112 protein-coding genes (1 of these 112 running past the window's edge) are annotated in these 115343 nt (G+C 43.1%); 27 read left to right on the top strand and 85 right to left on the bottom strand.

The window, feature by feature from the left end:
* The 12 genes from BMX79_RS00565 to fakB all read right to left on the bottom strand — a co-directional run.
* Positions 1 to 392 carry the 5' portion of a cation diffusion facilitator family transporter gene (locus BMX79_RS00565; protein WP_170230931.1) on the bottom strand. It extends 733 nt beyond the left edge of the window, so only the first 392 of its 1125 coding nucleotides appear in the window; it begins with the start codon at positions 390 to 392; its stop codon lies off the left edge, out of view.
* A gap of 4 nt (positions 393 to 396) precedes the next feature.
* A complete protein-coding gene (locus tag BMX79_RS00560) occupies positions 397 to 696 on the bottom strand; it encodes an ArsR/SmtB family transcription factor (protein WP_091478239.1) in 300 nt (99 codons plus the stop codon).
* Positions 697 to 955: 259 nt separating this feature from the next.
* Positions 956 to 2158 (bottom strand): PDZ domain-containing protein, encoded by a 1203-nt coding sequence (locus BMX79_RS00555; protein ID WP_091478238.1) that lies wholly within the window; start codon positions 2156 to 2158, stop codon positions 956 to 958.
* Between the two features lie 142 nt (positions 2159 to 2300).
* Positions 2301 to 3482 (bottom strand): C40 family peptidase, encoded by a 1182-nt coding sequence (locus BMX79_RS00550; RefSeq protein WP_091478237.1) that lies wholly within the window; start codon positions 3480 to 3482, stop codon positions 2301 to 2303.
* 70 nt (positions 3483 to 3552) lie between these two features.
* Positions 3553 to 4440, bottom strand: a complete 888-nt coding sequence (gene ftsX / locus BMX79_RS00545) for a permease-like cell division protein FtsX (protein WP_091478235.1) — start codon at positions 4438 to 4440, stop codon at positions 3553 to 3555.
* Positions 4430 to 5116, bottom strand: a complete 687-nt coding sequence (ftsE, locus tag BMX79_RS00540; protein WP_091478234.1) for a cell division ATP-binding protein FtsE — start codon at positions 5114 to 5116, stop codon at positions 4430 to 4432. Before ftsE ends, ftsX begins: the two co-directional genes overlap by 11 nt.
* Before the next feature lie 585 nt (positions 5117 to 5701).
* A protein-coding gene (gene prfB / locus BMX79_RS00535) for a peptide chain release factor 2 (protein WP_177165381.1) occupies positions 5702 to 6809 on the bottom strand; the annotation gives its coding sequence in 2 pieces (ribosomal slippage) (positions 5702 to 6736 and positions 6738 to 6809; 1107 coding nt in all).
* A 71-nt stretch (positions 6810 to 6880) separates the two neighbouring features.
* Entirely contained in the window at positions 6881 to 9346 is a 2466-nt protein-coding gene (gene secA / locus BMX79_RS00530; protein ID WP_091478230.1) for a preprotein translocase subunit SecA, read from the bottom strand.
* 176 nt (positions 9347 to 9522) lie between these two features.
* Positions 9523 to 10089 carry a ribosome hibernation-promoting factor, HPF/YfiA family gene (gene hpf, locus BMX79_RS00520; RefSeq protein WP_091478228.1) on the bottom strand — a complete coding sequence of 189 codons (567 nt, stop codon included), beginning with the start codon at positions 10087 to 10089 and terminating at the stop codon, positions 9523 to 9525.
* Between the two features lie 149 nt (positions 10090 to 10238).
* Positions 10239 to 10931: a ComF family protein gene (locus BMX79_RS00515; RefSeq protein ID WP_143059400.1), complete on the bottom strand. Its 693-nt coding sequence runs from the start codon at positions 10929 to 10931 to the stop codon at positions 10239 to 10241.
* On the bottom strand, positions 10928 to 12274 hold the full coding sequence (locus tag BMX79_RS00510; RefSeq protein ID WP_091478226.1) for an ATP-dependent helicase ComFA: 1347 nt from the start codon (positions 12272 to 12274) through the stop codon (positions 10928 to 10930). Before BMX79_RS00510 ends, BMX79_RS00515 begins: the two co-directional genes overlap by 4 nt.
* A 124-nt stretch (positions 12275 to 12398) precedes the next feature.
* A complete protein-coding gene (fakB, locus tag BMX79_RS00505; protein ID WP_091478225.1) occupies positions 12399 to 13256 on the bottom strand; it encodes a DegV family protein in 858 nt (285 codons plus the stop codon).
* A 136-nt stretch (positions 13257 to 13392) separates the two neighbouring features.
* Here fakB and BMX79_RS00500 point away from each other — a divergent pair, with 136 nt between their 5' ends.
* Together BMX79_RS00500 and BMX79_RS00495 are read left to right on the top strand one after the other, a co-directional pair.
* A complete protein-coding gene (locus BMX79_RS00500; protein ID WP_091478224.1) occupies positions 13393 to 14028 on the top strand; it encodes a YigZ family protein in 636 nt (211 codons plus the stop codon).
* 138 nt (positions 14029 to 14166) lie between these two features.
* A complete protein-coding gene (locus BMX79_RS00495) occupies positions 14167 to 15246 on the top strand; it encodes an LCP family protein (RefSeq protein ID WP_091478223.1) in 1080 nt (359 codons plus the stop codon).
* 157 nt (positions 15247 to 15403) lie between these two features.
* Here BMX79_RS00495 and BMX79_RS00490 read toward each other — a convergent pair whose 3' ends face one another.
* Positions 15404 to 16486, bottom strand: a complete 1083-nt coding sequence (locus tag BMX79_RS00490; RefSeq protein ID WP_256212627.1) for a glycosyltransferase family 4 protein — start codon at positions 16484 to 16486, stop codon at positions 15404 to 15406.
* Between the two features lie 131 nt (positions 16487 to 16617).
* Here BMX79_RS00490 and BMX79_RS00485 point away from each other — a divergent pair, with 131 nt between their 5' ends.
* Positions 16618 to 17694, top strand: a complete 1077-nt coding sequence (locus tag BMX79_RS00485; protein ID WP_091478222.1) for an LCP family protein — start codon at positions 16618 to 16620, stop codon at positions 17692 to 17694.
* Between the two features lie 65 nt (positions 17695 to 17759).
* Here the strand turns inward: BMX79_RS00485 and BMX79_RS00480 are convergent, their stop codons facing one another.
* From BMX79_RS00480 to coaA, 10 genes are all read right to left on the bottom strand, one after another.
* Complete coding sequence (locus tag BMX79_RS00480) at positions 17760 to 18470, bottom strand: GntR family transcriptional regulator (RefSeq protein WP_091478221.1); 711 nt, start codon at positions 18468 to 18470, stop codon at positions 17760 to 17762.
* A gap of 29 nt (positions 18471 to 18499) precedes the next feature.
* On the bottom strand, positions 18500 to 19219 hold the full coding sequence (locus BMX79_RS00475) for a glucosamine-6-phosphate deaminase (RefSeq protein ID WP_281282329.1): 720 nt from the start codon (positions 19217 to 19219) through the stop codon (positions 18500 to 18502).
* Complete coding sequence (nagA, locus tag BMX79_RS00470) at positions 19206 to 20342, bottom strand: N-acetylglucosamine-6-phosphate deacetylase (protein ID WP_091478220.1); 1137 nt, start codon at positions 20340 to 20342, stop codon at positions 19206 to 19208. The genes BMX79_RS00475 and nagA overlap by 14 nt, the downstream gene beginning before the upstream one ends.
* Before the next feature lie 81 nt (positions 20343 to 20423).
* A complete protein-coding gene (gene nadE / locus BMX79_RS00465; protein ID WP_091478568.1) occupies positions 20424 to 21251 on the bottom strand; it encodes an NAD(+) synthase in 828 nt (275 codons plus the stop codon).
* 44 nt (positions 21252 to 21295) lie between these two features.
* Positions 21296 to 22780 (bottom strand): nicotinate phosphoribosyltransferase, encoded by a 1485-nt coding sequence (locus BMX79_RS00460; protein WP_091478219.1) that lies wholly within the window; start codon positions 22778 to 22780, stop codon positions 21296 to 21298.
* A gap of 137 nt (positions 22781 to 22917) precedes the next feature.
* Complete coding sequence (locus tag BMX79_RS00455; protein WP_170230932.1) at positions 22918 to 24009, bottom strand: glycosyltransferase family 4 protein; 1092 nt, start codon at positions 24007 to 24009, stop codon at positions 22918 to 22920.
* A complete protein-coding gene (locus BMX79_RS00450) occupies positions 24006 to 24743 on the bottom strand; it encodes a WecB/TagA/CpsF family glycosyltransferase (protein ID WP_091478217.1) in 738 nt (245 codons plus the stop codon). The genes BMX79_RS00455 and BMX79_RS00450 overlap by 4 nt, the downstream gene beginning before the upstream one ends.
* 80 nt (positions 24744 to 24823) lie before the next feature.
* Positions 24824 to 25810, bottom strand: coding sequence for a GGDEF domain-containing protein (locus BMX79_RS00445; protein ID WP_091478216.1), 987 nt, complete (start codon positions 25808 to 25810; stop codon positions 24824 to 24826).
* Positions 25811 to 25958: 148 nt separating this feature from the next.
* Positions 25959 to 26282: a hypothetical protein gene (locus BMX79_RS00440; RefSeq protein WP_091478215.1), complete on the bottom strand. Its 324-nt coding sequence runs from the start codon at positions 26280 to 26282 to the stop codon at positions 25959 to 25961.
* Positions 26283 to 26304: 22 nt separating this feature from the next.
* On the bottom strand, positions 26305 to 27228 hold the full coding sequence (coaA, locus tag BMX79_RS00435; RefSeq protein WP_091478214.1) for a type I pantothenate kinase: 924 nt from the start codon (positions 27226 to 27228) through the stop codon (positions 26305 to 26307).
* 204 nt (positions 27229 to 27432) lie between these two features.
* On the opposite strand from coaA, the gene mvk reads away from it, so the two are divergent.
* The 5 genes from mvk (at position 27433) to BMX79_RS00410 (ending at position 32111) form a co-directional block, all read left to right on the top strand.
* The gene (gene mvk / locus BMX79_RS00430; RefSeq protein WP_091478213.1) at positions 27433 to 28386 is read left to right on the top strand and encodes a mevalonate kinase; all 954 of its coding nucleotides are present in this window, start codon (positions 27433 to 27435) and stop codon (positions 28384 to 28386) included.
* Entirely contained in the window at positions 28379 to 29347 is a 969-nt protein-coding gene (mvaD, locus tag BMX79_RS00425; RefSeq protein WP_091478212.1) for a diphosphomevalonate decarboxylase, read from the top strand. The genes mvk and mvaD overlap by 8 nt, the downstream gene beginning before the upstream one ends.
* Positions 29348 to 29384: 37 nt before the next feature.
* Complete coding sequence (locus tag BMX79_RS00420) at positions 29385 to 30473, top strand: phosphomevalonate kinase (RefSeq protein WP_091478211.1); 1089 nt, start codon at positions 29385 to 29387, stop codon at positions 30471 to 30473.
* 12 nt (positions 30474 to 30485) lie between these two features.
* On the top strand, positions 30486 to 31538 hold the full coding sequence (fni, locus tag BMX79_RS00415; protein WP_091478210.1) for a type 2 isopentenyl-diphosphate Delta-isomerase: 1053 nt from the start codon (positions 30486 to 30488) through the stop codon (positions 31536 to 31538).
* Between the two features lie 72 nt (positions 31539 to 31610).
* Entirely contained in the window at positions 31611 to 32111 is a 501-nt protein-coding gene (locus BMX79_RS00410; RefSeq protein ID WP_091478209.1) for a hypothetical protein, read from the top strand.
* A 318-nt stretch (positions 32112 to 32429) separates the two neighbouring features.
* On the opposite strand, the gene BMX79_RS00405 is transcribed toward BMX79_RS00410, so the two are convergent.
* The 3 genes from BMX79_RS00405 to BMX79_RS00395 form a co-directional block, all read right to left on the bottom strand.
* Complete coding sequence (locus tag BMX79_RS00405; RefSeq protein ID WP_091478208.1) at positions 32430 to 32753, bottom strand: AzlD domain-containing protein; 324 nt, start codon at positions 32751 to 32753, stop codon at positions 32430 to 32432.
* The gene (locus BMX79_RS00400) at positions 32746 to 33450 is read right to left on the bottom strand and encodes an AzlC family ABC transporter permease (protein WP_091478207.1); all 705 of its coding nucleotides are present in this window, start codon (positions 33448 to 33450) and stop codon (positions 32746 to 32748) included. The genes BMX79_RS00405 and BMX79_RS00400 overlap by 8 nt, the downstream gene beginning before the upstream one ends.
* A gap of 108 nt (positions 33451 to 33558) precedes the next feature.
* Positions 33559 to 34860 carry a pyrimidine-nucleoside phosphorylase gene (locus BMX79_RS00395; RefSeq protein ID WP_091478206.1) on the bottom strand — a complete coding sequence of 434 codons (1302 nt, stop codon included), beginning with the start codon at positions 34858 to 34860 and terminating at the stop codon, positions 33559 to 33561.
* Between the two features lie 187 nt (positions 34861 to 35047).
* On the opposite strand from BMX79_RS00395, the gene BMX79_RS00390 reads away from it, so the two are divergent.
* Together BMX79_RS00390 and BMX79_RS00385 are read left to right on the top strand one after the other, a co-directional pair.
* Positions 35048 to 36241, top strand: coding sequence for a glycine C-acetyltransferase (locus BMX79_RS00390; RefSeq protein ID WP_091478205.1), 1194 nt, complete (start codon positions 35048 to 35050; stop codon positions 36239 to 36241).
* Positions 36242 to 36327: 86 nt separating this feature from the next.
* Complete coding sequence (locus BMX79_RS00385; RefSeq protein WP_091478204.1) at positions 36328 to 37290, top strand: L-threonine 3-dehydrogenase; 963 nt, start codon at positions 36328 to 36330, stop codon at positions 37288 to 37290.
* Positions 37291 to 37357: 67 nt separating this feature from the next.
* On the opposite strand, the gene BMX79_RS00380 is transcribed toward BMX79_RS00385, so the two are convergent.
* Positions 37358 to 38041: an amino acid ABC transporter permease gene (locus tag BMX79_RS00380; protein ID WP_091478203.1), complete on the bottom strand. Its 684-nt coding sequence runs from the start codon at positions 38039 to 38041 to the stop codon at positions 37358 to 37360.
* A 2-nt stretch (positions 38042 to 38043) separates the two neighbouring features.
* On the bottom strand, positions 38044 to 38895 hold the full coding sequence (locus BMX79_RS00375; protein WP_091478202.1) for a transporter substrate-binding domain-containing protein: 852 nt from the start codon (positions 38893 to 38895) through the stop codon (positions 38044 to 38046).
* A gap of 356 nt (positions 38896 to 39251) precedes the next feature.
* Here BMX79_RS00375 and BMX79_RS00370 point away from each other — a divergent pair, with 356 nt between their 5' ends.
* Positions 39252 to 40718 carry an amidase gene (locus tag BMX79_RS00370; protein WP_091478201.1) on the top strand — a complete coding sequence of 489 codons (1467 nt, stop codon included), beginning with the start codon at positions 39252 to 39254 and terminating at the stop codon, positions 40716 to 40718.
* 265 nt (positions 40719 to 40983) lie between these two features.
* Here the strand turns inward: BMX79_RS00370 and rpiA are convergent, their stop codons facing one another.
* The 10 genes from rpiA to BMX79_RS00320 all read right to left on the bottom strand — a co-directional run bounded on the left by rpiA (position 40984) and on the right by BMX79_RS00320 (position 50406).
* Complete coding sequence (gene rpiA / locus BMX79_RS00365) at positions 40984 to 41661, bottom strand: ribose-5-phosphate isomerase RpiA (RefSeq protein WP_091478200.1); 678 nt, start codon at positions 41659 to 41661, stop codon at positions 40984 to 40986.
* A 91-nt stretch (positions 41662 to 41752) separates the two neighbouring features.
* Complete coding sequence (locus BMX79_RS00360) at positions 41753 to 42823, bottom strand: ABC transporter substrate-binding protein (protein ID WP_091478199.1); 1071 nt, start codon at positions 42821 to 42823, stop codon at positions 41753 to 41755.
* The gene (locus BMX79_RS00355; RefSeq protein ID WP_091478198.1) at positions 42823 to 43653 is read right to left on the bottom strand and encodes an ABC transporter permease; all 831 of its coding nucleotides are present in this window, start codon (positions 43651 to 43653) and stop codon (positions 42823 to 42825) included. Before BMX79_RS00355 ends, BMX79_RS00360 begins: the two co-directional genes overlap by 1 nt.
* On the bottom strand, positions 43650 to 44459 hold the full coding sequence (locus tag BMX79_RS00350; protein ID WP_091478197.1) for an ABC transporter permease: 810 nt from the start codon (positions 44457 to 44459) through the stop codon (positions 43650 to 43652). Before BMX79_RS00350 ends, BMX79_RS00355 begins: the two co-directional genes overlap by 4 nt.
* On the bottom strand, positions 44452 to 45582 hold the full coding sequence (locus tag BMX79_RS00345; RefSeq protein ID WP_091478196.1) for an ABC transporter ATP-binding protein: 1131 nt from the start codon (positions 45580 to 45582) through the stop codon (positions 44452 to 44454). Before BMX79_RS00345 ends, BMX79_RS00350 begins: the two co-directional genes overlap by 8 nt.
* A gap of 76 nt (positions 45583 to 45658) precedes the next feature.
* Positions 45659 to 46117 carry an NUDIX hydrolase gene (locus tag BMX79_RS00340; protein WP_091478195.1) on the bottom strand — a complete coding sequence of 153 codons (459 nt, stop codon included), beginning with the start codon at positions 46115 to 46117 and terminating at the stop codon, positions 45659 to 45661.
* Between the two features lie 5 nt (positions 46118 to 46122).
* On the bottom strand, positions 46123 to 47040 hold the full coding sequence (locus BMX79_RS00335; protein WP_091478194.1) for a Gfo/Idh/MocA family protein: 918 nt from the start codon (positions 47038 to 47040) through the stop codon (positions 46123 to 46125).
* Between the two features lie 90 nt (positions 47041 to 47130).
* The gene (gene murB / locus BMX79_RS00330; protein WP_091478193.1) at positions 47131 to 48129 is read right to left on the bottom strand and encodes a UDP-N-acetylmuramate dehydrogenase; all 999 of its coding nucleotides are present in this window, start codon (positions 48127 to 48129) and stop codon (positions 47131 to 47133) included.
* 157 nt (positions 48130 to 48286) lie between these two features.
* Positions 48287 to 48976, bottom strand: coding sequence for a potassium channel family protein (locus BMX79_RS00325; RefSeq protein WP_091478192.1), 690 nt, complete (start codon positions 48974 to 48976; stop codon positions 48287 to 48289).
* 44 nt (positions 48977 to 49020) lie between these two features.
* Positions 49021 to 50406, bottom strand: a complete 1386-nt coding sequence (locus BMX79_RS00320; RefSeq protein WP_091478191.1) for a TrkH family potassium uptake protein — start codon at positions 50404 to 50406, stop codon at positions 49021 to 49023.
* Between the two features lie 347 nt (positions 50407 to 50753).
* Here BMX79_RS00320 and BMX79_RS00315 point away from each other — a divergent pair, with 347 nt between their 5' ends.
* Positions 50754 to 53384 carry a calcium-translocating P-type ATPase, PMCA-type gene (locus BMX79_RS00315; protein WP_091478190.1) on the top strand — a complete coding sequence of 877 codons (2631 nt, stop codon included), beginning with the start codon at positions 50754 to 50756 and terminating at the stop codon, positions 53382 to 53384.
* Positions 53385 to 53443: 59 nt separating this feature from the next.
* Here the strand turns inward: BMX79_RS00315 and BMX79_RS00310 are convergent, their stop codons facing one another.
* Positions 53444 to 54841, bottom strand: coding sequence for a 6-phospho-beta-glucosidase (locus BMX79_RS00310; RefSeq protein WP_091478189.1), 1398 nt, complete (start codon positions 54839 to 54841; stop codon positions 53444 to 53446).
* 280 nt (positions 54842 to 55121) lie between these two features.
* Here BMX79_RS00310 and BMX79_RS00305 point away from each other — a divergent pair, with 280 nt between their 5' ends.
* Positions 55122 to 55646, top strand: coding sequence for a 3'-5' exonuclease (locus BMX79_RS00305; protein WP_091478188.1), 525 nt, complete (start codon positions 55122 to 55124; stop codon positions 55644 to 55646).
* A 62-nt stretch (positions 55647 to 55708) separates the two neighbouring features.
* Here BMX79_RS00305 and BMX79_RS00300 read toward each other — a convergent pair whose 3' ends face one another.
* From BMX79_RS00300 to BMX79_RS00285, 4 genes are all read right to left on the bottom strand, one after another.
* Positions 55709 to 56236 carry a GNAT family N-acetyltransferase gene (locus BMX79_RS00300; RefSeq protein ID WP_091478187.1) on the bottom strand — a complete coding sequence of 176 codons (528 nt, stop codon included), beginning with the start codon at positions 56234 to 56236 and terminating at the stop codon, positions 55709 to 55711.
* Position 56237: 1 nt separating this feature from the next.
* Positions 56238 to 56696, bottom strand: a complete 459-nt coding sequence (gene tsaE / locus BMX79_RS00295; protein ID WP_091478186.1) for a tRNA (adenosine(37)-N6)-threonylcarbamoyltransferase complex ATPase subunit type 1 TsaE — start codon at positions 56694 to 56696, stop codon at positions 56238 to 56240.
* A gap of 105 nt (positions 56697 to 56801) precedes the next feature.
* Entirely contained in the window at positions 56802 to 57266 is a 465-nt protein-coding gene (locus BMX79_RS00290; RefSeq protein WP_091478185.1) for a Dps family protein, read from the bottom strand.
* A gap of 124 nt (positions 57267 to 57390) precedes the next feature.
* Positions 57391 to 59787 (bottom strand): S8 family serine peptidase, encoded by a 2397-nt coding sequence (locus BMX79_RS00285; RefSeq protein ID WP_218025330.1) that lies wholly within the window; start codon positions 59785 to 59787, stop codon positions 57391 to 57393.
* Positions 59788 to 60068: 281 nt separating this feature from the next.
* Between BMX79_RS00285 and BMX79_RS00280 the strand changes: the two genes are divergently transcribed.
* Positions 60069 to 60692 (top strand): MBL fold metallo-hydrolase, encoded by a 624-nt coding sequence (locus BMX79_RS00280; protein WP_091478184.1) that lies wholly within the window; start codon positions 60069 to 60071, stop codon positions 60690 to 60692.
* A gap of 17 nt (positions 60693 to 60709) precedes the next feature.
* Positions 60710 to 61681, top strand: a complete 972-nt coding sequence (locus BMX79_RS00275) for an asparaginase (RefSeq protein WP_091478183.1) — start codon at positions 60710 to 60712, stop codon at positions 61679 to 61681.
* A 104-nt stretch (positions 61682 to 61785) separates the two neighbouring features.
* Here BMX79_RS00275 and BMX79_RS00270 read toward each other — a convergent pair whose 3' ends face one another.
* The 4 genes from BMX79_RS00270 to BMX79_RS00255 form a co-directional block, all read right to left on the bottom strand.
* Positions 61786 to 63231: a glycoside hydrolase family 32 protein gene (locus BMX79_RS00270; protein ID WP_091478182.1), complete on the bottom strand. Its 1446-nt coding sequence runs from the start codon at positions 63229 to 63231 to the stop codon at positions 61786 to 61788.
* Between the two features lie 20 nt (positions 63232 to 63251).
* Positions 63252 to 64634: a PTS transporter subunit EIIC gene (locus BMX79_RS00265; protein WP_091478181.1), complete on the bottom strand. Its 1383-nt coding sequence runs from the start codon at positions 64632 to 64634 to the stop codon at positions 63252 to 63254.
* Positions 64635 to 64749: 115 nt separating this feature from the next.
* Positions 64750 to 65739: a LacI family DNA-binding transcriptional regulator gene (locus tag BMX79_RS00260; RefSeq protein ID WP_091478180.1), complete on the bottom strand. Its 990-nt coding sequence runs from the start codon at positions 65737 to 65739 to the stop codon at positions 64750 to 64752.
* Positions 65723 to 66493: an acyl-[acyl-carrier-protein] thioesterase gene (locus tag BMX79_RS00255; protein ID WP_170230933.1), complete on the bottom strand. Its 771-nt coding sequence runs from the start codon at positions 66491 to 66493 to the stop codon at positions 65723 to 65725. Before BMX79_RS00255 ends, BMX79_RS00260 begins: the two co-directional genes overlap by 17 nt.
* Before the next feature lie 342 nt (positions 66494 to 66835).
* Between BMX79_RS00255 and BMX79_RS00250 the strand changes: the two genes are divergently transcribed.
* Positions 66836 to 68374 (top strand): AbgT family transporter, encoded by a 1539-nt coding sequence (locus BMX79_RS00250; protein WP_091478178.1) that lies wholly within the window; start codon positions 66836 to 66838, stop codon positions 68372 to 68374.
* Between the two features lie 122 nt (positions 68375 to 68496).
* A complete protein-coding gene (locus BMX79_RS00245; RefSeq protein ID WP_091478177.1) occupies positions 68497 to 68772 on the top strand; it encodes a hypothetical protein in 276 nt (91 codons plus the stop codon).
* A gap of 91 nt (positions 68773 to 68863) precedes the next feature.
* Here the strand turns inward: BMX79_RS00245 and BMX79_RS00240 are convergent, their stop codons facing one another.
* Positions 68864 to 70201: a C1 family peptidase gene (locus BMX79_RS00240; RefSeq protein WP_091478176.1), complete on the bottom strand. Its 1338-nt coding sequence runs from the start codon at positions 70199 to 70201 to the stop codon at positions 68864 to 68866.
* A gap of 456 nt (positions 70202 to 70657) precedes the next feature.
* The gene (locus BMX79_RS00235) at positions 70658 to 71290 is read right to left on the bottom strand and encodes a superoxide dismutase family protein (protein ID WP_091478175.1); all 633 of its coding nucleotides are present in this window, start codon (positions 71288 to 71290) and stop codon (positions 70658 to 70660) included.
* Between the two features lie 153 nt (positions 71291 to 71443).
* On the opposite strand from BMX79_RS00235, the gene alr reads away from it, so the two are divergent.
* Positions 71444 to 72613 (top strand): alanine racemase, encoded by a 1170-nt coding sequence (gene alr / locus BMX79_RS00230; protein ID WP_170230935.1) that lies wholly within the window; start codon positions 71444 to 71446, stop codon positions 72611 to 72613.
* Between the two features lie 74 nt (positions 72614 to 72687).
* Here alr and BMX79_RS00225 read toward each other — a convergent pair whose 3' ends face one another.
* From BMX79_RS00225 to BMX79_RS00175, 11 genes are all read right to left on the bottom strand, one after another.
* Complete coding sequence (locus BMX79_RS00225) at positions 72688 to 72999, bottom strand: hypothetical protein (protein WP_091478173.1); 312 nt, start codon at positions 72997 to 72999, stop codon at positions 72688 to 72690.
* Between the two features lie 45 nt (positions 73000 to 73044).
* On the bottom strand, positions 73045 to 73266 hold the full coding sequence (locus tag BMX79_RS00220) for a hypothetical protein (protein WP_091478172.1): 222 nt from the start codon (positions 73264 to 73266) through the stop codon (positions 73045 to 73047).
* A gap of 60 nt (positions 73267 to 73326) precedes the next feature.
* A complete protein-coding gene (locus BMX79_RS00215) occupies positions 73327 to 73542 on the bottom strand; it encodes a hypothetical protein (RefSeq protein WP_091478171.1) in 216 nt (71 codons plus the stop codon).
* Positions 73543 to 73584: 42 nt separating this feature from the next.
* Positions 73585 to 73773 (bottom strand): hypothetical protein, encoded by a 189-nt coding sequence (locus BMX79_RS00210; protein WP_091478170.1) that lies wholly within the window; start codon positions 73771 to 73773, stop codon positions 73585 to 73587.
* Positions 73774 to 74131: 358 nt separating this feature from the next.
* Positions 74132 to 75001 carry a 3D domain-containing protein gene (locus BMX79_RS00205; protein WP_246117610.1) on the bottom strand — a complete coding sequence of 290 codons (870 nt, stop codon included), beginning with the start codon at positions 74999 to 75001 and terminating at the stop codon, positions 74132 to 74134.
* A gap of 258 nt (positions 75002 to 75259) precedes the next feature.
* The gene (locus BMX79_RS00200) at positions 75260 to 76024 is read right to left on the bottom strand and encodes an ABC transporter permease (RefSeq protein WP_091478168.1); all 765 of its coding nucleotides are present in this window, start codon (positions 76022 to 76024) and stop codon (positions 75260 to 75262) included.
* On the bottom strand, positions 76021 to 76674 hold the full coding sequence (locus BMX79_RS00195) for an ABC transporter ATP-binding protein (RefSeq protein ID WP_091478167.1): 654 nt from the start codon (positions 76672 to 76674) through the stop codon (positions 76021 to 76023). The genes BMX79_RS00200 and BMX79_RS00195 overlap by 4 nt, the downstream gene beginning before the upstream one ends.
* Before the next feature lie 48 nt (positions 76675 to 76722).
* Positions 76723 to 77649, bottom strand: coding sequence for a YitT family protein (locus BMX79_RS00190; protein ID WP_091478166.1), 927 nt, complete (start codon positions 77647 to 77649; stop codon positions 76723 to 76725).
* Positions 77646 to 79256 (bottom strand): amidohydrolase, encoded by a 1611-nt coding sequence (locus tag BMX79_RS00185; RefSeq protein WP_170230936.1) that lies wholly within the window; start codon positions 79254 to 79256, stop codon positions 77646 to 77648. The genes BMX79_RS00190 and BMX79_RS00185 overlap by 4 nt, the downstream gene beginning before the upstream one ends.
* A gap of 136 nt (positions 79257 to 79392) precedes the next feature.
* Entirely contained in the window at positions 79393 to 80019 is a 627-nt protein-coding gene (locus tag BMX79_RS00180) for a glycosyltransferase family 32 protein (protein ID WP_091478164.1), read from the bottom strand.
* Positions 80020 to 80376: 357 nt separating this feature from the next.
* Positions 80377 to 81792, bottom strand: a complete 1416-nt coding sequence (locus tag BMX79_RS00175; RefSeq protein WP_091478163.1) for an MATE family efflux transporter — start codon at positions 81790 to 81792, stop codon at positions 80377 to 80379.
* Between the two features lie 181 nt (positions 81793 to 81973).
* Here BMX79_RS00175 and BMX79_RS00170 point away from each other — a divergent pair, with 181 nt between their 5' ends.
* Positions 81974 to 82651, top strand: a complete 678-nt coding sequence (locus BMX79_RS00170) for a CAP domain-containing protein (protein ID WP_091478162.1) — start codon at positions 81974 to 81976, stop codon at positions 82649 to 82651.
* A 747-nt stretch (positions 82652 to 83398) separates the two neighbouring features.
* Here BMX79_RS00170 and BMX79_RS00165 read toward each other — a convergent pair.
* The 4 genes from BMX79_RS00165 to groES all read right to left on the bottom strand — a co-directional run bounded on the left by BMX79_RS00165 (position 83399) and on the right by groES (position 87416).
* The gene (locus BMX79_RS00165; protein WP_246117613.1) at positions 83399 to 84181 is read right to left on the bottom strand and encodes a carbon-nitrogen family hydrolase; all 783 of its coding nucleotides are present in this window, start codon (positions 84179 to 84181) and stop codon (positions 83399 to 83401) included.
* A gap of 12 nt (positions 84182 to 84193) precedes the next feature.
* Entirely contained in the window at positions 84194 to 85111 is a 918-nt protein-coding gene (locus BMX79_RS00160) for a ketopantoate reductase family protein (RefSeq protein ID WP_091478161.1), read from the bottom strand.
* 343 nt (positions 85112 to 85454) lie between these two features.
* On the bottom strand, positions 85455 to 87080 hold the full coding sequence (gene groL, locus BMX79_RS00155) for a chaperonin GroEL (RefSeq protein ID WP_091478160.1): 1626 nt from the start codon (positions 87078 to 87080) through the stop codon (positions 85455 to 85457).
* Positions 87081 to 87131: 51 nt separating this feature from the next.
* Positions 87132 to 87416, bottom strand: coding sequence for a co-chaperone GroES (groES, locus tag BMX79_RS00150; protein ID WP_091266237.1), 285 nt, complete (start codon positions 87414 to 87416; stop codon positions 87132 to 87134).
* A 235-nt stretch (positions 87417 to 87651) separates the two neighbouring features.
* Between groES and BMX79_RS00145 the strand changes: the two genes are divergently transcribed.
* On the top strand, positions 87652 to 88314 hold the full coding sequence (locus tag BMX79_RS00145) for a CPBP family intramembrane glutamic endopeptidase (protein WP_170230937.1): 663 nt from the start codon (positions 87652 to 87654) through the stop codon (positions 88312 to 88314).
* 29 nt (positions 88315 to 88343) lie between these two features.
* Positions 88344 to 88553 carry a DUF4305 domain-containing protein gene (locus tag BMX79_RS00140; RefSeq protein WP_218025335.1) on the top strand — a complete coding sequence of 70 codons (210 nt, stop codon included), beginning with the start codon at positions 88344 to 88346 and terminating at the stop codon, positions 88551 to 88553.
* Between the two features lie 55 nt (positions 88554 to 88608).
* On the opposite strand, the gene BMX79_RS00135 is transcribed toward BMX79_RS00140, so the two are convergent.
* Entirely contained in the window at positions 88609 to 89304 is a 696-nt protein-coding gene (locus BMX79_RS00135) for a redox-sensing transcriptional repressor Rex (protein ID WP_091478158.1), read from the bottom strand.
* A 364-nt stretch (positions 89305 to 89668) separates the two neighbouring features.
* Here BMX79_RS00135 and BMX79_RS00130 point away from each other — a divergent pair, with 364 nt between their 5' ends.
* Positions 89669 to 91630: an ABC-F family ATP-binding cassette domain-containing protein gene (locus BMX79_RS00130; RefSeq protein ID WP_091478157.1), complete on the top strand. Its 1962-nt coding sequence runs from the start codon at positions 89669 to 89671 to the stop codon at positions 91628 to 91630.
* A 54-nt stretch (positions 91631 to 91684) separates the two neighbouring features.
* Positions 91685 to 92131 (top strand): Lrp/AsnC family transcriptional regulator, encoded by a 447-nt coding sequence (locus BMX79_RS00125; protein WP_091478156.1) that lies wholly within the window; start codon positions 91685 to 91687, stop codon positions 92129 to 92131.
* Positions 92132 to 92777: 646 nt separating this feature from the next.
* Here BMX79_RS00125 and tsaD read toward each other — a convergent pair.
* The 4 genes from tsaD to tsaB are packed head-to-tail and all read right to left on the bottom strand — an operon-like array spanning position 92778 to position 95590.
* Positions 92778 to 93788 (bottom strand): tRNA (adenosine(37)-N6)-threonylcarbamoyltransferase complex transferase subunit TsaD, encoded by a 1011-nt coding sequence (tsaD, locus tag BMX79_RS00120; protein ID WP_091478155.1) that lies wholly within the window; start codon positions 93786 to 93788, stop codon positions 92778 to 92780.
* A complete protein-coding gene (gene rimI / locus BMX79_RS00115) occupies positions 93778 to 94263 on the bottom strand; it encodes a ribosomal protein S18-alanine N-acetyltransferase (protein WP_091478154.1) in 486 nt (161 codons plus the stop codon). Before rimI (BMX79_RS00115) ends, tsaD begins: the two co-directional genes overlap by 11 nt.
* 15 nt (positions 94264 to 94278) lie before the next feature.
* Positions 94279 to 94869, bottom strand: a complete 591-nt coding sequence (rimI, locus tag BMX79_RS00110) for a ribosomal protein S18-alanine N-acetyltransferase (RefSeq protein WP_170230938.1) — start codon at positions 94867 to 94869, stop codon at positions 94279 to 94281.
* On the bottom strand, positions 94856 to 95590 hold the full coding sequence (gene tsaB / locus BMX79_RS00105; RefSeq protein WP_091478152.1) for a tRNA (adenosine(37)-N6)-threonylcarbamoyltransferase complex dimerization subunit type 1 TsaB: 735 nt from the start codon (positions 95588 to 95590) through the stop codon (positions 94856 to 94858). Before tsaB ends, rimI (BMX79_RS00110) begins: the two co-directional genes overlap by 14 nt.
* A 168-nt stretch (positions 95591 to 95758) precedes the next feature.
* On the opposite strand from tsaB, the gene BMX79_RS00100 reads away from it, so the two are divergent.
* Positions 95759 to 95950 carry a CsbD family protein gene (locus BMX79_RS00100; protein ID WP_091478151.1) on the top strand — a complete coding sequence of 64 codons (192 nt, stop codon included), beginning with the start codon at positions 95759 to 95761 and terminating at the stop codon, positions 95948 to 95950.
* A gap of 92 nt (positions 95951 to 96042) precedes the next feature.
* Positions 96043 to 96789, top strand: a complete 747-nt coding sequence (locus BMX79_RS00095; RefSeq protein ID WP_091478150.1) for an NAD-dependent epimerase/dehydratase family protein — start codon at positions 96043 to 96045, stop codon at positions 96787 to 96789.
* Between the two features lie 73 nt (positions 96790 to 96862).
* Here BMX79_RS00095 and BMX79_RS00090 read toward each other — a convergent pair whose 3' ends face one another.
* Genes BMX79_RS00090 through BMX79_RS00075 form a run of 4 tightly spaced genes read right to left on the bottom strand, consistent with a single transcriptional unit; the run spans position 96863 to position 101663 of the window.
* Positions 96863 to 97852, bottom strand: coding sequence for a LacI family DNA-binding transcriptional regulator (locus tag BMX79_RS00090; RefSeq protein ID WP_091478149.1), 990 nt, complete (start codon positions 97850 to 97852; stop codon positions 96863 to 96865).
* Positions 97853 to 97891: 39 nt separating this feature from the next.
* A complete protein-coding gene (locus BMX79_RS00085) occupies positions 97892 to 98944 on the bottom strand; it encodes an aldose epimerase family protein (RefSeq protein ID WP_091478148.1) in 1053 nt (350 codons plus the stop codon).
* A gap of 45 nt (positions 98945 to 98989) precedes the next feature.
* Entirely contained in the window at positions 98990 to 100495 is a 1506-nt protein-coding gene (galT, locus tag BMX79_RS00080) for a UDP-glucose--hexose-1-phosphate uridylyltransferase (protein ID WP_091478147.1), read from the bottom strand.
* Positions 100488 to 101663: a galactokinase gene (locus BMX79_RS00075; RefSeq protein WP_091478145.1), complete on the bottom strand. Its 1176-nt coding sequence runs from the start codon at positions 101661 to 101663 to the stop codon at positions 100488 to 100490. The genes galT and BMX79_RS00075 overlap by 8 nt, the downstream gene beginning before the upstream one ends.
* A 305-nt stretch (positions 101664 to 101968) precedes the next feature.
* Here BMX79_RS00075 and BMX79_RS00070 point away from each other — a divergent pair, with 305 nt between their 5' ends.
* Positions 101969 to 102676: a zinc metallopeptidase gene (locus BMX79_RS00070; protein ID WP_091478143.1), complete on the top strand. Its 708-nt coding sequence runs from the start codon at positions 101969 to 101971 to the stop codon at positions 102674 to 102676.
* A 282-nt stretch (positions 102677 to 102958) separates the two neighbouring features.
* On the opposite strand, the gene BMX79_RS00065 is transcribed toward BMX79_RS00070, so the two are convergent.
* The 7 genes from BMX79_RS00065 to BMX79_RS00035 all read right to left on the bottom strand — a co-directional run bounded on the left by BMX79_RS00065 (position 102959) and on the right by BMX79_RS00035 (position 109648).
* Positions 102959 to 103756 carry a sugar phosphate isomerase/epimerase family protein gene (locus BMX79_RS00065; protein WP_091478142.1) on the bottom strand — a complete coding sequence of 266 codons (798 nt, stop codon included), beginning with the start codon at positions 103754 to 103756 and terminating at the stop codon, positions 102959 to 102961.
* A gap of 36 nt (positions 103757 to 103792) precedes the next feature.
* Entirely contained in the window at positions 103793 to 105094 is a 1302-nt protein-coding gene (locus BMX79_RS00060) for a M20 family metallo-hydrolase (RefSeq protein ID WP_091478140.1), read from the bottom strand.
* 719 nt (positions 105095 to 105813) lie between these two features.
* Positions 105814 to 106296 carry an S-ribosylhomocysteine lyase gene (locus BMX79_RS00055; protein ID WP_091478139.1) on the bottom strand — a complete coding sequence of 161 codons (483 nt, stop codon included), beginning with the start codon at positions 106294 to 106296 and terminating at the stop codon, positions 105814 to 105816.
* Complete coding sequence (locus tag BMX79_RS00050; protein ID WP_091478137.1) at positions 106296 to 106982, bottom strand: class I SAM-dependent methyltransferase; 687 nt, start codon at positions 106980 to 106982, stop codon at positions 106296 to 106298. Before BMX79_RS00050 ends, BMX79_RS00055 begins: the two co-directional genes overlap by 1 nt.
* A gap of 13 nt (positions 106983 to 106995) precedes the next feature.
* Positions 106996 to 107547: a serine O-acetyltransferase EpsC gene (gene epsC / locus BMX79_RS00045; RefSeq protein ID WP_091478136.1), complete on the bottom strand. Its 552-nt coding sequence runs from the start codon at positions 107545 to 107547 to the stop codon at positions 106996 to 106998.
* Between the two features lie 22 nt (positions 107548 to 107569).
* Positions 107570 to 108709 (bottom strand): bifunctional cystathionine gamma-lyase/homocysteine desulfhydrase, encoded by a 1140-nt coding sequence (locus BMX79_RS00040; RefSeq protein ID WP_091478134.1) that lies wholly within the window; start codon positions 108707 to 108709, stop codon positions 107570 to 107572.
* Between the two features lie 24 nt (positions 108710 to 108733).
* The gene (locus BMX79_RS00035; RefSeq protein WP_091478133.1) at positions 108734 to 109648 is read right to left on the bottom strand and encodes a PLP-dependent cysteine synthase family protein; all 915 of its coding nucleotides are present in this window, start codon (positions 109646 to 109648) and stop codon (positions 108734 to 108736) included.
* A gap of 389 nt (positions 109649 to 110037) precedes the next feature.
* Here BMX79_RS00035 and BMX79_RS00030 point away from each other — a divergent pair, with 389 nt between their 5' ends.
* Positions 110038 to 110520 carry a DUF456 domain-containing protein gene (locus BMX79_RS00030; RefSeq protein WP_091478131.1) on the top strand — a complete coding sequence of 161 codons (483 nt, stop codon included), beginning with the start codon at positions 110038 to 110040 and terminating at the stop codon, positions 110518 to 110520.
* A gap of 116 nt (positions 110521 to 110636) precedes the next feature.
* Here BMX79_RS00030 and BMX79_RS00025 read toward each other — a convergent pair whose 3' ends face one another.
* The 5 genes from BMX79_RS00025 to BMX79_RS00005 form a co-directional block, all read right to left on the bottom strand.
* Positions 110637 to 111428, bottom strand: a complete 792-nt coding sequence (locus tag BMX79_RS00025; RefSeq protein ID WP_091478129.1) for a DUF975 family protein — start codon at positions 111426 to 111428, stop codon at positions 110637 to 110639.
* Positions 111429 to 111509: 81 nt separating this feature from the next.
* A complete protein-coding gene (glmM, locus tag BMX79_RS00020) occupies positions 111510 to 112868 on the bottom strand; it encodes a phosphoglucosamine mutase (protein ID WP_091478127.1) in 1359 nt (452 codons plus the stop codon).
* 29 nt (positions 112869 to 112897) lie between these two features.
* Positions 112898 to 113926, bottom strand: a complete 1029-nt coding sequence (locus tag BMX79_RS00015) for a CdaR family protein (protein WP_091478126.1) — start codon at positions 113924 to 113926, stop codon at positions 112898 to 112900.
* On the bottom strand, positions 113923 to 114783 hold the full coding sequence (gene cdaA / locus BMX79_RS00010) for a diadenylate cyclase CdaA (RefSeq protein WP_091478124.1): 861 nt from the start codon (positions 114781 to 114783) through the stop codon (positions 113923 to 113925). The genes BMX79_RS00015 and cdaA overlap by 4 nt, the downstream gene beginning before the upstream one ends.
* Before the next feature lie 389 nt (positions 114784 to 115172).
* A partial coding sequence (locus tag BMX79_RS00005; protein ID WP_143059399.1) for a transposase occupies positions 115173 to 115343 on the bottom strand: 171 nt, incomplete at its 5' end.

Below are 115343 nucleotides of genomic sequence, written 5' to 3'. Positions count from 1 at the left end.
TGAACGGCATCACTGACGATGGCCATACTGTTAAAAAGAAAACCAAAAATAAATTCAAGGATGGAAAACATGAGGTTCAAATAGAACACAACCGTGATTTTAGTCGTTGCTGACTGACTTTGCATACCTGTGAGTCCATGATGAGCATGGCCAACATGCCCATGCTGATGACCACTTGAATCAGTCTTCTCATGACTGTCAACTAATGTCAATTTATTAAACTCCAGTATTTTAAAAATTGCAGTAAGGTCCGCTTTACTTTCATCGATAGTCAGCTCTCTGTGGTCATAATCAATCCTGACTGCTGCATCGTGCTGACTCGCGTTGAGCTTTGTCTCCAGTTCGGTACTGCAGTTCCCGCAATGCAGTCCTTTGATTTCATACGTGATCATATGATTACCTCTTTTCATTTGCATGTGATATGACTTGTGTCAGTAAGGTATAAACATGTTCATCAGCTAGCGAATACAGCCTTTTTCTGCCTTCTCTTCTAACACTGACAAGCCGGACATTTTTAAGTATCTTGAGTTGGTGAGAAAGCGATGACTGTTCTATATCAAGGCTTTCAGCCAGCTCAGTCACACTCATTTCAGAATCAGAAAGCGCATAGATTATTTTTAGACGCCCGGGATCACTTAACGCTTTAAACAGATCAGTTACTTCGCTGATCGTCTGATTGGAAAGGGTCATAGTCATTCTCCTTAATCGTTATATGTACTTTACATGAATATATCTTCATATGTTCATTCTAACATATTTAATTATTTAATCAACTCTTCCTGTCAAAAACTGTATCGTATATGTCAGTTTTTTATATCTATGAAGCCATTCTTCACTAAAAAAGAAAAGTAAAACAGCACGGTCCCGACCTCCCGAAAACCAAAGGAAGAACCGGGACCGTGCTGTATCATTTTATATTAAATTGTCAGTCTTTAATTAGACCAGTGAGATCCTTTTATTTAACCACACTAATTTCTTCCAAGAGAATGACGCCTAAGTCATGCGGATCATTTTCATACAGTGCAGTCTCCGTCATGACAAGCTCACCATCAATGCGTTTTATCTTCAGCTTGCAGTATGAGCGGCTCAGGAACAGTGATTCGGTGAAATCTTCGGCACTCTCAAGTTTTTTCTGGTTGGACTCGAGAATCGCATCTCCAATTTCAATGTCCATTTTTTCGGCTGGACTGCCAGGTCTTACGGCTACTACACGCAGACCTTCTTCAGCCGGCCCAAACCGGAAGTTCCATTTTCTTTCCCTCAATCTGTGTCTATACAGCACTATAACTCCTCCGATAACAAGGAGAGCTAATCCAACAGCAGCTAATTCAACCTGCCAGAATGTCAGTCCAAACAAGATAACCCCGATAACCGATAATACAACAAAATCTTTTACCAGCAAATTTTTAGCTTGAGTCGGCATCTGAGCCTGTACTGTGTACCTGAAGCCTACCAGAACAGGTAAAATCAGGAAAGAATAAGGCTGACCGCCTATTGAGAAGACTGGCCACCAGTCAAACAATTGTGTAAAGGTAGTCCCGGGAACGACAACCACCAGTGGAATCAGCCACAATGGTGTCATACGGTATCGGGCAACGAGTTTTCCTCGCTTTGTTTTCAGAAAGCGTGGTGTAAACTGATTGATTTTAGCAATATGAAGAGTAAGAATCGTGCTCAGTAAAATCAGGATAACCAGTGCCAGTATCGGCTGCAGCCCCTGAAAAGATAAACTGTCTCCATGTATGAGGGGGCTGTTAAACTGACCGACAATTACTGTGACACTCATATTTTCTGGAACAAAATATCCCAAAGCAAGAATCAGCAATGCTGAGAGACTGAATGTAAACACCGGATGAAGAAAACGGTAGCCAAAGCCAAGTATGAGCAGCGTAACGATTTGATACGCAATGATCCAGTCAAGACTGACCGGCAGCCCCGCAATGAAAGACACAGCAGATAAGACTGCTCCAGGTATAAGTCCCCATAAGAAGAATCGCTTCAATTCATAGTGATCCTTGTATATGCTGGCTCTCAATTGGTGACGTGAGTACTTGAAACGTCTGCTCTTAGCTATAAAGACGAGTGCTGTTCCGACAAGAAAGGTCGGCTGTAAGATGAATAAAACTAGTGCGAGTAGAATATTTTGCAATACGGTCATGCTGGTCATCCCTTCTTTTCTTTCTCTTCATCATTTTATCATACCCACCTGAAAATAGGGGCTGGTTCTAGCAAAAACTTCTGGATAAATAAAAAACCTCTCACTAATCGATCATCGTCGACGAGTGAGAGGTTCTATTAGTTTATGGACGTCCAAAACCTGCTACATAGTTAGACCAGTAACCTGACGTAAATGAAGCCACCGCTACACCAGTTGATGTCTGTGCACCAATAAAGCGGCCTCCGCCAAGGTAAATACCTACGTGATCGACTGATCCTGACTGATTAAAGAAAATTAGATCACCAGGCTGTGCTTCTGATAAAGAAACACGTCTGCTGGCTCCGAACTGTGCTGCCGCACTTCTTGGAATGCTTCTTCCAGCACGACGGAAAACAAACTGGGTATATCCTGAACAATCGAATCCTGCAGGTGTTGTCCCGCCATATGAATAACGTGATCCTGTCAGACTGTGAGCATTGCTGATCACTCCGCCTGATGCAGCTGGTGCTGCAGGCTCTGGTTTTTCTTCAGCTGGTTTGCTGGAAGAACTCGTACTGACCTGAGCCTCCTCAGATGCTTCTGACACATTGACTGGTGCCGCAGATTCAGCAGCTGTTCTTGAGGTCTGAATTTCTTCCAATCGACGCTGACTTTCGCGCTGCTGTGCTAAGTATGCTTCTCTTTCTTCTCTTACCTGGGAGCGTTCTGCTGCTATGGCAGCCATCATCATTTCCTGTTCGGCAAGACTTTCTTCCAGCTGAACTTTAGAGTTTTCCAAGTTTGCTGCTAAAAGGGTCTGCTCTTCCTGTTTTTTGATTGTCAGACGTTCATTCGCTGCAATCAGCTCTTTATCCTCTATCTGTTTTTCCATAAGGTTCTGGTTCGCAGAAAACAAGGTATTCACTACATCGATACGTCCGAACGCATCGCTAAGTGACTCGGAGTCTAAAATAAATCTGAGAACATTACCGGATTGTCCAGTGACTTGCATCGCACGAATCTGAGACTGAAGCTGTTCTTCTCTCTGTTCGATCTGTTTAGAAACGGTACTTATTTCATCCTGAATTGCCTCAAGTTCGTCGGCTGTTTCTTCAAGCTGCTGAATTAATTCTTCAGCTTCCTGTTCAGTCGCTTCGATTTTCCCGGCAATGTCGTTCAGTTTCTGTTCTGCTTCTTCTTCCTTCGAATCAAGAGCGTCCATTCGTTCAGAATAGTCGCCTTCTGTAAGAGGAGTAGCCCCCGCTTTAAACGGTATCCCACTCAATACAGTCATTCCTATTATCCCTGCTACAATCGCATTCTTCAATTTACTTCTATTATCCACGTCTGTCTGCCTCTTTTCTGCTATTCTGTTTTTATATGTACGAGAGGGAAGCCCCTCTCCTTAAATGACCTTAAACTTTCAGGAACTTTCTGATGGATAGAGATGATCCGACACTACCAATGACGACACCAATCGTCAGAAGAAGTGCAACCAGCTGAACCAGGAACGGATTGGGTGCCAGTAAGGCAAAATAGGTTCCTGACAGATAAGTCATAATGGTATCAAATCCGCTAAGATAAATATAAGAGATGATTGAAACTGGAATCAGTGCTCCGATAAATCCGATAAGCGCTCCTTCAATGAGGAATGGCCAGCGGATGAACCAGTTGGTTGCTCCTACAAGTTTCATGATCTCGATTTCAGTACGTCTTGAGAATATCGTAATTCTGATTGTATTTGCAATCAGGAAAACAGCAGTGAAAATCAGTGCAACAATGATAACTGCTCCGACATTCCTCACTGTAGCCATGACTTCGAATAAGCGATCAGCTGTCGCTCCACCATAGTTTACATCTGCCACATAGTTCATATCTTCGACTTGATCAGCTACGTCTGATGTGACTTCAGGAGCAGCAGTATTGACGATGAATACATCGTAAAGCGGGTTGTCATCACCATCGAACAGCCCGAACTCGTCTCCGTAGCTTCCGATAACCTGACTCAGTTCATCATCTCTGCTTGAGAAAACAACTTGTTCCACTTCATCCAGTTCTTCAAGATTCTGCTGCAGAGCTTCCTGATCTTCTTCTTCGGCAGCCAGATCGATGTAAACTCTGACACTGACATCCTCTTCAACATCCGTCGCAAGTTTGTTGACGTTCATCAGGATTGCAATGAAGCTCCCTACAAGAAGCAGCGTAACTGCAACTGCACTGACCGCAGCGACTGTCATCCATCCATTACGTTTAATACTTTTAAATGATTCCTTTATGTGTCTCCAGAATGTTCTAGTTTTCATATCCGTACACCCCTTCTTCCTGGTCACGGGCAATACGGCCGTTTTCAACTGCCAGTACTCTGTGTCTCACTCGGTTTACAATATCACTATTATGTGTAGCCATAATGATCGTTGTTCCCTGGTTGTTGATTTCTTCAAGCAAATCCATAATCCCCCATGCTGTTTCAGGGTCTAAGTTACCCGTCGGTTCATCTGCAATCAGTACTCGTGGCATGTTAGTGATTGCTCGTGCAATCGCCACACGCTGCTGTTCTCCACCAGACAGTTCATTTGGAAACATACGTACTTTGTGCTTCAGTCCAACAAGATCGAGGACTTCCAGTACACGTTTCTGAATCTGTTTCGGATTTTTTCCCACTACCTGCATCGCATAAGCGACGTTTTCATATACAGTCAGTCTTGGCAGCAGTTTAAAATCCTGATAAACCACACCGACATGTCTTCTTAAGAAAGGAACTTTCTTAGCTTTCAGTTTCACTAAGTCAAATTCTCCTACTTTTACATTTCCTTTAGTTGGAACTTCTTCTCTGTAAATCATTTTAATAAATGTAGATTTACCCGCTCCACTTGGACCTACAACATATACAAATTCACCCTGGTCGATTCTTACATCAAGACCGTTTATAGCAGTAATGCCATTAGGGTATTTTTTGTAGACATTAGTCATTTCTATCATTAAATAATCACCTATCTATTGAGATTTTAACTTCTTACTTCTGGTCTGCTATGTGCTATGGCTTTTTCCAGCCTTCATTAGTATATCATTGGGAAAACAGATGTCTGTTTTAAAACAATTACAAAAATATTTCATTGTAAGGAAACCGTATTATTTGGAAACAGATAACATTGCTTACCTAACCATAACGGGTTTAATTCTCCATTACAAGTGCTAGTAAGCCATTTTTTTGGGAATGCGCAATATAAAAAGACTTTTTAACCTGAACAAAATGGGTAAACGTAGCCAAATCGTTTGTTACATACATAAACGTCGTCTTGACATATAATTATGTCCGATTTTTGACAATTGTCGACATATTAATAAATGTTCACTCCGTCTGCGAAAAGTCTTATATTAATGAATATATATATTGAATTAAGTTTTCTATTCTTTTTTAAAATCTCCTCTGACAACGTTGACGGCTTAGTCATATATTTTTACTTAGTACTAAATTCAAGCTATAAAAAATAAAAGAATGATCCGACTGATACTGGATCATTCTTTTATATGCATATTTATACCTGCTTATATTAAACAGCTCATTTATGACCGATGCATTGATGCACGAAGATAAGACTCGATAAACGGATCCAGATCCCCATCCATAACGGCATCAGTATTACCCGTTTCGTAGTTTGTTCTGTGATCTTTCACCATTGAATATGGGTGGAATACATAAGATCTAATTTGAGATCCCCATCCAATTTCTTTTTGTTCTCCTCTTATTTCATCCATTTCTTTCTGCTTCTCTTCCAGTTCTTTCTGATACAACTTAGCTTTCAGCATGTTCATAGCTGTCTCTCTGTTAGCCAGCTGTGATCGTCCAGCCTGACTGGATGCGACAAGTCCTGTTTCTTTATGAGTGATCCTGACAGCCGACTCTGTTTTATTGATGTGCTGCCCACCTGCTCCGCTCGCTCTGAACGTATCGACCCGTATATCATCCGGGTTGATCTCAATATCAATATCTTCATTGATCTCAGGTGTCACATCGATCGAGACAAATGACGTGTGACGGCGACCACTTGAATCAAATGGAGAGATCCGCACTAGACGGTGAACTCCTTTTTCAGCTTTCAGCATGCCATATGCATTCACCCCTTTAACCAGCAGGGTGGCACTTTTTATTCCTGCTTCGTCACCACTCTGGTATTCAAGCACCTCATAGCTGAAGCCTTTTTTATCGATCCAGCGTGTATACATACGGTAAAGCATTTCTCCCCAGTCCTGAGATTCCGTTCCGCCGGCACCCGGATGGAGCTCGATAATCGCATTGTTCTTGTCATAAGGCTCGCTAAGCAGCATATCCAGCTCAAACTGCTCGACGGCTTTATCAAGCACTGCTAACGTTGAAACTATTTCTTCTCTTATATCCGGATCATCTTCATCCCTGAGCATGTCTATCAGAAGTTCTACTTCTTCAGTTTTTGCTTCAAGTGATGTGAATGACTGGTATACACTTTTTACTTCATTTGCTTCTTTAATGACTTTCTGTGCAGACTCCTGATTGTTCCAGAAATCGGGATCCGCCATCATGTGATCAAACTCTGCTATATCTGTTTCCAGTGCCTCTAAGTCAAAGAGACCCCCTGAAGTCTTCAACCTTCTGTTTGGCTGAAGTTAATTTTTGAGACATTTCACTAATTTCCATAGTCATCCTCCATTTAATCGTAAGGAAAAGGAACAGATAGGGTTATCCGTTCCTTTCTCCCATTATTCTTCTTATCCCATTCTCGTATGTGTTTCCTCATCGTGAGAATAAGTTGGCTTTTCGTTTTTACGTCGGACATTCTGTTTCTTCCCGCCATTAGGAGTAGCCTGTTCTCTTTGCAGGTTCTGTCTGATTTGAGATTTCATCAGCAGACGAGTCACTTCGTACTCGATCTCTCCGATCATTTCCTCAAACAGCGTAAAACCTTCCTGCTGATATTCGGTCAGTGGATTGAACTGTCCATATGAACGCAGTCCGATTCCCTGACGCAGCTGATCCATCTGGTCGATATGATCCGTCCATTTACGGTCGACGACTCTGAGGATAACCACTTTCTCAAATTCAAGGACTTGTTCCTTTCCGTTAAGCTGAGATGTTTTCTCATCGTAATTGGCACGTGCCAAATCGACTAGCAGGTCAGTGATTTGAGAAGCCGACTTCCCTTTAAGGTCATCCTGGGTCAGGTCTTCTGGATGAACAAGTACAGTATGCGCAAATTCTTCAATGTGTGCCAGGTTCCATTTCGATTTGTCTTCCTGCTGAGTATTCAGCTGAACATAACGTTCGATCGTTCTTCTGATCATCGGAATTGTAACATAACCAAGGGATTCCTGTTCCAGAATCACTTCCTGACGCTGGGAATAAATGACTTCACGCTGTTCTCTCATGACATCATCGTATTTCAGGACATTACGACGGGTATCATAGTTGTTCCCTTCCACACGCTTCTGAGCTGATTCCACTTGACGGCTGATCATTCTACTCTGAATCACAGCATCGTCTTCTGCAATTTTAAGCTGCTCAAGAACCATGCGGATACGCTCTGAACCGAATCGTTTCATAAGATCATCTTCAAGAGAGAGATAGAATTGTGATACTCCCGGATCTCCCTGACGTCCGGCACGTCCACGCAGCTGATTATCGATACGTCTGGATTCGTGTCGCTCTGTTCCGATAACGGCCAGTCCCCCGAGTTCTTTGACTCCAGGTCCCAGTTTGATATCAGTACCACGACCAGCCATATTCGTTGCGATCGTTACCGCACCGGGCTGTCCGGCATTCACGACAATTTCAGCTTCTCTGAAGTGATTTTTGGCATTCAGTACTTCATGAGGCACACCGGCTTTTTTAAGCAGCTTGCTTATCAGTTCTGATGTTTCAACTGCAACCGTACCGACAAGTACTGGCTGTCCTTTGGCATGACGTTCTTTGATATCCTGAACCACAGCATTGAATTTACTCTCAAGAGTCGGATATAGAAGATCGTCACGGTCGTCACGGATAAGCGGACGGTTCGTTGGAATGGCTACAACATTCATGTTGTAGATTTCTCTAAATTCTTCTTCCTCTGTCTTAGCAGTACCCGTCATCCCTGACAGCTTCTTGTACATACGGAAGTAGTTCTGGAACGTGATCGTGGCCATAGTTTTGGATTCTTTCTGAATCTCAACGTTTTCTTTTGCTTCAATCGCCTGGTGAAGTCCGTCAGAGTAACGACGCCCTTCCATGATACGACCTGTAAACTGGTCAACGATTTTTACTGCACCTTCGTCAACAACATAATCGAAGTCCTTGTGCATGATAAAGTTTGCCCTCAATGACTGATCCAGGTGGTGCACTAAAGCCTGGTTTTCGATGTCATACAAGTTGGAGACACGGAAAGTCTTCTCAGCCTTTTCAATCCCTTCTTCAGTAAGGGAAATCGACTTGGACTGAAGATCGATTGTGTAGTCTTCCTCTTCTTTCAAGCCTTTGACGAAGAAGTCACAGCGCGTATAGAAAGAAGTCGAGCGGTTAGCCTGACCGGATATGATCAGCGGAGTTCTCGCTTCATCCACGAGGATCGAGTCGACCTCATCCAGGATCGCAAAGTTCAAAGGACGCTGAACCATCTGCTCCTTATAAACAACCATGTTGTCTCTTAAATAGTCGAATCCCAGCTCGTTGTTTGTGGAATAGGTAATATCACATTTATACGCTTCACGTTTTTCTTCAGATGATTTCGAGTTCAGATTCAGTCCGACAGTCAATCCCATCCAGCGGTAAAGCTCTCCCATTTCATCAGCATCACGTGTAGCCAGGTAGTCATTGACTGTAACCACGTGAGCACCTTCACCAGAAATCGCATTAAGGTACACAGGCATAGTCGCCGTTAATGTTTTACCTTCACCAGTTTTCATCTCGGAGATATTACCTTCGTGAAGAGCGATCCCACCCATAAGCTGAACTCTGAACGGATAAAGTCCAAGGACTCTTCTCGCTCCTTCTCTGATAGATGCAAAGGCTTCTACAAGCAGATCGTCCAGGGATTCTCCTGCTGAATATCTCTTTTTAAACTCTTCTGTTTTAGCTTTCAGTTCATCGTCAGACAGTGCTTCCATATCGCCTGACAAAGCTTCGATTTTATCGGCGATTTTCCCATACCGACGTAAAGTCTTTTTGTCGTTCTCAAAAATCTGCTTTAATAAATGAGCCATGAATACAAATCTCCTCTATTCGTTGATTCTTCGTACACTTCCGGATTTTCTCATACTTTATTATCATACCACTATTATCCTGCAAAAAAAAGGCTTCTGAGCGTATATCCACAGCAGTGTTCTGATTTTGTTCATAAAAAAAGACGGGCAGACTGCCCGCCTCTGGAATTGATGAATCAATCTGTTTCAATCAGTCCATATTTTCCGTCTTTACGTTTATAAACAATGCTTGTTCCATTTGTATCTGCATCTTCGAAGATGAAGAAATTATGTCCCAGCATATCCATTTGAAGTACTGCTTCTTCTGCGTCCATCGGTTTCAGGCTCAAACGTTTTGTTCTAACGATTGATGCGCTCAATTCTTCCTCGTCGCCTTCAATATTCAAATCTGCCCACAAGTCCGAATCGACCGGCTGTGGTGCATCTACGCCTTGAGAACGGCGATTTTTTCTGTTGATTTTAGTTTTATATTTTCTCATTTGTCGTTCCAGTTTATCAACGACCAAATCTACGCTTCCATATAAATCTGGGGAAGTTTCCTCCGCACGAAGGACAACATACGGAAGTGGTACAGTGACTTCGACTTTTGCTGTCTTGTCAGAGTATGTTTTCAGATTAACATGTGCATTGGCCTCGGGAACATCATTGAAATACTTTTCAATTTTCCCTACCTTTTTCTCCACATACTCTCTAATTGCCTGAGTCACCTCAATGTTTTCTCCTCTAACATTGTATCTAAGCATAATACTTCACCCTTCCAAATCTAGTATAATATAAGTTGTAATTATACAACCAATATTATCATCAAGCAATTATCTTCCCTTATTGCTTAATTCAATTATACATGAGAACGGTTACTTTCTCAATGAAATTGTATCTGGTCTTCTCTTCATTATCTGAACAGTGAAAAGGACTGGACATTAGAGGGACTCATTGGAAGAATCAGATCTAAGGCATGATAAATTGTTCGTCCTGTAGTATAGATATCATCTACCAGCACAACGGCTTTTCCTCGAATCAGTTCGTCATGACAGGGCTCTACTGCAAAGGGCTGCGGACTTTCCAGACGCTGTCTCCTGTTTTTCCCTGACTGTCTGCCAAGCTGATATCTGTTTTCCAGTACCGGCCTGTAGGTGACGCCTGCGACGGCAAGAAGAAGCTCGGTTTGGTTAAATCCTCTGGAACAATAACTTTCTCTGGATACTGGAATGGGAATGATCACTGCTGTCTGCGACATTTTTTTGAAATATTCTTTTATTTCTTTAGCAAACAGCTCTGCAATGGCACAATCGCCTGTGAACTTGAACTGTTCAATAATCTGACTGGCGAAATCGTTGTACGCATATAGTGCTTCATGAGTATGGAGGCGTCCCTCATATTTCTTCTGCCAGCTTAGACAATCTGTACAGTAATCGGTCTTATTTTGATTACGGCTGCATCCTCTGCACGTCAATTGATTATTCAGACACTCCAGTTTCTCTCTGCATTGGAAACAAAGGGTGTCGGATTGCAGTTCAAATCGGATCAGCGCATGTATCGTCAGGGAATTCGGATGAATTGCCCCGCACCATTTACATCTGCTCATAACAGGAGTCCTTTCTTTGCTGCTCTTTTGTTCATCTGTCTAATCTGCCGTACTGCACCTTTGGAGGATCTAGTCCACTCCTGGAGATAAAAAGTCACTTTACCTTCAGGATAGGCGGCAGAACGACCGGCCCTTCCTGCAATCTGTACGAGTGCCGCTTCCGTATAGACGTCATGATCGGCAGCAAGAACGATAACATCAATATTTTTGAAAGTAACACCTCTTTCGAGGATCGTGGTTGTTATTATGAACTCAAGCTCTCCATTACGCATTGCCTCAACTTTTTCTTTTCTTAATGGATCCTGAGAATGGACACTTTCAAACCTGATGGAACTGAAAAGCCTTCTGAAAGTTGGTAAAATGCTATCCATCAATCTGATAGTCGGAATGAACAGCAGAAAGGTCTGTCCTTGGGAAATAAGCGTCATAATCTGTTTATAGGCTTTGGAGACGGAAAATTCTTTCTTTGAAAATATGTCTTTCTCCCTTATGATCGTTGGAACAGGAAGCGGATAGCCGTGATAGCGTGCAGGCAGGATACTGGCTTTGATTTGATTCTTTGCAATTCTTCTCTGCAGCTTCCTGTCAGGTGTGGCCGTCAGATAAATGGTACTTGACTCTTTTTTGACTGCTTTTTCTGATGCATAATACAACCCTTTATTCTGATAATATGGAAAAGCATCAATTTCATCTATAATCAGTACATCAAAAGCCTCTCTGAACCGAAGCAGCTGATGTGTTGTGGCGATCACCAGTTGAGTGTAGACATAGACAGCCCCCTCTCCTCCGTATAGCAGAGCAATCTGGATGTCAGGAAAAGCAGCTTGAATCCTTGGGGCAAGTTCCAGACAGACATCTATTCTAGGCGAAGCCACACAGACTCTCTTACCCGCTTCCATCGCCTCACTGAGTCCTCTAAACAGCATCTCTGTTTTACCCGCTCCCGTAACGGCCCATACCACACGATCTGTATATTCTCTCACAGAGAGAACAATTTCTTTAGATGCCTTTTCCTGCTGAGCGGACAATATTCCTTCCCACTTTAAATAGGGTGTAGACTGTTCGGGAAACGAATCGACTGTTTTAAAGGATACCAGTTTGTCGCACGCCCTTACCTTTCCAAGCTGGATACAGTTCCGACAATAAAAACAGCTGTTTCCGCAGATACACGGGTAAGTATCTGCGAGCTTGGTAAAAGAGCCACATCGACCACATTTGGCCCTTCTTCTAGCTGATTGAAAAGCCGGCCGGAATGTACAGCCAGCCAGATCAGTTTCATTATATTCAGCGAGCAGTTCACTGAGCAGGATATCTCGGCCGATCAGATTTGTCAGTTCCCCCATTCTCCCCGCACCACCTTCCCTTATGATTAACCTCTACCTAGTATATTGTCAGTTTATTCCAAAACTCACGAAAAAAGGCCACCGCTCTGGGTGACCTTTGAATAGAATATATAAATGCTGTGGTTTACATTCTGGAATAATCTTTTGTCCAGGACATTCCGATAGCCCCTTCGCCAGTATGAACACCGACGACGGGTCCAAGAAAACTGAAGTTGAAGCGGACAGTCGGGTACTTTTCTTCCAGCGATGACATGAATTGTCTGCCTTCTTCTTCACAGTAGGCATGGACTACAGTAGCCTGGATAGGAAAAGGAGAATTCTTAACCGATTCTTCAAACAATTCCTCCATCTTTCTGACTGCTTTTTTCTTAGTTCTAATTTTATCGAATGGAATGATTTCTCCAGCTCTCATAGTCAGAACAGGTTTGATTTTCAATAAAGTTGCAACGCCACCTGCTGTTCGGGATAACCGTCCGCCTTTAATCAGATTTGTCAGATCGTCAACAACAAAATAGATTTCAGTCTCAGATTTCAGTTCTTCCAAACGCTCAATGATGTCGTTCACTGATTTACCCTGTTTAGCCATTCGTGCAGCTTCCTTGACCTGAAATGCCAATCCTGCTCCAGCCAGACCTGAATCAACTGGATGGACAGATATGTTTTCCATAGATCTTGCGACGCTGAACGCATTCTGGAAAGTCCCGGAAATCCTGCTGGAAAGATGAATACTGATGATGGCATCATAGTCATCTTGCAGACTTTCATACAAAGCCGTGAAATCTCCCACAGTTGGCTGGGAACTCGTCGGCAGCTGTTCGGCATGTCTGACTTTCTCAAAGAATTCATCAGTGGTTATATCAACTTCTTCTTTATACACTTCTTTTCCAAAGATACAGGATAAAGGTACAAAATGTATATTGTCCTCTGTATATTCCTTCTCATTTAAGTAAGCCGTACTATCTGTTACAATTGCAATACGCATATTTTATTTTTCACCTCCGTCATAAAAGAGTTGACCTGGTAAACTTAATCCGCCCTATGTGGGCTGACTAGGCCTTATTTAAAAGGCTGACTTTTATTATACACCAACTTAATAACGAATTGAAAGGGACCTGAGTATGAAAAACTATCGAACTTTGAAACAAAATGGTCAGCACGAACTGATCATTAAGAAGTCACGTTTCATTTGTACATTGGCAAGAACAGAGACTGAAGAAGAAGCCCAGCAGTTCATCGATACGTTAAAGAAAGAGCATTGGAAAGCTAATCATAATTGTTCTGCCTATCTCATTGGTGAAGATGGAATGATCCAGCGGGCGTCTGATGATGGTGAACCGAGCGGAACAGCCGGCGTTCCCATGCTTGAAGTTCTGAAAAAAAACAACCTGCAAAACGTGACCGCCGTGGTGACCCGTTATTTCGGAGGCACTAAGCTGGGAGCTGGAGGGCTGATCAGAGCATATAGCGGGGCTGTCAGCGAAACACTTAAAGAACTTGGTATCGTCGAGAAAAGACGCCATCAGTTTATACAGATCACTGTTTCATACCCTGTGAGCGGCAAGCTGCAGAATGCTCTCCATCAGTCTACTTATCGTCTGGAGTCCATTGACTATACTGACCAGGTCACATTTATCTGTCTCATCGAGAGTGAACGTATTCAAACGTTCGAAGAAGAAATTACTGAGTGGACCAGTGCCCAGTTTTCTCAAACTAATGGGGCCGAAGCATGGGTCGAAGTCCCTGTCGATGGCTGAAATAAGAATAATTAGTGAAAAGTGAGCAAATCAGACTGTTATTTTCTTTGAGTCTATTGACACTTATCGTCTTTCAGCCGATAATAATACAGGATTACTCTTTTTAATTATAAGTAAGGCATCGAAGGAGACAGTAAAGTGAGTAAATTAAAACCAAATTCAAGAATGTATTCAAATCACCGTCAAAAAAAGAGAAAGCAGCGAATTATTTTAGGGATTCTTATTCCTTTATTTACTGTCATTTTAATAGGAGCCATGTATGCTGCACGGTTATTTGCCACGATCGAAAATGAAATCGATGCTTCGTTCGTAGAAATCGATCGGCCGGAACCTGTTGAAGAAGTCAACCCGATCGATCAGCCGGTCTCTTTCCTTTTCATGGGCATCGATAACGATGATGTACGCGGACTTCAATCCACCCGAGCAGATTCCATTATTTATGCCACATTAAACCCATTAACACACGAAATGAACATGCTGTCCATTCCTCGAGACACTTATGTCCCGATCATGAGAAACGGTACAGTCGTTCGATGGGACCGAATCAATGCCGCTTATGCAATCGGCGAAGAAAGCGTCATGGTTCAGACGATCGAGGAATGGCTGGATGTTCCTGTCCACTATTATGCTACCTTCAACTTTAATGCCTTTTTAGATATTATTGATGAACTCGGCGGTATCGAAATGGAAGTGCCTGTCACGATTACTGAGATGAACTCTTCCGATCAGTCCGGAGCAATCCGACTCGAAAAAGGGTACCAGACTCTTAATGGAGAAGAAGCCTTGGCATTAGCTCGAACTAGAAAAATTGACGATGATGTTGCACGCGGACATCGTCAGCAGTTGATCATTGAAGCGATCATTCAGAAAGCTCTTGAATTTCAGTCAGTGTCCCGGTATACATCTATTGCTGAGACAGTAGGTAGCAACATGCGCACGAACATGAGAATGAGAGATATGACAGCTATTGCGCAGACTGGATTAAATCAGGCATTTACGGTCGAATCTCATGTATTCGAATGGTCAAGTTTCATTGAAAGAGACATGGATCTGGTCAGGATTCAGCCTCAAAGTTTCACTGCCATTCAGTCCGCCCTTCAGGACTCCTTGACCCGTACAGAAAAAGATGATCAGTCGAGTTTATCAGAAGACAGAACAGAAACTCAGACCAGCAGTTCCAATGAAGAGGCAACTGGATCTGCAGATTCGTCAGACTGATTTTAATTGGCTTCAGTCATTAGAACTTACAAATTATAAAAGCACGTGTCCGGCTCAGTAGCATGTTCTACTGAGCCGGACACGTGCTTTATTTGTATTCGAGGAAAAGCTTACATCAAGCATTGAAAATTAGTCTCTGGACTATTCAGCAATATTTTTACCCGTTCAGTTTTCTCCCGAACTCTTTCAGTTTTTTTAGAAGCGGCCGCCGTTCTTCACCTACCAGCCCTATTATTTCCACAAAGAGCTCTACACCAAGCAATACGAAAACAGTCAGAAGAACGGATCCAATTAATGTAGAAAAATTATAAAGCATGGCGATTACAGAGAAAATAGCCGATACACAATAGATAGCAAGCACCGTCTGTCTGTGAGACAAACCTAGCGACATCAGACGATGGTGAATATGATTTTTATCTGCAGTTGATATCGACTGCTTGTTGAGTTTTCTTCTTATCATGGCAAATAACGTGTCCGTAACGGGGATCCCCAGAATAATGATCGGGAGGATCAGGGAAATTAGTGTCGCATTTTTCAGCCCTTGAAGGGAGAATACCCCTATCATGAATCCGAGGAACAAAGCTCCTGTATCTCCTAGAAAAATACTGGCCGGCTGAAAATTATAAGGCCAGAATCCAGCTATTGCCGCTACCAGGACGAATGTCATGATCGAAACCGACACTTCTTCAACAGTGAGGAAGAAAAAACCGATGATTCCCATAGTGAGCAGGGCAATCATAGAAATCCCACTGGCTAACCCGTCCAGACCATCGATCAGATTGATCGCATTGGTCAGTCCGACAATCCAAAGTATAGTAAATGGCATCTGCCATGATCCAAAGAAAATGGTGCCGAAGTAAGGAATCGTCATTGTTTCCAGAGCTACATTCCCCAGCCCGTATACCAACCCTGCAGCAGTTATTATTCCCATCAGCTTAACCAGAGGCTTCAGTTCATATTTATCATCGATCATTCCGGTAATGACAACCACAGAAGCCCCAATGAATAAAGGAACAATCTGCGAGGATGGGATTGGAAGCAGAACAAATGACGAGAAGAAAAAGGCAATAAAAATAGTAATGCCCCCCATCGTCGGCATGACTTTATCATGTACCCTCCGTTCTTCAGGGACATCCAGAATATTAAATACTCTAGCAACCACCTTAAATACTGGTGTTAAAATCAGTGTGCTGAGCATGGTGAAGATACAAACCATCAGCACAATAAACATATTATACATATCCGTACTCATTTCTTTAAACATTTTATATAATTATAGCATCCTATATGGAAAAATCCCAATTGCAATTAAAAACAACTTGAATTAAACTTATTAATAACACACATTCCCGTTTTAGAAAAGAGGACTCTATGCGATCAGATAGACAGACACAAAATGATAAAAGAAAATTATGGATCAAACGCAGCATTCTGGCAGCCGTGGTGGCTCTTGCTTTCGTTGTCGGTACGCTTTCCGGCTATTATGGTTATCAAATCGTTCAGCTCCTGGCTGATGTATCTGAAGATACTCCTGAAGAACTGAGGGATACTTCAGAAAGTGACGAATCGATTAGATCCATGCACCCGATCTCAATCCTCGTTCTTGGACTAGACGAAGATGATGTATCGAGCCGTTCTGATTCAATGATGGTCATTACGCTCAACCCTGGTCAGGAATCTACAAAAATCGTGTCTATTCCTAGAGATACATTAATTACTTTGCCGAACAGCAACAGACAGGAAAAAATGAACGCTCTTCATGCCATATACGGTATTCCTGGTGTTATCGATTATATTGAAGATTACCTTGCCATTCCCCTGTCTTTCTATGCAACTTTAAATTTTGAAGGTCTGGTCGATTTAGTAGATGCTGTTGGAGGCATCACCGTTGACTCCCCACTGTCTTTCACCGTACAGGACAGTGAAGAAACCTCACATGCCATTGAAATCGAAGAAGGGATTCAGGAACTTGATGGAGAACAGGCCCTGGGTTATGCCAGAATGAGGAAGCAGGATCCGCGGGGGGATTTCGGTAGACAGGAAAGGCAGCGTCAGGTAATCGAAGCTCTGGCAGAAGAGCTGCTTTCTTTCGGATCGATTGCCAACCTGACACCCATACTAAATGCCATTCGCCCCAATCTGCAAACGAATATGACTGGACAGCAGATTATGGCAGTGGCTTCAAACTACAGACCAGCTGCACAGACAGTAGAATCTATAGAAATCGGGGGGACAGAAGATTTTGTCTACTTCCCGGAGTATGGTCATGAGCTGTATGTTTACCGCCCTTATGAACAAAGCCTGCTTGCTGTCCAGGAAGAACTGCAGGCCCATTTGGAACTGGACGATGTCCTTGAGACTGACATAAATGAGGACATACCTCTCGAAACAGACGACAGTTCAGATGACACCACAAATGAATCTGGAAATGATACAGGTACAGACTGATTCAATACTCGTGAAACAGAAAAAAGTGAAGACAGCCCAATTATACCGGGTCTGTCTTCACTTTTTTATTTAGTAGCTTCCAAAAAGAACTCATATCTTGCCCCTACATACTGGGCACGTACATATTCAAACGGTTTATTATCCTGTGTGTAACTGACTTGTCTAAGTCTCAGGATAGGAGATTCTCTTTTGACATGAAGCAGATCTGCTACCTTCTCAGAGGCCCATGTCGCCGATATGGTCTGCTCGGCTCTGGCTACTTCAAATCCCTCGTCTGATAATGTGCGGTATAGATGACGGGTCAGCTGTTCTTTACTGAACTTCTCAACGATTCGCTGAGGAAGGGTGGCCACCTCAAAGCAAATCGGTTCCCCGTCTGCAAAACGAATCCGCTCCATGACCAGGACTGCTTCTCCACGTCCGAGCTGAAGTTTTTCAGCTTCACTTTCACTTGCCCGTTTTGAGTAATAAGACACCAATGTGCTTGATGGCTGTTTTCCGAGCTGTTCTATGGTTTCTGTAAAACTTGGTATGCCGCTCAGTTTTTCCCGGACTTTATCAGAAGCCACAAATGTACCGGCACCCCTTCGTCTTTCAAGCAGCCCTTCTTCCACCAGCGAACTCACTGCTTGTCTTGCTGTCATTCTACTTACACCAAAGGTTTCAGCAAGCGCTCTTTCTGAGGGTATCTTCTGCCCTTTTTTCCATTCATTTGAAACAATCATTTGTCTCATTTTATTGTGCATTTCAATATATACAGGAATTCTGTTAGTCATTTGCATTCCTTTCTAAAAAAGAGACGATATTACAGCTGACTGGCAGCTTCCTCATCTACTATGATAACGACATCAGGATGTGTCTGAAGAATACTCGAAGGAACTTCTTCTGTTACAGGTCCGTGGACGGTTCTCTCTATCGCTTCCGCCTTGTTCTCACCATATGCCATTAATATAATCTTCTTAGCAGACATAATAGATTTAATCCCCATAGAGAAAGCATGTCTTGGTACATCTTCTTCGGAATCGAAATAGCGTTTGTTAGCATCGATTGTTTCCTGTGTCAGAGAAACTTTATGGGTCTTGCTATCGAATGATGTTCCCGGTTCATTGAATCCGATATGCGCATTTGTTCCGATACCAAGTATCTGAACATCGATCGGATGTTCAGCAATTATTTTATCATAATTTTCCGGTTCTGTGTGTTCGTCTCCAAGTCCATCCGGCATAAATGTCTGCTTGAATGGCTTAGAATCAAATAAGTGTTCTTTCATAAAAGTATGGTAACTCTGAGGGTGGTCTTCTGATAAACCAATGTATTCGTCCAGATTGATGGCTGTCTTATCTGAAAAGTCCAGCTCACTTGATCTTAATTCTTTATACAGTGTCTCAGGTGTGCTTCCGGTAGCCAGACCAAACACTTCAGCCCCACTTTGAACAGCTTCTTTGATCAGTTCATATGCCTTTTTCCCTCCTTCGTTTTTATCTTTTACTTTTATAACTTTGATAGTGCTATTAGTTGAATTCATTTATCTTTCCTCCTGAAACGGTAGATAAAATAGTCAGATTTTCATCAATGACCAGCAAATCTGCATCGCAGCTTGGTCTTAGCTGACCTTTCTTTTCGAGTCCGAACTCTTTAGCCTGATTGAACGCACTCATTTTAACAGCTTCTTCTATGGAGCAGCCTGTATAGTCGATCATATTTCTGAATGCCTCAATAAAGGTCAGAACGCTGCCTGCGAGCGATCCATTTTCAAGCCGCGCCTGCTTGTCTTTGACTGTAACAGTCTGTCCCCCCAGCTCACTTTCTCCATCAGGCAAGCCCTTGGCACGCATAGAATCTGTGATGAGCTGAATGCCGTCCGCTCCTTTAGTCTGATAAGCAAGTCTGACCATCGGTTCTGATATATGGTAGCCGTCCACGATCATCTCTACCATCACATCTTTTTCAAGCAGACCATAGCCGCTGACACCAATGTCACGATGATGCAGGCCTTTCTGTCCATTAAAGAGATGTGTGATGTGTGTCGCTTTGGAAGCCTTCAGTTCCTCGTAAGAAGCACCTGAATGCCCAGCTGAAAGAACGATTCCATTTTCAGAACAGTATGCCTCAAATTCCTCAATGTCTCCATTCTCCGGTGCATAAGTGATTAGTTTGATCATCCCACCGCTTTCTTCCTGCCACTTTTTAAGCGTATCAAGTTGAGCTGGTCGAATAAAAGCCTCAGGTTGAGCTCCTTTAAAGTCTTTTGATATGAAGGGGCCCTCAATATGAATACCCTGAATAAGTGAATTGCTTTCAGCAGCTTCCTTTACGGCTTTTACAGCAGCTTCGATCTGCTCATCGGATTGAGTGATCGTTGTTGCAAAGTAAGAAGTGATTCCCTCTTCAAGCATTTTATTGACCATTTCATCTATCTTATCAGCATCTGCATCCATCACATCCACTCCATATCCGCCATGACTATGGACGTCTATAAAGCCTGGAATGATCATTTTCCCATCAAGATCCTGTACTTCATCCGATTCTTCTTCTTCAAAGGCTTCCATTTTACCTACACCAGTGATTTCATCTGTGAAGCGGATATAGCCGTTGTCGATTTTTCCTTCGCCAGTATAAATACAGGCGTTTATCATTACCTTTGCCATGAAAATCCCCCTATATTTTTTGTGTATAAAACCCTTCACCGGTAAGCAAAGGGTTTTATCATAATTAATCTACGGTTAACCTTACTTCCAGAACTCATCAAATATGGTTATAGGCAGATGCCGTTTATGCTGTGTTTTGAGATACCAGTCTTCAATCGTCTCAGCAGCTTCTTTAGACACTTCTTTGCCAGTTAGATAACGGTCGATTTCATCATAAGTAACTCCCAAAGCTTCTTCATCAGCTAGACCAGGCTTGTCGCTTTCGAGGTCTGCTGTTGGTGTCTTCTCTACGAGATGCTTAGGTGCATCGAGTTCTCGTAGAAGCTGTTTCCCCTGCTCCTTGTTCAGTCGGAACAGAGGATTAAGATCTGTCCCACCATCTCCGTATTTGGTGAAAAATCCTGTCACTGCTTCAGCCGGATGATCTGTTCCCAGTACGACGCCATCAGTATCTCCAGCTATGGCGTACTGAGCGACCATTCGAGCGCGAGCTTTGATATTTCCTTTGTTAAAATCACTGACTTCAAAATCATTTGATTCAAGACTTTTTTCCAGTGCATCCACGGATCCCTGGATATTAACTTTGAACACTTTGTCAGGTTGGATCCATTCGATAGCATCCATGGCGTCAGCTTCATCTGCCTGCTCACCATATGGCAGACGTACAGCAATGAAGGCATAATCTTCTCTACCAGTCTCTTTCCTTAACTCCTCCATAGACATCTGAGCAAGTTTCCCTAAAAGAGTGGAATCCTGTCCTCCTGACAAACCCAGGACAAGTGTCTTCAAGAAGCTGTGCTTCTTAAGGTAATCTTTCATAAGATCGATCGATTTTCTAATCTCTTCTTTAGGATTGATTTCGGGCTGTACCTGCATTTCCTCTACAATCTGTTTCTGTAAATCTGACATCATAACAATCGCTCCTTCGGTTTGATTTTTACATATGAATCGATTTAAAACAAGGCATCATTTTCTGAATGTGTAGATTTCGCAATCTCCTTGAACAGCTTGATCGTTTCAACTTTCGCATCATATAGCTCCTGGGACAAGTCGACTGGATACGGTTCTGGATTCAGAAGGCGCTTATTCTCTTCCCATTGTTCCGACAGGCTTTCTTCAGCATATCTTTTGATTTCTTCAAGTTCAGGCATGTCATACACCAGTTCACCGTCTACAATGATATCCTGCAGAAGAGGACGCGCAGTAAAATCTTTTACCGTTTTGTTGATGTATGTGTACTGAGGATGGAACATGTACAATTCATCCTGCTGATCCGGACGTTCCCCATCCAGTGCAATATAATCCCCTTCAGGCTTCACATTGTTCTTTGAACGAATGCGCCAGACCTGCTTTTTGCCTGGAGTAGAAATCTTAGCAGCATTTGCTGTCAGCTTAAGTGTGTGGTGCATCTCTCTATCGTTTCCTTCGACCGACACGATTTTATAGACTGCTCCTAAAGCTGGCTGATCATAGGCTGTTATCATCTTAGTCCCGACTCCCCAGACATCAATTTTTGCTCCCTGCATCTTAAGGTTTAGGATGGTCTCAGCATTCAGATCGTTAGATACAAAAATTTTGGCATCTGGATAGCCAGCTTCGTCCAGCTGCTGTCTAACTCGCTTGGATAAATAGGATAAATCTCCTGAATCCAGTCTTACACCCTGGAAGTTGATCTTGTCGCCCATTTCATTGGCCACTCGAATTGCATTAGGGACACCAGAATCCAGGGTATGATACGTGTCAACAAGGAACACACAATCTTTGTGTGTTTCGGCGTACGCCTTAAATGCCTGGTATTCATCTCTATAAGCCTGCACGAGTGCATGAGCATGGGTTCCCGCAGCCGGAATACCGAATACTTTTGCGGCTCTTGTATTACTTGTCGAATCACAGCCTCCTATATAAGTTGCACGTGCTCCCCATAACGCTGCATCAAATTCCTGAGCTCGTCTAGCTCCAAACTCAAGGACCGGATCATTTCCGGCAGCACTTTTGATCTGCGATGCTTTAGTCGCGATCAGAGTCTGGAAATTGACAATATTCAATAGAGCGGTCTCAATCAGCTGACAGTCAGCCAGCGGCCCTTCCACTTGAATGAGTGGTTCGTTGGCAAAAGCAACCTCGCCTTCCTTAAAAGAGCGGATCGTTCCTTTAAAACGCCACTCTTTAAGATAGTCCAGAAAGTCTTCAGGAAATGTTTTAATTTCTCGCAAGTACGCAATATCTGACTCTGAGAACTTTATGTTAGTAATATAGTCGACGACGCGTTCAAGTCCGGCGAAAATCGTATACCCCATGCCGAATGGGTTGGATCGGTAATAGACTTCAAATACTGCTTTTTTTGTATGGTTGGCTTTCTTCCAATGTGTATATATCATATTGAGTTCATAAAAATCGGTATGCAATGCCATACTGTCATCTGCATAAGTTTGATACATTCTTTTTCCTCCTTAAAACGGGCACTTCTCTGTATGCAAGTATACCATAATTCTGACTGACCTGCGCCTCGTCTGTCTGGAATGACTAGTTTTTTGAAACAAAAAAACCAGCTACCTGTTGATACAGGTCTCTGATTTTAGATTATACTATTATAAAATGCGATCACCTTGTTAGACTGTTCACTTAAGGAGAACTTTAATGCTGCTTTTCTCAATTGTCTGCCTTTCATCTGCAAACTTCCCTGTTGCCATTCTTTTTGAGCGGAGATCAAAGCTGATTTCAACTCTTCTCGGCTTTCGTTCTTAATCAACCAGCCAATATCTGGAGTGTTCAGAAGATTGTTTACATCCCCTACATCAGTAGCAATTACAGCAACCTCTTGTTCAGCTGCTTCAAGCAAAACGAGGGGAAAACTTTCACTCCTAGAGGGATGGACTAGAAGATCACTGTGCCTGATTAAGGTTTTTAGCTCGTCAGAACCTAGCCATCCATTGAAATAAAACTTAGCAAGTCCTTCATGCTTCTCTGCTCGTACCTTTAGCCGCTCATATTCTTCCCCTTCTCCACAAATATGAACCTGGCATTCAAACTCTTTCATATCTGATAAAGCATCAAATAGAAGGTCATGATTTTTAATAGGATGCAATCTTCCAATTGTGATAATTGAGAATACATCTGTACTTCTATCTGATGAATCGATGGGCTTAGGTGCAGCAAAGTCGATACCATTATTAATAACTCTTATCCGATCTGTCTGAACACCTAAATCGATAATAATGTCTTTAATTTCCTTGGAAACTACAATAACTCCATTTGCTCCAGTCAGACAGGTCGTATTTATTTTTTCGAATACTTTCCCTTTTAAATTATTCTTTTCAAAATCGAGTAAAGGATTGCTGTGAATCGTTGTCACCCATTTGGCTTTTATAAAGGGGCTTAGAAGTCGAATAAAGAGATTGGCGCGAGGGCCGTGTGAATGGACAATATCAAACTCCTGACTGTTAATGTACTTTAACAGGCGTATCAGTACACGAAGATCATATCTGCTCTTCTGCTCAAATACTGTGACTTTCAGCCCTCTTTGCCTAGCTTCCTGAGCAACCGGCCCCTCTTCCAAAACGAGCAGTTCAGCTGACTCACCTGTCTCCTCAAGTGCACAGAGTAAAGAAACGATATGGACCAGTCCACCACCAAACTCGTTTCCTGCGTTGATATGGGCTGTTTTCATATCGTTTCTTCCTTCTTGTTCTGTCTGTAAACTTCCCTTATGAAATAAGGCAGGGCAAGCATGCGCTTGTATCTTGACGGCTGCTTGACGAGTCGGTAAAGCCATTCGATATGGAACCGTTGAACTAAGTACGGGGCACGTTTGGTTTTACCCGAGAGGACATCAAAGCTTCCGCCTACTCCGACCGCAATCCCATAATCAGCCGCTGCCAGATAAGACTTAATCCATTTCTCCTGTCTGGGAAAACCGAAAGCTACCAGAACAATATCAGGTCGAGTGGCTTTGACCTTCTCAATCATCTGAGGGTCTTCGTGATTGAAGTAGCCGTGATGGTATCCGGCGATTTCAAGATCTGGCCATTTCTCACTGACATTACTGACAGTCAGATTAATGATGTCTTCTTTGGCGCCGATAAAATACACCCGTTTATTGCTCAGGCTTGCTAGCTCAAGAAGGCCCAGCATCAATTCGAATCCAGGAACTCTCTCCTTGATTGGGGTCTGAAGTTTTCTGGAGGCCTGAACTATCCCGATTCCGTCCGGTGCAATAAAATCAGCCTCCATCAACAGTTTATAATAGTCCGGATTGTCATGAGCATACATGACAATTTCAGGATTAGCAGTCACAAGAAAAGTCTTTTCTTTTTTGTTCATACGTTCATACAGTCTTTCCAGAAATTCTTTTCGTGTCATATTGTCAAAAGGAATACCAAGAATCGTTATCTTATTCTGCATTTAAATGTTCATCCATTCTTGTTAAAAAAAGTAAAGCTGAAGATACATAGTCAGAAGCAGGTAACATTCAGAGCATTTAGTTAGTCTATAGCTACCTGATTTTTACCATTTTGTTTGACTTTATAAAGCAGACGGTCCGCACGGTTAAAGAATTGACTAACTGTTTCCGACGGACGAAATTCAGCAATTCCTGCACTGCTGGTCACTTCAGCCGGTTCAGTAAAGTCATTCCCATGAAAAGAAAGGCGAATCGACTCAGCTAAATCTCTCGCTTCTCTCAAATTTGTACCTGGAAGAACGAGAAGGAATTTGCCACCCTCAAAAGTTCCCGCCAGATGACCTTCCTGAAGTTTTTCCTGTATAATCACTGCAGCTTTCTTAATCAGTTCATCCCCGAAAAGAGGACCATAAAGAGAATTGTGTTTTTGAAGATTATCTATGTCAAAAACTATCATAGATAAGGTTTCCAGCTTATTCTTGCTTGTTTTTGATATGAGACTGCCCAGCTTGACAAGGATATTAGACCGGTTATACAGCCCTGTCATCACGTCCCGTTTAGACTGAAGTTCCCACTCTTTGTTTTTTCTCAACAGCTCTTCTTTTTCCTCTGCATAGTCAGAAACATCAAAAACGATTCCTGAGAGGAAAAGAGGACTCCCGTCTTCTGACCGCTGAGTAACTTTACCCCGGTCATAATACGTTTTATAGCTTCCATCTTTTGTCCTGATCCGATATCTGACTTCCCATACGGGTATTTTACCAGCAAGATGATCTCTCATTTCATCCATAACACGTTCATAGTCATCCGGGTGGAGACGCTCAGTAAAGAACTGAAAATCCACATAGTCGGGAAGTTCTTCCTTCGTATATCCCAGCGCTGTAGCTTTTTTGGGGTTGAAAGTGACTTTATTAGCCGGAAAGTCCCAGAACCAGTGTCCCAAATTGCCTGTCCATGCAAATTCGAGCGAATCCTGCTGTTCCTGCTGATCAAGCAACTCTCGATTTAATCTTCTGACGGTCGCCAGTTCTTCTTTCAATCGTTCGATTTCCTGTTCTTTTTCGTTCATAAAATCGTCTCCTTTAGTATATCCAGTATAATACAGAAAGCTTACTATTTATACATCTGGAAAGATCTAATCAGAGAAATAAGAGAGAGTTCACATAATTGTCGATTTTAAAGGAAAGACAGCTCGATGCTTATCTAATATTTTTTTATTAATCTTCAGATCTCTCGATCGAAATCAGATGAACTTGAAGAGGATGACTCTCCATAACTGGCCCTTCATGAGTAACCATTACCTGATCCCCCAGTTCGAAGTTCTGATTATCTCCTGGATTGATAGAAACTTCAGTACCCGATTGTCGAATTTCTTCTCCTTCATCCGGCTCGATAATCAACGTGCCATCTTCTGCTACTCGAATTACTGTGCCTGAAAATACAGACGGTTCTTCCCTGTCAGCTGGATCACCTGTATCCTGTGCCCTGCATCCTGCTGAAACGATGATGAAAAGAGCCATAAAGGCTGCTATTTTCTTCATTTCATCCCTTCTTTCGCTTGACTTAATGTTTCTTAAGAAGCAGCTGATCTATAAAATGATCAGTGGTTTTGTGAATAATCATGTCGGCTCTAAAACGTGTTGGAAGAATATATTCCTGCAGATTCTTCAAATTAATGGTACGCCAGACATTCTTCGCCATTATAAACGCCTCTTTTCTGTCCCCTACCGCGTATGGATAATAGTAGTTGCTTGGATCCTTAAAGGCAGTCTGTAAAAGAAGACCGAAACGTTCGAGGTACCATTTTTCGATACGATCAGGTTCAGCATCCACATAAAAACTGAAATCAAAGAAATCGCTCACAAATATTTTTTCATTGGCAGGAAGCTGAAGGACGTTAATTCCTTCTACAATAAGGATATCCGGCTGGTCAATAGTTTCAAACTGATCAGGAACGATATTGTATAACTTATGTGAATACAGTGGGACTTTAATATTCCGACGTCCGCTCTTTACATCTCCCATGAATGAAATAAGCCTGTGCATGTCATAACTTTCAGGGAAGCCTTTACGATTAAGCAGGTTTCTTTCCTGAAGGACTTCATTCGGATACAAGAACCCATCAGTCGTAATCAGGTCAACTTTCTTATTCGGATAGGCCCTGGCCATCATGGTCTGAAGAAAACGAGCCAGTGTGCTTTTTCCAACTGCCACACTTCCGGCAATACCAATTACATACGGCTCTTTTGACTCTGGTCGATTCAGGATTTTTTTAATTTCTTTCTGTCTTTTATGATAATGCTTCAGATACTGATGCAAAATTTGAAGAATGGGCAGGTATATTTCTTTCACGTCTTTGACAGACACCTGGTCATTCAATGATCTCAGTGATTCCACTTCCTGATCTGATAGAGAAATCTCCGTATGGTTGTTCAGTTTTTTCCATTCTTCTCTGTTAATGATATAAAACGAATCGGATTCTCTCATCCGGTTCCCTCCGCTCTATGCTAATAATCTCTCCTAGTTTACCAAATGTTCAGGCCTCTTCACAATATCACTGTTTTTATTTTAAAGCCTAAATTAAAACTTTAATTAATTTTAAAGATCACTTGTTATGATAAATTAGTGTTTTTGTATAATATAAGTTAAGATAAATAAGATCAATCCTACTAGAACAACCGAGGTGAATTCATGAAGACCCTATCAGATCAGGCAGTCGGTACTGCACATGGAAAAATCATTCTTATTGGCGAGCATGCTGTCGTCTACAATGAACCGGCTATTGCCATGCCCTTTCTGGCCACTCCAGTTGAGGTCATTATAGAAAAAATCAACGGAGAGAGTGTCATATCTTCCAGTTATTACCAGGGTCTTTTACAAACAGTCCCTGATTCACTTAAGAACTTAAAAAGTCTGATCCAGTCGATCTGCAGTGATCTGAATCAGCCTGTTGATGGTCTGAGCATATCCATATCCAGCCTGATCCCGCCTGAAAGAGGGATGGGATCCAGTGCAGCGGTGGCAACGGCACTTGTTCGTGCTTTATTTGCCTATTTCGAAAGAGATATTGCTCATAATACTTTACTGAATTATGTTGAAATTTCTGAAAAGATCGCTCATGGAAACCCGAGTGGCCTGGATGCACGTGTTACCAGCAGTGCATCTCCTATTTACTATAAAAAAGACAGTCACTTTGCCTCGATCCCTCTGCATGTCTCAGGCTACCTCATCGCTGCAGACACCGGCATGAAAGGTCAGACCAAGAAAGCAGTCAGAGATGTTGCGAGACAGATGGAACGGGCATCGCATCAAACACTGACGATCATAAAGAAAATCGGTCATCTGACGGAAGAAGCAAGGCTGGCCATTCAAGATGATCATGTTGAGCGCCTTGGTGAACTGCTGACGCTTTCCCATGACTGCCTCAAGCAGATCAATGTGAGCAATGACCGACTCGATCATCTGGTAGACACCGCTATAAAGAATCATGCCCTGGGAGCAAAACTGACGGGTGGCGGTCGTGGTGGATGTATGATCGCACTGGCTCGTACAGCTAAGCAGGCTAAACTGATCGCACATAAACTGATGGAGAACGGAGCAGTCGAAACCTGGATCCATGCATTAGGAGAGAATAGCAATGAATAAATGGGTACGTGCACACACAAACATCGCCCTGATTAAATACTGGGGAAAAGAGAATGAAGACCTGATCATTCCTAAAAATAACTCTCTGTCACTCACATTAGATGCGTTTTATACAGATACTTCTGTAACATTTGATGATGCACTGACTGAAGATGAACTCATCCTTGATGGAGATAAGCAGGATGCCCGAACATTAAGCAAGGTTCAGAGAGTTCTGGATGAAGTAAGGACACTCGCAGGGCTCGAATCTAAAGCACGTATTGAAAGCATCAATCATGTACCAACTGCAGCTGGACTGGCTTCCTCAGCATCTGGTCTCGCGGCTCTTGCCGGTGCAGCAAGTCAGGCAGCCGGACTAGATTTATCTGATCAAGAATTATCCAAGCTTGCACGCATAGGATCCGGTTCAGCCTCTAGAAGTATATTCGGTGGATTTGCTGAATGGATCAAAGGGCATGATCACGATTCTTCTTACGCTGTTCCAGTTGATGACGCCCAATGGGATATCGGTATGCTGTTCATTATTGTCAACGATGCTAAAAAAGATGTCTCAAGCCGGGACGGAATGAAACGGACAGTCGAGACATCTCCCTTCTACGACGGGTGGCTGAATTCACTGGACGCTGATTTGTCTGCCATGAAGCAGGCTGTTTCCGACCGTGATATTGAGCAGGTCGGTCAGATTGCCGAACGGAATGCGCTTAAGATGCATGCAACAACATTGGGCGCTTCTCCTCCCTTTACTTACTGGACAGCTGAAAGCATGAAAGCAATGGATGCTGTCCGTGCATTAAGAAAGTTGGGCTATACAGCCTACTTCACAATGGATGCAGGCCCGAATGTAAAAATCATCTGCAGACAGTCAGACTTGTCTGCTTTAAAACAGGAACTGTCTAAAACATTTGGCGATGAACAGCTGATTGCTGCCAAACCAGGTCCAGGCCTGCATCTTCTCAACTGATTCCTGTTATCATCTATATTACTGGAGGAAAAGATTCATGCTGCAAAAAGCAGAAGCTAAAGCTCCTGGAAAACTCTTTATAGCCGGTGAATATGCAGTCGTCGAACCTGGGTATCCCGCAGTCGTCGCTGCTGTTGACCGGTTCATTACTGTTTCAGTTTCACCTGCAAGAAAAGAGACAGGGACGATCCACTCCTCTGTTCTTTCAAATGAACCGTTAGGCTGGATTATCCGTGATCATGAGGTCATCCTGGAGGAACCGGATCAGAGAGCGTCTATCATAACAGCAACTCTGACAGCACTATCACGATATCTTCATGACTGCGGCATCAAGCTTGCTCCTCTCGATATCTATGTAACAAGTGAAATGGTCAGCAGCGATGGCCTGAAATATGGGCTAGGGTCCAGCGGTGCAGTAACAGTCGCTCTCATCCAGGCCGTTACTCGAGCATACGCATTGGAGTTGGACCCTTTACAGATTTATAAGCTCGCCTGTCTCTCCCATCTATCTTTGGGAAGCAGAGGATCCTTCGGAGATCTCGCTGCAGCCAGCTTTACAGGGTGGATAGCCTATACCCGTTTCAGCAGTCAGCCTGTTTACGATATGCTTGATTCTCTCAGTACGAGAGAATCAGTCGAGCGACACTGGCCTGATCTGATGATCGAGTCCCTGCCACCCATCAATAACTTACACTTCCTTGTAGGCTGGACAGGAGCACCCGCGTCCACTGAAAACCTGGTCAAAACGGTTTCCCGTTCAGATGATGCACTGACTTACACTCGATTCCTCGAAGAAAGCAGGCACTGTGTAACCGATCTGATCGATGCCATCAAAAAACAGAATCAGGAAGGGTTTCTTGCAGCCCTCTCCCGGAACCAGGACATTCTATATGCAATGACGGCTTTCCAGAAACGTGTATATGTCACACCTCTTCTAGAAAAACTGCTTCAGACAGCCGATGCACATCAGGCTACTGGCAAAATTTCCGGAGCTGGCGGTGGTGACTGCGGTATCGCCTTTTTACCTGATGAAATGGATCCTCAACCTCTTTTGTCCGAATGGAAAAAAGAGGGGATCACCCCACTTTCACTGGCTGTTTATCATGAGCCAACTATACTGACTTAATGGAGTGACCTTATGCCTAAATCAAATAACAGAAAAAACGAACATGTTTCGTTGTCAGAAAAATTCTATGACGGACAAGTCTCGTCTTTTAAAGATATTTCTTTTGTCCATCATTCTTTTCCAGAAATGGATGTCTCCGATGTCGATCTGTCCGTTTCTCTAGAAGGACTCAACTTTTCTGTCCCCTTCTTCATCAACGCTATGACTGGAGGAAGCGAATGGACCGGAAAAGTAAATGAGAAACTGGCCATCATTGCACGTGAAACAGGTCTGGCTATGGCTACCGGCTCAGTGAGTGCCGCTTTAAAGGATCCTGAACAGGAAGAGTCATTTAAGATCGTTCGTAAAGTTAATCCTGATGGCCTGGTATTTGCTAATCTAGGAGCTGGACATGGACTGGAAAATGCAAAAAAAGTCGTGGATATGCTGGACGCTGATGCATTTCAGATTCATATCAATGCGCCTCAGGAAATTGTCATGCCGGAAGGTGACCGCGAATTTAAAGGATGGCTGGACAATGTTGAATCCATAGTAAATGGACTTGATGTGCCCGTCATAGCTAAAGAAGTCGGCTTCGGCATGAGTCGAGAAACCATCCGTTCACTGGAATCTATTGGTGTAAAGCTGATCGATATCAGTGGTCAGGGTGGAACCAATTTTGCACAGATCGAAAATTTCCGTCGCAAAGATTTTAAACTGGATGATCTGGAAGAATGGGGTCAGACAACCGCGGTGTCATTATTAGAAGCGGGAGATAGCATAGTGAATGCCCACGTCATTGCCTCCGGCGGTATTCGTCGTCCGATGGAAATGGTCAAAGCCCTGTCACTCGGTGCATCACTCAACGGACTGTCAAGCCAATTCATGCATATGGCACTCAAAGACGTGGACCAGGCCATTGAAACGATCAGTCAGTGGAAGACTGAACTGGCGCATATCATGACGCTCTTGGGGGCCAAAACAGTAACTGACTTAAGGAAAACTGATGTCATCATCTCTGGCAAGACTGCGCAATGGTGTCATGCAAGAAACATCTCAATCCAGAAATATGCTTCCCGTACCTAAACGGGAAGTTTTTTCATATCATCTGAGATGTGCTATGAAATTTAGTAACCTAAGTTAAGGAAAGGTGATCTAATGGCAGACAGGAAAAACAACTTCTTTCACTTTGGATTATGGCAGCTGATCTATATTGTTTTACAGTGCACATGGGGGCTTCTTCAGAGCACTCTTGGTTTCATTCTATTTCTAATTCATTTCCGATGCCCTCATGACCGTTTTCATGGCAGCATCCGTACAAAATGGTCAACATTGAACGGCATATCGCTGGGCCTGTTCATTTTCACGCCCAACGACAAACATAGTCGACTTCTCCGAAGATATAATGGGAACCAGCTTCGTCTGACTGACCAATGCGAACGCATGTCAGTTCATGAATATGGCCACACCTATCAGTCGCTCATTCTTGGTCCGCTCTACCTCTTCACAGTGGGCATCACTTCATTGGGCTGGTCCCGACTGAATCGCTACAAGCAATTACGAAAAGAATACGGGATTCCGTATTCTTCATTATGGACAGAGCGGTGGGCTAACAATCTGGGGGAAAAAGTACTTGGACGGCCATCGATCAGACATTAATTTAAAGCATACTTAAAGCACAGCTTGGGTGATTGACTTCTCTCCCCTAAACTGTGCTTTTTATGTACCAAGAACTCCTACTCTCTTTTCTGGATTTAGACTTGTTCGAGGTCGGCTGGGGTCTTTTGAGCAGGCTGAGATTTATTAGGTTGATTCTGACAGACGTCAGAATCTTCTTAATGCTTAAGTTCAGTTGCCTAAGCGTTGATATTGTCTGGAGTCTGCCTCAGATCCCACTCGAGCTCTTTTTTCTCCCCAGTTTGTCACAAGACACGACTTAGAACACATTCAGTCCCTTGTCCCTCCCCGGTTGGGCCGCTAAACGATAAGCCACATCAAGGTGATCGCACTGACTCCTAGAATCATAGACCAGAGCAGACTTCTAGTTTTTATAGCCAGTAAAATGACAAGAACAGAAGGCAGCAGTTTTATATTCATGACAGGATTCAGATTAAAAGACTCCTCCCAGAAAAACACATCGGAGGCTACAAGAGCCGCAAAAATAGACACCGGGATGAAGGACATCCAGCGGCTTAAAGAAGGTGAAATCTCTTTTTTACTCAACAGAAGCAGCGGAAAGAAGCGTGGAATGAATGTCACGACAGCCATTCCCGCTATTAGTACGACTTGATGTTCAAGCATGGCTGTTTCCTCCTTTAATGCGATCGGTTCTATTTTCAACTATATAGCCTATGCATGAAGCTAAAACTGTCGCGATGACCAGTGCGATGTTGTGCTGAAGAATCACTGTCAGAATGACTGTAAAGCCGACTGAAGCAATTGCCGCCACAATATGTGCTTTAGACACGAACTGCATCACCATCATACACAGAAACATAGCAATGAGTGCATAGTTCATGATGAGCGTATTGATGGGAAACTGACTTCCAATCACTCCACCTATAATAGTACTGACGATCCATGTGCTGTAGTTGGACAGACTGGTCACCAATGCCTCATTTGGGTGCCACTGATTATTCTGAAACCTGGAGTAGTTGATGCCAAAGGACTCATCAGACAAGGTATGACCGAAGAGTCCTAGATAAAGTAAGGACTTATCTTTGACAAAGCTCGATATACTGGCAGACATCAGAACATGTCTCAGATTCAGGAAAAAAACCATAAGGATAACCGACGGAACAGACGCACCCATGACCACCAGGCTTGCCGCAAGGAACTGGGCTGCTCCCGCGTAAACCAGCAGACTCATCATCATGATCTGTCCGACCGTAAAGCCGGCATCATATAGGACGATTCCACAGGCTATTCCCAAGGCAATATAGCTCGCCATAATGGGTGTACTGGCTTTTACACCACTCATAATCGTATCTCTACTCATTTTCAGCACCTCTACTTCTATGTAAATATTATAATAGTATAGCATAGTTTTTCGGCTATTAAAAAAGCAGCCTTCAAGATACAGAAGACTGCTTCACTCACCCATTATTTACTGAACGATGTCATACACCAATGTCGGTTCAGTTGCGCTGTCTGACAGTTTGACATTAGTCAGAACTCTCTCGCCAACCTCATCGCTGATTGCTTTGTTGGAATACAAGGTAGCGATAGACTCTCCCGCACTGACTTTATCTCCAACTTTTTTATGAAGGTAAAGTCCTGCAGATAAGTCGATCTGACTTTCTTTCGTTTCACGTCCGGCACCCAGCATCATCGCTGCAATTCCGATCTGATCAGCAATGATTTCAGAAACAACTCCATCCTGATCAGCTAAAACTTCCTTAGTGTATGCAGCAACTGGAAGAACCGAGTCAGGATCATCTGCTACTGAAGCATCCCCACCTTGAGCTTCAACGAACGTCTTGAAGACCTCAAGCGCTTTGCCGTTTTTAAGGTTTGCTTCCAGTAGGGTCCGTGCTTCCTCAAGAGAGTCTGCCGCTCCTCCTAAATAAGCCATCTGACTTCCAAGAACGAGACACAGTTCAGTCAGGTCTTCCGGTCCCTGTCCTTTAAGCGTATCGATTGCTTCTTTTACTTCCAGACCATTTCCGATTGCATTTCCAAGTGGCTGACTCATATCAGAAATGACGGCCATCGTCTGTCTTCCAACTGATTTTCCGATATTGACCATAGTTTCAGCCAGTTCTTTTGCCTGCTCAACATTTTTCATGAATGCGCCTGCTCCAGTTTTGACATCCAGAACGATCGCATCCGCACCTGAGGCAATTTTTTTACTCATTATTGAGCTTGCAATCAGAGGAATCGATTCTACAGTCCCTGTCACATCACGAAGGGCATATAGCTTCTTGTCAGCCGGTGTCAGATTTCCTGACTGCCCGACTACAGCCACTTTGTTTTTATTGACCAGTTCAGAGAAGTCCTGCTGAGACAGTTCAACATGAAAACCTGGGATGGCTTCAAGCTTATCGATTGTTCCGCCGGTATGTCCCAGTCCGCGTCCGCTCATTTTAGCTACCGGAACCCCTACGCTGGCCACAAGAGGGGCAAGGACCAGTGTAGTTGTGTCCCCTACTCCACCAGTTGAATGCTTGTCGACTTTTACGCCTTCGATGTCGGACAAGTCGATCTGGTCCCCAGATTCAACCATAGCCATTGTCAGGGCACTGCGTTCATCTTCATTCATCCCATTAAAATAAATCGCCATAGCCATCGCGCTCATCTGGTAATCAGGAACAACATCGGCCGTGTACTGGTCGATCATCCATTTTATTTCATCTTGTGTCAGCGCTTGTCTGTGCTGTTTCTTCTCGATTAAGTCGATCATTCTCATTCTCGTAACACTCCATTCATCATTATCATGTAAGCCTTATTTTATCACACCTGATTGTTCTATTAAGTAGAATTTCCTTAGAGTCGATAAGAATCTTCCAATAAAGCCTTTCAATACTACACGTCCTTCTAAAAGAGTGGTAGAATTATAAGGAAGTGCACAACCAAATACTCAAGGGAGCGATTTTATGACTAGTCAAAAGTTGAATACCTTTCTCGAAAATAATCTTCAGGAATTAAAGGATAATGGCCTTTATAATGAAATCGATACGATCCAGGGACCAAACGGATCTGAAATTACGATCAATGGAAAAAAACTGATCAATATGTCTTCTAACAACTATCTAGGATTTGCAAATGATGACCGTCTCAAAGTAAAAGCAAATGAAGCAACTGACACATATGGCGTAGGTGCCGGTGCCGTTAGAACGATTAACGGAACTCAGTCTATCCATGACGAGCTGGAAGCAAAAATAGCTGAGTTCAAGCACACTGAAGCAGCTGTCGCTTTCCAGTCCGGATTCAACTGCAACATGGGAGCAATTTCTGCGGTCATGAACAAAAACGATGCCATCCTGTCTGACGAACTGAACCATGCGTCGATCATTGACGGATGCCGTTTATCCGGAGCAAAAGTTATTCGTGTCAAACACCAGGATATGGATGATCTGAGAGCAAAAGCTAAAGAAGCTGTTGAAAGCGGACAGTATGAAAAAATTATGTATATCACTGACGGTGTCTTTTCAATGGATGGGGATGTTGCGAAATTGCCTGAAATCGTTGAAATCGCTGAAGAGTTCGATCTGATCACGTATGTTGATGATGCACATGGATCAGGTGTCATGGGTAAAGGTGCCGGCACAGTTAAACATTTTGGTCTCCAGGATAAAATTGATTTCCAGATGGGAACCCTGTCTAAAGCAGTCGGTGTGGTCGGTGGATATGTTGCCGGAACTCAGAATCTGATCGACTGGCTTAAAGTACGTGCCCGTCCGTTCCTGTTTTCTACCTCACTGACTCCAGGAGCTGCTGCAGCCTGTATCGAAGCCATCGATATCATGTCCAGCTCAACTGAAGAACACGAGCGTCTTTGGGAAAATGGCCGTTACTTGAAAGCTGGACTTAAAGATCTTGGCTTCAACATCGGTGACTCAGAAACACCTATTACCCCGTGTATTATCGGTGAAGAAAAACTGACTCAGCGTTTCTCCAAACGTCTGACAGAAGAAGGCGTCTACGCAAAATCGATCGTCTTCCCTACAGTCCCTCGTGGAACAGGTCGAGTAAGAAATATGCCAAGTGCCGCTCACACCAAGGACCAGCTCGATATTGTGCTTGAAACTTACAAAAAAATCGGCAAGGAACTCGATGTTATCAGTTAACTTATAGACTTTTAGAGAAAAGGTGATTTTCATCTTTTCTCTTTCTGCTGGTAATAAATAATAGACAAAAAGTCGGAGGTTTACGAGTGAAAAAAATTATCATTACTGGAGCTCTAGGTCAGATCGGATCAGAGCTTACAATCAGATTACGCGAAGTCTATGGAAAAGAAAACGTCATCGCTACTGATATCAGACAGCCCGAAGATTCTAAAGTGGTCACTGATGGTATTTTCGAAATCCTGGATGTGACCGATGCCGATCACATGAAGGATCTGGTGGAGCAGTATGAAGTCGATACATTTATCCACCTCGCTGCTTTACTGTCAGCTGTTGCCGAAGCAAAACCTCAGCTAGCCTGGGATTTGAACATGGGCGGACTGATCAACGCACTGGAGCTGTCACGCGAGTATGACTTGAAGTTCTTTACACCCAGTTCAATCGGAGCTTTCGGACCACAGACCCCTAAAGATCAGACCCCACAGGTCACGATCCAGCGTCCGACTACCATGTACGGTGTCACTAAAGTCAGCGGAGAGCTGCTCGGGGATTACTATTTCCAGAAATTTGGCGTGGATACACGAAGCGTCCGTTTCCCTGGTCTGATTTCCTACGACACACTTCCTGGTGGTGGAACGACAGACTACGCTGTCGATATTTATTATGAAGCATTGAAAAACAATGCATATACATCCTTTATCGACAAAGGCACATATATGGATATGATGTACATGCCTGACGCTGTCGACTTGATCATTCAGCTGATGGAAGCACCTAGCGACCAGCTGGTCAACCGTAACGCCTACAATGTCAGTGCTATGAGCATTGCACCTGAAGATGTCGAGAAAGCTATCCAGAAACATCTGCCTGACTTCAAGCTGAGTTATGATGTTGATCCTGTCAGACAAGGGATCGCAGAGTCGTGGCCAAATGCCATCGACACAACAGCAGCTCAAGAAGAATGGGGATTCTCACCTAAGTACGATCTTGAAAAAATGACTGAAGATATGCTGAAGCAATTGAAAAACAAGGGCATTCTTTCATACGCATGATATATAAAGACAGACCCTGTACTTATAAAATAGTGCGGGGTCTTCTTTTGCCTTAAAAGAGAATACCTCAGTTGACGATGTACCTGGACGAGACTGTTTCAAGATAATCCTGAAAGAGTCCGAATAGACTGCAGATTACCCAGTAAATTGCTGCAACTAGAATGTACATCGTCATATAATCATGCTCTCTTCCTCCAACCACTCTGGCATTTTGAAAAATTTCATTGACTGTAATCATGGCTGCCAGAGATGTTCCCTTAATAACATCCAGGAGAACGCTGCTCAAAGGTGGGATCGCTATTCTGAAAGCCTGCGGAAGAATAATATCTTTCAGCGTGACATAAGGAGTCATTCCGAGAACGGTTGCCGCTTCCCATTGTCCCCGATTCACGGATGAAATGGACGAGCGGAAAATTTCCGAAATATAGGCTGCCCCGTTCAAACTGAAACAGATAATAGCCGATGTCAGTGCATTGAACTGAATGTTTACAAAAGGCAGACCAAAATAAATCAGGAAAAGAAAGACGAGTACCGGTGTCCCCCTCATAAAGGAAACATACAAGCGGGCGACCGATCTTAATGTTCTGGATGGAGACAACCTCATCAGAGCGATGGCCATTCCTATTACTGCACCAATAGCCGTACTGACCAAGGCAATGCCTAATGTATATGGCACGCCTCTTAATAAAAACGGTAATGATTCCCAGGCCAGTTCCGGATCAAATATATACTGCCACTCAATAGACTGCATGGCTACCCCTCTAGTTCGATGGTCATGATGTCAAAGTCCTCTTCAACTGTCACATCTTCCCCATAATAAAATGTCTCTGAGATCTCACTGAGTGTGCCGTCTTCATGCATGGCTTCCAGTACCTGATCAATCTGCTCAGTCAGTGTATCATTGCCTAGTTTAAGAGAGAAGTTAGTGTAGCTCGGATTGAAGAACAGCTCTTCATGAATGTGAACTGGAATATCCGGGAAGGCCGTCAGCGCCATTGTCTGACCGTAAAAATCATTAATGATCAAGTCAGTTCGACCATTTGCTACGTCCCATAAATACTGATCGTTTGTGGCATTGTCATAAATCGCCAGCTCTGCTCCGTACTGCTCTGCAATCTGCATATACGTAGTCGTAGCCGCTCCGGCTGCTCGTTTTCCGTCAAGGTCTTCCATTTCTTCAATCCCTGAGTTATCTTCTTCCCGAACAATCATGGACATATAGGAATATTTATAGGGAATTGTGTAGTTGTATCGGTCCGCATTTTCTCCGGCGTGACTGATACTCAAGGCGGCAACATCAATCTGTTCACTGTTCAGAGACGTCAGCATGCCGTCTACATTCATTTCAGTAAAATCAATGTCCAGTTCCAGACGATCAGCAACTTCTCTCAATATTTCAACTTCAAAGCCAGTCAGTTCATTTGTTTCAGCATCGTGATATGAATTTGGAAAATATGTACCAGATGTCGCTGCCCGGATCACACCCGCTTCTTGTATCTCATCCCAGTTATCTGAACTATTCTCACTAGCACCACTTTCCCCACAGGCTGTCAGCGTTATGACGCTTCCAAGCAGCACCGTCTTCATCAATAATGATTTGTTCATTTTTATTATCCCCTTTCGTTTTTCCTTCAAAATCATAGCAACCTGAAATTTTTAAGTCAAAATTATAGTCGATTTTGTCTGATGAAGAGAAGACACATAGAAATAAATCACTTGCTTATCTTTGTTTTACCAGCTTTCTGATCTTTATTTATATATACAATTTTGTCTTTTTTTAGTCAATAAACTCCTCATTATTTATAATGAAGATTCCATAAACACTTGATTTAACCCTCTGTTCACTTTTCTGCTTCAATAATCAGTCTGATTCTACAAGTATATTCCCAGCTGCACTATTGATTCCTTACCTCTGACTGATATACTGAAAAAAATTTGACTGAATAAGGAAGGGGAAACCTATGAGCTTTCATATTGACCGGACTAAAGACGGATTGTATTATTCGGAGCAAATCAGAAACGGGCACGTTTCATCTGAAGAACTCCTTAAGGCCAGCTTCAAGTCCATTAATGAACAAAATTCGCTGTTAAATGCAGTCGTCCATACGAGAGAAGCTAAAGCACTTAGTAAAGCGCGTGATGAATCGAAGTTAAATGGTCCTTTTAGTGGTGTGCCGATCCTTTTAAAGGAACTGGGTCAGAACATGATCGGAGAACCTGCTCGCGCAGGTTCCAAACTGTTGAGAGAGAACAGATCATCATACACCAGCCACTTTGTTGCCCAGCTTCAGAAATCTGGATTTATCCCAATTGGATCGACTAATGTACCAGAGTTCGGTTTTACCAATATCACGCACTCCGATCTTTTTGGGCCGGCACGTAATCCTTTTAACTCTGAGTTCAGCGCAGGAGGATCAAGCGGCGGTGCTGCCGCAGCAGTCGCATCAGGAATGGTGCCTATAGCTGGAGCAAGTGATGGCGGTGGATCGATTCGCATACCGGCTTCATTTACCGGTTTAGTCGGACTGAAACCGACTCGCGGCAGAACACCTATTGGCCCTGGAGCCGGGCGGGCATGGCAAGGTGCTGCCATCAGCTTCGCTCTGACAAAATCAGTCAGAGATACTGCTGCTTTGCTCGACCACATGCAAGTCGTACAGCCTGCAGCTGCTTTTCAGACACCCTTGTACAGGGAAGGCTATCTTAACAGTCTGACTGCCCCACTTAATAAAAAGATGAGAATCGCCTTTTCCCTGAAATCTCCGATCGGCAGTCAGGTAAGCAGCGAAGCTGAAGACGCTGTTCTGAACGCTGTCAACTGGCTCGAACAAAAAGGGTTTGCGGTAGACCAGAGTGAACCTGATATCGATGGTATAGATCTGATGAAATCCTACTATGTTATGAATTCCGGAGAAACCGCAGCTATGCTGGGGAATATGGAGAAAGTGCTCGGGAGGTCGATCACGATGGATGAAGTGGAACTGCTGACTTGGGTCCTGTATCAGGCTGGAAAAAAAGTCAGTGCAGCTGAGTATTCAAATACACTGAGCACTTGGGATAAGGCTGCGGAAAAAGCTGCTTTATTTAATGAACGATACGACCTGCTGCTTCAGCCGACAACAGCTGAGCCCGCTCCCAGAGTTGACAAGGTCTACTGGTCTGAATCTTTTAAAGAGAAAATGAGACATATTGACAGCTTCTCACCAGACGACCAGCAGCAGCTGATATGGGATATGTGGGAAGAAAGTCTATCGATGACTCCTTTTACTCAACAAGCCAATCTGACTGGCCAGCCTGCGATCAGTCTGCCCACACATCTGACAAAAGAAGGCATGCCTTTGGGAATCCAGTTCACCGCTCCGAAAGGCAAGGAGCACTGGTTACTGCATATAGGCTGTATGATGGAAGAAGATGGGTTATTTATCTGAATAAATGATACGGGGATGAACGCTTCGGTAGTTTTGTCATGAGTTTTGCTGTATTGAGGCATCAATTACTCTATTTTTACACTTGGTTAAGAGCTCAGACCGATTTTGCATCCGAGTGCCGGGGCTATGGCAATTGCGCCTTAATTCAAATCGATTTCTAGGCCGAGTGCCGGAGCTACTACATTCAAACCCTATAAAAACAAAAAAAAGACCTGCAGAACGACAGACTATCCGTCCAGCCGCTCTGCAGGTCTATTAGTCTCTTTTATCTTTCTACATCGATCACTTCAGGTCCGTCTTCTCTTCCGACGATCACCTTAGTGACGCTATCTAGAAACAGCCCGTGCTCCACTACACCTGTGACAGAGTCCAGGAAGGATGCGAGTTTATGAGGATCTTCGATCGTTCCCAAATGCAGATCAATGATATAGTTGCCTGAATCAGTCTCCAGTTTGCTCCCGTCGTCATTCAGACGAAATTCGGGATTCAGATTCTCTTTTTTTAACAGATTCAGTACTTGTCCGCATCCGAATTTCACCACTTCTACTGGGAGAGGGAATGCGCCTAATTTAGATACCATTTTGCTGTCGTCCACGATCCAGATGATTTCTTCAGACTGGTTTGCGACCATTTTTTCAAAGAGGTGCGCAGCTCCTCCTCCTTTTATGCCCTGGTAGTCATCTGAGATTTCATCCGCCCCATCGATGGTCACGTCAATATGATCGACTTCATCAATATCTTTTAACGGAATTCCAAGTTCCCTTGCCTGATCAGTTGTTCTGTGAGAGGTTGTGACGCCAACAATAGACAAGCCTTCTTCTTTCACACGTTTTCCAATCGCCTCAACCATGTAGTAGGCCGTAGATCCTGTTCCTAGCCCAACAATCATTCCGTCCTTTACAAATTCTGCCGCTTTGTAGCCGACCATCTTCTTTAAGTTCATCCGTCTCTCTCCTTCGTATATATGTAATTAAATTATAGCATAGAAAAAAGAAGTAAGACTTGATGATTAAGTCTCACTTCTTAAACTAACTTTATTTGATCATTTTAAACTCCAGAAACAGGTCATTGTAAATCCCGGTGTATTCCAGTCCGAGGTCTTCGTAGACTTCCAGATTGTCCATCATATCCTGGCTCGGATAGAACTGCTCGTCTTCCACTGTTTCTTCAGGCAGGTAGTCCATTGCCGTCTGGTTGGGTGTGCTGTATCCGATATAGTCTGCGTTCTGGGCAGCTATTTCAGGATCCAGCATGAAGTTGATGAAAGCATACGCCGCTTCTTCATTCTGTACAGTGTGCGGGATCACCATGTTGTCGAACCAGAGATTCGATCCTTCTTCGGGTAGAATATAGACAATGGATTCGTTCTCCCACATCATATCTGCAGCTTCTCCAGAATAAGTGACCGCAATCGCAGCCTCTTCCTGAATCATATACATCTTGATTTCGTCAGCCACCAGTGCCTTGATGTTTGGTGACAGTTCAGTCAGCTGGTCTGCTGCTTGCTGAAGTTCGGATGAGTCTCTTGAATTGAGTGAATAGCCTAAAGTCTGAAGGCCGATCCCTATAACTTCTCGGGCCCCGTCGATCATCAGGATACTGTCCGCCAGTTCAGGTCGGTACAAGTCTTCCCAGCTTTCCGGTTCAAAACCTTCCAACAGGTCTTCGTTGTATGCAATTCCGAGTGTTCCCCAGAAATAAGGAATCGAGTAACGGTTCCCTGGATCAAAGTTCAGATCGAGAAAATCAGGATCGATGTGTTCCAGGCCCTCGATTCTAGAATGTTCCAGCTCCACGACTAAGTCTTCTTCAATCATCCGCTCGATCATGTATTCACTTGGAATCGCCAGGTCATACCCCGTCCCGCCCTGCTGTACCTTAGTGTACATGGCTTCATTAGAGTCAAACGTTTCGTAGACAACGCGGTAACCCGTTTCTTCTTCAAACTGCTCAATCAGATCGGAATCGATATAGTCCCCCCAGTTGTACAAGTGAAAAACATCTGCTCCACTTGTGCCCTGAGCCTGCTCGATGTAACGTCCTCCCAGGAAAGCAGTCGTTGTCAGCCCAATAATAACCAGTGACAAATTAATCAGTTTTTTCATTATGGTGTCACCGCCTTTTCATGATTTGTCGGATCCATGTGTGCCAGTTTCTGTCGTGTACGCTGCTGCTGGATGAAATAGTATCCGGCAACAAGGCTGAATGCAACAAGAAAGAGGATCGTACTCAACGCGTTAATTTCCAGACTGACGCCTTGGCGTGCTCTGGAATAAATTTCTACAGACAATGTCGCAAAGCCGTTCCCCGTTACAAAGAAGGTTACTGCAAAATCATCGATCGAGTAGGTAAACGCCATAAAGTAACCGGCCAATATCCCAGGCGTAATGCTTGGAAGAATAATCTCCTTGAGCACCTGTAAATGGTTTGCTCCTAGGTCTCTTGCAGCCGTAATCATATTTCCGTTCATTTCTTCCAACCTAGGAAGGACCATCAGAACGACGATAGGAATACTGAAAGCAATATGTGAGAGCAGAACAGAGTAAAAGCCCAGCTGGAATCCTACTAAAGTAAAGAGCAGAAGGAAACTTGCTCCTATAATCACATCAGGTGAAACCAGAAGAATGTTATTCAGACTCAGAAGCATGTTTTGAGTCTGACGTCTCCTTGAAAAGTAAATCCCAATAGCGCCAAATGTTCCGATCACTGTTGCAATAAGTGCTGATAAAAGAGCGACCCGGATCGTGTCCAGTGCAATGATCAGGAGTCTGGAGTCTTCTGCCAATGCTGCATAATGCTCCAGTGTAAATCCGCTGAACTGGTTCATCGTACCCGCTTCATTGAAGGAATAGTATATTAGATAGGCAATTGGTGTATACAGCAGAATGAATACGACGAATAAATAGAGCTTTGCCCAGTTTTTATTCTTGGTCATCTTCCCGGCACTCCCTTTCTTCGTTTACGTGTCACGTACATAACCGCAAACATGATCAGAATCAGGATGATACCCATCGTTGATCCCATTCCCCAGTTCTGTGTAACCAGAAAGTTCTGTTCGATTGCTGTACCCAGAGTAATGACACGGTTCCCTGCAATCAGTCTAGTCAGCATGAAAAGAGACAAGGAAGGAATGAATACGGCCTGGATCCCACTTCTCACACCAGACAGAGACATTGGAAAGATCACAGATCTAAAAGTCTGCCACTCATTGGCCCCCAGATCCCGGCTTGCAAGAACCATCGATCCGTCGATTTCGTCAATGGCATTGAAGACTGGAAGAAGCATGAACGGAATTTCGATGTAAGTAGCCACAATCAGAAAGCTGAGCCTTGTGAAGAGAAGCGGCTGTGCTCCAATGCCTATATTATCCAGGAGCTGATTGACAAAGCCGGTCTGACTTAAGATGCCTATAAAAGCGTATGCTTTCAGCAGGATATTCATCCATGTCGGCAAAATCAGGATCAGCAGCCATAACTGTTTGTGCTTAGTCTGCGTCAGGAAGTAGGCAGCCGGATAACTGATGGCTAGTGTCAGCACAGTAATCAGGAAAGCATATAAAAACGACTGCATCGTCATCGTCAGATAGACTTGAGACGTAAAATAAGTCTGTATGTTCGTCAGTGTAAATGATCCGTCAAGGCCCCGAAATGACTGTACAAGCAGTAACAAAACGGGAAAAACGACGAATAAAACGATCCACAGGTAATAAGGGATCGAAAGAAGTTTGCGCTGTCTAGTCATTCGCCCCTTCTCCTCTCACCTCTGATGTCGAGGATAATCCGGAAAACTGCTCGATCCGCTCATCGAAGGCTTCTTCCGTTTCATTTATACGCATGATGTGGATATCTTGTGGATCAAATTGAAGACCGACACGTTTGCCGATTTCTGTCTTCTTCGTCGAGTGAACCATCCAGCTGTTTCCTTCATCATCAAGTCCAATGATTTCATAATGGACTCCTCTGAACAACTGACTTTGAACACTGATCTGCAGAGCTCCCTGATCAGCCTGACTAACTACCAGATCTTCCGGACGAATCACAACATCAACTTTCTCATTAGATGTCATGCCTCCGTCAACACACGCGAAACGTTTGCCGGCAAATGACACAACATAATCCTCAACCATACGGCCTTCTACGATATTGCTTTCCCCGATGAAGTCAGCCACATATCGGTTGATCGGCTCATCGTAGATGTCATTCGGCGTACCAGTCTGAATGATTTGACCTTCTTTCATAACCATGATTTCATCACTCATCGCCAGAGCTTCTTCCTGATCATGAGTAACAAAAAGAAAAGTAATTCCAAGACGCCGCTGAAGTTCACGCAGTTCATACTGCATATCTGTACGCAGTTTCAAATCCAATGCGGATAACGGTTCATCCAGCAGAAGCATGTCCGGTTCGTTTACAAGAGCCCGGGCGATTGCTACTCGCTGTTTCTGCCCCCCGGACATTTCAGCTATCCCCCGCTCTTCAAATCCATCCAGTCTGACGAGTTTGAGCACGTCACTGACTTTCTCACTGATGTCCTGTTTGTTCGTTTTTTTCATTTTCAACCCAAAAGCCACATTATCGAAAACATTCATGTGGGGGAACAAGGCATAGTCCTGAAAAACTGTATTGACTTTTCTTTTATTTGGAGGTGTGTTTTTTGTTTCTTCTCCATTAATTCGAATGGACCCTTCAGTAGGTGACGTAAATCCGGCGATCAGATTCAATATCGTCGACTTTCCACATCCTGAAGGACCGAGCAAGGTATAAAATTTTCCTTTCTCCAATTCAAACGAAATGGTCTTTAAGACACTCTCTTTATCATATTTTTTTTCTACCTGATCGAAGGAAACAATTATCTCTTCAGTCAACAAAAAACACCCCTTTATAACCGATTTAATTAACCTTTATAATTATAGCGATTAAGGGGTGAAAAGCAATATTTATTCAGTTGTTTTTCTTATAATAGTCACTAAATATGTTTAAAAAGTGACGCCATCGGTCATTCTTTTTATCTGGCAGAGAATCAAGTGGAAAATATGCCAGCTGCAGTGATTCTTTTTGGTCGTTATATAAGTTTCCCGTATATGCTGTTACATGATATAAGGCACTCACAGAATAGTACTGATCCCCGTTTTTCAAGGTGACGAAATAGTCTCTTCCCGAACAGACTGTTAGAAAAGACATTCTTTGAATAATAAGTCCCGTTTCCTCTTTGGCTTCGCGTACGGCTGTTTCTTCAAAGCTCTCACCAAGCTCCATCAGGCCACCGGGCAGCCCCCATGATCCGTCGAGACGCTGTTGAAGCAGAACCTCATCTTGTTCGTTAAGAAAAAAGAGCACGGACCCATTTAGAATCAGTGGATCGGTCCCGACCCTCCCCCTTAGATCAGTGACATAATCCATCCCTGTCACTCCTTTTCATACTTCGAGCAGATCGACTCGCATATAAAATGGCTGATCAGTGCGGAGTCAAGAGACACGGGGACAGCTGCATCCTTCTTTAGAGCTTCCAGAAATGACTGAATCATCGGTTCAAAGCCTCTCTTTACCAGAGTTTCAGTCCAGTCGCCGGCAGTTTGAGTGAGCCTTCCTTCTTTAGTGTAAATCGATAAATCTGTGAGGTCTTCAACTGTGTATGTTCCGGAAGCACTTTGAAGTTCAAGTGTCTCTCTTTTAGCTCCTGATTCATTATTTATAGAAACCAGCGCAGTCATCTGTTTCGTTTTAAGCATGACCCACGCGCGCTTGAACTGGCCTCCTTCTTCGACAACTTCAGAATCTACTACGTCGATATGCTGGTCATTTAACAAAAAGACCGCTGTATCAATTGGATGAATCATCATATCGAAGATACGGTATCTGACCGGAAAGTCTGTGGCATCAGACTGATTCTTCTGAACGATCAGCATATTGGCATCTTTGACATCAGCCAGTTCCTTTACTTTGGGTGCAAAACGTCGATTAAACCCGATCATCAGCGGCACCTGTTTCTCTGCAGCCAGTGTCATCAGCTCTTTAGTCTTATCCAGTTCTTCTGTAAGTGGCTTGTCGATCAGCACTGGAATCGAATGATTCAGAAAATATGAAACCATCTCATAATGCGTATGAGTCGGGGTATGTATGCACACGGCATCTACTATCTCCGTCAAGTCTTTCCAGGATGTATGCAGTTGATCAGGTGATAAGCCGTATTGTCTCCCCAGCTCTTCCAACTTCTCCTGACTGCGTGTTGAAAAGTGCCACTCATGCTCGGCAAAATGAGTCGTATAGAGTGGGAGATATGCTTTCTGTGCAATAGTTCCTAGTCCAATAACACCAATTTTCATCTGATTTCCTCCATCTGTCCAATGTAAAAGAGCAGCCTGCAACCTGTTAACGACGTTTCACCGCTTTGTGGTCACCAGCTGCTCCTGCATTTAATTTTCTTCTGTCAAAGGCATGATCGTTTCAAGTTTCGCCTTGAAACTGCTAGTCGCTTTTTTTATCAATGTGTCATTGGCCCCGATAAAAGCAGGATGGTCTTCTCCAATGATTTTGACTTCTGTTTCCAGCTGGACGCCATCTTTATCCAGAATGACTTCCTTAATGTGTTCGATCAGCTCGATATAATCCGTTGCTGTCGCATTGTCAATATTGACAATAAATCCGGCATGTTTAGTGGATACTTGTGCGCCTCCCCATTTCAGTCCCTGAAGGCCGGCATCCTGAATCAGTTTACCTGTGAAATAGCCTGTAGGACGCTTAAAGACAGACCCGCAGGATGGATATTCGAGCGGCTGCTTGGATGTTCTGAGATAAGTCAGCTCATCCATTTTCTCTTTGATCGTTTCCGGATCGCCTTCTGTCAGTTCAAATACGACTTCCAGTGCGATCTCATCCGTCTCCTGAAGTTTGCTGTGACGATAAGAAAATTCCATTTCTTCATTCGTCCGTTCAAACATTTCACCGTCACGGGTAAGAACCGTTACTTTACGAATCACTTCTCTCACTTCACCGCCGTAAGCTCCCGCATTCATGTATACTGCCCCACCTATGCTTCCAGGGATTCCACAGGCGAATTCAAGGCCGGTCAGACTGGACTGATAGGCCCGTTTACTGACTTCGATAAGTGGTGCGCCTGTCAGTACTCTGATGCTGTTGTCTTTAACTACGATCTGATTCATATCCGTCAAGATAATCACAGCTCCACGGATACCTCCGTCTTTCACAATAAGGTTGCTGGCATTTCCAAGAATAGTGACTGGCCAGTTCTGCTCATATAGCCACTTGACCAATCCCTGAACTTCTTCTTTCGTTTTGGGAAAGATCAGCACATCTGCTGGTCCACCAGTCTTAGTATAAGTATATTTAGATAACGGTTCATTTTCTTTTATTGATGCATTTGGAAAGTGTTTTCTTAGTTTTTTTGCATTCATTATAATCGATTGTCCTCTCGTTAACGCCTGGATCCTCTAATGATCTGCCACGGATCCAATTTCATGACTTGATGGTATTCATATCTTGTTAGCATGCAAATCACACTAATTCTAACACTAATACGACTGAATGTGTACAATTACCGGGAATTGTCATCTAATCGTCAAGTCTTAAATCATAGCCTAAAGAGGTTTTTTCTGCAAATCTATCAAAATGATCCTTTCGGGCGATACCTAAGTAGTGCGTGTCCTCCTCAAGAGCGACAGTCGGATCAATCTTCAGGTTCAGCTTTCCTTTCCCTTTCTGACTTCCAATAATGGACACACTGTACTTTTCAAACAAATTCAATTCTTGTAGTGTCATTCCGATCCACTCTTCAGGCACTTTAAACTCTGCAACAAAAACATCCTGCCGTATTTCGACCATTTCATTAACAAATGACCGCATCAGTTTTCTTGCTGTATTTTTTCCCATCTGCACATCTGGTATGATGACATGATCGGCTCCCATTTTATAAAAAATATTTTTTTCGATAGTCGTATTGGCTATAGCGTATACTTGATCAATTGCCAGATCTTCACAATGTTCCAAAGCAAGAACTGTTTCTTCCAAGGTCATTCCTGATCCGACGACCGCTATATCTACACTTTGAAAATCGATTTCCTTCAGAAACCCACTGTCTATGCGTGATGCTCTAACAGCCTCCTGGAGAAAGGTCTTACATTCGTCCAGATTGTCCTGATTTTTATCTACCCCTAGAACTTCCGTATTGTAATGCATCAGCTCTTCTGCCAATGCTCTTCCAAAAATGCCGAGGCCGATAATTCCGACTATTTTGTAATCCATTCTTATCACCCTTTACTATATATCTGTCATCGTTTGCTCCATGCTTAACCAAGCATAATATCGATCGTCGGATAGATTTTTTCCCGTTTCTGTTTCTGTCGTCCAATGAGTCCCATGAATACGGACAGCGGGCCGACTCGTCCAGCTATGAACAGTCCTGCAATCACCAGCTGACCGGTTATCGAAAAATCAGCTAGTTCGGTGCTGGTGATTCCTACTGTCGAAACAGCCGAAGTTGCTTGAATGGCGATAGTCGTAAAATCAGCTGATTCAGTCCATAAGAGCACTTGAATACCTGAAAAGAGCAGAACGAACAGACCAATAAAAATTATCATAGCCTGCTTGACGGTCTTTATGTGAATATCCCTTTTTGAAAAAGCGACACTTTCCTGACCTTTTACTTCACTGATAAACGACAGGATGATCACTGCAAAGGTTGTCACTTTTACTCCCCCGCCTGTGCTGCCCGGAGCCGTTCCAATCATGGCCAAAGTCAATAGGATCAGTTTTGTTCCCTTAGAAAAGGCATTGAATTCAATCACAGAGAATCCAGCGGTCCGCATCGTCACAGACTGAAATAGGGAAAGATAGATCCTGTACGGTCCACTATATTGCCCCAAAGTATCCGGATTGGTCCATTCGGTCACTAAAACAAATAAAAGTCCGACAATCAAAAGAATGAGTGTCGTGTTCAATATCATTTTAGTTGTTACTTCCAACCGGTTATACAGGCGCCTAAATCCCATTTTCCTGTAATTTCTGACAAAAAATCGGCCTTTTGCCCTGATATCGAACCAGACGATATGTCCCAGTCCGCCCATTATTATCAGTGCCATCATTATAGTCAAACTGTACGGATCGGAAGAAATAGACATGACACTCTGTGTACTGAAACTTACAAATCCTGCATTGGTGAAGGAGGAGACAGAAAGAAACAAAGAGTGAAACAAGCCTTCAATCCAGCCGTATTCCGGAATAAAACGAAAAGACAGCAAAACGAGTCCGACCAGCTGAATAATGAAAGTGTACTTGAATACTTGCTTAAGGTAATCTTTCATATTCGTGATTCGATACCGGTTAAGCACATCACTCAGAAGGTCTTTCTGAGTATGACTCATCCGCTGATTCATAAGTAGCGTAACCATAGCTAAAAATGTCATCAGCCCCAACCCTCCAACCTGCATCAAGAGGATTGCAACAGTTTTGCCGAAGTAAGAGTATGTATCAGAGAAAGCGAGAGTCGTCATGCTGTTGATCGACACAAGTGAAGCCGACGTGAAAAAATGATCGAAAACTGACCCTTCTTGTCCAGATTGATGACTTACTGGCAAGGAAAGAAGAACGCCTCCAATCAGGATGGACAAAAGTGCTGCGAGAATGATTTTTAAACTGTTCGGCCAGTTTCTTATTTTTAAAAGCAGCTGAGTCATGTGTTCACCTCATTTTTATTCGTTTAATCCAGTGTACCAAAATCACCTTTAAAAGTGGACTGAAAACATCGGCTTAAAGTGCTCGAATGACTCATAGTCAGACGAATAACCTCTGAAAAGCGAGCAGAAAATTAAATTGTTGCTATTTTATTGAAGAGGGATTATAATTATCACGACAAATGAATACTGTACGGGAGTAACAGGCAGAATACATTCTGTTGCAGTGCCACCAATCGTAGATGACTCATCTGCTGGTGCTGCATTAAATTGTGAGACGTATACGGAATAGGCCTTCCGTATGCGTCTTTTTTTATCTAATACTCCCGATGAGTAGAAAGGATAATTGCATGGACTATTATAAACGTAAGAGTGAAGAAGTTCTCACAGAACTCAATGCTTCCCGTGAAGGGCTGACTACAGAGGAGGTAACCAGTCGCCGGGAGCAATATGGCTTAAACGAAATCGCTCAAAAAGATCGACGCTCGATTCTTTCTCTATTTATCGAATCGTTTAAGGATCCTATGGTCATCGTTCTGCTGATTGTGGCTATCATTCAAATTCTGATCGGCGAGCAGCTCGAATCACTCATCATCTTTACCGTTCTGATACTGAACTCTATTCTCAGTGTCGTTCAGACTAAAAAAGCGGAAGATTCATTGGAATCATTACGAAAAATGGCCTCACCGAATGCTAAGGTACTAAGAAATGGGTCAACACAATCGATCGAGGCTAAAAACATTACTGTGGGTGACATTGTTATACTGGAAGCGGGAGATAATATTCCAGCAGACGGTCGCCTGATTGAAGCTGAATCACTTCAAGTTCAGGAAGGATCATTGACTGGTGAATCAGTTTCATCTGAAAAAAGAACAAATGAGCTGACTGAAGATACGCCCCTTGCCGACCGCATCAACATGGTCTACAGTGGAACGCTGGTCACTTACGGACGAGGAAACTTTGTCGTGACTTCAATCGGAGAATCCACTGAAATGGGGAAAGTGGCTCAGCTGATTCAAGGTGCCTCACATAAGCAGACGCCACTGCAGCGTAAACTGGAGCACTTCAGCAAGAAACTGGGCTGGGCTATCCTGCTTCTATCTATTCTTATATTCGCTATTCAAGCTGGCCGTATCTTCCTAGGTAATGCTGAAGATATTACAGTCCCATTGTTGGATGCATTCATGTTTGCCGTTGCTGTCGCTGTTGCTGCGATTCCTGAAGCACTGCAGTCAATTGTGACGATTGTCCTGTCGGTAGGTACGAATAAAATGGCAAAACAGCATGCTATTATCAGACAGTTACCTGCTGTAGAAACGCTTGGATCCACCAGTGTGATCTGTACAGACAAAACAGGTACCTTGACTCAAAATAAAATGACTGTGGTCGATGCCTACATTCCAAATGGTGAATCCAATCTGTTCTCCGGTGATCCTGATAAATGGACTGAGTCCGAACAGATCCTGATGCAGGTGGCTACCCTGACGAATGACTCCACATTAAGTGAAAACGGAGAATCAAGTGGCGATCCCACTGAAGTTGCACTGATTGCATACAGCAATAAACAGAATCTTCCTTACGACACTGTACGTAAAACCTATCAGCGTCTTGCGGAACTGCCTTTTGATTCCAGCCGTAAACGTATGTCCACGGTTCATGACATCGACGGAGAGAAAAGACTTCTAGTAAAAGGTGGTCCTGATGTCATCTTCTCCCTATGTTCAAAAATTAAAATGAACGGTGAAGTCGTCTACTTAACTGAAGAACTTCAGAAAGAACTGGTTGAGCAGAACGAGTACTTTTCTGATCAGGCTATGCGTGTACTGGCTTTTGCCTATAAGCCAATCGATAAAGAAGACATTGATGTGGAGGACGAAAATGATCTGATTTTTGTTGGACTGCTGGCTATGATCGATCCTCCTCGTCAGGAAGTCTACCACGCAGTAGAAGATGCTACTGCTGCAGGAATCAAGACAATTATGATTACAGGAGACCATAAAACGACTGCGCGGGCAATCGCCAGAGATCTGAATATTTCCAGTGAAGGCGACCTGGCACTTACCGGGCAGGAATTGGATGCCTTGTCTGATAATGAACTAATGGAAAACCTGGAAAAAATCACTGTCTATGCTCGAGTCACACCTGAAAACAAAATACGTATTGTAAAGGCTTGGCAGGATAAAAACCAGATAACTGCGATGACAGGAGACGGTGTCAATGATGCGCCAGCTCTTAAACAGGCCGATATTGGGATAGCCATGGGAAGTGGTACAGATGTGGCTAAAGATGCATCAGCCATGATTCTTACCGATGACAACTTCGTTTCGATCGTCAAGGCAGTATCTGTTGGTCGAACGATTTACAGCAACATTAAGAAAGCTATCGCTTACCTATTCTCCGGTAACCTCGGAGCTGTTATTGCTATCCTGTTTGCTCTGATCATGAACTGGATCAGTCCATTTACGGCTCTTCAGCTCTTGTTCATCAACTTGGTCAACGATTCATTACCTGCGATTGCTTTGGGTCTCGAACCAAAAGAGCCAAATGTCATGAATGAAAAGCCGCGGGATACTGATGAGACTATTTTCTCAGGTCAGACCCTTCAAACAGTAATTTTCAGAGGAAGCCTGATCGGACTGGCTGTTATTATTTCTCAGTTCATTGGATTGCTGAACTACACACCTGAGATTAGTGTAGCCATGGCCTTTACCACACTGATTTTAGCTCGTACCCTGCAGGTTTTTCCTGCCCGGTCCATCACTCAGACTAGTGTAGAAGCTGGCTTTTTCAAAAACAAGTTTGTCCTCCTCGCCTTTGTGGTCTGTTCCGGTTTATATGGACTGACATTACTTCCTGGTGTCAGAGGAGTCTTCTCGATTCCTGACACATTTGGATTTATGCAATGGGCTATCGCTGCCGGACTTGCCCTCAGCACGACGTTCATCATGGAGCTGAGAAAGAAAGTTCTGCCGTTTAAATAAATTCATGTCATCAAAAAACAGTGCGTTTCCCTTATTTTTGGGAGTCGCACTGTTTTAATTTAATTACTTTTCATCAGCTCATCGACATAGTTGATTGTATCAGGCTGGTTCTCTTCAATTTCTCTGATCTTATCTGCAAACTGAGGCAGATGATCTTTATGAGCATACAACATCTGATCCAGGATATCTTTAGCAACAACTCCACCTGGCACAAGCGGGTTGACGATAAATGCACTTAATGCACGATTATAGTCCCCATCGATTGCAGCACGGATGACAGTTTCTTCCATCCCTTTCATACCCTGGATGACACCTCTCGCCTCAGGAGTGAAGCTTCCCCAGTTATATGGTTCAAATCCGTGAGATGTGACCACACCAGATACTTCTACAGCACAGTCATATGGCAGGTCTGTAACTGTTCCATTGTTCTCGGTCGAAACGACCATTTCTGTGCGTAGATCATTTTGAATCGCAGCGATGATTTCACACGCTGCATCACTATAGTGTGTGCCTCCACGCTGGGACAGCTCTTCAGGCTTATAATCCAATTCAGGATCCTTGTAAAGCTCGAACAATCTCGCTTCAGTTTTCTTAACGACTTGAGCTCGCGTTTCCCCTTTTTCAAATTCCTCGATCGAGTGCTTTAGCATCTCATCTTCTGCATAATAATATCTATGGTAACCACATGGAAGCATCTCAAGTGCTCTGATCTGTTCGTAATGGAAACTGGCATTGTGTATATTTTTCAAATGACTTTCCTGATCCTCATCCGTTGGTTTGTAAATCGCATCGATGACTTCGTGTGTCCGCTCCTGTCCCTGCTTGTCCCAGACACGGTGCCAGTGGAAATGGTTGATTCCGGCGAACTTGAAGAACAAGTCTTCTTCCGGAATATCCAGTTTTTCGGCAGCCATTTTCCGGTGGCCGATCGGCACATTACACAGACCAACTGTTTTCTTCCATCCGCCGTGCTTGATTGCCGCTTCTGTTACCATTCCAGCTGGATTTGTGAAGTTAACCAGCCAGGCATCCGGACACTGTGTTTTCATGTCTTCAATGATATCGAGAATAACGGGAATCGTACGGAAGGCTTTAAACATTCCCCCGGCTCCGTTTGTCTCCTGCCCCAGTACTCCATGTGACAACGGGATACGCTCATCTTTCACTCGTGCATCCAGAAGTCCAACTCTAAATTGTGTAGTGACAAAGTCAGCATCTTTTAAAGCTGATTTTCTATCTAATGTCAGCGTGACTGTCCAGTCGAGTCCTGCCGCTTTGACCATTCGTTTGGCCATTTCGCCGACAATATCCAGTTTGTGTCTGCCGGCTTCGATATCTACAAGCACGATCTCACTGATAGGAAGCAAGTCTTTGCGTTTAATATATCCTTCGATTAGCTCAGGTGTGTAACTCGATCCTCCACCGATTGTTACAATCTTCAATCCATCTTTTGACATGTCTGTCTCCTCCTAGTTTTAGGCTGCAAAAATTCTTTACAAGCCAAGCTTAATGTATGTAATTGATTACAGACAAGCGCTTTCTTTATTTGTTTTGTAATCAGTCAGATTTATCACCTATAACGACCTTCTAACTAAGCTTGAGTAAGATCAGAAAGACCATTTTGTAAAGGAATCTACACAATTAATGCGGTTTGTTCGCTTGAAAGATCGGACAGTCATGCTATACTTTGACATACTGAACAATGATAATTATAACCAAAGATAAAGAGGGGCATTTATGAATTTTACTGCAATAGATTTTGAAACAGCCAACCGCCAGACACACAGTGCCTGTTCCGTGGCATTGACGATTGTAAGAGACAGTGAAATTGTCGACGAGTATTATTCCCTGATCCAGCCTGAGACATGGTTCGACCGCTTCAATACTCAAATTCACGGCATTAGTGAAACGGATGTCCTTGATTCACCTAAGTTTCCTGAAGTATGGGACGAAATGAATCAGTACTTCACTAGAGACCAGTTGGTGATCGCTCACAATATGCCATTTGACAAACGTATCCTGACTGGCACGTTGTCTTATTACGGCTTACAGATTCCTCAGTTTAAAACCTTATGTACCGTCCGATCTTCCCGGGCTCTGCTTAAGATGCTGCCGAATCATAAGCTGAATACAGTAGCGGCACATTATGGCATTCCCTTTAATCACCACCATGCTTTGGAAGATGCACGTGCCTGCGCGACAATTCTGCTGAATCAGGAAAAAGAGTTCGGACAGTCAACGCTGGCCCGTTTTATTAAGTAAAATGGATAATAAGTAGAAAAAGCTGGACACTCCCCAATCATTCAGGGAATGTCCAGCTTTTTCTATAGTACCAGCCTGCTCATCTGACAGACATCGAGGTATTCACCAGCATCCTTGACGCCGTATTTCATAATCGCTTCAAGCTCGAAGCCTAAAGACTCATAAAGAGCTCGGGCGCGTGTGTTCCTATGCTGAACCTGCAACTGAAGACGCTTGATCACTTCGGACTCCTGTGCCCACTCAATCAGGTCCTCCATCATCAGTCGACCCAGTCCCATGCCCCAGTACTCCTTGTCGATCACAATGCCGATGTCTCCAATGTGTCTGATCTTCGGTTTTGAAGATGCATGGATCGAAGCAATGCCGATGACTTGTCCATCAACCACTGCGAGGAGGATCGTATTGTTATCCGAATGATAAATTTTGTCCAGCTCTTCAGCTTCTTCTTCAACAGTGATTCCCAGCCCCTCTTCACCTTGGGTCATAAACCCTGTCTGAGTCGCTGTCCGATTCAGCAGATCGATTACTTCTTTGGCGTCGTCCGGAATTGCTTCTCTAATAATACAGTCCAGTGTCTCCTCTTTTGCCATGTCAAATCCACTCCAATCGTTCTAATACTTCGCTGTACTGGTCTCCTTGGGCCGATAATATAATCTCCCGATCATTCAGATCTTCTGACGTACGGATCGTCACTGCTATAAATTCTTCAGGAAGATCTTCTTTCATAAATGATCCCCATTCGACGACTGTTATTCCTTCACCAAAGAAATAATCATCCAGTCCCAGATCTTCATCTTCTGAATCTTCCAGCCGGTAAAGGTCCATATGGTATAATGGGAATTTTCCATCTGTGTATTCCTTAATCAATGTGTAGGTTGGACTTTTTACTGCCCTGCTGATGCCGAGAGCTTCGGCGATCCCTTTTGTAAAGGTTGTTTTCCCCGCTCCGAGCTGTCCTTCAAGAAGGAGTGTCATCCCGGGCTTCAGCTGATCAGTAAGCCGCTTAGCCAGGGCTTTGGTTTCTTCCTCACTGTGTGTGATCACTTTCATCATAATCCCTCATCATAAAAAATATACTTTATAGTACCATACCTGCACGTACTTGTGCACATTAAAAAAAGGAGTCAGCAGGTGCTGACTCCTTTTGCTATCCAGTTATTCACCTAATACATTTTTACCTAAAAATGCCCATAGCATCCAGATAGTCTGGTCGACATAAGTTTTCTGTTCTGTCAGTATATCTACGGTTACATCATCATTAGCTTCATCGAACATATCGATTCCCTTAGATAAATCATCTCTCAATGTTTCAAAATCATGAACGACTGATTCGATCATGTCTTCTTCACCTAAATGCTTCTCGCCCGGTGCTTCTTTGATTGTTGAGTGATCGATAAATTCTTTCAAAGTAGAGTATGGTTCTCCGCCCAACTGTAGCAGTCTTTCTGCGGTTGCGTCAAAGTGTTCTGTCAATTCGTCATAGTACTCTTCCAGCTTCTCATGCAATTCGAAAAATGCCGGTCCCTTTATATACCAGTGTGCCTGATGCAGTTTAATATAGAAAAGGCCCTGAGTTGCTACCAGATTGTTCAGATAACTTGTGACTGATTCTGTTGCCATTGATCAAACGCCTCCTAAAATATTGTTCTTATTATAGTTTATGATACATCCCTCACAATCTCAATTAAAACGCTCAAAAAGACCAGAAGAATTTTTCCCTTCTTCTGGTCTTATAGCTTGTTATTTACGGTCCGACTGTAAGGACAGCACCGTCAAGTTCAGTTACTCTTTCACCTAATACTGCCGTAGGATTCAGTGCATAATTTCCTGGTCCAAGCGGCTGACCGTCGATCAGCATATCCCAGACGAAGAAATGCTCGCCTCTCGGTACATTCTGACTCACGGATGTCTCAGTCAATAATTCACCTGTATCGGCATTTCGGACACGCAGTGAGAACTGATCGACATCAGTCGTCAGATTGGCTAGACCAACCAGCAGACCATCCATCAGACCGAACTGCACGTCGTTCAGCAATGGGAAGTCTGGCTCATGGATAAACAGAATCGTCGGCACTTCATATGTTTTTATTCCATCACTAATTAAAAACGTGCCCTCTACATACCCAGGTGTCAAGTTCGACGCATCCACCTGCACATTGAAGTTAAATGTATTTGACTTACCAGCTGGAATGTTGAGGTTATTGCTGTTACTTACTTTTATTCCACTATTCCCAGTAAAACTAACCGTATGACGTTTTCTGCTGCTGGACAGATTATGAATTTCAAAACTCTGTCTGCGCACTTCTTTCCCATTCTGCTTATTGAAAATTCCGAAAGAGTGACTGCCTGGTATGATCAGCGTTTCAGCTTCGATAGCTTGAAGCACTCGAACACTCCCCGCCCCTTGGGTGTTGTGCGGATATACTTGGCCATTTCTGTCTGTGAGCTGTTCAGCTGTGTTCATCAATGCAGCTTTGACATAATCAACGCTCCAATCAGGATGAGCTTCCAGTATAAGCGCAGCTGCTCCCGCAACATGTGGCGCTGCCATACTTGTCCCTTGAAGAGAAGCATAGGCTGGACCAGGTACAGTACTGACAATACTGACCCCTGGTGCAACGATGTCCGGTTTAATCATCCAGTTGTTCATGACAGGTCCTCTTGATGAAAAATCAGCTACCGTTTCTCCTACGACGTGACTGAATGATGCCGAAAGTGTCACAGTATTAAATCCATTTTCCAGATCCTGCAGCAGCTTTTGTCCATCTTCAAGAGAAGCCATCAACGTTGGAACTGCCATTCCAGGTATTTCAGGCTGAGTACCTGCTACATTATTGAAAAGAATCGCACCAACGGCTCCAGCCTCAGCCGCATTCTGAGCTTTTTCGACAAATGGATATTCTCCTCTTTGAATCAAGGCAATCTTACCTTCGACATCGATAGAAGAAAAGTCCTCACGACTACCCAGTCCGGCATAAACATATTCTAACGTCTGACCGTTGAGCGCAAGCAGTGCATCTTCACTAGGGTACCCCATGACTTCAATTGAAGGGAAGACTTGAGCTGATTCTGTGTGGACAGATGCATCGAATACATTGTAAGGCAATTGTGTAGCCCCAACAGATATGGCATCTCTCGATGTTCCTGGGGAACCTACTGTCCAGTTCTGCGGTCCAGCATTTCCGTTAGCAGTGACAGCCACTACGCCTTCACCCATAGCGGTGTCCAGAGCTATAGAAGTAGGGAAGTCAGGATTATTGACTGTAGCCCCTAATGAAAGGTTCATGATATCGGCCCCATCTTCCACTGCCCGTTCAATTGCAGCGACGACATCACTTGTTGTTCCACTTCCTCCTGGCCCAAGCACACGGTAGGCAAGTAAACTGGCATCAGGTGCTACTCCTTTGATCTGTCCGTTTGCAGCAATTGTTCCTGCTACATGCGTCCCATGATTAGTAGCCAGAGCTGGATTCAGAACATCTTCAATTAAGGTCTCCTGAGGGTCATCGTCATTATCAACAAAATCCCATCCTTTGTAATCTCCAAAAGCATGGACCAGATCCGGGTGAGTATAGTCCACCCCAGTGTCAATAACTGCTACAGTTACTCCCTCACCAGTATAGCCAGCATCCCAGGCTTCAAAAGCCTCTATGTACGGTGCACTGTCCAGCATTTCCGGAGTAACTTCATTGACATCGAACTGCTGCGTATCAGTCACCTCATACTCCTGATCAGGATAGACTGATTTGACGCCTTCGATCATGAGAAGTTTTCCGATATCACTTTCAGAGAGTTCGACGGAAAAGCCGGAGAAAAGCTGATCATATTCCTGATTGACTTCGGCCTGTCCACCGGCTGCTGCTAATTCATTTAAAATGCGTTCCCGTTCTACAGATAATCTAAACTCTGACTGAGAACGTCCCTGCTGTTTTGCCTGAAGGACCGCTTCTTCTTCAAGTTCAACAATTACAGTTAAAATCTCATCAGACAGCAGATCTGAATCCAGATGAAGTTTTGGAACAGATCCTTCTGAATTACCACCATTTCCTTCTGCACTGACTTGACTGATAGACGAGACGGAAGAAATCCCTAACAGAAGAGACATCGATCCTGCGAAAATTGAAGTGAACTTATTTTTCATTTGACTACTCCTTTTCTCTATAATCCAATCATTAACATTTTGTAATAAATATCCATTATTTCTAATAAGATATTAATAAAAAGATTAGCATACCTTAATATGAACTGCAACACTTTTTATAACATAAACGAAATATTACTATTTATATTCAAGTTGTTCTAGTAATGACTTTTTTTGCATGACTTATCTTGTCTGTTCTTCTTAAAGGAGAAGTTGTATCTTTTTCGACAGGTTTACCTTAATCAGTTATACTTATACATGAATGACAAGGAGGAATATCTATGACTCAAGTAAGAAAAATAATTACTGGAGTGATCCAGGAAAACTGTTACATCCTCTATTCAGGAACAGATGCTCTTATCGTCGATCCCGGGGATGAAACGAGTAAAATCAAGGATGAGCTGGAAGAACTGGGTGTTCGTCCAATAGCTATCCTATTGACACACACGCATTATGATCACATTGGCGCGCTGGAAGATCTCAGAGTCGACTATGATCTGCCTGTTTATGTCAGTCCGGAAGAGAATGACTGGCTTGGGGATCCTGCTAAAAATCTCTCTGTTTACGGCACGCATAAAATAACAGCAAGAGAAGCAGAATTTACTTTCACCCCATCTGAAACACTATCAGTCGGGCCGTTTACATTTGAAGTCGTTTCAACTCCAGGACATTCTCCTGGCGGCGTCAGTTTAATATTTGAAAAAGATGGATTCGTTCTTTCAGGAGATGCCTTATTCAAAGGCAGTATTGGCAGAACCGATTTGCCTGGAAGCGAACCGGAAAAACTGATTCCCTCTATAAAAAAAGAATTGTTCAAACTTTCTGATGACACCATTGTCTATGCAGGACATGGCATGCAGACGACGATCGGTAACGAAAAACTGACAAATCCATATTTTAATTAGAAAAGAGGCTTATGCGATTGAAACGAATTTTATTACTCCACACTGGAGGAACCATCTCAATGAGTACAGACCAGCGGACAGGTGCGGTAAAACCAAGCCAAGAGCATCCGCTACATCAGTACAGCCATCTGTTCGAAGAAAACCTTGAAATCATTGAAGAGGATATCTTTCAGCTTCCTTCTCCTCATGTGACCCCGCATGATATGCTCATCCTTCAGAAAAGACTGATTCAAGCTGCTGAAGAAGACATTTATGATGGAGCAGTCATCACGCATGGCACTGATACACTTGAAGAAACAGCTTATTTTCTGGACCTTACACTAGATACTCCATTTCCTGTTGTTCTCACAGGAGCCATGCGTCCCGTTGATGAACTTGGTTCAGACGGTGTACGTAACTTGCAGAATGCTATCTGGACGTCTCTATCTCTAGAGGCCAGAGACAAAGGAGTATTGGTCGTACTTAACGAAGAAATCCACACCGCCCGGTATGTCACAAAAACGCATACGACAAATGTTGCTACCTTTAGAACACCTACTTTCGGACCAATCGGCATTGTTTCAAAGCATGAGGTCCGGTTCTTTCAGAAACTGATTTTCAACGAAACCTATCAAATTGATAGAGCTGATAAAAATGTCTGCATGCTAAAAGCTTATGCAGGGATGGACAGTACCCTGTTTGATGCTCTGCTCAGCACTGACCTGGATGGCCTGGTCATAGAGGCACTGGGAGCTGGCAATTTGCCCCCTGCTGCTTTACCGGGTCTTAAAAAAATTCTTGAAAAAAATATTCCTGTCGTCATTACTTCCAGAGCATTTAATGGAATAGCTCAGGATATCTATGCTTATACAGGTGGTGGAAAACACTTAAAAGAGCTTGGAGTGATATTTGCTCCAGGACTTTCCGGTCCCAAAGCTCGTATCAAACTTGTGATTCTTTTAGAACAATCATTTGATAATGAGCAGATCGACTTAATTTTTCAGAAATAAAGCGTACACCTTATTTCAAACTACAAATAAGCCTGAGGTAAGCGATACATGTCGCTCATCTCAGGCTTATTTGCTTTATATACAAAAACTAAATGTGTTAATGATCAGTTTTCAAGATCCCATTTCTCAATGGACAATTCAGCATCCCCTTCGAAACGGATCGTATCTTTTTCATGTTTCGGATAGACACGTGTTGAAAGGACATAGTCTCCGTCATTTAGAAAAATCTCAATCGATGAAGTATCAGCAATGACGTGAATGCGACTCAGATCCTCGACTTCTACTGTTCTTTCAGAACGTCCAAAGCCGGACGGTCCGTGGGCTAAGCTGAAGATATGACCGTCATATGAGAGAACCGTGTCCTCTTTCATATGAACAGACAGTGATTCACCAAGCTGCTCTAAAGTAACAATCAGTTCGAATGTCCGAGGGTTCTGATTATCCAGTTCATATGATCCAGACACTTTTACGGCTGTCTTCTCTTCATTTTTTCTAAGTGATTCATATTCTTTGAGTGGCCGCTGTTTCAGCTGCCCATTCTCTACAGTGAGTTCCCTGGGTAGAGTCATGGCGTGCTGCCAGCCGCGAGCTACTGTAGGATTGGAGTACTCGGGACTTATATCTCCAAGCCCCATCCATCCCCAGAGAATGCGTCGTCCGGATTCGTCCTCGAATGTCTGAGGGGCGTAAAAATCAAAGCCACGGTCAAGTTCTTTAAATGTACTTTCAGGCATGAACTTCTCTGAACCCCAGTCGACTGAACCCAAATAGTAACCCGAATTATGCGTGCTTTCGAACTCATGAGCCGTCGCTTTCAGTCCCTGAGGCGAGAAAATCAGAACGTCTTTATCATCAGTTTCGAAGAAGTCCGGACATTCCCACATGTAGCCCATTTCTTTTTCACCTTCGAGAAAGACACCTGCGTAGTTCCACGAATAAAGGTCCGTCGAACGATAAAGCAGAATTTTTCCTCGATGATTCAAGGCCCGAGAACCAAGTACCATATAATACTTTCCGTCCTTTTCAAACACTTTCGGGTCACGGATATGATCCGTAAATCCTTCAGGGTAGTCCTCGTGAGGAATCACGACTTCTTCATAGTCGACAGTGAAGCCATCTTTACTGACAATATGAACGGTATTCTGTTCACGTCCGCTGAAAGTATAATCGTGCTCACCCGGATGTTTTACATTACCGGTATAAAAGAAATGGATCTCATCGTCCTTTACAAAGGCACTTCCTGAGTACACCCCGTCTTTATTGTAAGACTGATCTGGTGAAAGGAAGAGCTCTTCTTCCTGGAACTGCACCATATCCTTAGACGTCTTATGTCCCCAGTGTACCAGTCCTCCTTCAGGATTATCCGGTACATACTGGTGATACAAGTGGTAGACCCCTTTAAACTGGACAGCCCCATTTGGATCATTAAGCCATCCCGTTTCTGGCATCTGATGAAAAGACAGACGCCACGGGTCACGTTCGATTTTTTCTTTCAACTCAGCCTGTTTCTGTTCTAAGTTCTGCCAGTACTGGTCAGTCAATTCACTCATTATACCCTTCCTTTACTATACTATGCTTCGATGTTCAGTTCTGCTTTGATCTGTTTGCTCTGAACACGGACCATGATGAATGAAACAGCAAATGCGACTGCAATGACGACAATATACTGAATCATAGCTGAGAAACTGTACGTGTAAAGAAGAATTCCTGGAATAAATGTAATTCCTACACCAGAAGCCGCCAGTCCAAAGATAGATACCATCAGTCCACCAGCTGCTCCGCCGATCATTCCGGAGAAGAAGATACGCATCGCTCTAAGGTTCACACCGAACAACAGTGGTTCTGTGATACCGAACAGGGTTGATACTGAAGAAGACAGCGCATTGGCACGTTTGATCTGACTCTTCATAAGAAGCGCAGCTGATACGGCAGCACCAAACTGTCCTGCCATTGAAGCAGTACCCAGAGCGTTCAATACGTTTCCGCCAGTATCACTCAAGAGTCCAAGTTCAACGATACTCAATGAGTGGTGCAGTCCTGTAATAACTATAACTTGCTGTAATGCAGAATAAATAATATACCCGATACCTAATGGTGCTTCTACAAGCCAGACAATTCCATCAAGCACGCCTGTCTCTACAGTCTGTAAAATCGGACCTAAGACTAGAAGCATGGTGAAGATAGTAACTGATAATGTAACAAATGGTGTAACAATCAGGTCAAGCATTTCCGGAACGAATTTTCTCAACCCTTTTTCAAGTCTGGAAATCAGATAACCGGCAACGATCGCTGGGATAATAGATCCTTGATACCCAACAACTTCCAGGCCAAGCAGACGCATCGGTTCAGCATCTCCACCTGCAACCGCCCATGCATTAGGCAGCTGAGGTGCAACCATCATAAGACCAACAACGATACCGATACTTGGATTTCCGCCGAATTTTCGTGTCGCACTGAATGTAATTAAAACAGGTAAGAATGCAAAAGCCGTATCTGTCAGCATTTCAAAAATTGCCAGCCAGTTTTCGTCCATTTCAAGTCCAAGTTCAAGAAGAAGTCCTCTGACCCCCATCAATAAACCGGTTGTTACAAGTACTGGAATTAGTGGAACGAGAATATCTGCTAAAATACGCACAACTTTCTGAGCGGGATTTAAGTTCTGGTAGACATCATCTTTAAAGTCTCCTGAACTGCTTTCTCCAGAATCACCCATTTCAGCCTGGAATCCACTGTAAACTGCATTGACTTTACCTGTTCCCATAATGAACTGGTGCTGTCCTGTATTGAAGAAATAACCTTTGGATTCAGCAACATTTTCTGCTTTCTCTTTATCTACTTTGCTGTCATCCTTAAGTATGATACGCATTCGGGTGGCACAATGTTCGTAGTTCTTGATATTGTCTTTGCCGCCGACTGCTTCAATGATCTGATCAACCGTTTGCTGATACTTCATTTTTTTCATCCTTTCTTTTAACCGTTTTCATATTTGTCCTGTTCCTGTATTAGAACCGGTTCCTATACAGGATAACAGGAACCGGTTCTATTTGCAAGAGAAAAGAAAGCACTTTCTATACTTTCTTCAAAAAAGCTGTCGACTGATTGATAACCAGCTCATTTTTCATCTCACTGACTTGAGCGATGTCCTGCTTGTTTATCAGCTTGACCAGCTTATCCACTGATTCCAGCCCCATTTCTCTGTAAGGGTAGCTTACTGTAGTAATCGTCGGCGATACATAAGCCGTTGCTTCATACCCACCAAACCCTGATAAAGAAAAGTCTTCTGGAACACTATACCCTAGTTCTTTTGAAGCTTTAAGCACCGCTACGGCTATGTTATCAGTCGCACATACAATATAAGTAGCCATTGTTTCAGGGAGAAACTTAAGCGCCTTCTGATAAGCAGATGAACGGGAGAAATCTGTTTCTATTGTGTCAACGGTTACCCCATTGCCAGCTCTAACCGTGTCCAGGAATCCCTGTTTGCGTTCTACCCCTACGGCCCGGTCTTTTTCCGGCACACCGACAAAAAGAAAATGTCGATGCCCCAGCTCCAGCGCATACTTCCCAACCTTCTCCCCCGCTTCGTAATCCTGATGAATGATGCTGTGTATGTCTTCAGCTTTCTGACCAATAAATAGAAAGGGGGTTTCCGTCTGTTTAACAGCTTCGATATGTTCAGGCGTCAGTTCGCGGGCAAACATGATGATGCCCTCTACTTTCTGTTTCGCCAGCGTCTGAATATTCTCAAATTCTCGAGCGCTGTCCTGATCGGAATTGGTTATGATCAGCTGATAGCCCAGCTGTCTGGAGCGCTCATCTATTCCAGACAACACTTCATTAGTAGACGCGGAACTAAGTCTGGGAATAATCACACCAATCATATTCGTTTTCTGCGCTTTAAGACTACGCGCAAAATTATTAGGTGTATAGCCTGTTTCTCTGATTATCTCTTCGATTTTATTTCGTGTTTCCGGACTGACTGATCCGTTATTTAGGTACCGTGAGACAGTGCTCTTTGCTACACCCGCCTTTCTGGCGATATCATTGATCGTAACCATTCATGTTCCTCCTTTTGACTTTGTCCCATGTAAATGTAGCAGAACAATGGACAGTGTCTTCTGTCTTTATAATATGGTCAGAATTAAGCCCCTCTTCTTCCCGTATACTGGACTGACTGAAAACGAGCTGGTTCTCACTGACTTCCTTATTAAAGGTAATGACCCCTCTAGTGATATCATGGTCCAGCAGGAATGTGCTGTCGAGACTATCTAGAATCCAGTTAATATAGTGGGAATTATTAACATGGTTATTCCCATCTATATCGAAATAGCGTACAGCGTACTGCTTCTCATTATACTCTTCTGAGTTGACCTCATCCGGCTTCTTATTTCGTCTGATTCTTTTTGAATATTCAGCTTTGTATGGAGCAACAATATCTTCAGGTATGCGTGCCATTTTTCTCTTTTTGCTGTCAAGTAATGCAAAGGTCGTTTCTACTTTAATCAATTCAGTTCTGTTCGAATCTCTTACAATAAACGTTCTATAGGTAAACAGCTTATTATATTCTGTCGCAAAAGTTTCAATGTAGACTCTCTCATTCAGCCTTGGCATACGGCCGATATCAAAGGCATAGTGCAGAATGATCCAGTTCAACCCTCTGTCTCTGATGTATGCTTCTCCACGTTCCAGAGAGTCTGACTGCTTTTCAGAAACATCCAGCAGAAGATTCACAAGCATAGGTAAAGTGAGCCGCTGAGTCCGGTCGCACATATAGTAGGCAATATCTTTCGTTTCTTCATATGATAGGTACACTAGTCTTCTCCTCATTCTTCATTCTATTTAAATTATAAAAGCAAAGATAGCGAATTACAATTCTTATTCCTATCCTCCCCTTCTAATCATCCCCTCATTCCTTTCTCTTGTATAAAACCGTATCCAACCATTGATAACTGGTCATTCTTAAAAATAACTAAAAAAAACCGATATAATTGATTATATTATATTGAAATTAAAATGGTATTTGTATTAAAATAGGATTCATAGTACAATATCAAATGGAGCCAAATTTTAATCTTACTAATGATTATCTCCTAAATGATGGTCATTAGTAAGATTAGCTTACGCTTCAAAATTACTTAAGGAGGAAACAAACTTATGAGTGATTCTGAACAGAACACTAATAAAGGATTTCTGGGCATGATCGAGCGTGTCGGAAATAAACTTCCACACCCAGTTATTATTTTCATTGCTTTAGCTCTTTTCATCGTCCTGATTTCTGAACTCGTCTTTAGACTTGGCGTAACTGTCGACTATTTCGATGCAAGCGCTGGTGAAGAAGTAACGATCGAAGCCATTTCATTAATGAATGGAGATGGTATTGCACATATTTTCAACAGTGCAGTAAGTAACTTTACAGGATTCGCGCCTTTAGGTACAGTTCTTGTTGCTATGCTGGGGGTAGGAGTTGCCGAGTGGACAGGCCTGATTTCTGTCTCGCTGAAAAAACTTCTAAGTAATGTCCCTGCCAACTTACTGACAGCAACGGTTGTATTTGCGGGTATTATATCCAATATCGCTTCCGATGCAGGTTATGTAGTGGTTATCCCACTTGGAGCAATTGTCTTTGCTGGAGCAGGCAGACACCCGATTGCCGGTCTTGCTGCAGCTTTCGCAGGGGTCTCTGCCGGATTCTCTGCCAACCTGATCTTCGGACCGACCGATGCATTGCTTGTTGGTATTACTAATGAAGCACTTACTTCTGCTGGTATCGAGTATGAAGTTGCTGTTACAGCAAACTGGTACTTCCTTATCGTCTCTACTTTTGTACTGACAATTGTCGGGGCCTTTGTCACCAGACGATTTGTCGAGCCACGGCTTGGTGAATACGATGGCGACTACAAGCCAAATGACGAACCAATTACTGACAAAGAAAACAAAGGAATGCGCAATGCTCTGATTGCTTTGCTTGTCTTCCTGGGAATTATGGCTTTGCTGATGATTCCAGAAAATGCGCCACTTAGAATGCTAGATGAAGCAACTGGCGAAATGACACTGAATAACTTCCTTTCTCAAGGACTTCTGTTCATGATCTTCCTGCTGTTTGCCATTCCTGGTTATGTGTATGGTAAAACAACAGGTAAAATCGACACTTCTCATGACTTCGTCAAAGGGATGTCAGAATCAATGAGCTCAATGGGTGGCTACCTTGTACTGGCCTTCTTCGCAGCTCAGTTCATCAACTATTTCTCATATACTAACCTGGGATTCATCCTGGCTGTAAGCGGTGCTGACTTCCTAGAAGCTATCGGATTTGTTGGACTGCCACTTATTCTTGCATTCATCCTAGTAACAGCGTTCATCAACCTGTTCATGGGATCTGCTTCAGCTAAATGGGCAATTATGGGCCCTGTATTTGCTCCTATGCTGTACAGTGTCAATATAGCTCCTGAAATGACCTTGATGGCTTACCGTATCGCGGACTCTTCATCAAACGTTATTTCTCCATTAATGAGTTACTTTGCAATGATTCTTGTCTTCGCTCAGCGTTACGACAAGAAGAGTGGATTGGGTACCATCATTTCAACGATGCTATCTTACACTGTGGCTTTCTTAATCTCTTGGTCACTTCTACTGGTTATCTGGTATGTTCTTGGACTGCCACTTGGACCTGGTGCACCTGTTACATTACAATAATCAGAATAAAGACATGCCTTCCAGAAAATGGAAGCATGTCTTTTTCATTACTCTTCAGCTCTGACATGGTATAGTTAGGATAACCAATGATTGACTGAAGTACATATAAAGGAGGGATCATCATGTCTAAGAAAACTAAACGACGGTGGCTCCAGCTTTTCGGCTTTATTATTGGTCTCCTGTTTGGCCTGCTTCGTCCAGATCAGATACAGCAGCTGTTTCCCATTCTTGGGATAGGCGTAGGGATTGGATACTTCATATCCTCCAGAGTGGCATCGGATGATGACAAGCATCTAGATGATCTCCCCTGGTTCATTCCTCTACAGATGATTATGTACTTTATTATAGGCGGAGCTATCAGCTCTTCCATAGTTCTAGCCATCGAGCTCTTTTCATAAGAGTGGAATGATTGGACGAATACCGTATGTTAAACATGAAAAAATACGTATACCCGCAGATTAATGAGAGCGTATACGTATTTTATTTCAATTATTTAACTAATGCCAGTGACCCCATCGGATCCCATGGCTCAAGCTCAACGACTGGCTGGTCCAGAGCTTTCAGCCACTCTTCATCAATGTACTGGCGTTTGACGGCCACTTGATAATTGTACTCATCGAACCACTTGTCGCTCATAGAGTATATTCCTTTGTCACCGTTCTTATCTCCCCAGCTGTTTTCGACTTTCCATTTTATCGGATTACCTTGATCGTCCAGGTCTACCCCCACAAAAACCATCGCATGCGTCAGCAGGCTCTCACCATAATCAAGGCGCTGAGCTTTCGTCAGCTCGACCGTTTCACCTAATGTTGCTTCGTAATCATAAGCTTTATCATCCATGATTCCAGCTTCCCGTTCAAGCATTTTCCCGACATCACAGCCAAACCAGACCGGCTCACCATCTTTAATAGAAGCAATAGCTGCCTCTTTCAGCACTTCAATTGGTGCATTGACATAAGTAATTGCTTTTCCTTCTTTGACCGTTCCTAAATACTTGACGGTATACGCTTTTCCATAAGGCTTATCTTCCGTTGGTGCATTGATTAGAGAAATGCGTTCATCCAGATCCCAGGATACATAATGCTTGAAGAATTCTTGAGGCGTGATGTCAGTCAGCCTATGGAACTGATTATCTTCATCTCTATACTCGTATGAAAAAACCTGAGGAACTTCTCCCAGTGTTTTTGTCAGCAGGCCGTAAACAAATGATAGAAAGGTCTCTTTCTGCTCAGACAACTCTTTTGATGATTTTCCAGCTTTATGACTATCTCTCAGTTTAGCAGCGAATTCTCTGAGTTTGGCAGTCAGGAGCTGATTCAGTTCTCTTGTATTAGATGAATGGTAAGTTTCCGGCATAACTGATTTTGGAACAGCACCATATTTCTCAAGCAGACCTGAAAACATATCCCACTGTCCCCCATCTTGAATTGGATCAAGCAGCAAGTGCTGAACGAGACGAGAGTTCAAAGGTTCATCGGCTGTTTCAATGATACTTTCCAGAAAGTAATTTGATTTTTCCAGTTTATCCCAGAATAATGTGTAATTCTGAGAAAATTCGAAGGTCTTGACATTCAGCTTTTTCATTGTGTCTACCCTTGCAGTGTTTAATGCAGCAAACATCCAGCATCGCCCAGAGGACTGCTGATTAGTGATGTCTCCTTTTTTCGTTTCGTGGGAGAATACAAAAGAGTGACGTCGGGTCAAGTTGTTATCTATAGATGACTTGTTCAGTCCTACCTTTGACATGGCATTCTTTACGGCATGATTGACCGGATTCCCGTCAAAATCATGTTTAAACTGTCTCAGTAAATCTGTAGTTATTTTCATCTGGCTCTCATCCTTTTCTTATGATTGAATTAATCATACCTAAAATTCATGTGCATGACAAGGTGTCATTTTCATCTGGTACTCTCAAATCTTTAGATTGTCTCTTTACTTAAAAGGAGTTTTAAGTTAGTTTTCTGGCTATCGGGATTGCACCGTTATTCAGGTAGATTTGGGTCTCGAGTTCGGTAGCTATCGGAATAGATTTTTTACTCACACAATTTTTCTTGCCGACTTCCAGTGTAATTAAATATGCACCTTACCCCAATCACTTTCCCTACTAAGTCCTTAACTAGTATAATCATGAACTCAGCTACATACTCTTAATAATTTTTATTATATTGCACTAGTTGTATCTCAATTTATTCTGCCGTTGAACAGGATTAAAAGTAAACAAGACCTATATAATAAAAAAACCGAACCAGCGCTGGCTGATTCGGTAAAGTTAACTCTAGTCAGTTATTCCTGAGGTGCAAAAATCACGCCACCAACCATACGATCCCCGGCATCCCCAGTAGGTTGTGTTTCATAATCGTCCGCTTCAGTATGAATGATCAGGGAGGTTCCTTCTTCTGTAGCCAAAGTATATTCTGCATCAGGCAACAGAGAAACATCTGGTATCTCAATCGTCTCGCTGACAATGCCGTTTTCAGGTACAACAAGGTTTGGTAAGTCGCCTAGATGATGACCATCTTCAGATTCAAATCCATGATCTGCGTCAGTAGGATTAAAGTGACCGCCTGCATCTTCAAAGGTAGGTGGGGTCGCCTGTCCGACTTCATGAATATGCATACCGTATTCTCCGGCCGGTAATCCTTCGAGATTTAAATTGAGTGTAACACCATCATCGCCCTCATCAAACACCGCAGACCCTACATAAGTTCCATCACTGTTGACCATATCGACATCTAATGTAGTAAATTCTTCATCCGTACCTGCATCTTCCAGAAGAGAGTCTTCATCAACTTCCCCTTCATCCTCTGCGACATCTTCAGTGCCGCTGTCTTCCAGTTGAGTGACCTCATCCTCTCCACAGGCTACCAGAAATAAGGCTGTTCCGCTTAGTAGAGCTAGTTTAGTTTTATTTAACATGCATAGTTCTCCTTCCATCTCTTTCATTTCTATAAACTTTCTATTGTATCCATATCATACCAATATAAAATGAAAATCACTAAGATTTAGCATTTTTCAGTTCTCATCAAGGTTGTTCATGTTAGAATAATAGGTACAAAGGAGATGAAACAGATGAGCTATGGGAGTTACAGATACACTAAAGCAGAAATCGATTTAGACAAGGTATCTTACAACTATCATCAAATGAGAAATCATATATCTGAAAAAACTAAATTCATGGGCGTCATTAAAGCTGATGCATACGGACACGGTGCAGTTGAAATTGGGCGCCACCTTGAAAAGGAAGACATAGATTACCTGGCTGTTGCTGTATTGGATGAAGCAATGGAACTGAGAGACGCCGGAATTACAAAACCGATTCTTCTGCTGAGTCCGATTGAGCCAGATACGATTCCGGCAGCTATCGAACATGATATTTCGATTACTGTCTTTTCACAGGAGATTGCTGAAGCCGTCAACTATTATGCCAACCAGACAGAGCAAGCAGTACGCATCCACATAAAAGTCGATTCCGGGATGGGCAGAATAGGTGTGCGGTCGGAAAAAGAAGCTCTGGATTTGTGTCAGACACTTACAGCCGACACTATTAAGTTTGAAGGCATCTTCACTCACTTTGCAGAAGCAGAAAACACTAAAGATCCATCTTACACGAAAAAGCAGTTTGCATTCTTTCAATCTATTGCAGATTATCTGGAGACAGAAGGCTTCATTTTTGAGATGCGTCACTGCAGCAATACAGCTGCTGCACTTTTATATCCTGAGTTTGACTTGGATATGATCCGTACTGGTATCTCCTTGTTTGGCTATCACCCGGATAAGGCATTGGAGGATAAGCTGGACTTGAAGCCGGTCATGACCTTGTCAACTCATGCTGCTTTCTTAAAGCAGATGACCGAAGGGGAAAGCATCGGCTATGGCAGAACCTATAAGACTTCAAAAGAGGAAACGATCGCAACGATCCTTCTTGGCTACGCGGATGGGATACCAAGAGAGCTTTCTAATAGATGGCATCTGACGTGTGGAGAGGATAAAGCCCCTATCGTCGGACGCATATGTATGGATCAGCTCATGGTCGACGTCAGTCAAATCAAAAACTTTTCAAAAGAAGATGAGCTTGTCTTTATAGGAGACCCTGGTAAAGGTCAGCCTTCTATTTATACAATGGCTGATTTAACCGACAGCTTTCACTATGAAATACTCTGCGGCATTGGAAAAAGAATTCCCCGCATATATGTAGAAGATGATAGTGTTACTGCTAAGCAGAATGTGCTACTGGATTGATACTCAAAGCTTACTTTCTCTCAAAAAAGACGACCCTTTAAACAGGTCGTCTTTTTATCTTATTCGATTAGAAATTATTCGTCTTCGTCGTCCAGGTCTTCATCCAGATCGTCGGTTTCGCTTTCTAGTCCGTCGTCACCCATTTCATCGTCTGGATCGTCTTCGTCGAAGTCAAGACCTTCCTCGTCCAGACCGGAGTCAATATCATCATCCTGGTCCCCGTCGAGGTCATTGTCCATGCCATCATCATCCAAGTCACCGTTCGTATCATCGGCTGGCTCTTCAGTTGCCGGCAATTCGCTATCAGTATCATCTGCATCTCCGCAGGCTGCTAATAACATTCCGGCTGTCATGGTCAGTGCTGTCAGTCTTGCTAATTTCTTCATCTAATCGCTCCCTATTGAGTTGAATTACTGATTTAATGTCTTGTGTTACTCATCGTCGTCCATGTCGTCTTCTAGACCGTCATCTTCCATGCCATCATCTTCTAGACCGTCGTCCATGCCGTCATCTTCAAGGCCACCATCCAGATCATCATCAGCAGGCTCTTCAGTTCCTGGCAGATCGTCGTCTACATCATTAGCATCTCCGCAAGCGGCTAATAGCATTCCGGCTGTCATCGTCAGGGCAGTTAATTTCGCTAATTTTTTCATTAATAATCTCTCCTTAGTATTCTTATCGTTCATTTAAGCTAATAGTATCAAAGACAAAAATTACTCGTCAGTGTCATCATCCAGGTCGTCGCCTAGACCATCATCATCCATGCCGTCATCTTCTAGACCATCATCCATGCCGTCGTCTTCAAGTCCACCATTCATATCGTCTTCCATACCTGGCAGGTCATCGTCGACATCATTGGCATCTCCACAAGCGGCTAAAAGCATCCCGGCTGTCATCGTCAAGGCAGTTAATTTCGCTAATTTCTTCATATCTATCTCTCCTCTGTAATTTTTTATCTATTTTAATGCTTTTTATTCGTCTGTATCTTCATCTAAATCGCCGTCCATACCGTCATCTGTCCCGTTATCTTCCACTTCATCTTCAGTGGCTGGATCTTCAACGCCTGGAAAGTCTTCTTCCATATCCTCTCCATCAGCACAAGCACCAAGCAGCATGCCTGCGGTTAGAGACAATGCGGTGAACTTAGCAAGTTTTTTCATATATCTCTCTCCTTTTATACAGTTATTCATCTATCTACCGAAACATTACCAAAATTTCTAATTGATTTAAAGCAATAAGCCTTGCATGACACCGTTCTCTCATAATCAGGCGAATCTGCTCATAATAGTAATATCAAAACATTCCTGCTTTGGTTTGATAGAATAAACAACCGAAATCTGTTATAGAAATACTCTATCATGAATGAAGATTATTTCAAAAGAAAAGGCTTTTACAATTTAATCACATTCTGTTACATTGACCAGCCAGTTGTTAAACAATGGTAAAATACTCATTTTTTATGCAAAAAAAGCTATAAGCGAAATCAATGATCGCTTATAGCTTATTAGAAGTTAAAAATTATTCGAATACTTGTACATCAATGTTCTGTCTGCCGAACTGAATTGCAGAATCTAGACTTTCGAAGTGAATATCGATTCGATTACCAATGATTGCTCCACCAGTATCTCCTGCAATGTATTCTCCGTATCCAGGTACATAAATTGTTGATCCTAAAGGAATAACATCAGGGTCTACAGCTATGACACGTGAATTTTCTCTTAGATCAATTCCAGTAAATGTGTGATTACTCAATACTGGCTGATTACGAGAGTATGCTGTCGCTTCAACAGACATCCAACGGCCGTTTTCTGATGAAGACGTCTGTGCTGCTTCTTCTTCAGCCGGCTCTTCTGCTGGTTGCTCAGGTTGTGTTTCGACTACAGTTTCTTCAGCTGGTTGAGTTTGCTCAACTACTTCTTCAACTGCTTCTTCTACTACCGCTTCTTCAGCTGCTTCTTCTACTTCTTCAGGTGTCTCAGTTTCAACTGCATCACCATTTGACACGTCATAACTGACAACTTCTTCATCACCATTTTGTACGGAAATGACTGACAGGTCTCTGCTTAGATAAATAGTAGATCCCACATGAATTAGACTACGGTTATCAATATCATTGATGTTTACCAATTTATCTACTGAAATATCTGTAGCTTGAGATATGCCCCACAATGTGTCTCCCCACTGGAAGGTATATTTAAGGACATCGTCGCTTCCCTGGCTCTCTTTCTGTGCTGCTATTTCCTGTTCGATTTGAGATACAGTTGTCGGCTGCCAGTTGGAACTGGTGAATTCATTTGCACTGGCTTCCGTTTCGTTAGCCAGGAATAATAGTCCCGCTGCTGAAAATGTAATACCGGCTTTGATTAATTGATTTTTTTGTATAAACAAGTTTATACCCCTTTTCATATTTTACTACGTGTGTCTTTTGTAGTGTCATTATGCTATTTATCCTAGGTCTTGCCCGGATAACTGTATGTATCTTACCATGCACTTTTTAAAATAAAAGGGGTTTGGGCTATCTGTTACTTCCTTTTAGTCAGTCTGTATTGTTACCATTACATCCTTACGAGACTATTTCAAAAAACGCCTTAGTGTCAATTATGTGACAAATAAGACGTTTTTTGATATATAATAGCTTATGTTATTTTATAATGTCAGTTGCTTCTGCTCATTATAGAACTGTCTATATGCCAGGTAACTGGCACTGAAACTTGCGATACTCGTCACTGCGATAATCATGAACATAACAACGATCTGATACCTGATGGCTTCTGTAGGTTCTACGCCAGCAAAAATCAGACCGGACATCATCCCCGGCAGACTGACAAGTCCAACAGTTTTTGTACTGTCGATTGAAGGGCTCATCCCCGTTTTTACGCTGGCCCTAATGATGCTCATAGATGCCTGCTTTTCATTCGCTCCAAGTGACAGCTTTTCCAGTACCTGCTGACGCTGATCAGCGAATTTAGAGTTCAGAGACTGAAAGGTCAAGCCGATTGCGACCATTGCATTACTTGCTATCATTCCTGTAATGGGAACAATCTGGGACGGCAGCCATTCAATGGCCCCGGATAGCACAAGAATGACCAGAGTTATTCCAGTCCCTATGGATATGGAAAAGAGTGAAATAATTAAGGAATGCGGAATCCCGTCACTTCTCTGGTGTGCATTGAATCCTGCATTGAACACGATGAAGAGTACCATTGCGAGTGTGACCAGTACATTATCAAGCTGGATCACATAGCTCAGGACATAGCCGATAATAAACAGCTGAATGACAGCTCGTATGCCTGCAACAAAAATATCATTCCCAAGTCCAAGTTTTTCTTTGTATGCAATAAGTATGGCAATAATCAGCAGACCTGTAGAAAGAAACAGCGAAAAATTATTGATTTCAAGATTGGCGTTCATTTAGAGTCCTCCAGTCTGCCGTCGATAATCGTGATCACTCTGTCTGCCTGACTGATCTCATTTTCATCATGGGTTACAGATAATGTAGTGAGGCCGCTCTCTTTATTCAAAGTGTTAAGTATCTTGTGAATAATTTCCTTATTCTCAGCATCAAGCGAACTGGTCACCTCATCAAGTAAAAGAACTTCCGGGAGGTACATCATATTTCTGATCAGAGCTACACGCTGCTTTTCCCCACCAGAGAGTCCATTGACTGGTTTATCGAGATACGATCGACTCAGGCTGACTCGTTCAAGCATATCTCTCGCTTTTTCTTCATTAAACTCTTCGTCTCTAATATCATATGGAAAAGACAGGTTGTCCCTGACGGTCTGATCGAAGAGCGAGGCATTCTGGAAAAAGTAGGACACCTTCTGGCGATACTTTAGAGGATCGGTTTCCTGTATATTCTCTCCATGGAACAAAACCTTTCCGTCAGTCGGATTAATAATGTTTCCAATGATCTTTAATAAGGTACTTTTTCCTCCGCCAGACGGTCCTGTTATCGTTACCCTTTCCCCCTTCTCGACAGAAAAAGAAATCGACTCCAGGATAGACTGACTGTCTGTCTTAAATGAAATGTTACTGATTTCGAGCTGGTGGTCAGACATCATGACACTCCTTTATAATTTTTATCATGTAATAATCATTATAAACTATTAACTTTCATTCGCAACTCTTTGTTCTTCAATCCATTCTTCTTCCGCTTCCGTAATACGTTCTGCCTGTACTTCCTGTGACAGATAGGAAAAACCTTCCCCCGTAACCTCCTGAACATGAGAGACGGTCATAAAGGCATTCGGATCGATAGCCTCTACGATACGTTTGATCGGAAGAACTTCCCGTCGACTGATGATGATATAGAGAATATCTTTTCTTTCCTTAGTGTAGTAACCACGTCCATCCAATATGGTAATGCCTCGCCCGAGCTGGTTTTCGATGGCTTCGGCAATTTCCACATGCTTCTTCGATATAATAAAGAAGGATTTTCTCGGATTCAACCCTTCTAGAATAAAGTCGATGACTTTACTTTGAATGTAGAGATTGATTAATGTGAGAAATGCATTCTCTGCACCAATTATAAATGCACTGGGCAGGACGATAAACACATCGATCATCAGAAGACCAGTTGGTATATTTATCCCCAGATATTTCTCCATCAGCTTGGCAATGATGTCACTGCCTGCTGTTGTCCCGTGCCCCAGCATAATCAGTCCAATACCTGCACCCATGAAAATACCTGATCCGATTGGAGCCAGCAGAGTCGTTTCAGGGATAAACTGATAGCGTGTGACCACTAGAAGCATGACCGAAATGATTGCATTGGCTACAAGAGTATAATGAAGCGTTTTTTTGTCAAGAAACTTGTATCCAATAGCCAATATGAATATATTGACAATAAAAATAGTATAGGATGGTGGGATATCGGCCAGATAAAAGAGGATCAGAGAGAACCCAGTCAGGCCACCTTCAGCCAGATCATTTGGTACAGTAAAGACATTGACGCTGATCGCGTATAAAACTGATCCTATAATAATAAGCATGAAATTCTTCAGACGTGCTTTAGTAATTAGCTCATTGATCATCCCTTGCCCTCCTCGTAAACTTTTCTTCCATCTACATAAGTGGAGTGAACCGTTATATTTTTGATCTCAGATTGCGATACTGAAAAAATGTCCCGATTCAGTACAGCAAAATCCGCCAGATAGCCCTCTTTTATCCGTCCTTTGATTGCTTCATCAAAACTCGCATAGGCACTTTCATAAGTGTAGGCATCGACTGCTTCATAGACAGACATCGCTTCGTTCGGAAGATAAGCTTTTTCAAGTGGCTCATTGAGTCTGTTTCGTGTGACCGCACACTGAATATTTTCAAATGGATCGAACGACACGATTGGTGCGTCACTGCTGAATGACTGATGAATGCCTTTATCCTTCATCGTTTTAAATAGGTAAGATGTCTCTGCCCGCTCCTCTCCTACTCGGTCAAACAGGATGGGAATATCATCTTCCAGAAATATTGGCTGAACATAGGTCAAGTATCCTTTGTCAGCTACCCGGTCAATCAGATCCAGTCCGGTGATCTGCATATGATTTATCCCTAAACGCAAGTCATTGTCTTTATCACCCAGGGCCGAATCGTATGCATTGAGGATCGTCTCAATACCCTGATCCCCTATCCCATGAATAATCACTTGATAACCGTGGTCGACAGCTGTCTTCACTTCGTCTGACAAGGCTTCTTGTGATTTCGTCAATATTCCTTTAGTTGACTGATCATCAGAATACGCTTCTCTTAATGCAGCTGTTCTCGACCCTAAGGTGCCGTCTATAAAAAATTTGATCGGTCCGATACGGTTCCAGTCGCTCCCTTTATGGAAAGGATAATCCATTTTTAGAAAACCGGGCAGATACTTGCCGTTATTGAACCAGATCTGCTGGTAAAAGCGTGCCGTCAGCGCCTTTTCCTCCTCCAGTTCTTCATATAATGATAATGTTTCTTCTACAGTATCGTCTTTGGCATCGTTAGTGTGCATCGACGTAATGCCGTACTGATTAGCCAGTTTCATCGTCTCTTTGATTGCTTCTTTTTTCTCTTCTCTGGTTCTCGCAGGCAGCTGAGCTTTGACTAGATCCAGAGCCCCTTCAGTCAGAACACCAGTAGGCAATCCGTCGGAATCTTTGAGAATCTCACCACCAGTTTCTACCTGACTGTGCTCTGTAATATTAAAGGTCTTAAGTGCTGCAGTGTTCAGACTCATGACATGACGGTCTACTCTGACCAGAACGATCGGCACACTTGAAGAGGCCTGATCCAAATCATGTCTGTCAGGAATCCGCTTGTCATCAGTAAACAAAGTATGATTCCATCCCTCTGAATATAAGACATCTTCTTTAGTCATCTGCTGGTCCTCTATGTAAACTCTGCAGCGATCGATCAGTTCTTTCATTGAAGTCACACCGGTTATAGGAAGAAGGGACAAAAATTCGGCAGTCATGAGAAAGTGCAGATGCGAATCATTTAGACCCGGGATTACCGTTTTCCCTTCCAGATCAATGATTTCATTTCCTTTAAAGAAGGCCTCACACGACTCGCTACTCCCAACCTTTTTGATCCTATTGCCTTCTATGACCATGCTCTCTGCAAATTCTGATTCATTCAGATAAATTTTTCCATTTTTAAACCATGTCATTTTCACAACTCCTGACCTCATACTGATCTTCTCTTCATCAGTATTCATTATACTCTTTAAGGAAGATAGTGTGTACCCGTTTGAACAGATTGCAGAAAAAAGAACCGGGACTCCAAGGTCCCGGCTCGCTTTCTTTTTATAACCAGCTTCCTGTAAACTGATGGATGCCGTGTGTATTTTTGGTAGAATCGATTTCTCTGGTCCAGTAATCTTTAGGAGAGAAGTATTCTCTCGGAAAGATGGTGCACCCTTCCACTTCCTGGTAAGTATTGTTAGGTTTCAGTCCTCGCTCAGTCATGATTTCTGTAATACGGATCACGTTAGTTTTATCGTCTCGCGATCCATCAGGGAGAATGAACTCTCTCCCGTCGTAATCATTATACAGTTCTTCTATAAATGGATGATGCGGTTCTGCTCCAATGATTCCGGTAGAGATTTCAGTTTCTATTTCAAAACTGAAGAAAGCAGGAAATTTTCTGAATTTATCGATCGGCTTGATCAGTTCCATATCCGTGTCACAGTATACGCCTCCGTATTCTTTCAGAGCGTGCAGACGGGCCACATCGGATACAAATGCCCATTCTTCTCTTTCATAAGCCTGTTGTGTGTATATCCCGTGATCTTCGGGGTTAAAATTGGATTCATCCCACCTCTTGATTTCCCAGTCAGGACAATAACGTTTCCAGCTTGCCAGACATTTCTCCTCAAGGGGACCTAATTCATTTCCCCCGAACCATGCGTAATGTATAATCTTTGGAATCATTTCATCTTCTCCTTCTATGGTCACTATTTTATGAAATTTTCATGAGAACTCTTTACCATTTTAACAAAAAGTAGAGTGAAAAATCGATTAATAGCTATCGGGGAGTGAAAGATGATGGTATAAAGCGTTTATACTGACCTGTTCTTTGGATGGCGCGAACGTTAGATCTAACTTCTGAGAAGTATTACTTGGAGTTTGACTGAATCTAAGGCAACTGATTTTTGGAAGCTAGTCCCTTTCTATCACTTTATTTTTTGAACAACAGAAAAACCCGTTTATAATGAACCGAAGAACCGTTCAGAAAGGAAACCTTCCAGCGGCAGCTCCATTTCACCAGAAACGGGTTAACTAATTTGATTATCGATTATCTGTTGCGACCTGTTTTTTCAGAGGCCGTCTTTCAGTTTCAAGATCCAGTTCGTCCAATGGGTCGATTTTCTTATTGTAGATATAGCGCATAGTAATTAATGCCAAAATAATCGTTACGGTTTCTGAGATAAGTTTTGACCACCATACGGCATTAACGTCTCCTGTTAAGGACAGAGCATAGGCGACCGGAACAAGCACAATGAACTGACGGATGACCTGTATCCATAGACTATACATCGGATTGCCCAATGCCTGAAAGACTGAGGCAAGCATGATGCTGACACCGGCAAACACAAAACTTAAGCTGATGATGCGCAGTGCTGCTCGTCCGATCTCAAGCATTTCTCCAGAGGCATTAAATAATGCAAGCAGCTGGTCAGGAAAGACTTGAATAATTAGAGTACCCAACAACATGATTCCTATTCCATACATTATGGAAACCCTGATAGCCTGAGTCAGACGTTCTTTATTCTTAGCTCCAAAGTTGTATGAAACGATAGGGATCATCCCGTTATTCAAACCAAAAACCGGCATGAAGGCAAAGCCTTGTACTCGTATATAGACCCCGTAAACTGCAGCTGCTGTCGATGTGAACTGCAGCAGAATATTATTGAAAATCAGGGTAACAACCGATGTGATTGAGGTCATCACCATTGAAGGGACACCAATTGAATAGATTCGCTTGATCACACTGAAATCAGGACGAAAGCCTCTATACTCCATATCAACGTCTGAGTTTACTTTAGCATTTATAATAAATGCCATCAGTGCAGAGATCATCTGCGATATTACGGTGGCAATGGCTGCGCCTCTTACACCCATAGCAGGCATACCCAGCAGTCCAAAAATTAGGATAGGGTCCAGAATAATGTTCAAGATAGCCCCCGACCCTTGGGTAATCATAGTATAAAATGTCCGTCCAGTTGACTGAAGGATCCGTTCATACATAATCTGCATCGTCTTCCCGATCGACAGAGTAGTAATAATAAATGTGTACTCAATTCCATACTCAATAATTTGCGCGTTATCCGTCTGCATTTCAAAAAATGGACGGACTAGAAACAGACCAAAAATGAGGAAAATAAAGTAATGGAAGAAAGACAGAAATACTCCATTGTTGGCCGCTGCACTGGCTAATCCTCTTTTCCCTTCTCCCAGACGTCTGGACAGTTCAGCATTCATCCCTACGGCTGAGCCGATCTGTATTGCAATCATCAGCATCTGCACAGGAAAAGCAAGTGACAGAGCGGCAAGTGCTTCTTCACTGATCTGTGCAACAAACATGCTGTCTATAGCACTATAAAGTGACTGCACAAACATCGACAGCATCATCGGTAGAGACAAGGTCAGGACTAATTTATTGATGGGCATGGTACCCATTTGTTCAGAACTCATATTTTTCATGATCGCTACGCTCCTATTTTCATATAACTAACCTTCTGTAAGTAACTTCTCTATTATACAAAACACCCTGAGTAAAATGAAGCAAATAACATCAGTTTTTTCATAAATAAATCAAACACTTTTTCTTTTTAGTTAATTGGCTTTCTGATACAATACTTTTAGACTAGAAAGGTTGAAAACTATGAAATTTATCAGAAAACTGCTTGTACTGACCATAACCTTGATCTTAGGCTTCTGGCTGGGCACCTCCGGCATTCTGAATGGAACGACCGTTGGAAACTTGATGAACACCATCGTCAGCTATCTTCCGTCATCGGAAGACTTTGACCGCCTTGATCTGTCATTTGACCAGACTCCTTTCGTTAACAATTCATTCACTCTACCCTCTTCCAATTCTAATGACGAAGAACTTAAAGCCCCTTCCGTTTCCAGTGAACAGACTGATGATATCGATGTGGAACTAATCGAACAGACTATCATCCGTTTAGTCAACGATCTTCGAGAAGAGCAGGGAGTCGGAACGCTGACCAGTAATGATATGCTTCGGTCAGCCGCTACGATTCGAGCAATCGAAACAGAGGAATTGTTTTCTCACACACGTCCGGATGGCTCTGATGCCTTTGCCGTGTTCGATGAGGAAGGCAATCACTACCCTTACCGAGTTGCCGGTGAAAACTTAGGGATGGCTACCTATTATCTGAGTGATGAAGAAATGGCCGAACTGATATTTAATGGATGGGTCGAGAGTGAAGGGCATTATGAGAATATGATCCGGCCTGATTTTGAAGAAATCGGAGTCGGCGTACACTACGATGGAGAATTTCTATACGCAACACAGTTGTTTGGAACTCAGCGTTGAGTTCCCTATAAGGAATTATGATTGACGAGAATTTTTATATGAAAAGACCGTTGAGTCACGGATGATCTGTCCTGGGCTCAACGGTCTTTTTAGTTTTGGGTACTTTTTTTTGCTTTAGTGGGATGGAGCGGGTGACTCGGGTGGCTTTTCCTTGTAGTTCGTCTTAAGACCTCCTTAGAGCAGACTCGGAAGGCTTTTGTTAAGTGAATTGGTTCTAAGATCCATCTTACAACACACTCGACTGGCTTTTGTTAAGTGAGTTGGTTCCAAGATCCATCTTACAACACACTCAATGGGCTTTCGATCAGTGAGTTGGTTCCAAGATCCATCTTACAACACGCTCGGATGGCTTTCGCTCAGTGAGTTGGTTCCAAGATCCATCTTACAACACACTCGACTGGCTTTTGTTAAGTGAGTTGGTTCCAAGATCCATCTTACAACACACTCAATGGGCTTTCGATCAGTGAGTTGGTTCCAAGATCCATCTTACAACACGCTCGGATGGCTTTCGCTCAGTGAGTTGGTTCCAAGATCCATCTTACAGCAGTCTCAATTGATACTCTTACAGCGAGTTGGTTCCATTTCAACAGAAGAGCAATCTATACATGAGAAAACCTAATAAGGAAAGCGTCAACTGACGCTTGCTTTAATTAAAAGCAAGACAAAGTGAAAGCAATGAGAATCCACCTTAACGATGACCGCTCATTGCTTTCAATGCTTTCAGCTGACTGATAGTCAGCTTCCGCTTCAATTATATAATTCTGGTCGTCTATCCCTGAAGACACCAATATCATCCCGCACTGTCCGCAGTTGCGACAGATCAAGTTCTGCCGTAAGTACCACTTCATCTTCTCCTGATTCAGCCAGTACTTGACCTAATGGATCATAAATCGTTGAAAGTCCGCAGAAAGACAATCGTTCTGTTTTCCCGACACTATTTACTCCGACAACGAAAAACTGGTTTTCGATTGCCCGAGCCTTCAGCAGAGTCCGCCATACTTCCGATCTCGGATGCGGCCAGGCAGCCGGAACGAACAGTACCTCTATCCCTTTCAGAGCCATCATTCTTATCCACTCTACAAACCTTAAATCATAGCAGGTCGCAACGCCCACTGTCACACCATCCAGCTCAAAAACCCCTAGCTCATTTCCTGATTTAAATATAGTATGCTCATCTGCAGGTGAGAAGAGATGGACTTTGTCGTACGCATGCACCAAATCCCCTTTCCTGTCAAAACTGTAACTTGTGTTGTAGTAGCCGCTATCTTTCTTGACGGCCACCGACCCACCGACGATGTTGATTTGGTGCTTGCTCGCCAGCTCACTCAGAAGATTTTGGGTCTCATACCCTTCCTCGTCTGCAGTAGCACTCATATTGTCAGGAAAAAATGATACATTCCACATTTCTGGAAGAACGATGGTGTCCGGTTTACTAGACTTAACAGATTTCTCAATTAACTTACGGATTCTGTCCCTGTTTTTACCAGGCTCATTAAATGCCACATCCATTTGAATAGCACTGACCTTCACACTGATTCCTCCTTATGAGTACTCCGCTTCAATTTTCTGAACTTCTTCATATAAATAACGGTTGACTGGACAATCCAGCCCATACTTCTCGGCCTTTTTCAAAATCGTTCCTGAAAACAGCTCCACTTCTGATAGACGCTTGGCCAGGCCATCCTGTCTCATTGATGGCATGCCATCCGAATCCACGGTGTCTATTATGTCGAAAGCCTTTTGTATATGTTCGTTCTCCAGCTTGATCCTCTCTGCTTGAGCAATCATTACTACTTCCTCCATGGCGGATTTTGCCTGATCATGATATTCTCCGCCCGTTTGAACGCCACCAAAATTTGACTGGTTGACCATAACCACTTGGTTTACACCAACGTTCATCATGAACTTCTCCCAAATTTTCAAAGTAATATCTTCCTCGACTGCATATGGAAACTGTGCTTCGTCAAATATTGACTTAACAGCCTCCAGTCTTTTCTGTTTATCTGATCTATCCACTCCAATCTGGAGCCAGCCTTTTACTTTGGACCGAACATTCTGACCATCTCGTGTTGCATCCATTCCTATCGCTACTGTAGGAATGACTTTTTCATAGCCAAACTCTCGCCCAAGAATACCTTCGCTGGAAATCCCATTGATTAACGATAGGATTGTAGACTCGTCTCCCACCTGATTTTTCATAGAATTCAACGCGCTATCAAGTGCCAGCGATTTGGTACAGACTATGATCAGATCCGCTGGGGTACTCTTTTCGGATTCCAGAACATAATTGAAATCGCATGGAATACCGTTTAATGTCACTCCTTCTCTTTCATATCTTCTCTTTCTTTCTTGATTTACTACCACTCTTACCCGATTTTTGCCTAAAGCTTCTGACAAGTGCTGTCCATACAACACACCCAAAGCCCCTAATCCGATTATTGCAACTGTCTTCTCATTCATAAAAAATCTCCCCGTATACTCATGTAAATTATTTTACTATCTTATCATACAATCAGAATATTTCAGACATTATTTAAGTGGCTCGCAGAAACAGACATGTCCGGTCAGAACGACACGATCTCTGCATTAGGTCTAAGCTTCATGAGATAATCCACTATCTAATGAATCAACTCAAGGGCAGTCATTTAAATTTCAAATGATAATGGTTACTTTATTGAATGCCGTTTATAAAGATACTGCGTATAAAAAAAGCAGGAAAAGCAGAGAGATTCTCTCCAGCTTTTCCTGCTTTCAATGCTTTCATTATGTGTCTGATGACACGACAGCAGTTTGGTGACTTTTCTTACATCATGCCGCCCATTCCGCTTGGGTCCATTCCGCCAGCAGGTCCATCGTTTTCAGATGGAATTTCTGCTACCGCAGCTTCAGTTGTCAGCAGAAGCGCTGAAACAGATGCAGCATTTTGAAGAGCTGAACGGGTTACTTTTGTTGGGTCAATGATACCCGCTTGTACCATATTGACCATTTCGCCTGTAGCTGCATTGAATCCAATGCCAGGTTCAACGTGTTTCAGACGTTCAACAATGACACTTCCGTCCAGACCAGCATTTGAAGCGATCTGACGCACAGGTTCTTCCAATGCACGAAGGACAATTTTCACACCAGTTGCTTCGTCACCTTCAACATCGATTGTTTCCAGTTTATCAAGAATGTTGATGTAGGCAGTTCCACCACCAGCGATGACACCTTCTTCAACTGCAGCACGCGCAGCGTTCAATGCGTCTTCGATACGCAGTTTACGTTCTTTGATTTCAGTTTCAGTTGCTGCTCCAACTTTGATGACTGCAACGCCGCCTGCCATTTTAGCAATACGTTCCTGCAGTTTTTCACGGTCGAATTCAGAGTTTGTTTCTTCAGCTTGAGCACGAAGCATCGCCACACGCTGTTCGATATTCTCTTTTTCACCAGCACCTTCAACAACAGTTGTGTCGTCTTTAGTTACAACAACTTTTCCTGCAGTTCCCAGCTGATCGATCGTCACATCTTTAAGGTCCAGCCCAAGATCACTTGTGATGACTGTTCCGTTTGTAAGGATAGCGATGTCTTCCAGCATCCCTTTACGACGGTCACCGAATCCTGGTGCTTTAACAGCAACAACGTTAAGCGTTCCGCGGATCTTGTTCAATACAAGCGTAGGCAGTGCTTCTCCTTCGATGTCGTCTGCAATGATCAGAAGCGGACGATTCTGCTGCATGATGTTTTCAAGAACAGGAAGGATTTCCTGTACAGAAGAAATTTTCTTGTCTGTAATCAGGATGTAAGGATTATCCAAGTTTGCTTCCATTTTCTCGTTATCCGTTACCATGTACTGAGACAGGTAGCCGCGATCGAACTGCATTCCTTCAACAACATCCAGTTCAGTTTCGATTCCTTGAGATTCCTCGATTGTGATAACGCCGTCGCTTCCTACACGTTCCATCGCATCTGCAAGCAGCTTACCGATTTCTTCGTCGCCAGATGAGATGGCAGCAATTTGCGCGATAGACTCTTTGTCTTCTACTTTAGTAGAGATGTCACGTAGAGATTCGACTGCTTTTTTAGTTGCCAGTTCGATTCCGCGACGGATGCCTACAGGGTTAGCACCTGCAGTGACGTTTTTCATTCCTTCATTGACGATTGCCTGGGTTAGAACAGTCGCAGTGGTTGTTCCGTCACCTGCGATATCGTTTGTTTTGCTTGCTACTTCAGCTACAAGCTGAGCACCCATATTTTCGAATTTGTCATCCAGTTCGATTTCTTTCGCGATGGTCACCCCATCATTAGTGATTTGTGGTGCACCGAAAGATTTGTCCAAGATAACATTTCTACCTTTTGGTCCTAATGTCACTTTAACTGTATCAGCAAGTTTATCTACGCCACGCAGCATTGCTGCACGTGCATTTTCAGAAAATTTGATTTCTTTAGCCATGGTAATAACCGCTCCTTCAATATTAGTTTTTTAATGAATCAGTGGTTCAAATTAGTCAACGATTGCAATGATGTCTGTATCTTTAACTACTAGATAATCGGTTCCTTCATACTTGATTTCAGAACCGGCATACTTTTCAAAGATAACCTGATCGCCGACAGAAACTGATACGTCAGCTCGGCTTCCGTTATCAAGAAGTTTTCCGTCTCCAACAGCTACAACAACTGCTGATTGCGGCTTCTCTTTTGCTGAATCAGGTAAAACTAATCCGCTTGCAGTTTTCTCTTCCTCTTTCTTCACTTCAAGAAGTACACGATTTCCTAAAGGTTTTAACATGATGTAATCCCTCCAAAATAAGTAGTTTTTATTTTTTCACTAAACATGTAGTGAGATGTGAGCGTTAGCACTCTCGACCTTCGAGTGCTAACTCCATTACCTAGTATATTCAAAACTGTGATTTCTTGCAAGCCCTAACCTTAATTTTTTCTGATAAATTTCCCAGGTGGAAACCGGCTGGTATTTGTGTTAAATTACTATATATTGTGGGAATATCATTTAAAGGATGAACAACATGTCAGTTAATGAAATAAATAAAAAAGCGGCTATTAACATGATCAGCTTGTTTCTTGCCGTGCAGCTTGTCTCTGCTGTAATCCCTCTCTTCTTACCTGAAAACATAGGGATCGTTGGGTTTCTTCTCCCTTCCATGGTGCTGTTTGCAATAGGCGCTATAGGCATGATCGTGATTGAGAGAAGAAAGCAGATGAGATTTGAATTCGAAGAGCGTTTCAGTCATAATCCTGTCAGAATTCTCTTATGGGGGCTGATCGGAATGTTTATCGCTATAGTCGTGCAGTCCTTCTCAAGTATTATTGAAGTAAACTTTCTGGGCTCTTCTATGGAGTCTGAAAACACTCAGTTTCTGATGGAAGTGGTTAGAAATTATCCGTTCTTTCTTCTCCTAGTTGGAGTAGCAGGGCCAGTAATGGAAGAATTTGTTTTCAGAAAAGCAATTTTTGGTCTTCTGATTGATCGGATTGGCGGCATTGGAGCTGCAGTCATCAGTTCACTGCTCTTTGCATTCATTCACTTTGACGGTCTGCTCCTAGTGTACTCTTCAATGGGACTGGTCTTCGCCTGGTTGTACTTTAAAACTAAAAACATATGGACACCAATTCTGGCACATTGTCTGATGAATGTGGCAGCTGTCCTGATCAACTTGTACTTTTCTTAAAAAGACGAGTAGTGTAGAAAGGATTTATAATGACAGAAAAACAAATCATGTTTCAAATTGCATTTAAGTATATTTTCTTCCTGTTGTTCATGTTCTTTACGATCGATTCAGTCGGCAGCAGTGGATGGGGGTTTTTCTCTTTCTTATTTGCTCTCTTCGCTACAAAAGACTTTGTACAGGGTACAAGAATGGCTGCAGCGTATCTTCGTATCAAAAAAAGTAAAAATAACAGCAAATAAAAAAAATCTTCAAAGCTTACAGACCCAATCAAGGTCAGCTTTGAAGATTTTCTTTTTATTCATTATAAAATAAGTCGTTTAAGGGATTGTCATCTTCTTCAGGTTCAGTCTTCTGATCAAAGTCCTGGTAATAATTGATGAAGTAAATCAGTGTCTGCAATTCGTTTGTCAGGTCAACGTTGTGTACTCTGACTTCTTTTGGCACAGTCACACGGATTGGGGTGAAGTTCATAATACCTCTAACTCCGCCTTTGACCAGTTTATCCGCCATCTCCTGAGCTATTTCAGAAGGTACCGTGAGAATAGCTACATCGATCTGCTGCATTTCAAGCTGATCGACCATTTCATTGATATCGTAAATAGGTACGCCCTGGTGGATCGTTCCAATCAGATCATCTTTCACATCAAATCCGGCACTGATACGGATATTGTTGTTTCTGCGAAAATTATAGTTTAGCAAGGCTTGTCCAAGGTTACCGACACCAATCAATGCAACATTGGTCAAACGGTCCTGATTCAGTGTTTTACTGAAAAAATTCATTAAAGCTTCTACATCGTACCCGTAGCCTCTTTTACCTAAAGCTCCGAAATACGAGAAATCACGTCTGATTGTTGCACTATCCACTTTAACTGCTTCACTTAATTTAGCTGATGACACACGTTCTTTACCTGCCTCGTATAGGAAACGCAAGTAGCGGTAATATAATGGCAGTCTGCGTGCAGTAGCTTTCGGGATTTTCTTATCAGCCATTGTCATTCTCCTCGTCTCAATTCATTTAATAAACAGCTTCTCTGGATCTTATCAAACTTTTCCAAAGGTGTATCTTTTCTTACCTTGTGTATTCACAAACTTACATAAGATACCATTTTATATTATACCACTAATCCCAGTAAAATAAAGTAAATCGGGTCTGAATTTGTTAAATATTTCAATAATATTCAATAATTAATCGTTTATTATTGAACAAGTTTCGGAGAATGTAAAAAAGGGAACAAGCCTAAATCGTCCTCTGTCTGAGCCTTGCAGGTTTTTCATTTAGACTAGTTTATTCTTGCTCCTGTATGCTAAACTGTTAGATATTGACAGATGACTAGGTTAGAAAATGAGGAATAGTATGATACTTTTACACACGCAAAAAATAGCAAGACATTTCGGTGCTGAAACACTTTTCGATAATGTCAGCATGGAAATAAAGGAAAATGCCAGAATCGGTCTGGTGGGTAGAAATGGTGCCGGTAAAACGACCCTTCTTAACATCCTTTCTGGAAGAGAAGAACCGGATGAAGGCACCGTTCATAAGAAAAAAGACTGTACTATCGGCTATCTTGATCAGCATACCGGTCTGGAATCTGATCTGACTATCTGGGAAGAGATGGATAAACTAACCGAACCTATTAAACAGATAGAAAGAGAAATGCATGCTATCGAGCATAAATTAAGTGATGATTCTATCGATAAGCAGTCTGATAGCTATACGGATCTTTTGTCCAGGTATGATTTTCTGCAGCAGTCGTTCAGGCAGCATAACGGCTATGGCATCGAAAGCGAGATCCGTTCAGTACTTCATGGCTTCCGATATTACCCGGAAGATTATGATACACCTATAGCAAATTTGTCGGGGGGGCAGAAAACCCGACTTGCGCTGGCCAAACTTCTTCTTGAGAAAAAGGACCTTCTTATTTTAGATGAACCGACCAACCACTTGGATATCGATACATTATCCTGGCTGGAAAGTTACCTCCAGAATTATTCCAAGTCCCTTCTCATCGTTTCCCATGACCGATACTTTCTGGATAAGGTTGTCAAAAATATATACGAAGTCAGTAGAGGCTCTGTAGAAAATTACCCGGGAAACTATTCGAATTATCTGAAACAGAAGGCTGAAAAGATCAAGCGTGAATGGAAAGTATATGAAAAGCAGCAGAAGAAAATGGCTAAACTGGAAGACTTTGTGAACCGTAATCTGGTGCGAGCTTCTACAACGAAAAGAGCCCAGGCTAGAAGGAAACAGCTTGAGAAGATGGATCCATTGGACAAGCCTCAAGGTGATGAAAAAAGTGCGCATTTCCAGTTCATTCCTGAACGAACTTCAGGGCAAGTCGTGCTTCAGACAGCTGATCTGACAATCGGATACGATTCTATTCCATTATCCGAACATGTGGATCTCAATATTCGCAAGGAAGATTCCATTGCAGTCGTAGGTCCTAATGGGGTTGGTAAAACCACTCTCCTCAAGACGCTATATAAATTGATTCCTTCAATCAGCGGTGAAATAAAGTATGGGACGAAAGTCGATATGGGGTATTACGATCAGGAACAGACAACTTTAAATGACAAGAAGACTGTACTGAATGAGGTCTGGGATGACCACCCTCTGCTCCCAGAGCAATCTGTGCGGACCCTGCTAGGATCCTTTCTATTCAGCGGGGAAGATGTCGATAAGTCTATTTCTTCTTTAAGCGGTGGTGAGAAAGCTAGAGTTGCACTAGCAAAACTGGCTCTCGAAAAAAACAATATGCTTTTGCTGGATGAACCGACTAACCACCTGGACATCGACTCAAAAGAAGTACTTGAGAATGCTCTGATCGATTTTGAAGGTACATTGCTGTTCGTTTCTCATGACCGCTACTTCATCAACAGGCTGGCTACAAAAGTCATTGAACTATCGGAAAAAGGAGCTACACTTTATTTAGGTGATTATGACTATTACCTTCAGAAAAAGGCTGAACTTGAGGCAATTGAGTCGATCGATTCTACAAGTGACTTTCCTGAAACGACTGATGCTCAATCTTCAGACAGTATGTCCGATCAGACTGCCAAGCTAACATTTGAAGCACAGAAAGAGCGTCAGAAACAGGAGCGTAAACTTACCAGAGAAATTGAGCGAATCGAAACTGAACTTGAAGATCTGGAAACTGCACTGCTGAAGATTCAGCACGAACTCAGCCAGCCGGAAACTTTCTCTGACAGTGTCAAAACAGAACGGTTATCTAATGAAAATGAGGCCCTTACCAGCAAGCAGGAAAATCTGCTGATTGAATGGGAATCACTGCATGATACGTTGGACAACTTGTAAAACGGATAAAAAGATACCTTAACTAGTCTCAACTGCGGAAAAGAGGATATGACTATGGATCAAATGGATTTGAAAATACTGCAGATTCTGCAGGAAAACGCCCGCGCATCTTTAAAAGAAATAGCCAGTGAGACCTATCTTTCCTCCCCTGCTATTTCTAATCGGATAGCTAAGCTTGAAAAAGAAGGATTTATCGATAAATACATGGCTCGAGTCAATTTAAAAAAACTCGGCTATCACATACAGGCATTCATTCAGCTTGACTTAAGCCCGAACCAGAAGAAGGATTTCTACCCTTACATCGAACATGTGCCTAATGTACTGGAGTGCAACTGTGTAACTGGCGAATTCTCGATGCTTATCAAAGTATCCTATCCCACAACTACAGAACTGGATGATTTCATCAACGACTTGCAGCAGTTCGGTAAGACCTATACACAGATTGTATTTTCTACTCCAGTTCCAACAAGAGGCCTGACCCTGCACGATTTTGACGAATAAGCTCTAAGAAAAAAGAGTGAAGCTGGAGTTGTTTTACGCCACATATCACACAAGCAATGAGGATTATCTGTTTAAGATGGGGACTCATTGCTTTTTTCTGTCCCTACGAGTAGTAGCTGTGCTGGAGTCCGAAATTTACTAAGCAAACTAGAGTAGTCTTGTGGTATTTTTAATTTATGACAACGGATTGCTAATCTATTGGTCAATTAGTGACCACTCAAGTGCTGCTGACTCAACGAGTAGGCGATTATCGGTCATTTAATGCCCACTCAAATCTTAATGCTTGACCAGCGGGCAATTGTTTACCATTTAGTGCCCACTCAAACTCTACTCCTCGATGAGTGGGCACTTGTTTACTATTTAATGCCCATTCAAACTCTACATCTCAGCCAGTGGACAATAGTTGGTTATGCATCTACTAAAGTAGACCATATCCATTCAGATATCCCTCTCAAAGTAGCGAAATTTATTTGATCAGTGGAAAACTCCTTTGCAGATCCCAAAAAAGTAGAGACTGAGTAGACTGTCGCTTCCCCTAGATGATCCAAACAGAATAACAAGTAAAAACACCGTCGAATCAGAATAGCTGACTCAACGGTGTATAATATATTTGAATAATTTGCTTCTCGGTCCCAATCAGATATCATTACACTGACAAGCCCGGCTGTCCATTTAACGTAAAATCCGAGTATTCCTCTTTTTCCAGCTGAACGAATGCTGCGGCACCAATCATCGCTGCATTGTCACCACATAAACTCAACGGTGGGATAAGCAGCTCGACACCTGGCAGTTCCATACGTACAGCCTCTTCCAGTGATGTACGAAGACCTTTATTAGCCGCTACACCTCCGGCCAGAATAAGCTGTTTTACTTTTTGATCCTTCGCTGCCCGTATCGTTTTATCAACTAGAACATCCACTACTGCAGCCTGAAAGCTTGCAGCCAGATCGTTCGAGTCCATCTCTTCTCCCTTTTGTCGGGCATTATGGACTGTATTGATAAAGGAACTTTTCAACCCACTGAAACTGAAGTCGTAATTGTCTTCCTGAATCATCGCTCGCGGGAAGTTGTAAGTGTCTTTTCCCCGATGGGCCATTTCATCTATATGCTTGCCTCCAGGGTATGGCACACCAATCACCCGTCCGATTTTATCGTAGGCTTCTCCTGCCGCATCGTCACGTGTTTCTCCAACAATTTCAAAGGAATCTGGCCCTGACATATAAATCAGCTCAGTATGTCCACCGCTCACAACCAGTGACAAAAGCGGGAAAGTCAGTCTGGATACTAACTGGTTCGCAAATATATGGCCTTTAATGTGGTTGACTGCGATCAGCGGAAGGTCGTGAGCAAAGGCGATCGCTTTTGCTGCATTGACACCGATCAGCAACGCACCGACCAGGCCAGGTCCTTCTGTTACGGCCACTGCATCAAGTTCTGCGTAAGACACTTCGGCCTCTTTCATTGCTTCTTCTATAATCAACGTAATCTGCTCCACGTGATGGCGACTGGCAATTTCCGGGACAACCCCTCCAAAACGCTGATGGCTCTTAATTTGTGAGGCCACGATGTTCGACAGAATCGTGTCTCCATTCTGAATCACTGCTGCACTCGTTTCATCACAGCTTGTTTCAATAGCTAATATCAGCTTATTTGTCATCTTTTTCCTTCTTTCTAATTTCACATAACATAATTATTGCATCTTCTTCAGGCTCATTATAGTACCCTTTTCTCATGGAAATTTCCTTGAATTGATGGGCGGCATAAAAAGTCCGGGCTGTTAAGTTAGATTCTCTGACTTCGAGAAAAAGAATCTTAACCCCATTTGCCCGGCAGTGTGTTTTATAGGCTTCAATCAGTTGAGAGGCAACTTTCTGATTCTGAGAGGCTGGTTCTACTGCAATAGAATAAACTTCAGCTTCATCAAGAATAATCTTCCCACCGACATAGCCGACTGGCCTATCCTCAATTTCCGCTATGAAAAATGTCAGGTCAGATCGGGCTACAGTTTGTTCATATTGTTCTTCTGTCCAAGGTGATCCATAGGCAAATGCCTCTTCTGCTAGTCTATAGAAGTCATGCCCCAATTCTTCATCTGTCTGATACAGACGGACTCTGACCTTTCTGTTTTCCATAAGCGGTGCCTCTTTCTATTTCTGTTCATCAGTTAACTGCTTGATTCTAAAACTCATTTCCAGAGCATCTTCATGATCGTTAGCATAGTAATTTCTCTTTATTCGACCTTTTTCAAATCCAAGCGTGGTATAAAGACTCTGTGCTGTTTCATTAGAAACTCTTACTTCCAGAGTTACCTCTGAAATCTCTTCTTTTTCCGCGATCTTGATTATCTCTCTCAGTAAATATGTCGCGATTCCCTTGTTCTGATATTCAGGGACAGTCGCTATATTTGTAATATGTGCTTCCTGTCCGACGACCCAGGCCCCAACAAACGAGACGGCCTCTTCTCCTTCATAAACTACAATGTAAAAAGCATTCTTATTATAGCGTATTTCATGAAGTATGGCGGACCTGTTCCAAGGTGTCTGTCCATTATAACATCGTTTTTCGATTGTGAGAATGCTGTTGACATCCTCTTCTTTTGCAATACGGCTGCTTAAAAAACGCTCATCAGAAAGTGGATAGAAAGGCTGATCCAGTTTGATCCGTGCTGCTATAGGGACGAATGTCCGCGTCGTCGTCTTGGTGACTCTGTCAGAAAACCAGTCTTTAAAGTTTTTCAATCCACCCGCCTCCTTGGGCATGTTCAGGATGGGCATCCATCCAGTTCTGTTCAGCTTCAGCACGTTTCAGGTATTCAGGTTCAAATAAATGGGCCGGTTCTGGTTCAAGATTTTGGCCGAGTTCGATTGCTATACTTGCTCTAGGATAGTGACGACTGGATGGGAGTGCAATTAGATGGTCACCCAGCTTTGACTTGAATGTCTCAAAATGACGGGCAGCATCCTGTCCGACCAGCTGGACCGTTCCTTCCAGTGTACTCAGGTAATCCGCCCACTTCTCTGCAGAGATATGAGTGTCGTTTTCTACAGCGACTACACCGAACCCGGCATCTTCATATCTATAAAGTCCTGTGTAGATGTTACCCCTTCTGGCATCGAAAACAGGCACGACAAAGCTGCCAGGAATTCTCTCTCCATTACCTGCAAGTACGTGCAGACTTGACAGACCAACCAGCTCTGCATTCAGACTGTAGGCCAGTGTCTTGGCAACCGTAACTCCGATCCTTACTCCTGTATATGACCCGGGTCCTTTAGCAACGACCACTCGTTCAATGTCTCGTGGCTTCCAACCGGCTTCGCTGACCAGCTCTTCTACAGCCGGCATCAGTTGAATGCTATGGTTTCTTTTTATATTTACTGTCTTTTCCATAACCAGTTCAGTTCCATCTGTTAATGCAACAGACATCACCTGGTTGGACGTGTCGATCCCGAGAGTTTTCATTCTACAGCTCCTCAATCTCTATCTATTTAAATTTAGTTTAGCACATTTTGTGTGTCTTGAGAAACGAATCAGTGTGTGACAAATCGTTTCTTTTGAATTATTCCCGCATACTACTTACAATGAAATTAAAATTAAAACTATATTATCAATTGAAAGGTGGAGAAGCAAATGGATGAAAATAAAGACAGTTTGAAGCATAAAGCTAAAGGTGCCAAAGATAAAGCAGTTGGTGGAATAAAAGATTCTTTCGGTGATGCGACCGACGACAAAGGAAAACAAGCTGAAGGGAAAGCTCAGAAAGCTAAAGGGCACGGTCATGATGCAGTTGGAGACGCTAAAGAAGACGACAACAGAGACTGAGGATTACCGGTTACACATCTTGTCCAGCTTCGGTTTTCAGTGACTGAGGCTGGATTTATTTATACCCTGCATAAGTTGAAAGGAGATTATAAATGAGCAAAATACTGATTACAGGTGCCACAGGGCTGATTGGAGCGAACCTGACAAAACACTTAAAAGGAAAACATGATCTAGTACTGGCTGATATCGATTTTTCTGATTTCCCTGAAGAACTGAAGGACGGGGCTAAACTCGTAGAAGCCGATTTGTCTAAGCTCGACAAGTGGAAGGATGCTCTGGACGGTGTCGAGTATGTCATTCAACTGGCAGGAAATCCTGATCCGGACGCAGATTTTTATGATGAACTAGTGGATCTGAACTATGTGCTGCCTCAGAATCTATATAAACAGGCCGAGAAGTCCCCCTCATTAAAACGGATCATTTTTGCAAGTTCGATTCATGCAAGCGATGCCTATCCGCACAACGTTCAGGTAAAAACAACGGACCAGGTCAGGCCCGATGACTTGTATGGCGTATCCAAAGCCTATCTCGAAGCACTGGCCAGTTATTATGCCTATAAAAAAGGGATCGAGTCGGTTGGGATTCGAATTGGGGATTACAAAGATGATGAAAGTGAGCTGGATCCTGAAGCAGACTTTCATTCAATGGGCATGTACTTTTCAGCTCGTGACATGAATCATCTGATCGACTGCTGTCTGAAAGCTGAACTGGAGGAACCCTATCTGCTGGTCAACGGGGTATCCAACAATGCCTTCCCGAGACTGGATATCGATTCTGCACGAGTAAAATTGGGCTATACTCCACAAGATGATGCTTTTGCTATTTTGAATAAAGGATAAATCTTCGAAATCTATTAGAAAAGACCTGCTTAAAGAGTAGCAGGTCTTTTCTAATTCACTTTTTCAATGCTCGTTACGTACTCTCCCGGACAATCAGTTTCGTTGACGTGATGACAGTCTTCGTAACATCGCGTCCGTCCTGTATCCGTTCATGCAGTAGCTGGATCCCGCTGCTGCCCATTTCTTCAGTATACACTTTGACAGTTGTCAGTGAGGGCGTAATGTATTTCGCTGTAGAGATATCGTTAAAGCCGATAAGACTCATGTCTTCAGGGACTTTAATGTTTTTTTCATATAGAGCCTTCAGGCAGCCAATTGCTATTGCATCATTTGCTGCCACAAACGCAGTAGGCCGCTCGTTTTTATCTAGCTGATCCAGTATCTTCAGCATATTCTTCCTACCATCTTCCACTCGGAATTCACCAACCTGGAAATAATCAGATGAATAAAGCCGCTTGCGCTTCAGATATTCCTTCATCGTCTTTTCACGAGGGTCGATCCAATTCCCTGTACCGTCACTGAAGGATTCTTCCCCTCCGATGAAGCCGATACGCTTATGCCCCTGCTTGATCAGGTATTCGATGTTTCCCTTGATGGCATCTTTGAAATTGACCAATACACAGTCAACATCTGCTTGAGGCTTGAAATCAACAAAACACAAAGGAAGCTCTTTATCCCGAAACTGCTTCACCTGATGCTGACTGTATTTCCCAATAGCCAGTATACCAGCCAGATTGTCATGATCGATCAGTTCATCCTGATCATATAGTCGTATGAAATCGTAACCGAGCTCCTGGGCTTTTTTTTCAGCACTTATTCGGATCGACATGTAATAGAGGTCGTTCAGTTCCTCAGACTCACTGACCCAGTTGACAATGGCAATCGTCCCTTTTTTTCTAGTCATCACTTTCTTGTGACTTCGGTATTCCAAAGCTTCTGCAGCTTCGAATATTCGTTTCTTTGTTTCTTCGCCGACAGACAAGGTCGGATCATAGTTGAGTACTCGGGACACAGTAGAAGTTGATACCCCAGCCTTTTTTGCAATGTCTTTAAGAGTGGCCATCCCTTCCCTCCTTAAGTAAAAAATTTATGATCAAATGGTTCAGTCTGCTCTTACACCGAACTGGTAAGTCGTCTGCGACGTAAATGTTTCACCAGGTCTTAGAATGATGTTTCCGAATCCAGGTTGATTGACCGCATCCGGAAGGGTTTGAGTCTCCAGAGTGATTCCAGCATATTGACCAGCCGGTTCACCTTGAATCTCAAAGTCGTCCACTTCCGCATTATGTGTAAAGATAACGACACTGTTGCAGTCTGTAAAGAATTTCACTTCTCTACCTGATTCAGGATCGAACAGAATCCCTTCCGGTCCGTCATTTTTTAGGCTTAAGACAAATGGATGATCTAACCCGGATAAAGGTGAGATTTGCGGATGATCAGCCAGTACGGCCTCTTTAACCGCTTTGAAGGATGTAAAGTCAAAAGGTGTCCCTTCTACCTTATCCAGCTCTCCTTTTGGCAGGTTTTCTCCTCCCAGTGGTGCATAGAAGTCACTGTTCAGCATCAGCTGATGATCCAGAATCGTTTTTTTGATGTCACCAGTCAGGTTAAAGTAGACGTGATTTGTCGGATTGAACAATGTTGGAGCATCTGTTTCTGCCTGATAATCAATTATCCATTCATCTTCTTCTGTCAATGTATACGTGACAGTTACTGATAGATTTCCAGGGAATCTGTTTTCCCCTGCAGGGCTGTTAAAAGTAAAAATCAGACTTGCACGCGAGTCACTTTCTTCAGTTCTGACTTCCCATAACTTCGTATCGAAGCCTTCTGGTCCACCGTGAAGCAGATTTTCTCCCTCGTTGACATCCAGCTGATAATCGATCCCGCTTAGTGTAAACTGACCTCTAGTGATCCGACCGGCAACTCTTCCAATTGTTGCACCGTAAAATGGACGGTGGGCAATAAAATCTTCGAGATTTTCTACATTTAACGTAATATTCTCTCTTTTACCATTTTTGTCTGGCGTGACTATTTTAGTCAGAGTGGCTCCGAACGGCATGGCACTGATCGCTACCCCATTACTGTTAGTCAGTGTATACTCAGGTACGTCAACTCCATCAACTTTTCCAAAACTTTTACTAGTAATCTCCATATTCTTTCCTCCCGTTTGTTTACCGATTAAATTAATACGTTTCCATTATACCTTTTTTAAGTGAGTGATAAACCGTTTAAAGGCTTCTTTTCCATTATAATCCGTCTTGAATACTCCTGCATCTTTAAGTACCTGCAGAAACACTTCTCCAACAGCTTTATCAACAATCGATCCAACAGTTTCTTCGGTTATTTCATGCTCACTTTTCAGCTCGTCAGCCCATGACTGATGGATAGGATCGACTGCTTCGATTCGTCCAAGAAGGTAGTCACGGACCTGATTCAGCTCGTCTTTTAATCTAGGGGGCAGGATTGCCAGACCCATTACCTCAATTAAGCCGATATTTTCCTTTTTGATGTGCTGAACAGGTGGATGAGGATGAAAGATTCCATCAGGATAGGCTTCAGATGTCCGATTATTCCGTAAAACTAGATCCAGTTCGAATGCCTTCCCTTTTCTACGGGCAATCGGTGTCACAGCATTATGTGGTACACCACCTGTTTCGGATAATATTTCTACGGATTTATCCGAGTAGCCTTCCCAGACCATCATTACTTTTTCTGCGGCGTCTATCAGACTATCCTTCGAATTACTTGTTAAACGGATCACTGACATTGGCCACTTGATGACAGCCGCCTTGACATCCGTCATTCCTTCGAGTTCAAAAGCAAACACTTCTTCAGCTCGCTCAAGCGGGAACGTATGGCGCCCACCCTGATAGTGGTCATGAGATAAAATTGAGCCGCCTACGATTGGCAGACCAGCATTGGATCCAACAAAATAATGCGGCAGGACGGTCAAAATATCCGTCAGGTTTCTGATTGCTTGAATCCCGACATTCATTTCTCGATGAACATGGGATAAAAAGATGCAGTGCTCATTGTAATACGCGTAAGGAGAGTACTGGAATCCCCAGTCTTCCTCGCCGACGGTCATGCGAATGATTCGGTGGTTAGCCCGACCTGGGTGAGACAAATGCCCTTCATATCCTTCGTTTTCCATACAAAGCATGCACTTTGGATAATTCGGCTTGTTCTTTCCGGCTCGAGCAATTTCTTTTGGATCTTTTTCGGGTTTGGACAGATTGATTGTAATCTCCAGCTCACCATATTCTGTTTCATGTTTATACTCTATATTTTTAGCTATTTCTCTTGTCTTGATGTAATTGGTCTGGCGGCTCAGCCCAAAAAATTGATCAGTAGCTTTTTGGGGACTCTGATTGTAATCTTTCCAGAACTGATGATTGACGTGGGACGGGGCAGGAGTAAACAGATCCATCAATTTTGCACTAAATACATCTTTAGAGGATGGCAAGTCTTCGATCTGATCGGTTGAAACAGCGTAATTTATCAGTTCGTCCAATAGCTCCAACGCGGTATTTTTCCTATCTGAAGGAGAAAGATTTTCCAATGCATCCACTTTCAGCAACGCAGCCAGTCTGTTGGCTAGATAAATTCTGTCTGTCTGATGAACGAGGCCCGACTTTACCTGGGACTCTATAAAGTCAGCAATAGTCTGATTAATCCCATGTGTAGTGTATATCTTAGTCATTATTCACCCATTCCTTTGTGCCATCTTCCGTTTCTGCAATATAAAACTCTGCTTCATATCCAATTTCTTCCTTGAATCCCTGACCCACCTGAGCGATAAACTCATCGACGTGATTATCCTCGACGATGGCAATACAGCAGCCTCCAAAGCCTCCGCCTGTCATACGAGCACCAACTGTGCCTTTCTGCTGCCAGGCCAGCCTCACCAGAAGATCCGTTTCTCTGACAGTCACCTCATAATCTTGATGAAGGGACTCGTGAGATTCATTCATATACTGACCGAACGCCTTCAGGTCATTATTCTTCAGAGCTTCTGCAGCCCGTTCAGTCCTTGCACTTTCATAGACAGCATGTCTTGCCCGTCTGATCAGAATCTCATCTGATATGACACGTTTATGCGCCTCAAAGGCCTCTTCTGTCAGTTCACCTAAACTCCTGACATTCACTGCTGTCTGAAGCTGCTCTAACGCCGTCTCACACTGCTCACGACGGGTATTGTATTCAGAATCGACCAGCTCTCTTCTGGTCATTGAATTCATGATGACTATTTTATGATCGGGCAGATCGACTGGAATCTCTTCGAATTCCAGTGTGTTTGTATCAAGAAGCAGTGCACTGCCTGCTTTGGACATGCCGATAGCAAACTGATCCAGAATACCTGAGTTAAGGCCTAAAAATTCATTTTCAGTCCTCATCCCCAGTTTGACTAGATCCAGCTGATCGATGTCCAGCGAGAACAGGTCTCTGACGATTACTCCTGTCAGCAGTTCAAGAGAAGCTGAGGATGATAGAGACGCCCCGTTAGGGATTGTCCCATAAATATAAAGATCGAATCCATGGGATAGTCTTCCAGTTTTTTCCTGAATATAAGTCACCATCCCCTTGACATAATTCAGCCAGTTGTCTTCTTTTTTATAGGATAAATCCTCAAGACCAGCTGTCAGAATGCCCACTTCCGGAAAGTTTCCGGAATACGCCTGAATCATCTGATCTTCCCTCTTCTTAACAACTCCATATGTTCCCATAGTAATTGCGCATGGAAACACTTTTCCGCCATTATAGTCAGTGTGCTCGCCTATCAGATTGATTCGCCCAGGAGAAAAGAAAACACGCTTCCCTTCATATCCAAAAGCTTCTTTAAATCCCTCCATCAGTTCATTCTTCTTCATAGTATATACGCTCCTCTACTTGTAGTCATTAACATTGTAACCCTTTTAGTAAAACTATACAAGTAAATTTACTAAACTTGTTTGTGCATAATAAATCAGTCTCTGGATGGATAGTAAAACCTTAGTCAGTAATGTAAAATATTAGTAATAAGATGAAAGCTAGCATCAAAATGTGACAGACCATTCATTATTCACTAAGAACTCACATAACATTAGTCCGGTTTTCTAAAATGTTGCAGTTCGATATGGTATAATATGAACAGGTCCAATATTAATACAATTTATAATGCATAGGAGGGACTTACATGCCATTCTTTCCATTTTATTGGGATCCCACAATGATCCTGATTATCATAGGTATGATTATTTCCGGATTTGCAAGTATGTACGTGCAGTCCACTTACAGTAAATACAGCAACGTGAAGAGTAAACGAGGGTATACCGCATCCGATGTCTGCCGTGAGATTTTGAACGCTGCTCAGCTGAAAAATGTCCGACTTGAAGGGATCAGGGGTAACCTGACAGACCACTATAATGCACAGGACAATGTCCTCAGATTATCCGATACCACTAGGAATTCAACATCAGTAGCCGCTATCGGTGTAGCAGCCCACGAGGCTGGACACGCCATGCAGGATCGCGACAACTACGGTCCGCTTCGTCTACGTGCAGCACTTGTACCCGTGACGAACTTCGGACAGACAGCTGCTTTCCCTATCCTGTTTCTTGGATTTTTCATGGGGTATCAGCAGACACTGATCAATATTGGAATTCTCCTTTTCTCACTGACCCTGCTGTTTCAGCTGGTCACTTTACCGGTAGAATTCGATGCGTCTAAACGTGCCATTCGCATCCTTGAAGAGCAAGGCCTTCTTACAACTGAAGAACTGCCTCAAGCCAAGAAAGTCCTGAACGCCGCAGCATTGACTTATATTGCCGCAGCAATTGCTTCATTCCTTAGCGTCTTGAGACTCTTCCTGATTTTTGGTGGAGGCGGCAGACGTCGCAGATAACTCGAACTGAAACAGACAGCCTCATCGTCACCTTGTTAAAGGTTAACGATGAGGCTGTTTTATTATTATTTAATTGATGCATACTGTATCAACAACGGAAAGAATTCTACAGCTGATTTCCTTGTGAATCGAGATGCGTTCTAAAGAAATTTCGTATTACTTTTAATTTCAGTCTTTGCGGGGAAATCTGATAAGAGGACATCTTAATTCAAGTTCAGTTCTTCTTATAGCAAGTGTATAACTTTTCTATTCGATCCATATCCAACCTCTTTTGACGATTATTTATTTAAGCAGCTGATGAATGGTCTCTTTACTTCTGGACAATTCTTCAACAGGGGTCCTCATATTGTATTCCAAAACAAGGTCAGGCTCAGCATCCAGTTCTTTTAGTGTCTGGAAGACACTCTCCCAGTCAATCGCTCCTTGCCCTATAGGCAGGTGATTGTCCACATTTCCCCTCGTATCATTAATATGAAGGGCCAGAAGCTTGCTGTTCAGTTCTTTCATGACAGTTGCAATGGGCCACCTGGTAATCTGAGCATGGCCGACGTCGAGGACTGCACCCACCACATCTTCTTTGAACGAGTGAATAAAAGAAATAAAAGCGTCGTGATCAAACAATTCTCTCTGCCGATCGCCACCATTTTCTATAGCCAGTCTGACCTTGCACTGTTTAGCAGTAGGAATCAGAGTCCTTATTCCTTTAAGAGCATAGTGTCGGCTTTTTTCCTTGTCAAATGTCGTCGGATGAATGACACCTGGACTGATGACCACATGAGATGCCTGGATCCGTCCGGCAAAACGGATGGTTTTTTTGTACTGTTCCAATGCTGCAATCCTGACTGGTCCCCACTCACTAGCCATATTCAAATCATAGTGAGGGGCATGGACACTATATTGAGCGCCTGCTCTTCTCAATTGTTGAATAAGTCCCTCTTTGTGATTGTCTGTAATGTGAGACCAGTGAGTACCATCCATGAACAGCTCTACTTTATCTGCACCTAGTTCAATACATGAGTTTACGGCCTCCATAGGCTGAGATTCCAGAAGGGGCAGTGTCGAATAAGAAATTATCGGCATAAGGTCGTCCTCCTTTTTCCATTTCTTGTGAATCTTCTATAGGGACTGGCAGCTTTCGATATAGTCTTTAAGTATATGCACTGCCTGAACGCAATCGTTCAAATCAGACCATTCTGCAGGATTGTGACTTATCCCATTTTTACTACGAACGAAAATCATAGCGGATGGAACATGCTGACCGACGATCATGGCATCGTGACCTGCTCCACTAGGAAGATAAAAGGGTCTGATTCCTTTCTCCTGCATCGCTGTTTTCAGTTTGTCCTGAAGGTCCTTTTTTATAGGGACTGGCGGCACATTATGTACCGTTTCGCAAGTCAAAGTGATTGCCCAGGATTCACTGATATCCTCTGCCGTTTGTATAATAGCGTCAATCAGCTGCTGACGTGTATTCTCAAAAATATCCCTGATATCCACGTAAACTATGACTTCCCCAGGAATCACATTCGTTCCATTCGGCTTGACCTCAATATTCCCAACTGTCGCTACTGCAGAGTCGTTTATTTTTTGAGGAAGATGACTGATATAGTGGATAAAATGTCCAGCCGCAACCAACGCGTCCTGTCGATCAGTCATAGGCGTGTTTCCGGCATGACCAGCCTGTCCTTTAAATGTCAGTCTCAACCAGTAGGGGCCGGCAATTCCAGTTACAATTCCACACGGCAGCTGCTCTTTTTCAAGCCGCTTGCCCTGTTCGATATGCACTTCGACATAGGACTCGATATCACTGTGCGGACGTTCGGCCGATTTGAATCCTTCAACACTTAATCCCACATCCTTAATGACCTCTTCAAAGGAGCGGCCGTCAAAATCTTCCTTAGCCTGCATAGCCTTAATATCCGTATCCCCCATCATGGCTTCGCTGCCTGTCAGCCCTCCGTTGAAGCGCGACCCTTCTTCATCAGTAAAAGCCACTATTTCCAAAGGTTTTTCAGGTGCATACCCTGTTTCTTTCCATGACTGAGCAACTTCTAGAGCTGAGAGCACACCTATTGTCCCGTCAAAATGTCCTCCGTTAGGGACAGTATCGACATGGGATCCGCTCATAATAACTGGTTTGTCAGGATGTTTCCCGTCCAATCTGCCTATAATATTGCCTGCTCCATCTTCTCTCACCTGCATTCCGGCTTCTTCCATCCATTTAATTATCCAGTTTTTAGCATCCCGCTCTTCCTTTGAGAATCCCGGACGACGTGAGCCATTATCCTCAGTAAGCCCTATCTTAGAAAGTACGCCCAGACGGTACGCGAGTCTCTCCCCAGATACTCCTTCAACAGTCAGCTTACTGTCATAGTCTGAAAGTAATTGCCGTTCCAAATCAAATGTGTTTTTAGTCATATGTTCCTCTCCCCCGGAATTATTGAGTTTATTATAGCATGACTTAACTCAATTACACACGACTCACGGTCAGAAACCTGATTCCATGGCCTCTATGCCTAACGGACTTGCACCACAAGGGAATGGATCTTATAAAGGACTCACTATAGTATATGACATGCAAAACCCTTAAGCTGGGAGGACCTAATAGTTTATCTAGATCCCCTCAGTTTACGGAACTATACTTATAGGGCGAATAGCGACACCTTAGAGACAGCAATTTTTCGGAACTGTAGCTAGAGGTCGTTTAGCAACACTTTGTACACATTGATTTTTCAGAACTATAACTAGAGGCTGATTAGTGACACTTTGGAAACTATAATTTCCTGGAACTGTAATTAGAACCTTGCTAGTTATACCTTAGACTCTGCTGAAGTTCCGGAACTGCAACTGGCCGGCACGCTAGCGATACCTTTTCCTTTATCAAACAGTCGGAATTACATCTATAACCCACTTGTGCTCAAATAACTCTGAAAATCAGAAGAAGTTTCTCTATGTATTTATTAAATTCGTTATTACACATATATAGTACTGCCCACAACACCGCTCTTTTACAAAAAAAAAAACGATTCGTCGGACGAATCGAACAGCATTGCCATTAAAAGAAGAAAAAACCGGTCAGACGATAATAGTGTCGTCTGACCGGTTAGCCTGTGTGAGCTAATTTGTATTTTCAGCAATTACTTTACTGCATCTTCTGCAAAGACAACTGACCATTCATCACGTTTTGAAAGGAAGCGTTCAGCAACTTCTTTTGCTCCTTCAAGAGTATGATGCGCTGCCCAGCCACACTGTACCTCATTGCTTGCCGGTACTTCGTCAGCTTCCAGTACGTCTTCCATCGTCTTTTCAAGTACTTCGAGGATTTCATCGATATTATCGTGGTTCAGAACAGTCAGATAAAACCCTGTCTGGCAGCCCATAGGACCGAAATCGACGATATAATCCGCATGGTTACGGATATGCTCGGCAGTCAGATGTTCAAGGGAATGCACGGCCATCATGTCCATGTGTTCTTTGTTAGGCTGTGAAAACCGGACATCATACTTAACAATCAGATCGCCGTTCGTTCCTGTTTTTCTATCCGCCACTCGGACATAAGGAGCCTGTACTTTTGTATGGTCAAGGTTAAAACTTTCGACGTTCATTTTTTTATCAGCCATTATTGATTATCTCCTTTTAAAATATCCATATTTTTTACATCTTTTACTTTCGTGCCTTCAAATACCCAGACGAAATCATTCATTTGAGTAAAGGATATCTGGGAAAATCCAGCTTTGTTCAGAGCAGTATAAACGGTGTCCAGTAGAGGATAGTACTCTCTTCTCAAGTCTTCAGCAAGATCACTGTAGCCCCTGCTTTCGGCTTCTTCAATGACACTGTCATAGACATCCTGAGATACGAAAATCGTATCAGCAAAAACGAGCTTCCCACCTTCGGCCAGCTGCTGGGCATAGAATCTTACTGCTTCGCTTTTTTCTTCATCATCCAGATGATGAAAAACGTATGAGCTGACGATCGTATCCAGTGGTTTGTCGGGTAACGGATACTCCTGCATGTCCCCATCGTGAATCGTAAAATCGTCCGGCAGCTTTTCTTTAGCCAGTTCACGCATTTCTGGTGAGGGCTCGACAGCAAAAACTTCCTTACCGGCGTTCAACAGTTTTTCAGTCAGGTTCCCAGTTCCAATACCAAACTCAAGTACATGATTGCCGCTTCTATTCACTATTTCTGTCAGTATTTCCTCATATCCTGCGAACACTTCTTTATATTCTTCATCATTACCTTTGACGGAAGCATCATAATTCTTGGCCCATCCAGTAAATACTTCTATAAATTCTCGACCCATACCGCTCACTCCTTTACATCATGTGATTATCTGCAATTTCCCTGATGTTCTCTTCTTTGGTCTTCACTACTTTGGCGGGAATACCGACAGCCGTTACCCCTTCCGGAATGTCTTTTAAAACGACTGCACTGGCTCCTATTTTAGCCTGTTTGCCTATTGTGATATTACCGATTACCTGAACGTGTGCGGATAGAAGGACTCCGTCACCAATAGTCGGATGGCGTTTGCCTGCCTGATCGCCCCGTCCACCTAGAGTGACGGCGTGAAACATCTTGACGTCATCTCCGATCTCTGCGGTTTCACCAATCACGATACCCATGCCATGGTCTATAAACAGACGACGACCGATCACAGCTCCGGGATGAATTTCGATTCCGGTGATCCATCTAGCAAACATGGACAGCATACGAGCCGGTACCCTTACTCCTTTATTATATAAAAAATGGGAGATTCGATGAAAGAATATTGCCCAGACTCCTGGATAAGTCAGGACGATTTCAGCTGAGCTGCCAGCAGCCGGGTCATTCTTCTTATAAGTCTGCATCAGTTCTTTGAATGCGCTCATGTCTGCTCCTCTATCTGTTGGATTATAGTTTACTGAATCCTGATTCCAGGTCTTCGATCAGATCTTCGACATCTTCTATTCCGACTGATAGACGAATCAGTTCATCTTTCACACCAGCTTTCAGACGGTCTGCCGAAGGAATTGCTCCGTGTGTCATGAGTGCTGGAATTTCAATCAGACTCTCTACTGCACCTAAACTCTCTGCCAATGTGATGAGAGATAAGCTTTCAACGAATGTCTCTGCAGACAAGCCTTCTTTCAATTCAAAAGAAACCATGCCTCCGAAACCAGTTGTCTGCTTTTTAGCCGTTTCATGGCCTGGATGAGAAGCAAGACCAGGATAGTAAATTTTCTCTACTTTGTCATGACTACTCAAATAGTCGACGATTTTTTTAGCATTTGCTTCATGTGCTTCCATGCGGATACCAAGCGTTTTTATGCCTCGCTGAATGATCCAGCTGTCCTGAGGCCCAAGAATTCCACCAATAGCATTCTGAAGGAACCCTAGTTCTTCTGCCAGTTTTTCGCTGTTGGTCGTCACAAGACCTGCCACCACGTCACTATGTCCACCAAGATACTTTGATGCACTGTGGAGAACTATGTCAGCCCCAAGTTCAAGTGGACGCTGATTGTAAGGTGTAGCAAAAGTATTATCCACGATAGTAATCAAATCGTGTGCTTTAGCAATCTCAGCAACAGCCTTGATATCTGTTATCTTGAGCAGAGGGTTAGTCGGTGTTTCAAGGAAGATTGCTTTCGTTTCGTCCTTGATGGCTCCTTCGATTGTAGAACTGTCGCTCGTGTCGACGACAGTAAAGGTCAGTCCCAGACGCTTTAAAATTTTGTTGATCAGACGGTAAGTTCCGCCGTAAACGTCATCCCCGACGATGATATGGTCTCCTTGAGAAAACAGGGAAAAAATATTATGCGTTCCAGCAGAACCTGACGCAAAGGCCAGTCCTCTGACTCCGCCTTCCATATCGGCAATCAGCTTTTCCAGCGCCAGACGAGTCGGATTTCCTGTTCTAGAGTATTCAAATCCTTTGTGGACCCCTACTTTTTCCTGTTTGTATGTGGTTGTCTGGTGAATCGGGACATTAACTGATCCCGTCGCTTCATCATGACTGATTCCACCGTGTATAAAAGTTGTTTTCATTCGCATAACTGATCGTCTCCTCATTTGCTTTTATTTGTATATGTTTTTTGATAAATACCGTTCGCTTCCATCCGGAAAGACAGTCACAATCATACTGCCTGCTGGTAACGTCTGAGCTTCTTTGAGTGCTGCGGCAAACGCAGCTCCACTCGAGCTCCCTACAAAAAGTCCATTTTTCCTAGCCAGTTCCTTTGTGTAATAGAATGCTTCTTCGTCTGAAATGGTATAGACCTGGTCGATCCATTCCTTTTTCATGAAAGGCGGGAACGACTCGACACCAATGCCTTCCGTCTCATGCGGTCCAGGCTCGCCTCCACCTAAAATGGATCCTTCCGGTTCGACGACAACTGTTCGGATGCTCTCTGACTGTTCCTTGAAGTACTGAGCAACCCCGCTGAACGTGCCTCCGCTTCCTGCCCCTGCGACAAAAGAATCCGGGTACTCGCCATCTAAGTCATTGATAATCTCAGGTCCCAAAGTTTCATAATAAGTCAACGGATTGACAGGGTTTTCGAACTGAAGCGGGAGATAACTGTTTTCGATCTTCTCGCCTAACGCCTTAGCTTTAGCCACCGCACCTTTGATCCCTTCTTTCGTAGGTGTGTGGACGATTTCAGCTCCCAGGACCCGCATCAGCTCCTGCTTTTCAATGCTGAACTTTTCAGGTACGACGAAAATCAGTTTCAGACCATACGCCATGGCAGCCAGTCCCAGTCCGATTCCCGTATTCCCAGCAGTCGGCTCTATAATCGTTGACTCTTTGTTAATTCTTCCCTCTTTAAATGCTGTATCAATGAGCTTGACACCCAGGCGATCCTTGATGCTTCCTCCAGGATTGAACTGCTCAAGCTTGGCAAGTATACGTGTGTTCTTCGGAAGGTCATAGCCATTGATTTGCATCATAGGTGTCCGGCCGATCAGCTCATTTACTGTCTGTATAATCAAATTTATCCTCCTTTCGTCAAAAAAGCGCACAAGGGGGGGCCCTCATGCGCTCACTCTAATTATTCTAACGGTTAGTGATTTCTTCCTGATCTGATAGTGATAGAAAATATCAGGAGGTTATCGATTTAATCGCCTAGAACATTTTTGAGAGCATGAGAAATAGACTGTACGCTTGTACAGCAACACTCGCTTTGCTTCTCTAAAAATGTGATTGGCACGATCAAACACTCCCTAATCTACTTACTAATAGTTTGTTCACTTCTGATATTAGCATTATCTAAATCTATTGTCAATGAATCCCAGTCTAAAACTAAAAGTCTATCTTTTTCGTATATGCTCTGACTCTAGTATACTTGAGTTATATATCATTTAAGAAAGGAATAGATAAAATGGATACTATTTTGTGGATCGTAATCATCGGTCTGTTCATATTGAGTTTTGTGGGTCTTATCTCTCCCGTCGTCCCTTCAGTACTAGCTGTCTGGGGTGGCTTTCTCATTTATCATTTTTTCATCAACTCAGCAGTCCTGACTTGGGTCTTCTGGGTATCAATGGGCGTACTTACTGTCTTCCTCCTGCTGGCCGACCTGCTTGCGGGATCAATCGCTGTTAATAAATTCGGCGGTAGTAAAATCGGAGAGACAACTGCGACGATTGCCATCATCGCCGGAACATTTATCTTTCCACCATTCGGGATCCTGATTTTCCCTTTTATTGCCGTTCTGATCGTAGAATTCTGGATACAGGATACCTTCGCTCACGCTTTAAGAGCGGCTGTCGGAACGCTCATCGGATTCCTTAGTGGACGAATTGCAGAAGGGATCATTCAATTGATTATGATTACCTGGTTCTTAATCGCCATCTGGCTTTGACTCGCCTGACCTCGACTTTATCATTACCATTACTTGAGTATCTTTCTTAAGAGACAGATAGTCCCCCTCCTGCTAACACCAATCGATGGCAGAAAGGGGACTATTCTGATTTCTAATTAGTACTCCGCAAAATCGTCATATTCTTCATCTTCCTCGTCCTCTTTTTCTTCTTCATGCACTTTACTTTCAAAACCGGCTTCATGATAATACCCGTCAACTTGGGCATCGTCTGTCTCTTTATGATCGTACCTCAGTCTGGAATAAAAGACAGCTTCCGCCATGTTAAGATACGGTCTGACATATAAAGAAGCAATACCCAAGGTGAACACTTCCAGGAGGTACCAGCCGATAAAGGACAAGTGAAGAAAAAAGAGTTCCAGCTTGTGCCCGTCCATCAAATACCTACTTTCTGTTATACAATCGAACGCTGCAGGGTATTCTTCAGTTCCGAGATCCTTTTTGTCCTTAAAAATAAAAAATGCCTGCGAATACGAATAGGTTTTGATGATTCCAGGAATAATAAAGACCAGCGTCCATAACACAATGAACAAGGTCTGAAGAAGCTGGATAAGAAAGACAGGAATAAAGAATCGTCTTGAAAACACTTGAAAAGCATCAGGCAGAGGCTTTATTTTGTAACTGCTTGAGCGGATCATATCGAGTAAGGTAAATGATATCCCTATCGTCAAATATGTTACGAGAAAATTGATCAGTATATTGCCCTCTTCCTCGCCAACAATAATTCTAGGAATGGATGTCAGATCGAATCCATATATGCCGCCAGTCAGCAGAAGACTGATCACAAACGGTACGAGGTAGAGAAGAATGACATCTCTCCATTTTCCACTTAATTCCTCTCTGGCCTGTCTTTTGATAGAGGCCGGGGATAGATAGGTTTCTGCATTCATAGCACCTGCTCCTTTGCTTCAATATGTAAAAACCGCAGACCGCTTTTCGTCAAGCAATCTGCGGTAATCTAATATACTTTGTTACGCTTCTTCGGTACCTAATTCTTTTCTGACGACGTCCGCAATACGGTCGACATATTCATTCACTGCTTCTTCCGTTTCAGCTTCCGCCATGACACGTAGAAGAGACTCCGTTCCACTTGGACGCACCAGAACGCGACCATTTCCTGCCATTTCCTGTTCGACCTGCTCAATGACTTCACTAATTGCCGGATTGGACATGACATTATGCTTGTCCGTCACGCGAATATTGACAAGTTTCTGAGGATACGTGGTCACTTCTTCAGCGAGTTCTGACAATTTCTTGCCTGTCTGTTTCATTACGTTAAGCAACTGAATTCCTGAAAGCAGGCCGTCTCCAGTTGTATGGTAATCAAGGAAAATCAGGTGACCTGACTGCTCTCCACCTAAATTATAGCCATTCTTGACCATTTCTTCCATAACATACCGGTCACCGACTTTAGTTTTTACAGATTCCAGATCGTGGACTTCCAGTGCTTTGTAGAAACCGATATTACTCATGACTGTTGAAACGATCGTATTCTTCTTCAGGCGGCCTTCTTCATGCATGAACTTCCCGCAGATGTACATGATCTTGTCTCCATCGACGATATTACCTAGTTCATCTACAGCAATAAGACGGTCTCCGTCTCCATCAAAAGCCAATCCTACATCTGCGCCTTTTTCCAGTACAAAGTCAGCTAGATAATCAGGATGCGTGCTCCCCACTCCATCATTGATGTTCAGACCATTTGGTGAGGCACCAGTGACATCGAAATCAGTATCAAGATCGGCAAACAGGCGGTTGAGGAGCGGACTTGCTGCTCCATTCGCTCCATCAAGAGCTACATGGATGCCTGACAAATCTCCATTGATCGTCTGAGTCAGGAACTGAATGTACTTCAGAATTCCTTCTTTATATTCTTCAGATGTTCCAAGGCCATCAGAACTTGGGCGAGGAAGGTCATCTCCCTCACGATCCAACAGCTCTTCAATTTCAGCTTCCTGTTCGTCAGAGAGTTTAAACCCATCTGATCCGAAGAATTTGATGCCGTTGTCTTCTACAGGATTATGCGAGGCAGATATCATAATTCCTGCCGTTGCGTTCTGCTGACGTGTCAGGTAAGACACGCCGGGAGTAGTAATGACACCAAGTCTCAACACTTCCACCCCGACAGACAATAGTCCAGCTACAAGGGAGTATTCCAGCATTCTACCGGATATACGTGTATCTTTTCCCACAAGTACTCTAGGGGTTTCCTCTTCAGCGTGCTGAGACAGCACATATCCTCCAAAACGCCCCAGTTTAAAAGCCAGTTCAGGGGTCAGTTCCTTATTCGCAACCCCTCTAACACCATCTGTTCCAAAATATTTTCCCATTGTTCAAACTCCTCATCCTAATAGTCTAGTTATACAGTATCGTCTTCATCTTCTTCAGTTTCATCATCGTCTTCTGCTTCCTGTTCAACAGGCGTCACTCTGATCAGTACATCCACATCTCTCGGGTTACTGTCTGATATCCCATCGGGTAGAGGAATCGGTATGGTTCTGATAGTCGATTCAGTAATCCCCGATACATCTACCTCTACAGAAAAATCATTCATCTCTTCAAGAATACCCGATTCACCAATCACAGTAATCTGTTCAGGTTCTCCTTGAGCAAATTCCAGAGCATACTCATAATCCTCATGAGGCGTGCCGATCTCTTCCAGATTCATTGGAACGGTCCGTTCAGTTCCCTGAACTGGAATCGTCACCTCAATCTGTTGAGGAGAGATATTCACATTAAGTGGATCGCCTGTTTCATCAAGAACCAGGACGTTAAGAAGCATGTCTATATCGTCTGTTACGTCACTTTCTTCCGGCATGACAACTACCATCACATCACTGATCTGTTCCATTGTCGAAGCAGCACCGGATATGGTCACTGTTTCATCAGACAGAACAGGGTCATCAGCAGTATAGCCATCAGCCAGATGTGCATTTTCATTGAATTCGACTCTGACATCGTGTTCTTCTATAACTTTTTCTTCGATCTCCAACGTCAGTTCTGCCGGCATGATGCTGTAATTCAGCTGACCACTCAATCCTTCTGCCTCAAGCTGAACAGTATGACGGCCGGGGCCCATCTGGTTCAAGTCAGGCGTTTCTATATTGAAACTCTGAGTAGCCAACGTCTGTGTCAGCACTGCCTGAGGGCCTTCAAGACGAATCGTTGCTGTTTCCGGAATGCCCGATACGAAATACAAGTCCCGGTCAATATTTATGTCGATCGGCAAATTAGTAATGACTTCCGAGCTGGTGATACTTGCTCCGTCGGTCGGGCTTGTTGACCGAATACGTGACTGATTCTCCAGTGCAACAAATGAAAATAACGTCACGGCAAATATAAGTGCGACTAATTTAGTAATCCACGGGTTGTCCAAATTCAACTTCACTTGCTGGACACTCCTTTCCGTACGGCCTCGACGATCTGCTGCAGCGGTCCTTGTGTTTCTTTTTCTTTCTCTGATTCTACGAGTTCTTTAGTCAAATAATTCAATACTTCGTCCTGCGTCATATCGTTAATCAGGTTCCCTCTTCGAGAAATACTGACTTCACCTGTTTCTTCAGATACGATAATCGTTATTGCATCCGAAACTTCCGATAGTCCGATTGCCGCTCTATGTCGTGTTCCCAGCTTTTTAGGAATGGCCGGACTTTCTGATAAAGGTAAGTAACTTGCAGCCGTCGCAATATTGTAATCTTTTATAATGACAGCTCCATCGTGAAGCGGGGTATTCGGAATAAAGATATTGATCAGAAGCTCAGAGCTCAGTTCTGCATTGAGCGGGATTCCTGTAGCAATATACTCATCCAGGCCGGTTTCCATTTCAATCGAAATAAGCGCTCCAATCCGTCTTTTACTCATATACTGAATCGCATGAGATAGATTATCAACAATGATCTCACTTGCATTAGATCGACGTTTCCGTCCAAAAAGGGAGCCTCTTCCCAGATGTTCAAGTCCCCGTCTGAGCTCCGGCTGGAATATGATAATCAGCGCAAGTGCCGACCACTGGATAACGAAATCTACGACGAATTCTGTCGTATACAACTGGAAAAATACACTGATGACTTTCAGGAGCAGGATTACTCCAATTCCTTTAAGCAGTTCGACTGCTCGAGTGCCTTTAACAATCCGCATCAGCTGATAGATAAAGAAAGCAACGATCAGAATATCAATGACATTCACTGCTGTACGCCAAGCCAGAAGTCTTGACCAGTCAAAATTTGTAATAGAATCTAAGGGCATGCTGCCACCTCCAAAATCTGCACATACACGGAGTAAGTATAACATATATAAGGCTCAGTTAAGCATTTCAAATGTGATTAAATTTAAAACTCTAACTTTTTTCATATTTAAATTGAACTAAACTAATCGTAGTTTAAACTGAAACAAAATGACACTTGTCTCATCTCACCGCATGTATTAAGATTACACCCTGATAAATAGTCTTAGAGTATGGAGAGTCATCACTCAATCATGAAGGTTACTTAAATACAGTCAGAGCTAATTCTATGCCAATCCTTACTGAGATGAGTATCTTTTCCTCCAAATAAAAAGGTTCTACGTCAAATAACGTTGGTAAAGAATAATAAGTAAATGTCAGAGAGTTTATATAGGGTGTATAGCATGGTGGCCTAGGCCACCATGCTATACACTTCTTTTTGTGCATGTTTACGTTGAGATGCTTCTGATTTTAAAGAAAAGTGAATGATAATTCTATTCTTGTAGTTGGCAAAGTTCCTGTAGCCGTAGGCCACACGATTAAGAACCTTGATCTTATTATTGATTCCTTCTATTTTTCCATT

The sequence above is a fragment of the Alkalibacterium pelagium genome, from assembly GCF_900109325.1.
In the GTDB taxonomy this organism is placed as follows: domain Bacteria; phylum Bacillota; class Bacilli; order Lactobacillales; family Carnobacteriaceae_A; genus Alkalibacterium; species Alkalibacterium pelagium.
Note: the sequence above shows the minus strand (reverse complement) of the source record. Positions and strands in the feature narration are given on the sequence as shown.

What these genes read in the sequence shown, in the direction of transcription:
- BMX79_RS00180 (WP_091478164.1), bottom strand. Translation starts at nt 80,019, where the DNA reads ATGATTCCAAAGATTATACATTACGCATGGTTCGGGGGAAATGAATTA.
- ftsE (WP_091478234.1), bottom strand. Translation starts at nt 5,116, where the DNA reads ATGATAGAAATGACTAATGTCTACAAAAAATACCCTAATGGCATTACT.
- BMX79_RS00445 (WP_091478216.1), bottom strand. Translation starts at nt 25,810, where the DNA reads ATGAACGAAAAAGAACAGGAAATCGAACGATTGAAAGAAGAACTGGCG.
- BMX79_RS00340 (WP_091478195.1), bottom strand. Translation starts at nt 46,117, where the DNA reads ATGGATTATGTCACTGATCTAAGGGGGAGGGTCGGGACCGATCCACTG.
- BMX79_RS00160 (WP_091478161.1), bottom strand. Translation starts at nt 85,111, where the DNA reads ATGAATGAGAAGACAGTTGCAATAATCGGATTAGGGGCTTTGGGTGTG.
- BMX79_RS00280 (WP_091478184.1), top strand. Translation starts at nt 60,069, where the DNA reads ATGACTCAAGTAAGAAAAATAATTACTGGAGTGATCCAGGAAAACTGT.
- secA (WP_091478230.1), bottom strand. Translation starts at nt 9,346, where the DNA reads ATGGCTCATTTATTAAAGCAGATTTTTGAGAACGACAAAAAGACTTTA.
- tsaD (WP_091478155.1), bottom strand. Translation starts at nt 93,788, where the DNA reads ATGACAAATAAGCTGATATTAGCTATTGAAACAAGCTGTGATGAAACG.
- BMX79_RS00555 (WP_091478238.1), bottom strand. Translation starts at nt 2,158, where the DNA reads ATGACCGTATTGCAAAATATTCTACTCGCACTAGTTTTATTCATCTTA.
- groES (WP_091266237.1), bottom strand. Translation starts at nt 87,416, where the DNA reads ATGTTAAAACCTTTAGGAAATCGTGTACTTCTTGAAGTGAAGAAAGAG.
- mvk (WP_091478213.1), top strand. Translation starts at nt 27,433, where the DNA reads ATGAAGACCCTATCAGATCAGGCAGTCGGTACTGCACATGGAAAAATC.
- hpf (WP_091478228.1), bottom strand. Translation starts at nt 10,089, where the DNA reads ATGCTTAGATACAATGTTAGAGGAGAAAACATTGAGGTGACTCAGGCA.
- nadE (WP_091478568.1), bottom strand. Translation starts at nt 21,251, where the DNA reads ATGTCAGATTTACAGAAACAGATTGTAGAGGAAATGCAGGTACAGCCC.
- alr (WP_170230935.1), top strand. Translation starts at nt 71,444, where the DNA reads ATGAGCTATGGGAGTTACAGATACACTAAAGCAGAAATCGATTTAGAC.
- fni (WP_091478210.1), top strand. Translation starts at nt 30,486, where the DNA reads ATGCCTAAATCAAATAACAGAAAAAACGAACATGTTTCGTTGTCAGAA.
- BMX79_RS00050 (WP_091478137.1), bottom strand. Translation starts at nt 106,982, where the DNA reads ATGGGTCGAGAATTTATAGAAGTATTTACTGGATGGGCCAAGAATTAT.
- BMX79_RS00250 (WP_091478178.1), top strand. Translation starts at nt 66,836, where the DNA reads ATGAGTGATTCTGAACAGAACACTAATAAAGGATTTCTGGGCATGATC.
- nagA (WP_091478220.1), bottom strand. Translation starts at nt 20,342, where the DNA reads ATGGCAAAGGTAATGATAAACGCCTGTATTTATACTGGCGAAGGAAAA.
- BMX79_RS00315 (WP_091478190.1), top strand. Translation starts at nt 50,754, where the DNA reads ATGGACTATTATAAACGTAAGAGTGAAGAAGTTCTCACAGAACTCAAT.
- BMX79_RS00125 (WP_091478156.1), top strand. Translation starts at nt 91,685, where the DNA reads ATGGATCAAATGGATTTGAAAATACTGCAGATTCTGCAGGAAAACGCC.
- BMX79_RS00370 (WP_091478201.1), top strand. Translation starts at nt 39,252, where the DNA reads ATGAGCTTTCATATTGACCGGACTAAAGACGGATTGTATTATTCGGAG.
- BMX79_RS00220 (WP_091478172.1), bottom strand. Translation starts at nt 73,266, where the DNA reads ATGAAAAAATTAGCGAAATTAACTGCCCTGACGATGACAGCCGGAATG.
- BMX79_RS00070 (WP_091478143.1), top strand. Translation starts at nt 101,969, where the DNA reads ATGCCATTCTTTCCATTTTATTGGGATCCCACAATGATCCTGATTATC.
- tsaE (WP_091478186.1), bottom strand. Translation starts at nt 56,696, where the DNA reads ATGAAAGTGATCACACACAGTGAGGAAGAAACCAAAGCCCTGGCTAAG.
- BMX79_RS00455 (WP_170230932.1), bottom strand. Translation starts at nt 24,009, where the DNA reads ATGAAAACAGCCCATATCAACGCAGGAAACGAGTTTGGTGGTGGACTG.
- BMX79_RS00270 (WP_091478182.1), bottom strand. Translation starts at nt 63,231, where the DNA reads ATGAGTGAATTGACTGACCAGTACTGGCAGAACTTAGAACAGAAACAG.
- BMX79_RS00290 (WP_091478185.1), bottom strand. Translation starts at nt 57,266, where the DNA reads ATGGCAACAGAATCAGTCACAAGTTATCTGAACAATCTGGTAGCAACT.
- BMX79_RS00075 (WP_091478145.1), bottom strand. Translation starts at nt 101,663, where the DNA reads ATGAAGAAGAATGAACTGATGGAGGGATTTAAAGAAGCTTTTGGATAT.
- BMX79_RS00065 (WP_091478142.1), bottom strand. Translation starts at nt 103,756, where the DNA reads ATGCCGATAATTTCTTATTCGACACTGCCCCTTCTGGAATCTCAGCCT.
- BMX79_RS00135 (WP_091478158.1), bottom strand. Translation starts at nt 89,304, where the DNA reads ATGGCTGATAAGAAAATCCCGAAAGCTACTGCACGCAGACTGCCATTA.
- BMX79_RS00475 (WP_281282329.1), bottom strand. Translation starts at nt 19,219, where the DNA reads ATGAATTCAACTAATAGCACTATCAAAGTTATAAAAGTAAAAGATAAA.
- BMX79_RS00040 (WP_091478134.1), bottom strand. Translation starts at nt 108,709, where the DNA reads ATGCGAATGAAAACAACTTTTATACACGGTGGAATCAGTCATGATGAA.
- BMX79_RS00380 (WP_091478203.1), bottom strand. Translation starts at nt 38,041, where the DNA reads ATGCAGTCTATTGAGTGGCAGTATATATTTGATCCGGAACTGGCCTGG.
- BMX79_RS00405 (WP_091478208.1), bottom strand. Translation starts at nt 32,753, where the DNA reads ATGCTTGAACATCAAGTCGTACTAATAGCGGGAATGGCTGTCGTGACA.
- BMX79_RS00350 (WP_091478197.1), bottom strand. Translation starts at nt 44,459, where the DNA reads ATGACTAGACAGCGCAAACTTCTTTCGATCCCTTATTACCTGTGGATC.
- BMX79_RS00060 (WP_091478140.1), bottom strand. Translation starts at nt 105,094, where the DNA reads ATGACTAAAAACACATTTGATTTGGAACGGCAATTACTTTCAGACTAT.
- BMX79_RS00145 (WP_170230937.1), top strand. Translation starts at nt 87,652, where the DNA reads ATGTCAGTTAATGAAATAAATAAAAAAGCGGCTATTAACATGATCAGC.
- BMX79_RS00260 (WP_091478180.1), bottom strand. Translation starts at nt 65,739, where the DNA reads ATGGTTACGATCAATGATATCGCCAGAAAGGCGGGTGTAGCAAAGAGC.
- BMX79_RS00490 (WP_256212627.1), bottom strand. Translation starts at nt 16,486, where the DNA reads ATGTATAATATGTTTATTGTGCTGATGGTTTGTATCTTCACCATGCTC.
- BMX79_RS00375 (WP_091478202.1), bottom strand. Translation starts at nt 38,895, where the DNA reads ATGAACAAATCATTATTGATGAAGACGGTGCTGCTTGGAAGCGTCATA.
- mvaD (WP_091478212.1), top strand. Translation starts at nt 28,379, where the DNA reads ATGAATAAATGGGTACGTGCACACACAAACATCGCCCTGATTAAATAC.
- BMX79_RS00210 (WP_091478170.1), bottom strand. Translation starts at nt 73,773, where the DNA reads ATGAAAAAACTTGCTAAGTTCACCGCATTGTCTCTAACCGCAGGCATG.
- BMX79_RS00200 (WP_091478168.1), bottom strand. Translation starts at nt 76,024, where the DNA reads ATGAACGCCAATCTTGAAATCAATAATTTTTCGCTGTTTCTTTCTACA.
- BMX79_RS00420 (WP_091478211.1), top strand. Translation starts at nt 29,385, where the DNA reads ATGCTGCAAAAAGCAGAAGCTAAAGCTCCTGGAAAACTCTTTATAGCC.
- rimI (WP_091478154.1), bottom strand. Translation starts at nt 94,263, where the DNA reads ATGGAAAACAGAAAGGTCAGAGTCCGTCTGTATCAGACAGATGAAGAA.
- BMX79_RS00480 (WP_091478221.1), bottom strand. Translation starts at nt 18,470, where the DNA reads ATGACTAACAGAATTCCTGTATATATTGAAATGCACAATAAAATGAGA.
- BMX79_RS00305 (WP_091478188.1), top strand. Translation starts at nt 55,122, where the DNA reads ATGAATTTTACTGCAATAGATTTTGAAACAGCCAACCGCCAGACACAC.
- BMX79_RS00095 (WP_091478150.1), top strand. Translation starts at nt 96,043, where the DNA reads ATGAGCAAAATACTGATTACAGGTGCCACAGGGCTGATTGGAGCGAAC.
- BMX79_RS00100 (WP_091478151.1), top strand. Translation starts at nt 95,759, where the DNA reads ATGGATGAAAATAAAGACAGTTTGAAGCATAAAGCTAAAGGTGCCAAA.
- BMX79_RS00360 (WP_091478199.1), bottom strand. Translation starts at nt 42,823, where the DNA reads ATGAAAAAACTGATTAATTTGTCACTGGTTATTATTGGGCTGACAACG.
- BMX79_RS00485 (WP_091478222.1), top strand. Translation starts at nt 16,618, where the DNA reads ATGCGATCAGATAGACAGACACAAAATGATAAAAGAAAATTATGGATC.
- BMX79_RS00215 (WP_091478171.1), bottom strand. Translation starts at nt 73,542, where the DNA reads ATGAAGAAATTAGCGAAATTAACTGCCTTGACGATGACAGCCGGGATG.
- BMX79_RS00055 (WP_091478139.1), bottom strand. Translation starts at nt 106,296, where the DNA reads ATGGCTGATAAAAAAATGAACGTCGAAAGTTTTAACCTTGACCATACA.
- BMX79_RS00195 (WP_091478167.1), bottom strand. Translation starts at nt 76,674, where the DNA reads ATGTCTGACCACCAGCTCGAAATCAGTAACATTTCATTTAAGACAGAC.
- BMX79_RS00310 (WP_091478189.1), bottom strand. Translation starts at nt 54,841, where the DNA reads ATGTCAAAAGATGGATTGAAGATTGTAACAATCGGTGGAGGATCGAGT.
- BMX79_RS00175 (WP_091478163.1), bottom strand. Translation starts at nt 81,792, where the DNA reads ATGAAAAATATGAGTTCTGAACAAATGGGTACCATGCCCATCAATAAA.
- BMX79_RS00185 (WP_170230936.1), bottom strand. Translation starts at nt 79,256, where the DNA reads ATGACATGGTTTAAAAATGGAAAAATTTATCTGAATGAATCAGAATTT.
- BMX79_RS00450 (WP_091478217.1), bottom strand. Translation starts at nt 24,743, where the DNA reads ATGCAGAATAAGATAACGATTCTTGGTATTCCTTTTGACAATATGACA.
- BMX79_RS00235 (WP_091478175.1), bottom strand. Translation starts at nt 71,290, where the DNA reads ATGTTAAATAAAACTAAACTAGCTCTACTAAGCGGAACAGCCTTATTT.
- BMX79_RS00085 (WP_091478148.1), bottom strand. Translation starts at nt 98,944, where the DNA reads ATGGAGATTACTAGTAAAAGTTTTGGAAAAGTTGATGGAGTTGACGTA.
- groL (WP_091478160.1), bottom strand. Translation starts at nt 87,080, where the DNA reads ATGGCTAAAGAAATCAAATTTTCTGAAAATGCACGTGCAGCAATGCTG.
- BMX79_RS00410 (WP_091478209.1), top strand. Translation starts at nt 31,611, where the DNA reads ATGGCAGACAGGAAAAACAACTTCTTTCACTTTGGATTATGGCAGCTG.
- fakB (WP_091478225.1), bottom strand. Translation starts at nt 13,256, where the DNA reads ATGCGTATTGCAATTGTAACAGATAGTACGGCTTACTTAAATGAGAAG.
- BMX79_RS00560 (WP_091478239.1), bottom strand. Translation starts at nt 696, where the DNA reads ATGACTATGACCCTTTCCAATCAGACGATCAGCGAAGTAACTGATCTG.
- BMX79_RS00240 (WP_091478176.1), bottom strand. Translation starts at nt 70,201, where the DNA reads ATGAAAATAACTACAGATTTACTGAGACAGTTTAAACATGATTTTGAC.
- BMX79_RS00090 (WP_091478149.1), bottom strand. Translation starts at nt 97,852, where the DNA reads ATGGCCACTCTTAAAGACATTGCAAAAAAGGCTGGGGTATCAACTTCT.
- BMX79_RS00190 (WP_091478166.1), bottom strand. Translation starts at nt 77,649, where the DNA reads ATGATCAATGAGCTAATTACTAAAGCACGTCTGAAGAATTTCATGCTT.
- BMX79_RS00390 (WP_091478205.1), top strand. Translation starts at nt 35,048, where the DNA reads ATGACTAGTCAAAAGTTGAATACCTTTCTCGAAAATAATCTTCAGGAA.
- BMX79_RS00395 (WP_091478206.1), bottom strand. Translation starts at nt 34,860, where the DNA reads ATGAGAATGATCGACTTAATCGAGAAGAAACAGCACAGACAAGCGCTG.
- BMX79_RS00030 (WP_091478131.1), top strand. Translation starts at nt 110,038, where the DNA reads ATGGATACTATTTTGTGGATCGTAATCATCGGTCTGTTCATATTGAGT.
- tsaB (WP_091478152.1), bottom strand. Translation starts at nt 95,590, where the DNA reads ATGAAAACTCTCGGGATCGACACGTCCAACCAGGTGATGTCTGTTGCA.
- rpiA (WP_091478200.1), bottom strand. Translation starts at nt 41,661, where the DNA reads ATGAACTTAAAGAAGATGGTCGGCTACAAAGCGGCAGAATTTGTAAAG.
- BMX79_RS00460 (WP_091478219.1), bottom strand. Translation starts at nt 22,780, where the DNA reads ATGTATCAAACTTATGCAGATGACAGTATGGCATTGCATACCGATTTT.
- galT (WP_091478147.1), bottom strand. Translation starts at nt 100,495, where the DNA reads ATGACTAAGATATACACTACACATGGGATTAATCAGACTATTGCTGAC.
- cdaA (WP_091478124.1), bottom strand. Translation starts at nt 114,783, where the DNA reads ATGCCCTTAGATTCTATTACAAATTTTGACTGGTCAAGACTTCTGGCT.
- BMX79_RS00285 (WP_218025330.1), bottom strand. Translation starts at nt 59,787, where the DNA reads ATGAAAAATAAGTTCACTTCAATTTTCGCAGGATCGATGTCTCTTCTG.
- BMX79_RS00140 (WP_218025335.1), top strand. Translation starts at nt 88,344, where the DNA reads ATGACAGAAAAACAAATCATGTTTCAAATTGCATTTAAGTATATTTTC.
- BMX79_RS00325 (WP_091478192.1), bottom strand. Translation starts at nt 48,976, where the DNA reads ATGGATTACAAAATAGTCGGAATTATCGGCCTCGGCATTTTTGGAAGA.
- BMX79_RS00355 (WP_091478198.1), bottom strand. Translation starts at nt 43,653, where the DNA reads ATGACCAAGAATAAAAACTGGGCAAAGCTCTATTTATTCGTCGTATTC.
- BMX79_RS00400 (WP_091478207.1), bottom strand. Translation starts at nt 33,450, where the DNA reads ATGAGTAGAGATACGATTATGAGTGGTGTAAAAGCCAGTACACCCATT.
- epsC (WP_091478136.1), bottom strand. Translation starts at nt 107,547, where the DNA reads ATGAGCGCATTCAAAGAACTGATGCAGACTTATAAGAAGAATGACCCG.
- BMX79_RS00170 (WP_091478162.1), top strand. Translation starts at nt 81,974, where the DNA reads ATGAAATTTATCAGAAAACTGCTTGTACTGACCATAACCTTGATCTTA.
- BMX79_RS00500 (WP_091478224.1), top strand. Translation starts at nt 13,393, where the DNA reads ATGAAAAACTATCGAACTTTGAAACAAAATGGTCAGCACGAACTGATC.
- murB (WP_091478193.1), bottom strand. Translation starts at nt 48,129, where the DNA reads ATGAATGCAAAAAAACTAAGAAAACACTTTCCAAATGCATCAATAAAA.
- BMX79_RS00265 (WP_091478181.1), bottom strand. Translation starts at nt 64,634, where the DNA reads ATGAAGTATCAGCAAACGGTTGATCAGATCATTGAAGCAGTCGGCGGC.
- BMX79_RS00320 (WP_091478191.1), bottom strand. Translation starts at nt 50,406, where the DNA reads ATGACTCAGCTGCTTTTAAAAATAAGAAACTGGCCGAACAGTTTAAAA.
- BMX79_RS00335 (WP_091478194.1), bottom strand. Translation starts at nt 47,040, where the DNA reads ATGAAAATTGGTGTTATTGGACTAGGAACTATTGCACAGAAAGCATAT.
- BMX79_RS00130 (WP_091478157.1), top strand. Translation starts at nt 89,669, where the DNA reads ATGATACTTTTACACACGCAAAAAATAGCAAGACATTTCGGTGCTGAA.
- glmM (WP_091478127.1), bottom strand. Translation starts at nt 112,868, where the DNA reads ATGGGAAAATATTTTGGAACAGATGGTGTTAGAGGGGTTGCGAATAAG.
- BMX79_RS00510 (WP_091478226.1), bottom strand. Translation starts at nt 12,274, where the DNA reads ATGGGGGAACTGACAAATCTGATCGGCCGAGATATCCTGCTCAGTGAA.
- BMX79_RS00515 (WP_143059400.1), bottom strand. Translation starts at nt 10,931, where the DNA reads ATGAGCAGATGTAAATGGTGCGGGGCAATTCATCCGAATTCCCTGACG.
- BMX79_RS00225 (WP_091478173.1), bottom strand. Translation starts at nt 72,999, where the DNA reads ATGAAGAAATTAGCAAGACTGACAGCACTGACCATGACAGCCGGAATG.
- BMX79_RS00300 (WP_091478187.1), bottom strand. Translation starts at nt 56,236, where the DNA reads ATGGCAAAAGAGGAGACACTGGACTGTATTATTAGAGAAGCAATTCCG.
- BMX79_RS00440 (WP_091478215.1), bottom strand. Translation starts at nt 26,282, where the DNA reads ATGAAGAAAATAGCAGCCTTTATGGCTCTTTTCATCATCGTTTCAGCA.
- BMX79_RS00025 (WP_091478129.1), bottom strand. Translation starts at nt 111,428, where the DNA reads ATGAATGCAGAAACCTATCTATCCCCGGCCTCTATCAAAAGACAGGCC.
- coaA (WP_091478214.1), bottom strand. Translation starts at nt 27,228, where the DNA reads ATGAGAGAATCCGATTCGTTTTATATCATTAACAGAGAAGAATGGAAA.
- BMX79_RS00245 (WP_091478177.1), top strand. Translation starts at nt 68,497, where the DNA reads ATGTCTAAGAAAACTAAACGACGGTGGCTCCAGCTTTTCGGCTTTATT.
- ftsX (WP_091478235.1), bottom strand. Translation starts at nt 4,440, where the DNA reads ATGAAAACTAGAACATTCTGGAGACACATAAAGGAATCATTTAAAAGT.